Source organism: Synechococcus sp. ROS8604, from assembly GCF_014279655.1.
In the GTDB taxonomy this organism is placed as follows: Bacteria; Cyanobacteriota; Cyanobacteriia; order PCC-6307; family Cyanobiaceae; genus Synechococcus_C.
Window position 1 is genome coordinate 499385 of the sequence record NZ_CP047946.1, and the last position, 107475, is coordinate 606859.

Below are 107475 nucleotides of genomic sequence, written 5' to 3' on the forward strand. Positions count from 1 at the left end.
GCCATCCAGTCGGTTACTGCGGCACCGTCATGCACCTCACCAATTTTGTGCACCACACCGGAGTAGAACAGAATCCTCTCAGTGGTGGTTGTTTTACCAGCGTCAATATGGGCTGCAATACCAATATTTCTGACGCGTTCCAGGGGAAAGTCGCGTGCCACAGGATACTCCGGGGTGGGGCGTTAAAAGCAAATGTGACTCTACATGTCAACCTGAGTAAATCAGGTTGACTGAAGATCAGTAGCGATAGTGGGCGAAAGCTTTGTTCGCTTCGGCCATCTTGTGGGTTTCTTCCCGCTTTCGGACGGCACTACCAGCTTCGTTCGCGGCGTCCATTAATTCGCCAGCAAGTTTCTGGGCCATGCTGCGACCGTTACGCGCTCTTGAGAAATTCACGAGCCAACGCAGAGCCATCGCAGTGCCCCGCTCTTGGCGAACTTCCATCGGAACCTGATAGGTCGCACCACCAACGCGGCGAGCACGAACTTCAACGAGTGGAGTCGCATTCTTGACTGCCGTTTCGAACAGTTCGACGGGATCACCACCAGTGCGTTCACCGATCAATCCAAAAGCATCAGAAAGAATGCGTTGGGCGGTGGACTTTTTTCCATGCTTCATCAACCGAGCCACCATCATCGTGGCGAGGCGATTGTTGAATTGTGGATCCGGAAGGATCGGACGCTTGACTGCTGCGTTACGGCGTGACATGAACCGTTAGGTGTGGAGAAACAGAGTGAGAAAAGTGGAAAGAGTGAAGATCACTCTTTGGGCGCTTTGGCGCCGTACTTTGAACGGGATTGACGGCGGTCCTTAACACCAGCGGTGTCCAAGGTTCCGCGAATGATGTGGTAACGAACACCAGGAAGATCCTTGACCCTTCCTCCACGGATGAGGACCACAGAGTGCTCTTGGAGATTATGGCCAATGCCACCGATGTAAGCAGTGACCTCGAACCCGGACGTGAGGCGTACACGGGCCACTTTGCGTAGAGCCGAATTCGGCTTCTTCGGAGTGGAGGTATACACGCGGGTGCATACACCCCGTCGCTCCGGGCAAGCCCTAAGCGCAGGAGATTTGGTTTTCGCCTTGAGGGTCTGACGCTCGTGACGGATTAGTTGCTGGATGGTTGGCATCGACGGTCGGGATGCGGCCGGAGACCCGACCTAGTTCGACAATCCGTCACCATACTGGTTCGTCTGACCTTTTCCCCTTAGCAGCGGGAAAAAGCGCTTCCGCAGAGACAGCAACGCACGTTCTCTTGGGGGCTGATCAGAAAGCCACCACCACTCAGATCACCGCGGTAATCAAGGCACAGACCCTCTAGAAGATGGAGTTGCTCCTCTGGAGCGTGAAGCGTGACTCCATCGGCTCGTGCCATGGCAATCCCTGCGAGGTGTCCGGGTCGCAGGCGGATCACGTGTTGTTCGCAGCTGCCGGATACCAAGTCCAAATGCATCAACCCTGGTGTCCCTGCTACCGCTGCCTGACGACCAAGTTCCGCTGCAGCGGAGGCGCTGATGGAGAACGTGGCGCCCATAACCATTCGCATCAATGAATTCAGTTTGCCAGCACCTTGGATTGATCACTGATCAATCCAAGACCGTTTTGCACGCGAGGCGTGATGCCCCGGCCGGTCATCACGGTTGTATTGGCGATGAGCATGGTGGTTGAGCCTCCTCCGTCGAGATTGAGCGCGTCCCTCAGCCCCAGTTGACTCAGCGCCAAACTCGTTTCAATGAGAGTGGGATCGCTGCCATTCGCGCCTTTGACGGCGAGGAGCCAAATCCGCTCGCTGTCTTGCGCCACAACGGTGCGAGGTGCTGAAACGGCCAGGAAGCCAGGACTAAAGCCCTCCTGACGGCCGTTTAGGACAACCCTGCCCATTTGCAGCAGAAGGGGCCCTCCCCCCATCACTTGAGGGAGTTCACCTAAGGGGTTTGAGCTGCGCATGTTGATGGTCACTTCATCCCCGATCTGTGCGGGGAGTGCAGCCCCCCCACGCGCCACGATCAGGTCTCCTTTTAAGGGCAAAGGCACACCGCGAACGAGCGAGGCTTGGTCGTACACCGCATCGACGCGTCCTTCGCTGAGTATCAACGCCTGCTCTTCTCCACTCAGCGCGCGATACGTTGGCCCCCAGGCTCGGGTGTAGCGACTGAGTCCGCGTTGCACATACCCGCTATTCAGCATCCCGAGAGGCCATCTCCGTCGTCCAACCACCGTCATCTCTTGGATCAACTGCAGGCGTCCAAACATCAGCGGGCCGCTGCGCTTCCAGCCAATGGCGCCTCGGTTGAGGATCGGGCCTGAGAGCCACTCATTGTTGAGTCGAACAGCGCCAAGGGGGAGTTGGCGAACCCTGTTGAAAAAGCCTCCATTCACTGCCACAAGCGCGTTGGCAGGTTGCGCCAACTGATTGAGGTAGCGCAATCCTGGTTGGGCATGGCTGGGGGCAAGCGGGCGTAAAAGGAGATCTGAGCTGTTGTGCTGAACTCCTGCTCGGTACAGCCGAATGGGTTTGACGCCGACTTGAACGACGCGCTGATCAAGAACCAACCCTTTCTTGATCAGGTCTTGCATCTCTGGGGCAAGCAGCGCGATTTGAAAGGCTTGGCTCTGTCGCTGTTTTGTCGAAGACTTTGCGGGGGTGATGCCATCCAGCACGACCCGCCATGGGTCTTTCAGGGTCAAGGTGGAAAGCCTGCTGGATTGACCCAGAAGCTTCAGCCCACTCCTGTCTCGTCGTGTTTTCAAGCCAAGTCTGCGCAGTTGGCTTTCCTGAAGAGGCGTGACCTTCACTTGCAGAAGGAGATCATCGCCCTGGCGTTGAACGAGAGCAGGCCCACTGAGGTCCAGCACAAGACGGTTGGCGCTGCTTCCCTTGCCTTGTCTGAGCTTTTTCAGATGGGGTTTGGGCAGGTCCACCCTCAGCGTGCTCTTGGCTCGGTTCACTTGAACCCCCATCGCGTTCAACCAGGGCAGGGCATCGAGGGCGACTTCATCCCCGATGGTGCGTTGTTGCAAGCCGCTTAAAGGCCGTTGAAAGCCGTACCAATCAAGAAATTCTTCTCCGACATCCGCTTGGCGCTGGAATCCCATCTGGCCCACAAGCAGATCAAGAGGCAACCAGAGCCGCGTGGGACGCGTCGCTCCCTGGCCCTGCCACAGCCACGAGCTCGAGGTGTCGATGCCGCCGATTGTTAGGCGATCTCCACTGAACTGATCAGTGACGCGAACCTCCGCAATCGGCGCTGGCGGCGGAGGTGGCATTGCTGCATCCATATCTCGACGCTAGCTGGGGTGGGCGAATCCTTAGGATCCGAAATAGCTCAACCAGCTACGGAATGCGAACACCGTTGCTGTTGCACGTCTCGACTGCAGGTTATGACCCAACTCACCGGTTCCGATTGGCCCTATTGCGACAGCAGTGCACCTGCTGCGATTGCCGCGGAGAAGGACGCCTGTGGTGTTGGTTTTCTTGCACAACTTCAGGGTGAGCGCAGTCATTGGGTGCTTCAGCAGGCCCTGCGTGGGTTGGGTTGCATGGAGCACAGAGGTGGCTGTGGAGGCGATGGTGATTCCGGAGACGGGGCAGGCGTCCTATGCGAAATCCCTTGGGATTACGTGAGAGCCATTTGGCCAGAAGCCGTGAACGCCAACGGTCTCGGCATGATGTTTCTGCCAAAAGATCCCAGCCGCCGTGCCGAAGTGCAGCGATTCTGCGATCAAGAGGCGCAGGCCCTTGGCCTGATCTCCGTGGGATGGCGTGAGGTTCCGGTCGACTCAGCCGTGCTCGGTCCGCTGGCGCGTGAGACGGCACCCGTCATCGAACAGTGGTTGGTTCAAAGCGCTGTGGATGCAGATGCCCTGGAATCGTTGCTGTTGCGTCTGCGCCGTCGTGTTGGTGCCAGGGTCCGGCAGGAATTTGGCGCCGAGGGCGCTCGCGACTTCTATGTCGCGTCCCTGAGTGGCAGGACTGTTGTCTACAAGGGGATGGTCCGCTCCGAGGTTCTCGCCCAGTACTACGCCGATCTGCGTGACCCTCGCTTTGCTGTGAGTTTTGCGGTGTATCACCGCCGTTTCAGCACCAATACACTTCCCCGCTGGCCGTTGGCACAGCCGATGCGCCTCTTAGGTCACAACGGAGAGATCAATACCCTGCTGGGCAATCTCAACTGGGCTAAGGCCTCAGAAGCTGGCCTCGAAGATGTGTGGGCTGAAGCAGCCGCCGACTTGATACCCGTTGTGAATCCTGACTTCAGCGACTCGGCCAATCTCGATGCCACGCTTGAGCTGATGGTGCGCAGTGGACGGTCCATCACCGACAGCTTGATCACGTTGGTGCCGGAAGCCTTCCGAAATCAGCCCGACCTTGACAGCCGTCCTGATGTCACGGCGATGTACGAATTCAATGCCGGGATTCAAGAGCCATGGGATGGCCCGGCGTTGTTGGTGTTTGCCGATGGCAAGCGCGTGGGAGCGACCTTGGATCGCAATGGGCTCAGGCCTGCTCGGTGGTGCACAACGGCGGATGGCTTCGTCATCATGGGATCTGAGACCGGAGTGGTGGATCTCAGCGGAAAGACAGTGGTTGAAAAAGGGCGTTTAGGTCCAGGCCAAATGGTGGCCGTTGATCTTGAGCGCGGAGAGCTGTTGACCAATTGGGCGGTGAAGGAAGACGCCGCAAAACGCTTCCCTTATGGCGATTGGTTGAAGCAGCATCGCCGCTCGGTTTCGGCTCAGCCTTGGACTCAGGACTGCCAAATCAATGAGCTTGATTTGCTGCGTTTGCAGACGGCGATGGGCTTCACCGCAGAAGATCTTGATCTCGTAATTGAGGACATGGCAGGTCTTGGCAAGGAGCCCACCTACTGCATGGGAGACGACATCCCCTTGGCGGTGCTCTCCGACAAGCCCCACCTTATGTACGACTATTTCAAGCAGCGCTTTGCGCAAGTGACCAATCCACCGATTGATCCCTTGCGCGAAAAATTGGTGATGAGCTTGGAGATGCACTTGGGGCAGAGGCGCCCTGCAGTGAAGCCCCAGGCAGAGGCCGCGGCCTTGATTCACCTCGACACGCCCGTGCTCAATGAGGCGGAGCTGGCCGCTCTGTCAAACCAAGGACTCGCGGTGCGGTCCCTCTCCACCCAGGTTGTAGTAGATGCGTGTGCCGGGGGACTTCAGTCAGCCGTGGATGCTCTCTGCTTGAAAGCAGAAGAGGCGGTCCGTAAGGGCGCTCAGGTGTTGGTTCTGTCCGACCGCGTGAATGCTGATGAACAGCCTGCGGAGCTAATGGCCACCACGGTGGCGATGCCTGCTCTGTTGGCGGTGGGCGCGGTGCACCACCATCTCTTGCGCCAGAAATTGAGACTCCATTGTTCGCTTGTTTCGGAGACCGCTCAGTGTTGGAGCACGCATCACATGGCCTGCTTAATCGGTTACGGAGCTAGTGCTGTTTGTCCATGGCTCACCTGGGAGACCACGCGCCATTGGCTCGCCCATCCCAAGACGCAGAAGCGGATCGAACAAGGCAAGCTGCAAGCCTTGGACCCAGGCAAGGCCCAGGACAATGTGCGCCTGTCTTTGGAGAATGGTCTCCGAAAGATTCTCTCCAAAATCGGGATTTCGCTCCTGGCGAGCTATCACGGGGCTCAAATTTTTGAGGCCATCGGTCTTGGGGCCGACGTGATTCAAAAGGCTTTTGCCGGGACGACGAGCCGAGTGGCTGGAATGACGCTTCAAGAGCTTGCCAATGAGACGCTTTCGCTGCATGCCAAGGCTTTCCCTGAGCTCAATCGCAGCAAGCTTGAGTTCATGGGTTTTGTGCAATACCGCACCGGTGGTGAGTACCACCTCAATAGTCCTGAGATGTCGAAGGCTCTGCACAGTGCCGTCAAAGCTGGTCCTGGATACGACCATTTCTCCACTTACAAAACCCTGTTGGAAAACAGGCCTGTGACCGCCCTTCGCGATTTGCTCGAGTTCAAGCTGGCTGCAACGCCTTTGCCGCTCGACCAGGTCGAGAGTGCAGAAAGCCTGTGCACCCGTTTTTGTACGGGTGGCATGAGCCTGGGAGCTCTTTCAAGAGAAGCCCATGAGGTTTTAGCCGTGGCGATGAACCGTATTGGGGGAAAGAGCAATAGCGGTGAGGGTGGTGAGGACCCGATTCGTTTTCAGGTTCTTGATGATGTGGATGGAGACGGTCGGTCATCGTCTTTCCCCAGCATCGGTGGGCTGAGAAATGGTGACACCGCCTGCTCAGCAATTAAGCAGATTGCCTCTGGCCGGTTCGGGGTGACAGCGGAATATTTGCGCAGCGGGAAGCAGCTTGAGATCAAGGTGGCGCAGGGGGCTAAGCCTGGTGAAGGTGGCCAACTGCCTGGACCAAAGGTGGATGAGTACATCGCTGGGCTGCGCAATAGCAAGCCTGGTGTGGCATTGATTTCGCCTCCGCCCCACCACGACATCTATTCCATTGAGGATCTCGCCCAGCTCATCCATGATCTCCACCAGGTGCATCCCAAAGCTCCTGTCAGTGTCAAGTTGGTGGCTGAGATTGGGATCGGTACGATTGCCGCCGGTGTGGCGAAGGCCAATGCCGATGTGATCCAGATCTCGGGTCACGATGGCGGCACGGGGGCATCCCCGCTGAGCTCGATCAAGCACGCAGGCAGTCCCTGGGAGCTAGGTCTTACAGAAGTGCATCGGTCTTTGTTGGAGAACGGATTGCGTGATCGCGTCTTGCTCCGTGCCGATGGCGGTCTCAAGACCGGCTGGGATGTGGTCGTCGCTGCTCTGCTCGGAGCAGAAGAGTATGGATTTGGGTCTGTGGCGATGATTGCCGAGGGCTGCATCATGGCCCGCGTTTGTCACACCAATAACTGCCCCGTGGGGGTGGCCACTCAGAAAGAAGCGCTACGCAAACGCTTCACCGGTGTGCCCGAGCACGTCGTGAACTTCTTTTGGTACGTGGCGGAAGAGGTTCGTCAGTTGATGAGTGTCTTGGGAGTTGCTCGTCTTGAGGATCTGATTGGACGCAGCGATCTGCTTCAGCCCCGTTCCGTTGAGCTTGAGAAGACCAAATGCGTGGATCTCTCCAGCTTGTTGGCTCCCGTGGGAGACGCCAACGACCGCTCCTGGCTCAAGCACAGCCCTGAAGCCCATGGGAATGGTCCGATTCTTGAAGATGATCTCCTCGCTGATGCCGGCTTCATGGCTGCTGTCGAGAACCATGGTTCTCTCAGCCGCGAAATCGAGATCGTTAATACCGATCGCAGTGTTGGTGCACGACTCGCCGGAGAAATGGCGCAACGTCATGGGAATCGTGGCTTTAAAGGCCAGTTGAATCTGAACTTCCGGGGCGCTGCCGGTCAGAGCTTTGCGGCATTCCTTGTCCAAGGCATGACGATGCGCCTGGAGGGCGAAGCTAACGACTACGTGGGCAAAGGCATGAACAGTGGTCGGATCACGCTTGTTCCGGATGATGGTGTCGCCAACCCTGGCGATCAGGTGATTCTTGGTAACACCTGTTTGTACGGAGCCACGGGTGGTGAGCTTTTTGCCCATGGTCGCGCTGGAGAACGCTTTGGCGTTCGCAACAGCGGAGCGCGTGCCGTGGTGGAAGGAGCCGGGGACCACTGTTGCGAGTACATGACCGGAGGCGTGATTGTGGTTTTAGGCAGCACAGGTCGCAATGTCGGTGCCGGTATGACCGGTGGTGTGGCGTTCCTGTTGGATGAAGCGGGCGGTGTCCAGGCCCGCGTGAATCCTGAAATTGTTGAGGTGGTCAGCATCACGACTCCCCAGCAGGAGTCCTTGCTGCAATCACTCCTTGAGGCTCATCTCAACACCACCGTCAGTGAAAAGGCCAAGGCTTTGCTTGCGGATTGGACCAACGCCAAGTCGTCGTTCAAGTTGTTGGTGCCCCCCAGTGAGCGGGCAGCGATGGGGCTTGAAGCGCGTGAGGTGGTTGCCGCCTAATTCCTCTGCTTCGCTATGCCCTGGTTTATCAAGCAGGAAACGTTCACCGCAGCGATGACCTCGTTATCGGCGGCGGAGCGTCGCTTTCATTGCCATGACCATCGCCGTTGGGTTCAAGCTCAACGGCTCGCAGGGTGTGCCATGGCCAGCGGTTTCCTTGTGGATGATCAACACAAGCCAGGTGGGGGTGGTTTATTGGTCTTCGAGGCCGAAAGCTATGAGGCCGCAAAAGCGTTCATCGCTGCCGATCCGATGATTGCTCGAAACTTGGTGGACTGGACACTGCACGAATGGAAGCCTGTTGAGGGAGCACTTCAGGCTTGATCTCCAGGCGCAGCAGTTTTTAAGGGGGGATTAGCGCGGGTGCGTGGCCATCAATCGCTGGACCTCACCGGCGTGGTAGCTACTGCGGGTGAGCGGAGTGCTGACCACCTGTAAAAAACCCAGCTCTTGTTCTCCCTTGAGGCGGTAGCTCTCGAACTGCTCTGGAGTCACAAACCGGTCCACGCTCAGGTGTTTGGGGCCAGGTGACAAGTATTGGCCGATGGTGACGATGTCGACCCGGTGCTCGCGTAGGTCGCGAAGCACCTCGATCACTTCCGCGTCGCTCTCGCCAAGGCCCACCATCAATCCCGACTTGCTGTAAGACCGTGGCCAGCCATCGCGAACCCGTTTGAGAAGTTCCAAGGAGCGCTCATAGACCCCCTGCGGACGCGCTTGGCGATACAGCCGGGGCACCGTCTCAATGTTGTGATTGAGCACATGGGGTGATGCCTCCATCACCGTGGCTAGCGCATCCCAATTGCCACAGAAATCGGGAATCAGCAGCTCAATTGTGGTGAGCGGCGAGTGTTGCTTCACCTGCTTGATGCAAGCCACGAACTGCGACGCCCCTCCGTCTTCCAGGTCGTCGCGGTTCACGGACGTGATCACCACATGTTTGAGCCCAAGCCGGGAGACCGCCTCCCCGAGCCGTTGCGGTTCGGTTGGGTCGAGTTCTCGGACGCTCTTGTCGAAGTCGATGTCACAGTAGGGACAGGCGCGGGTGCAGCCGGGCCCCATGATCAGGAACGTCGCGGTCCCTCCGGCAAAGCATTCGCCGATATTTGGGCAGCTTGCCTCCTGGCAAACGGTGTTCAGTTTCAGGTCCAGCAGCAGGTCGGCTACCTCGCCAATGCGCTCGCGCTGGGGGGCTTTGACGCGCAACCAGTCAGGTTTCTGAATGGACGTCATCTTTTAAAGTCGCCTCATCGGGATGTAGCGCAGCTTGGTAGCGCACTTCGTTCGGGACGAAGGGGCCGCAGGTTCGAATCCTGTCATCCCGACTCTATGAGTTGTGCTCAACTGAGTTCTGCGCCTGGGTAGCCGCGCGGAGTCACCATTCGGCCCCCTTCCATTCTGCTACTGCTGTTGCCGATGACCAAAACGGTCAGCATGTCAACGGTGTCTACGGGCAAGTTGTCGAGCCGAGAGAACGACAGGTGTTCCTCTTGTCGACCTAATTGCCTTGCGATCACAACAGGTGTGGCGTCGGGGCGTTGCGTTAGCAGGATGTCCTTGGCACGTTGCAGCTGCCAATCGCGTCCTTTGGAGCGGGGGTTGTAGAGCGCAACGACGAAATTACCGTTGGCAGCTGCTTTCAGCCGTCGTTCAATCACCTCCCATGGGGTGAGCCGATCGCTCAGGCTCACAGTGCAGAAGTCATGCATCAGCGGTGCTCCAGCTTTTGCCGCTGCAAGCTGCAGTGCGGAGATTCCTGGATGCACGGCAAAGAGAGGTCGTGCGTCTTCTGGTAGCTCCATCCAGAGCTCAAGAGCGAGCCCTGCCATTCCATAAATCCCGCTGTCGCCAGACGACACCAACGCCACGCGCACACCCTGGCAAGCAAGACTCAGCGCTTGCCGGCAGCGGTCTCTCTCCATGGTGAGTTGCCCATCCAGCCGGATCTGATCCGAACGGCGCAGCGGTTCAAGTAAGTCGAGGTAGAGCCCGTATCCCACCCAGGCAGGACAGCGCTCCAGGGCACTGCGGGCTTCAGGAGTGAGAAGGGCTAAATCACCTGGTCCACTACCGATCAGATGGAGTTCGCCCCGTTGCGGTGCATGGGCCTCCATGCTCTCGGCAATCGCCACGGTGACAGCGCCACGTTCAGCCTCGTTGGCGTGGGTGATCCGTTTGCTCAGTTTGAGTCGTCCGTTGTCTCCAGCACTCAGCAATGCCGCCGCTTCTGCAACGGATCCGGTTCCCATTTCTGCAGCAACCACCTTGGATGGGGTTGGCACCGGCACCTCACTCAAGGCTGATGCGGTGTGCAATCGGAAGGGCCAATGGTGAAGCTGTGCGAGCGCTTGGAGCGCCCGTTCATCGCCCTTGCGATCGATGCTGGTGATGCCTGCGACGGCGCTTTCGGCCAGGCCCGCCTCCTCGAGGGCGCTGCTTACGGCGCGCTCGACAAGGTTCAAACTCGTCTCTCGTTCGCAGCCAATCCCAAGCCAAAGCAGTGGTGGGTGCCACGTGCAAGCCCCTGCATGGGCGATGGATGTGCTGATCTCCAGCGTTGGTGTGGCACGCGTTGGTAGGGCACTGCCTGTTTCTGCATCGGGGCCGAGAAGTTGGCTGGCTTGCGCTGCCGAACTGCTCTGCCACAGCGTGCTCCCCATTGTTTGGATCAGACGGGTTGTCTCGCCACGCGCCTGGGCCTTCATCAGTTGGCTCCAGTTGGCGCCTGTTCCGCCACGTTTCCATCCCCAACCATGTCCGAATGCATCGCTTGCAAAACGGCCTGAAACCGCACTGTCTCCGGTTAGAACCGCTTCCCCTCCGAGCGCGGCAGCGACCTCCCTACTCCATTGTTCGGCGCCAGCTTGGTGGCCGCCAAGCAAAGGAACCACCCTTTGCCCCTTGGCATCGAGCACCAGGACGGCAGGGTCGCTGTCTTTGTCGGTCAGGAGTGGAGCAATCAAACGGGTGACGGCACCTGTGGCTCCGATCACGATCAACACCCCGCCCTCTTGCCAGTGCTGCTGGAGCAACACCGCAGCTGAGTTCACCAGACACGTTCCATCGAGGTCAGGAATGGCAGCGGCAGCGCCAGGGGTGAGCGCTAGTTGATCCGTGAGGCTGCATTGCTGAAGTCTTTGCAGCAACGGCCAGGCCCTTGAGGACAGCCCTAGGGCCAATCGCCGGGCAGCGGTCGGGGGAGACGAGTCGTTCAGGACAGGAGTTTCGAAGGTCAACGCTGGGTGCCATCGGCGTTCAATAGCTCCCGGGCTGATCCTCCCAGGGTGCTGGTTGGAGCAATTCGTTCCGGTTCCGGGTTGGCGAGCTTGCTTGGTTTCTTTGTTGTGTCAGCTCCTTTCTCTGGCATGGCTGTGACGGCCATCTCTTCGTTTGGCAATGACGCTGCTTTCTCTGTGCCTGTGTTCAGAGCCTCGGGCTTGGCGAGTTCTCCTTCAACAGCCTCGCTATCTACAGCGATTGCATCTTTGCCTTGTTCACCTTCCCCTAAGGCCTTTTCTGCTACTGGCCCGATCTCCTCCGTTTTGTTATCTCCATCCTTCTCTTCCAAGCCTTTTTCTCCTGAGTCGTTCTCGTCCAAGTCCCTTCCTTCTACGGCCTGTTGGCTCAATGCCTGTGGCTTCAATCCCTGTGGCTTTGCCGCTCCGTTCTCGCCCCCTTGCGCTTGAGGGATGTTTTCTTCGCTGACAAGTTCTTGCCTTGCGCTTGGGTCTTCAGGCTTGGTTTCACTCAGCAAACGCGCTAGCTCGCTGTCATTCAGGCTTGATTGCAACCAAATTGGTTTGGGGTTCTGCCGCTTAGGGACCACTCTCAATTGGTTGTTGAACATCGGCTCGAGCGATTCACCGATCCCATTCAGCAACTCCATCTGAACAGTGTTGATCCCTTTGCGGTTGTCGATTCCCTGGAGCCAAAGGGCATCCTGCTGGTCCACGACAAAACTGTCCTCGTTAACCGTGATGCGTAGGCGCCAGCGAGCGTCTCCAGCTCGGAGGTTTTGCAGCGGCGCATTCCATACCAACCAATCGAGCAGCAAAGGGCTGTCCCCCCCGAGCTCAGCCGGACTCACTATCGCCAGCCAAGGGGCATCGCGTTTTGGCTGCGTGCCCATCAGCGGGCGCAGCTGATCTACAGCCCAATGCAAGCTGGCGCCAGGAGTTTTGACGGCTTCTCCCCAGGGATAAGCGGCATAGGCCGTGAACCTGTGGCTCCCTGGACTAAGGGACGGGAGTTCAAGCGTTATGCGGTTTCCATTCCGTTCACTGATGCGAATGGGTGCTTGTTCATCAATTTGAATCGCGACGTGGGCTCCGAGACCGAGTTCTCGGTCGTTCGCGAGGGGCCAATCCTCGATTTTTAATTCCAGGTTGAGGGGACCGCCCTTGAGCTGGCTCCCATCCAAGGGACTGATGAGTGAAAGCTGGGGATGATGCTTCGCTAAGGCTTGATGGAGCTGCTGAACCGCACCAGGTGGTTCCACTTCTCGAAGACGGCCTGATGGGTTTTGGGTCGGAAGATTCTTGCCTTGATTAGGAGCGGATTTGGAGTTGGGCTGATTGGCCCAAGGCAACGACGGAATGGCCAGCACGGGTTGTCCCGTTCCAAAGAGGAGGATCAGGGCGAAGAGTGCTGCGAACCATCGGATGCTTGCTTGTCGCCGGCCCGATTTATCCATGGAGCGGAGAGGATGTGCCGACATTCTGAATGGCCCCACTTCTCAGGCCCAGGGCGCTGACTGAGTATTAATTAGCGAAAGAAAATAAGCAGGTTGTTGATAGTTTTGTGTCTTGATTGGGTGGTTCTCGCTGACACTACCTGCAAACCAGACCCCAGTTGCAGACTGGATCACCGCCGGATTGAACCTTTGTAACTCGATGAGGGTTAAGGCCCTCTCGCGACTCTATGCTCAAATCAGCGGTCCCCTCTTTGGGGCCCAAAGCACCAGTGATAGACAGGGTTTTCCTGGCTTGAACTGGCGCCCGGCTACAGCTTTCGGGCTATGGCCGGGGCCCCGGCGAACTGTCCGGTTCTCCGGAGGGGTGGCCCTCCACCTCGATCCCGTCCCTCGAGGAACGACTCGATGACCATCAGCCCACCAGAGCGTGGGAGCACCGCGAAGAGCCAAGTCGAAAAGGTTGACAATCCAGCAACCTTTGAATTGTTCGGCAAGCCCGGACATTTCGACCGAGCTCTCGCGAAAGGCCCCAAGACCACAACATGGGTCTGGAACCTCCACGCAAACGCTCACGATTTCGATAGCCACACGAGTGACCTTGAAGAGGTTTCTCGGAAGATCTTTAGTGCTCACTTCGGCCATTTGGCCGTGATCTTCATCTGGCTAAGCGGCGCTTTCTTCCACGGAGCGCGCTTTTCCAACTTCTCCGGCTGGCTCGCCGATCCCACCCACGTGAAGCCAAGTGCTCAGGTGGTGTGGCCCGTGTTTGGCCAGGAGATTCTCAACGGTGATATGGGTGCCGGTTTCCAAGGCATTCAGATCACATCTGGCCTCTTTCACGTCTGGCGTGCATGGGGCATCACCAACGAGACCCAGCTGATGTCGCTAGCCATCGGCGCTCTGGTGATGGCCGGTCTCATGCTGAATGCCGGTGTTTTCCACTATCACAAGGCAGCTCCCAAGCTCGAGTGGTTCCAGAACGTTGAGTCGATGCTCAACCACCACTTGGCAGGTTTGCTTGGTCTCGGTTCCCTTTCCTGGACCGGGCACCTTCTGCATGTGTCTCTGCCGACCACCAAGTTGATGGATGCCATCGACGCCGGCCAGCCGCTGGTGCTCAATGGCAAAACCATTGCTTCTGTCGCAGACATTCCACTGCCACACGAATTCTTTAATCAGGATTTGATCGCGCAGCTCTATCCAGGATTCGGTGCCGGTATTGGCGCCTTCTTCTCTGGTGATTGGGCTGCATACAGCGACTTCCTGACCTTTAAAGGTGGAATTAATCCAGTGACTGGAAGCATGTGGATGAGCGATATCGCTCATCACCACCTAGCCATCGCGGTGTTGTTCATCGTGGCTGGTCACATGTACCGCACGAACTGGGGCATCGGGCACTCCATCAAGGAGATCCTCGAAGGTCAGAAGGGTGATCCCCTTCTATTCCCTGCAACCAATGGGCACGACGGACTCTTTGAGTTCATGACGACCTCTTGGCATGCTCAGTTGGGAGTCAATCTGGCCATGCTCGGTTCGCTGAGTATCATCGTGGCCCAGCACATGTATGCGATGCCCCCGTATCCATACATGGCGATTGACTATCCGACGCAGATCGGACTGTTCACCCACCACATGTGGATCGGTGGCTTCCTAATCGTTGGCGCTGCTGCTCACGCAGCCATCGCCATGATCCGCGATTACGACCCTGCCAAGCATGTGGACAACGTGCTCGATCGCGTGCTCAAAGCTCGCGATGCCCTGATCAGCCACCTGAACTGGGTGTGCATCTGGTTGGGCTTCCATAGCTTTGGCCTCTACATCCACAACGACACCATGCGTGCTCTGGGCCGTCCCCAGGACATGTTTAGTGATTCAGCGATTCAGCTGAAGCCTGTGTTCGCTCAATGGATTCAGGGTTTGCATGCCGGAGCTGCCGGTAGCACCGCTCCCAACGCACTTGCTGGCGTGAGTGAGGTGTTCAACGGCTCCACGATTGCCGTTGGTGGCAAGGTTGCTGCAGCAGCGATTCCTCTTGGGACCGCTGACTTCATGGTGCACCACATCCACGCATTCACGATTCACGTGACTGTGTTGATCCTTCTCAAAGGTGTGCTCTATGCCCGTAGCTCCCGCCTCGTTCCAGATAAAGCAAACCTTGGCTTCCGCTTCCCTTGCGATGGACCTGGCCGAGGTGGCACCTGTCAGGTGTCTGCTTGGGACCATGTGTTCCTAGGCCTGTTCTGGATGTACAACTCCCTCTCCATCGTGATTTTCCACTTCAGCTGGAAGATGCAAAGCGATGTTTGGGGAACCGTGAATGCTGATGGCAGTGTCCAACACATCACGAATGGCAATTTCGCCAACAGTGCAATCACTATTAATGGCTGGCTGCGTGACTTCCTGTGGGCCCAGGCCGCGCAGGTGATCAACAGCTACGGCTCGAACACCAGTGCCTATGGCCTGATGTTCCTTGGTGCTCACTTCGTCTGGGCCTTCAGCTTGATGTTCTTGTTCAGTGGCCGCGGCTACTGGCAGGAATTGATTGAGTCCATCGTTTGGGCTCACAACAAACTGAAGGTGGCGCCTGCCATCCAGCCCCGTGCACTGTCAATCACCCAGGGCCGTGCCGTGGGTGTCGCTCATTACCTCTTGGGCGGCATCGCAACCACATGGGCCTTCTTCCACGCCCACATCCTTGTGGTCGGCTGACCTCACCTGACCTTTCCCTCTAATGGCAACGAAATTTCCTTCGTTTAGCCAGGGTCTGGCACAGGACCCGACAACCCGCCGCATCTGGTACGGGATCGCCACGGCTCACGACTTCGAGAGCCATGACGGAATGACGGAGGAGAAGCTTTACCAAAAGCTCTTCTCCACCCATTTCGGGCATCTCGCCATCATCGGCCTCTGGGTTTCGGGAAACCTGTTCCATATCGCCTGGCAGGGCAACTTCGAGCAGTGGGTCGCCGACCCTCTGCACGTGCGCCCAATCGCTCACGCAATTTGGGATCCCCACTTCGGTCAAGGCGCGATTGATGCCTTTACCCAAGCGGGTGCTTCCTCCCCTGTGAATATTGCCTACTCAGGCCTCTATCACTGGTTTTACACGATCGGCATGACCACGAATGCCGAGCTGTATCAAGGATCCATCTTCATGATGATCCTGTCAGCTTGGGCTCTGTTCGCTGGTTGGCTGCACCTGCAGCCCAAGTTCCGTCCGTCTCTTGCTTGGTTTAAAAACGCGGAATCCCGCCTGAACCACCATCTGGCTGTTCTGTTTGGATTCAGTTCCATCGCATGGACCGGTCACCTGGTTCACGTGGCCATTCCTGAGTCCCGTGGTCAGCACGTTGGTTGGGACAACTTCCTCAACGTGATGCCTCACCCAGCTGGCTTGGGTCCGTTTTTCACCGGCAATTGGGGTGTTTATGCCCAGAACCCTGACACCACTGGTCAGGTTTTTGGTACCGCTGAAGGATCAGGCACTGCGATCCTCACCTTCCTCGGTGGCTTCCACCCTCAGACCGAAGCTCTCTGGCTAACAGACATCGCCCATCACCATTTGGCCATCGGCGTGATCTTCGTGATCGCCGGCCACATGTATCGGACGAATTTCGGAATCGGTCATTCCATCCGCGAGATCCTTGAAGCCCACAACCCACCAACCGGAACTCCCGGAAACCTGGGTGCTGGTCACAAAGGTCTTTACGACACCATCAACAACAGCCTGCACTTCCAGCTTGGTCTTGCTCTTGCCTCTCTTGGCGTGATCACCAGCTTGGTTGCACAGCACATGTATGCGATGCCGTCGTATGCCTTCATCGCGAAGGACTACACAACCCAGGCAGCGCTATATACCCATCACCAGTACATCGCCATCTTCTTGATGTGTGGTGCCTTCGCTCACGGTGCGATCTTCTTCATTCGTGATTACGACCCCGAAGCCAATAAGGACAATGTCCTGGCTCGGATGCTCGAGCACAAAGAAGCGATCATCAGTCACCTGAGTTGGGTCTCCCTTTTCCTGGGCTTCCATACCCTCGGCCTCTACGTCCATAACGACGTGGTTGTGGCGTTTGGCACCCCTGAGAAGCAGATCTTGGTTGAGCCTGTCTTTGCACAGTTCGTCCAGGCTGCTTCCGGTAAAGCGATTTACGGCTTCGATGTTCTTCTCGCTAACGCGGGTGGAGCTGCTGCCAATGCCAACGCGGCCTACATGGGCGGTTGGATGGATGCCATCAACGGTGTTCGTGGCAGCAACGACTTGTTCCTGCCGATTGGCCCCGGTGACTTCCTTGTTCACCACGCCATCGCTCTAGGTCTCCACACCACCACCCTGATCCTTGTGAAGGGTGCTCTGGATGCACGTGGATCCAAGTTGATGCCTGACAAGAAGGACTTCGGTTACTCCTTCCCCTGCGACGGTCCTGGCCGTGGCGGTACCTGTGACATCTCTGCCTGGGATGCGTTCTATCTCGCCGTCTTCTGGGCTCTGAACACAGTGGGTTGGGTCACCTTCTACTGGCACTGGAAGCACCTTGCGATTTGGCAGGGCAACGTGGCTCAGTTCAACGAGTCCAGCACCTACCTCATGGGCTGGTTCCGCGACTACCTATGGCTGAACAGTTCTCAGCTGATCAATGGCTACAACCCATTTGGCAGCAACAACCTGGCTGTTTGGTCTTGGATGTTCTTGTTCGGTCACCTGGTTTGGGCGACAGGATTCATGTTCCTGATCTCCTGGCGTGGTTATTGGCAGGAGCTGATTGAGACCATCGTTTGGGCTCATCAGCGCACTCCTCTCGCCAACCTTGTTGGCTGGCGTGACAAGCCTGTGGCTCTCTCCATCGTCCAGGCCCGTGTTGTGGGTCTTGCTCACTTCACGATCGGGTACATCCTGACGTACGCCGCCTTCTTGATCGCTTCCACGTCTGGCAAGTTTGGCTGATTCAGTCCCAACCTCTGCCTGACTAACGAGCCGTTTCTCAGAGATTCACCCGTCCGGTTTACCGGGCGGGTTTTTTATGGGACGGGTGAGGGTATCGTCCGTCCAGCTACAAACAGATCAGAAGCTATTGATTGTTTGTTTGGCTTTAATTGCCGCCGCTAAAGGCAATGTCCAGCGTGCGTAGATAGGTGTGCAGGCCGGCATCTTGAATCGGCAGCACGTAGGCATCGGCTCCAGACTCGTTGTGGTGAGAATGCCAATAGCCAGGTGGTGTCACGAAAGCGGCTCCAGGCACCCAATCTTCCCGATGCCCATGGATGATCATCCCGTTGTCATCCAGCTTCGTGCCGATCATGGTGTAGCAGCCGGGTTGGCAATCCACAGCGAAATCAAGGGCGATGGATTGGTGGCGATGGGGGCGCTGAATCTGGCCGGCAGGCAAGATTCCGAGCATGGCCCAAAGCGTATGGGTGATCGTTCGCGTTTGTGGGAAATGGCTATTGCCCAGCAATACGCTGACGCGGTTGGCGCGAGCACCGGTAGGGCTGTTCGCAATCGATTCAAGATGCCGTTTGCTGTCCCGATGGCTGTAAAAGCTTGGCTCAAAGCGAGCTTGGATTGGCTCTACTCCGAGGTAACGCAGGAGCGGAGCATCATGCACCCAATACAAACCTGCTTTTTCGTGACTGGTGTGGATTGCGTCCCCTCCTGCAGGCAGCACCAAAAGGTCACCTTTTGACCATTGGAATGTTTGCCCACAGGCTTGGGTCTCCCCTTCTCCACGCGTGACGAAAAACAGCTGACTTGTCGCAACAGCACTGGTGCGTTGATCACCACAGTCGAGACGCACAAAATTGGCGCAAAGAGCAGGACCGGTGGCAGGGCCAGTGCAGCCGAGCTCTTCACTCAGGTCTAAAGGAAGAACCTCACAGCCGGATTGATCGAAAAAACCCGGCGAAAACGACCGATAGGGAACCGATGAGATCAGTCCGATCTGTTGGGGGTTTGCGGCGGAGCGGTAATCAAAAAAACGGGCTTGCTCAGATGAGGCCTGATGCAATGTGGGAATTACCAAGGAGCCGGCCTCAACGAAACGCATACCTTATCGATCAATGGGACAGGGATTGTATGAGTGGCCTCATTCTCAGAAGTCAGCCTTGAGCCGGCTGCCTGACAGCACAGCATGAATTTTTAGCTCTGCTCAGGCGAAAGGTGAAACAAGCTCGGCACGTTCTCTATCCCAAAGGATGAGAGAGAAGCAATCACCAATTTGAGATAAATAAAGCCTATGAACATCCTCTGCTAGGTGAATATTTGCTTCATGGCATTCTTTTAATCGATAGTTTGGAATTCGTTCTGAAAGGTGATGGATGTGGTGGTAGGCAATATCGGCAGTAAACCAATTCAAAACAGCAGGCATTTGTAGGAAGGAAGATCCAGAGAGAGCACCGCGGAAATAGCTCCAATTGTCTTCATTGCTTGTGTAGGAGTCTGGGAAATTATGTTGAATAAAAAAGACCGCAATCATTACTGCAGCACTGCAACTCATGACCAAGGCATAAAGAATCCAAAAATGTGCGTAGCCAATCGAGCTGCCAATCCACCACCACAAAAGGCCAACAACGGCTGTGTTGGCGACCATGTCGACACATTCACCGCTGGTGTAGAAGAAGCTCGATTTGTAGTTTGAGCAAATTTGTTTTGGAGATTCCCAGGCCCCAGTGCGTACCATCTTGATGGTGCTTTTGATGGAATGACCGATGAATTCAAAGAAGCTCAAAAGCAAGGCAAGTCTTGGCTTGATGATGAGATAAAAGAAACCACCTGGGAATAACAGCAATGGATGGCGCAAGATGCGATAAAGCCACTGCGAACGCGGAGATCTCGCTTCATATTGTTCGCGCGTGATGAGAGCAGATGGTCCGCGATAGCGGTCCCAATTTCCATTGTGTTTGTGATGAAAGGCGTGCCCCCTTGACCAGGGATGTTGCGGCATGCCGTGAATCAAGCTCAATCCGAAGGCCGCAATTCGATTCGACCGCTTGGAACGGAACAGACTTTGATGTCCGCAGTCATGCATCAGGGAGAAGCTGCGACTGAGCAGCAGAACCATCAACACCAGGAGCAAGGGTGTCATCACAATGGCTGTGATGTTGAACGATGTTGTGACCGCAGCCATCGCGATCGCTACAGCGATGATGGGAATCACGGTGTTGAAGATCTGCCAGCTCGCGATGCGGTCATCACTGGCCATAAACGGAGCGAGTTGGAAGTCGATCCGTTTGGGGTAATTGCTAGGCGCCATGTCTTGGCTAATTGTCTTTGCGGTCGTTGTCATGCAGCTTCCACGTGGGTTGCCGCGATCGGCTTGATCAGAGAACCTATCTCTTTTTTGCTCCAACCGGTTTGTTAATTGCCTTGCGTGTGCTGAATTTGTGCTCTCTGCCTCCAGCCTTTGAGGCTCAAATAAACGGCTGGAACAACGAACAGAGAGAGCAGTGTGGAGATCAGCAAGCCGCTGAAGACCACCGTGCCGATACTGATCCGACTCGCTGATCCCGTTCCGCTGGCGAGCAGCAAGGGCAGAAACCCTGCCAAGGAGGTAATGGCTGTCAAAACAATGGGCCGCATGCGCTCTTCTGCGGCGTCGGTGATGGCCTCTCGAAGAGGTAGGCCTGCGCGGAGCCTCTGATTGGCAAATTCCACAATCAGAATTCCGTTCTTTGCTGCCAAACTGACGAGAACGAGAAGGCCCATCTGGCCGTAAACATCAAGCGGCAGCCCACGCAGTTTGATTCCGATCAGAGCACCGAGGAGTGCAAGAGGCACTGACAGCAAAATCACTAGGGGGTCGAGAAAACTCTCGAACAAACCAGCGAGCAAGAGGTAAACCACCACCACGCTCAAACCAAAGAAGGCCCAAGTGACGCCTTCGGCCACCCTTTCTTCTTCTGCCAGGCCTGTAAAAGCAAGACCAATGTTGCCCCCTCCAATTTGTTCGCCTGTGGCTTCAAGGATGTTGATGGCTTGTCCGCTACTCGTTCCTTTCGCCGGCACGGCGCTGACCCGGATGGATCGGTTGAGGGCGTAATGACCAATCGAGCCGGTCCCCTCAACTTTTTCAAGTCGGGCCACGCTTTCAGCGCTGACAAGCTCCCCATCACGGTTTCGGAGCATGAGGGATTCAATGTCCTCTGGGCGATTGCGGTCGCTGCCCTCCATCTGAATCCAAATGCTGCGAATCTCTCCGTCGGCATAGGTGTCATCGAGATAGCGTCCGCCGATGGACATGCCAATCGAATTCAGGGTTTCTCTGTACGGGAGATTCAGTGCTGCCATTTGATCGCGGTCTAAAACAAGGCGCCATCTCGGGGCACTGGCGTCAAAACGCGTGCTGACCCGTTCAAATTTCCCCGTTTCCTTGGCTCGTGCAATAAAGGCCGTGGCGACCTGTTCGAATTGGAGCAGGCTCAGTTGGCCAGCGCTGCGGTCTAGCAGCTCAATATTCAAAGCTGAATCACCGCTAAACCCACGCACGGTTGGCGGTGTAATCAGCACAACCTTGGCATCGCTGATCGAGCGGTTCAGGGCTTTTTGCAGTCGACGCTTGATGGCTTGATCGCTTTGCTCTGCTCCGCCTCTCTCCTGTAATGGCTTCAATCTCAGGTAAAAAGAACCCTTGTCTTCCCCGCTTTGCCCAAACGAACTGCCTGCGTAGAAGTTCCCTGACCGGATCAGGGGCTCCTGCTCAATGACAGCGCGAATGGCCTCCATGCTTGCCACGCTTCGTTCCAAGCTGGCGCCTTCCGACAAGGTGAAATACCCCCGAATTTGGCCCTGGTCTTCGTTGGGGATAAAGGCTGTCGGCGTGTTGCTGAGGGCGACTCCCGTGAGCATCAAGCTGATGATGAGGACGAGGCCCACCCAATTGGGGCGAATCAACAGCTTGCGCAGGGTTCTCGAGTAGTGCGCTTCAGTGCCCTGCATGGCCTTGCGGAGACGATCGCTGAGTCGTCTGATCACGCCTGGCAAGCGCCCATTCCCTGGGGTGAGGACCCTTGCTGATGCCATCGGTGTGAACGTGAGGGCATTCAGAGTGGAAAAAACAATGGCAGCCGTAATCGTCAAGGCAATGGGTTCGTAGAGGCGACCAATCGACCCTGGAATCAGCAGAACAGGAACGAACACCGCCACAAGAACCAAGGATGTGGCCACAATTGCCCCGGCCAATTCCTGCATCGCTGTTTCAGCTGCCTTTAGGGGTGGGTCCCCTTTCTCAATGCGATCGGCAATTTCCTCGCTCACAACAATGGCATCGTCCACAACAATGCCTGTTGCAAGAATCAGCCCGAACAGAATCAAACTGTTGATATCTGAACCGCTGAGGCGGATCACCAACAAGCTGCCTACCAAGGAAATGGGTACGGCGATTCCTGGCACCATGGCTAATCGCCATCGCCCCAGGAAAAGCACCAAAACAACTAAAACGAGCAGGACTGCATCGCGGAGAGTCGCAATGGTGCGGTCGAGATTGGCCTGGATGGTGTCGGCCGAATCGACGATGGTTTGCATCGTGATGCCGGGCGGAAATCCAGATTCGAGTTTTGCGAGATTGCTGCGGATGCTTCGGCTGAGAGCAAGGGCGTTCACTCCATCTCTTTGATAAATCCCTACAGCAACGGAGCGTTCTCCCTGAAGATTGATCGCAGCTCTTCCATAACTGCGTTGTCCAAGGCTGACGCGGCCGACATCTTTGAGTCGAATCAGTCCCCCATTGCCCAATCGTTTGATCACCAGGTTTTCCAGTTCGTCCTGGCTGCGCAAGCGACCGTCGGCTTCGATAGGAAGGCTGAGCAGTTGTCCTATTGGAGCCGGTGCGCTGCCGAGAGCGCCGATCGCTGCCAGAACGTTTTGCTCAATGAGCGCTGTGCTCACATCCGTAATCGTGAGATTGGCTTGCTCCAGCTTTTGAGGATCCATCCACAGGCGATAGGCCAATTCGCTGCTTCCGAACACACGAATGTCGCCCACTCCTCCAACGGATCTGAGCGATTCTCTGAGCGACTGTTCCAGCCAGCCTGGGAGAAAGGTGGGGACGTAGAGATCTTGAGGATGGCTAAAGCCCAGGATCATCAGTAAGTCGCTAGAGGAGCGATTCACGCTGAGCCCCTGGCGAGTAACGGCTTGCGGCAATCGGCGCAGCGCCAAATTCACTTCGTTTTGGACCTTGATCGCGTTGAGTTGAGGGTTGCCTTTCTTAAAGCGAAGACTGATCCTTGATTGCCCTTCACTGCTGGTGGACTGAATGCTGTCGAGATCACTGAGACCGTTGAGCTGTTGCTCCAGCACGGTTGTGACGCTCTGTTCCACTACATCAGGAGATGCAGCGGGGAAGCGTGCTGTCACGTTGACCTGGGTTGGGGCCAATTGGGGTAAGTCTTCCAGGCCCAAGCCAGACAGCGACACAAGTCCTGCCAGCAGGACGAGCAGGCTGCAGACAACGGTGAGGACAGGCCGCCGCAGAAACGGCTGGGAGATGGACCGCAAGGCGGCAACTGCTGCAAAACCAGATTGATCCTGGCAGTTGAAAGCCCCGGTTGAGCGAGTTTTCGCTCAACCGGGGCTTTGGTGGTCTGTGGACGCCTGGGTTGGCGAGGCTTAGCCCACGCTCCAGACTCCACCCGCGATATCAACCAGTGGTGCGACCAAGGCCGTTCCTGTGAGGAACCATGCAAAGGCAGCTCCACCACATCCGCCAAGCCAGAATCCGCTAGCAAATTCAGCCCAGCCTGCTTTGGTGAACAGATCAGCAGGAGGATTGTCGATCGTGGCGTCAGCGGGCTGGACGTTGGGTCCATTTCCTGCGCTGCCGTAGATCGACATACAGATGGTCAAGATTGAAACCAATCCAATCGTGGCCAAGAGCCCCGCTGTGGTCGCGTAGTCCGTTGAGCGCATCGGCCCACACACCGTGAAGGGTCCATAGAGGAAGAATCCATGGGCCATGCCAATTTCAAGACCACGGCGGTTGGGAGATAAAGCCGGGCGATAGGCGGGCAAGGCATTGAGGAAGGCCTTGCTGAAGTAGCTGCTATTTACAGGTGTGGACAGGTTGCCGACGGTGGGATCGGCGACGGGGGTCACTGTCATGGAAGGAAAGGCGAGTTGGTTGCGATGTGCAGAGGTGATCTGGGGGGTCTCCGCCGATCAGTCAGTGGCTTCGATCACATTGAAAAGCAGAGCCATAGCCACGGCTGGTCCCATGATTCCCACAAGGGGGACAAACACCGAGGGCATCCAGGCAGCGACGAATTCTCCGGTCATGGCGACGCCAAAAGGTCCTTATTTACTGTATAGAAAGCCCTTGATGCGGTCCGTCCTCAATCGGGACGGCGACATAAAAGTTCAATCCTTCGTCTTCGCGATTTCTTTCCGATGAATCAGCTCATTGCCGGTGGCGCTGCGTTTGTTTTGGTTCTTGTTTTGTGGGGATTCGGGCGGCGTCCCTCCAAAACAATCCTGAGCAGTACAGATGCGGGCATGGTTGCGGCCATCAACCGAGCGCAACTTGGGCTTGTGGATGGAGGCTCGGACGACGGGTCGCCTGCGTCTGAGCCGATTGGCGATGACGCAAGCGCAGAGCCGCTCTGGCAGAGACCTTGCTCAGAAGCTCAAGCGATGGCCTTAAGAAAGCAATTGCTGCATGCTTTTAACCACGGTCATCCTGATGAGCGCTTGCGGGCCATTCAAATCGCCTGTGAATGGGGGCATCGCTCCACCGTGCCCCTGCTCAGGAGGGGGCTGCGAGATGTGGACGCTCGCATCGTGCAGCTATCAGCTGCCGCAATCGAACCTCATCGTGGCGGCCCTGCCCCTGCCCCTGCTCAATCTGTACGGCCCCCGCGCAACGTGGCGCGGATGCGATAAATCGGTCTCCCTTGGCTTTCGTGATAGGTGCGAATGAGCAGCTCTGCCAACAGTCCAAAGCAGAACAATTGAATGCCTGCCAACCCCAAAACCACCGCCAGCGTCAGCAGGGGACGGTTGCCAATATCTGCTCCTTGAAGCTTGATCAGCAGGAGGTAGCTGCTGGAAATCACGCTCAACGCAATCGCAATCAATCCGGCGAATCCAAAGACATACATCGGACGCGTGAGGAATCGCTTCATAAACCACACGGTGAGGAGGTCCATGAGCACCCGGAAGGTGCGATCAATGCCATATTTACTGCTGCCGTACTGCCTTGCCCGATGATTCACTTTCACCTCGGTGATCCGTGCGCCTTCGATGAAAGCCAATGCGGGCAGGAAGCGATGAAGCTCTCCATACAGGCGCATGTCCGAGAGAACGGCCCGGTCGTAGGCCTTCAGTGAGCAGCCGTAGTCATGGAGCTTCACGCCTGTGACCCTGCCGATCAGTCGGTTGGCGATGCGCGAGGGCAACTTGCGCTGGAGTTCGGCATCCTGGCGTTGGTGACGCCAGCCGCTCACGAGGTCATAGCCCTCCCGCAGCTTCGCCAGGAGCAAGGGGATGTCGGCTGGATCATTCTGTAAGTCGCCGTCCAAGCTGACGATGACCCGGCCACGGGCCACGTCAAAACCAGCGGCCATCGCAGCGGTTTGACCGTAGTTTTTGCGCAGGAGCACGCCAACGAGCTCTGGGACCTCCTGACTCACCTGCGCGAGCACGGCTGCGGTCTGATCAGACGACCCATCATTCACGAGAACCAGCTCGAAGCGCTCGCCTGCGGGCCGCAGGGATGCGAGAAGTTGCTCGACAAGTTCGGGCAGGCTCTCCTCTTCGTTGTAGAGCGGCACCACTACGGATACGTCGAGACTGCTCTCCCCGTTTGCGGATGCGTTTGAGGGTGCTGCTGGGCTCAGAGACATCCAGATGTGGAGCGATCCGAGCAACTTAATCCGGCATCGAGGGATCTCTTCAAGGAAGCGTGGAGCCGTCATGGCAGCGCGTCACCCTGCCGGCTCCGCGAAGTTCGGATCGGTAGTGGCAGGCCACTGGGTGTTGGTCAGAGGGGTGGATGCTGTCGATGCCAATCCCGTTGCGCCCGTGCTCCTGCCCCGAACTATGCATGTAGCGACCTTGTCCGAGGTGGATGGCCACATGGGTGCAACGCTGTGCCGTGCCAAAAAACAACAAATCTCCAGGGCGCAGCAGTTGAGCATTCCCGGGGCGGACTGCCACGGGGCTGCAGAACCGTTCCTGTTGGTAAGCATCCCGAGGTAACCAGATGCTTTGGCTGGCAAAGGCGGTTTGTACAAGGCCTGAACAGTCGAGATCAGGACCGACGGTCCCCCCCCATAGATAGTGATTTGGGATCTGAGCAGCGTCCTTCAGCCAACGAAGCACAAATGGAAGACGCTTTTGGATGCTCTCTGCATCGAGGAGGCGAGGACGCCAGTTGCTGCGCGCTACGGCCTGACCCTTGAGGTCATCGATGGCCATCCAACAGGGGTATCCATCCTCAAGCAAAGCTGTTTTGACGCGATGGGCGCTCGCAAGCGGATCGGCCAGAACTCGAAACCCTCTGCCAGCGCACGCTTGCGTCGCTAAGCCGCTGCCATGACTGCGCGCATACCCTTGAACATCCACATTCAATGTCCAACAGCTTCCTTTGCTCAGCTGTGCGGGAGTGAGGGCTGTGCCTAGGGTCGGCATTGACTGATGCCTGTGCTATGGCGTTCTACCGTGCCGAGCCGGCGATGCAGGATTACCTCGTCGGCTTGATCGATCGATTCGCTGAGCAGGGCCGCCCTGGATTGCACGAGCAGATTGCCGTGAATTGGGTGCGTTACGACCAAGCCAATCTGACGACGGGGAGCGGATTTGGTGCTGCCTGGGCTGATCAGAAACCGCTCTATCCAGCGAGCGTTGTGAAATTGGTTTATGCCGTTGGGGTTGAGGCTTGGCTGCAAAAGGGTCTCCTTCTGGAAACGGCGGAGTTACGGCGTGCCGTCAACGACATGATCGCTCTGTCCAGCAACGATGCCACTGGATTGGTGATGGACTATCTAACGGGCACCTCCAGTGGGCCAGACCTGCAGGGCGAAGCATGGGTGAGCTGGCAGCGTCAGCGTCAATTGGTGAATGAGTGGTTGTTGGATTTTGGCTGGGCTGAGTTTGAACGGGTGAACTGCTGCCAGAAAACCTGGGGGGATGGGCCCTATGGGAGGGAACAGAGGTTTTATGGCGAGAACAACAGCAACCGCAATGCCTTAACAACTGCCGCCGTCTCTCGGTTGTTAGAGGCGGTGATGACCGACGGCCTGCTCTCCCCTCCGGCTTGTCAGCGGCTGCGTTCAGCGCTCGCACGCTCTTTAGATCAGGGCGACAGGAGCGCTGATCCTGAAAATCAGGTGGATGGTTTTCTTGGCGAAGGCCTACCAGAGAACAGCAGGCTATGGAGCAAAGCCGGATGGATGAGTCAGGCCAGGCATGACGCCGCTTGGTGGACTGATCCTGAGGGCATAGCCCAGATGCTGGTGGTGTTCAGCGTGGGTCCTGAACGTGCCAATGACAACCAGTTTTTGCCGGGGATTGCGAGGGAGTTGGCTGCTTTTCGCTAGGTTTTTTAAGTCATTATTTGCCTAGATCCGTAGCTCTTGCCTTAGTAAGAAAGAGTGCTGTTGTTGCAGCTTTTAGTTGATATGTGCATCTTTTGAGGTGCTATGGCTTTGCATTAATTTTGTTTTGATCTCTTGCTTGCCAAGCGCTCATTTGGGTCGATGAAGGTTTTTATTCGACTGGTGATCTAAAAATTAAGTCTTTGATGAATCGCAGAGATGTTTGCGGCATGGCAGTGAATCAGGTTGATGCGTGCTAATGGTTATTGCGTAGTCTTGAGGAAAGATTGTCTTTTAGTCCTATTTGCTTGGGCCTTGGTATGGAGGTTTTGGCTGAACGTTGCCGAATCCTGAAAATCTTTAGAGGCCCTTTAAGGAATTTGAATGACACTTGTTTTTGATCAGAGTGAGGAATCAATCATGAAGGTGTGAAGTATTTCGTGAGCAATCTCTATGGGTTCCATGTTTGCATTCACAGTCAAGTGAAGTAACAACAGAGAATTGTTTGAAACGGAGAGGGAGGGATTCGAACCCTCGACAGAAGTTGCCTCCTGTAACTCCTTAGCAGGGAGCCGCTTTCAACCACTCAGCCACCTCTCCAGCAGCAACATCATCTTACCAAGAGGTGTGCCAAATGCTCAAATCGCTAAGCGCGGCAAGCGATGTTTGAAACTGCAGAGCACTTCCCAGGGGATTGAATCCGCAAGTTCCGCCCAGGATCTAGGGCTGATGGTTTGTTCTTCATCACGGCCCAGCAGAGTCACAACATCACCGCTGTCCAAGCCCTGGTGATCCGTTGCATCGAGGATCAGCTGATCCATGGTGATGGCTCCTACTTGAGGCAGCGAGTGGCCAGCATGTAGGGCGTGGATGCGTCCTGAAAGGCAGCGGCTCACTCCATCGGCATAGCCGATGCTGACAACGGCCAGACGACTGGGTCGCTGAGTGACAAAGCGGTGCCCATAGCTGACCCCAACCCCTGCAGGGACTTCGCGGATCAGGCTCACTTTGGCCTTAACGCTCAGCGCAGGCTCCAGGTTGAGAATCCCATCGAGATGTTCGCTGGGGCAGTGACCGTAGAGAGCGAGTCCCACGCGCACAAGGTCGTGGTGAAGGCGCGAATCCCGCAGGGTCCCCGCTGAGTTGGCGAGATGCCGCTTCAAGGTTGGGCTTCGCAGTTCGCGTGTGATGCTTTCGAAGCGTTCTTCCTGGAGCGTGGTGACCTGGGCTGCCTGCCCGTCGCGTTCTCCATCCGCTAGGGCTAGGTGGCTGTAAATGCCACAAAGGTGGAGTTGATCCAGCTGTTGGATGGCGTGGGCCAGCCGGTTGCCCTCTTTCCAGTCACAGCCCAGGCGGGTCATCCCCGTGTCCAGCTTGAGTTGCACGGGGAAACGTCGCCCACTTCTATCTGCCAGGTTTTGACAGAGCAAGGCCTCACGCATACTGCTGAGGGTGGGCATCAGCCGCCATTGCAGGCAGGCTCTGAGGTCATCGGGCTGGGAGAGATGCCCCAACACCAGCACCGGCTGATCAAGCCCTGCATTCCGAAGGTCGATTCCCTCCTGGAGTGTGGCGACACCAAAGCTCGTGGCACCACCACGAACAGAGGCTTTGGCCACGGTTTCTGCTCCGTGGCCATAGCCGTCGGCTTTGACGACAGCCATGAGATCACAGGAAGGACCAAGGTGGCGTTTTAGAGCACGGGCATTCGCTTCGATGGCAGAGTCCGACACCTCCAGCCAGGCGCGCTGGCGTGGGTTGGTCTCCGTTGGATCCTGAACCCAGGGAGAGTTTTGGTTGTCGGCGATCTGATCTCGCATGCGAGCAGGGTAGTGAAGATCACAGAGACGTCCCTGTGATTCTCGATAACATTCTTATAACTGGAGGGTTGGAATGGGCCAAGTTCTGGTTCTCAACGCCTCCTATGAACCCCTGAACATCACAACTTGGCGGCGAGCCATGGTGATGTTGATGAAAGGAAAAGCGGAAGGATTGGAGCACGACGAAAGCAAGTTGATCCGTCAAGGCACCCATCTGCCGACGGTGATTCGTCTTGTTCAGTTCGTAAGGGTGCCTTTTCGCCAACTTCCTTTGACGCGTCGAAACGTGTTTCAGAGGGACAACCATTGCTGTCAGTACTGCGGCTCGCGCACGGAGCAGCTCTCGATCGATCACGTCATTCCCCGCAGCCGCGGTGGTGGGGATAGTTGGGACAACATCACCACCGCTTGCTTGAGCTGCAATGTTCGCAAGGGCAGCCGAACGCCTGAGGAGGCGGGGATGCCCCTCACTCGTGTGCCAAGTCGTCCTCATAGCAGTCTCAGCTTTGAAGCCGTACGCCAGATCGACTCTGGTCGCTATCTCGAATGGGCCAAGTATGTGATTGGTGCTTAATCGATCTCTGTTCAATCAGCCTGTTCGCTGAGGTCGGCGAGTTTGCCTCGCTGTTCTTCGGCGATGCAGGCATCGATGACATCATCCATTTGACCCTCCAGAACGGGATCAAGGCTGAAGTTGCGTCCGAGCCGGTGATCTGTCATCCGGTTGTCTTTGGCGTTGTAAGTGCGGATTTTTTCACTGCGATCCCCCGTGCCCACTTGGGCGCGCCTAGCTGATCGTTCGCTGGCATTGGCCTCAGCAAGTTGGCGTTCGTAGAGCTTGGCGCGCAGAATCTCAAGGGCGCGTTCGCGGTTTTGCATTTGCGAGCGCTCTTGGGTGCAAAACACCCTGATGCCGGTTGGTTTGTGCATCAGGTCAACCGCCGTCTCGACTTTGTTGACGTTTTGGCCGCCGGCGCCGCCCGACCTGGCGGTGCTGATGTCCAGGTCGCGAGGGTCGATCTCCACTTCAACCGGATCAGCCTCTGGCATCACGGCAACCGTGGCCGTCGAGGTGTGAACCCGTCCTTGGGATTCTGTGGAGGGCACCCTTTGCACCCGATGCACGCCGGCTTCAAATTTCAGTTCGCTGAAGACGGCATCCCCCTTCACCGAAAGAATCAATTCTTTGTAGCCACCTAAATCAGCTTCGTTCGCGCTGACCGGTTTCACACTCCATCCCCGTCGATTGCTGAAGCGCTCATACATGCGCGCTAAGTCTCCAGCCCAAAGACAGGCTTCATCTCCACCTGCCCCAGCACGGATTTCCAGCATCACGCTGCGCTCGTCTCTGGGATCCTTTGGCAACAAAGCCAGGGTGATCCTTTGAATCAGATCGGCATGGTGGCGATCGAGTTCTTGAAGCTCTTGTTGGGCCAACTCTTCCATGGCTGCATCGCCACGGCTTTCTTTCAGCAGGCTTTTGGCTTGAACTTGCTCGGCTTCTACCTTCTGAAGGCTGGTGTAATCGAGAACCAGAGGTTCAAGCCGTGAACGCTCACGGGCAATGGTTTCTAGCCGCTGTGGGTCAGCGGCCACATCGGGATCTGCCAGCTGTCGCTCCAAATTGTGGAAGCTGCTGGTTGCCGCTTCCAAGCGACTGATCAGAGTTGTTGTGTCCATCCCCTCAGGGAGCAGTAATCAAAAAACCCCCAAGCGCAGACAGGTTCTGCGAGAGGAGGCTGGGCTCACGAGTTCCGGGAACTGATGGGCGTTATGAGCGCTCAGGACTCTTTAGAAGGCTCGTCTTTGGCGTCCTTTGTCTCGGAGGTGGTGTTATTAACACTGCCCATGCCGTATTTGCGCATGAATCGATCCACACGGCCTTCGGTGTCGAGAATCTTCTGCGTGCCTGTAAAGAATGGATGGTTTCCACTCCAGACATCGACATTGATTTCAGGCTGGGTGGAGCCGGTGGTCATGACAACTTCACCGTTGCAAATCACCTTTGCATCCGGATACCAGGTTGGGTGAATGTCGGGCTTAGGCATGGGAACAAAAAAATGGGTGATCTGGTGAAAATCAGCGCTTGGAGAACTGAGGCGCTTTACGTGCCTTCTTCAGTCCGTACTTGCGACGTTCCTTCGCACGAGGATCTCGGCTGAGATGACCTTCGGTTTTCAGTGGCTTGCGGTTATCGACCGAGAGTTCGCAGAGTGCTCGTGCAGCTCCTTGCTTGATGGCATCCGCCTGACCTGTCAGGCCACCACCGCGCACGTTCACAAGAACGTCGTACTCGGTGCTGAGTCCCAGGGTCTGAAGAGGGGCTTTCACCGCAGCCAAGTAGGCGGGGTTGTAATTCAGATAGTTGTCGCCAGGGCGCCCGTTAATGGTGATCGTGCCATTGCCGGGAACCAAGCGAACACGGGCGACAGAGGTCTTGCGGCGACCTGTGCCCCAATAAACGACGGCGTTGTTTGAGCTACTCATTGTGCGGAAGCGGCAGGGTCGAGCTGGAGGGTCTTGGGTTGCTGGGCGGCATGGGGATGCTCGGTGCCCTTGTAAACCTTGAGTTTGCGGAACAACTGGCGGCCCAGGGCGTTGTGGGGAAGCATCCCTTTGATCGCTTTCTCAACGATGCGCTCTGGAAGACGCTCCTGGAGGTGCTCGAAGGTTTCCACCTTCATGCCACCTGGACGGCCTGAGTGACGGCGATACAGCTTCTGCTGGGGTTTCTTGCCTGAAACTCGGATTTTGTCCGCATTCACCACGATGACAAAATCGCCAGTGTCGAGGTGAGGAGTGAAGCTGGCTTTGTTTTTTCCACGCAGCACAGCAGCCACTTCAGTCGCTAGGCGACCGAGGGTTTGATTCTCTGCGTCAACCAGATACCACTGGCGGTCGATCGAATCAATGGAGGGAACGGAGGTCTTGTTCATCGCGCCGGCATGCCGGTTCTCGTATACCCCGTCGCAAGCGGCGGAGCTGGGCAGGGAGCATCAGATCACTTGAGTGATCTGATCAAAGCTCAAAGATCGAGTTTACCTTGTCACTGGTCTTGGTTTTTGATTCCTAGACCGGGGCAGCGGGCTTCCTCAGGCAATGGGCTTATTGGTTTTGCGGCCAAGGCGGAGGATCCGGAGGAGGATCGCACGTCGCCAAAGCAAACCGCGGTTGGCAATCGTACCAGCCACCTTTGCTGAATAGATCCTCCGGGTATCCAGCTCTCAGCAGGCAGAGGCCATGGGGTGGGGCGGCTTCTCGCACTTCGTCTCGACGACGTTTCCGCCAGCGCTGTTCAAATCTTTGTGGGGTGAGGCGGTGTTCGCCGACGGAGATGAGTTGCCCCATCAGGAGTCGAACCATTCCATAGAGGAAGCCGCTGGCCTGAATCTCCACGCATAAGAGATCGCCGTCTCGTTCAATGTTGACGTCTTGGATGGTTGTCCTTGAGTGAGATCGGCGGCTGCCTGCGCGTTGAAAGGCAGCGAAATCATGCTCTCCTTTCAATGCAGAGAGCGCGTGCGCCATCGCTTGCTCATCGAGTCGCCTCTGGTAGCGATGCCAACTCCAGGGAGCCAAAAATAAATTGGGCCTGCGGCCGTTATAAATCGTGTATCGGTAGCGCCGATAGATGGCCGAATAGCAAGCATGCCAACTCAGAGGGCGCTCGATGGCTTCGCGCACACGGATGCTCCCAGGCAGGCGCCCATTCAGTGCTGGTGCCCAGCGACTCGCTGGTATCGGGCCACTGCAGTCAAAGTGGACAACTTGGCCTGAAGCATGAACACCGGCATCGGTTCGCCCCGCGGCGATGGCCTTCACGGGTCGGTGTGGATCGAGGGCTGCAATGGCTTTTTCCAGAACGGCCTGCACGCTCTGACCCCGTCCTTGGGTCTGACGCTGCCAACCACAAAAAAAAGATCCCTCGTACTGCAAGCTGATCGCAATTCTCTGAAGAATTGGACTTTCAGCCTCAGACGAGGGATTTGGGGCCACAGGCAACACGGATGAAGCTGTGTTGATTGGGTGAATCAGACCAGCTCAATAATGGCCATCTCAGCGTTGTCGCCACGCCGAGGCACCGTGCGGGTGATGCGGGTGTATCCGCCGTTCCGATCCCCGTAGCGTGTTGGTGCCTTGTCGAAGAGGGCGTGGACCAACTGCTTGTCGTAGACATAGCCCAGAACGCGACGCCTTGAGGCGAGACTTCCGTTCTTGGCCAACGTGATCATCCTCTCGGCTTCATCACGCAGAGCCTTGGCTCTCGCTTTGGTTGTCGTCACCCGGCCTTCGCGGATGAGCTGTGTTGTGAGTCCGCGAAGCAACGCCTTGCGTTGGTCAGCCGGGCGGCCCAGCAGGGGAACTCGACATTGGTGGCGCATGGTTCTAAGAGAAAACTGAGGGAAGTAGGGGTCAGACGCTAGTGCGACTTTGGGGGATCGAAATGCCGATGCGCTCGAGGGCTTCGATCACTTCATCAGCTGACTTCGAGCCAAAGTTTTTGATCTCAAGAAGATCTTCGTAACTGAAACCCATCAGGTCAGAGACTGAATTCACCTGGGCGCGCTTAAGACAGTTGTAAGCCCGAACAGAAAGATTAAGCTCTTCGAGGGGGATTTGAGCTTCGGCAGAAGGCTCAGGCTCTAGCCCTGGCTCTTCCACCATGGTGACGGTGGCAAGAGGCTGGAACAGCTCAATGAGCTGATTGGCAGCCTGGGCAATCGCATCATCCGGGGTCATCGATCCATCGGTCACGACTTCCATGCGGAGTCGTTCGCGGGCAGATCCACCTTCGGCAACAGCGGTTTCATCCGTCGAGAAATTCACGCGATGAACAGGCATAAACACAGCATCGATCTGAAGTAGATCAATGGCGCTCGTGTCTTCGTTATGGCGATCAACAGGGCGATAGCCGACGCCGCGCTCAACATGAACTTCCAGTTCAAGGTTGTGCCCTTCGCTGACAGTGGCGATCGGACGCTCACCATCCACCACTTGCACTTGGGATGAGAACTGCAGGTCCTTGGCTTTTACGGTTGCAGGTCCCGAGACGATCAGACGGCCGATTTCCAGTTCGTCTGTACGACTATTAACCGTGAGCTGCTTGCAGTTGAGGAGAATGTCGAGCACGTCTTCGCGCACACCTGGAATGGTGGCGTATTCGTGATTAACTCCAGCAATGCGGACAGCGGTAACGGCTGTGCCCTCGAGGTTGCCCATGAGCATCCGTCGGAGGGAGTTCCCGAGAGTCGTTGCTTGACCACGCTCGAGGGGACCGATGAGAAAAACACCGGTCTGCGAGCGATCATCTGTGATCTGATGCTCGATACGGTCGATCTGGTATTGCAACACGGGCTGAAGCGGAGAGAGTGAAGTGGGCCTGGGCTAATTCGCTGAGATCTTCAGACACGACGCCGCTTGGAGCGGCGGCACCCGTTGTGAGGTAGGGGAGTGACATCGCGGATCAGGGTGATCTCCAAGCCAGCAACTTGAAGAGCGCGTATGGCTGTTTCCCGTCCGGAACCAGGTCCACGGACAAGGACTTCAATTTGACGCATGCCTTGCTCGAGAGCGCGGCGAGCGGCAGCTTCTGCTGCGGTCTGTGCAGCAAACGGGGTGCCCTTGCGAGCCCCTTTAAACCCACTGGCTCCAGCAGACGACCAGGAGATAACTTCTCCTGTGGTGTCTGTAATGGACACGATCGTGTTGTTGAACGTGCTTTGAATGTGGGCAACTCCGTTGGGGACGTTGCGTTTGGCCTTTTTGGGGCCTGATTTCTTTGCGGGCTTGGCCATGGGCTAGAGCCTGAGGGGGGTAGGGCTGTAATGAATGAAGAGAGAGACCGATTGAATCGGGCAGGCTTATTTCTTCTTGCCGGCCACGGTCTTCCTGGCGCCACGGCGGGTGCGGGCGTTGGTGCGGGTGCGTTGACCGCGCACGGGAAGGCTCATTCGATGACGACGCCCACGCAGGCAACCAATGTCTTGCAGGCGCTTGAGGGCCATGCCCTCTTGACGCCGTAGATCTCCCTCGATTGTGAAGGACTCAGTGGCGTTGCGCAGTTTCTGCACATCATTGTCCTCGAGATCCTTCACGCGGATGTCAGGGTTGACTCCGGCTTTGGTGAGGATGGTCTTGGCCCGAGTTGAGCCGATTCCGTAGATGTAAGTAAGTGCGACTTCGATCCGCTTGTCGCGGGGAATGTCAACACCAGCAATCCTTGCCACTGAGCAAATAATCGAGGGGGAACAGTTGCCGCCTGTTGGCAGCGAATGATGCGGTCAGAGTATGGAGCGAGGGATCATCCCTGGCGCTGCTTGTGCTTAGGGTTTGGGCAGATCACCATCACCCGGCCGTGGCGACGAATCACCCGGCACTTTTCACACATTTTCTTGACCGAGGCGCGCACCTTCATGGGGTGTGGCTCTCCAAAATTCCAAACAAGGAATTTACCACAGCGACCTAGGCAAGAACACCTTCGATGCGCTCAGTGATCGCTTCGATGCTGCCATGGGCTTCCACCGATTGCAGCAGACCCCGCTGTCGGTAATGCTCAATCAGAGGCTCGGTTTTGTCTGCATAAACCACGAGTCGATTGCGGATTACGGCTTCGTTGTCGTCGTCTCGCCCCCTCGACAACAAGCGTTCGATCAGGACGGCGTCATCCAGCTCAAGAAGCACGACGGCTTCGATGGGTTGGTTGAGTTCCTTGAGGAGCGGATCGAGCGCTTCAGCCTGGGCAACATTGCGTGGGAATCCATCCAACAACCATCCCTCACCATTCAGGGCTCCAAGCTGGGCTTTCACGATGGCGAGTACGAGCGAGTCGCTCACCAGCTCTCCACGATTCATCACGGTTTCGGCTTCTTTGCCCAGTTCGGTTCCCGCCGACACTTCCGCGCGAAGAAGATCACCAGTGGAGAGGTGACGTAAGCCATGACGATCACATAACAGTGCCGCTTGGGTTCCTTTTCCAGCGCCGGGAGGACCTAAGAAAAGCAGTCGTTGTTTCATGGAAATTGGGTTGACTGGATTGTGAATGCCTTATTGGCGAACAAGTCCTTCGTAGCGCTGGGAGATCACGTAGGTCTGAACTTGTTTGGCGGTGTCGATCGCGACACCAACGAGGATTAGAAGTGAGGTGGCACCAAGTCCTTGGAAGGTTGTGACTCCCGTGGCCCTCTCAACGGCTGAGGGAATAATGGCCACAGCGCCAAGGAAAAGTCCGCCAAGAAGGGTCAATCTATTTTTAACTCCCTCCAGATAGGCAGCTGTTGCACTACCGGGCCTCACTCCTGGGATGGCAACTCCGCCTCGTTTGAGGTTGGTGGCAATGTCACTCGGATTGAGAGAGAGCGATGAATAGAAATAGGCGAATCCCAAAATCAGGGAGAAGAACACGAGCGCGTAAGGCCATGGATTGGCTGCGCCGGGATTTAAGGCGCTTGCCGCTCGAATCAGGATTGGATTATTGGTGACGTTCGCGATCGTGATCGGCAAAAAGATCAGCGCTGACGCGAAAATAATTGGCATCACGCCACCGGCATTGAGCTTGAGGGGGAGATAGCTCTGACGACTTGGGAGGAGCGCTGTCCCCCCTACCTGGCGCTTGGCACTGACGATGGGTAAGCGTCTAGCGCCTTCCTGAACAAAGATGATCCCAACAATGGTAATCAGGAAAACCAAAACCAGGACAATGATCCCCACAACATCTCCACGGTCTCCGGTCTGAGCCTTCTCAATCGTTGACCCCAAGGCCTTCGGGAGAGTGGCGACAATATTCAAAAAGATCACAAGGGAGGCCCCTTGTCCGATGCCTCGTTCCGTGATCACTTCACTGAGCCACATCACGATCATCGAGCCTGTCACCAAGGCCAGCGCTGTTTGGACGACAAAGACGACGTCGCTTAATCCTTCAACGGCGTATTGGCGAAGAATCATCGCAAAAATGACGCTTTGCACCGTTCCCCATCCCAGCGCCACGTAGCGGGTGATTTGGGCGATTTTTCGCCGACCAGCCTCGCCTTCGTTTTTCTGTAGGTCCTCGAGTTGGGGGAGCGACGCTGTGAGCAGTTGGATGATGATCGAGGCGTTAATGAAAGGCAGGATGCCTAGGGCAAACACGCCAAGGGTGGAGACTCCTCCTCCAGTGAAAATGTCAAGGAAGCCAATGAGTGTTCCTCCCTGCTCAATAAATTGCTCAAAGGCAACGCGATCGATCCCAGGCATGGGGATGTAGATCCCCAGCCTGACAAGCATGAGCAACCCCAAGGTTGTGAGAACCCGGCCGCGCAGCTCAGGGTTCTGCACCAACTGGGTAATCACTTCAGTGGCGCTGGGGTTGCGTCCCCGACTGACAAGCATGGAGAAGGAAGAAAAGAATGGGGCTGATGCAGCAAAGCCGCCCCCGGACCGGAATCCAGTGGGACGGCTCAGACCTTAGATCTGCGCGGAGCAGATCGTATGGGCGAGATCAGTCGAGAACCTCGCAGGTCCCACCGGCGGCTTCGATTTTGGCGCGAGCAGAGGCCGTAAAGGCTGCTGCCTGAACGGTGAGCTTGGCTTTCAATTCACCGTTGCCAAGAATCTTGAGGGGACTCTTAGGGCTAGTGACAATGCCATCTTTTACGAGCGAGTCGAGATTGACGGTGCTGCCAGCCTTGATGTCGTTCAGTGCACTCACGTTCAGAACGGTGAATGACTTTGGATTGATCAGGGTGAAGTGCTTGAGCTTCGGCACCCGGCGATAAAGCGGCATCTGGCCGCCTTCAAATCCAGGACGGGTGGGACGGCCTGAGCGGGACTTTTGTCCGCGCATACCGAAACCGCAACTAGCACCCTGACCGGCTGCAATACCACGGCCCTTACGCAATTTGCGCCGACGAGCACCTTTGTTGGGTTTGAGAGAGTCGAGTCTGAGAGTCATGGGGGAAATCAGGAGTAGATCTGCTCGAGGGAGATCCCCCGTTCCTTGGCTGTCTCCTTGTGGGTGCGGAGAAGTTGCAGGGCCACCATGGCAGCCCGAGCGTTATTAAGAGGGGTTTTGCTTCCTAGGCGTTTCGCCAAGACATTTTTAATGCCTGCGAGTTCGAGGACCGTGCGGATGGATCCACCGGCAATTACACCGGTACCAGGTGCGGCGGGACGAATGAGAACACTCGCTGCGCCGTCACGACCATTCGACAGGGTCGGGATCGAGTTGTGGCGGGTCAGAGGCACTTTTACCAAATGCTTTTTGCCATCAGCGACTCCCTTGCGTACCGCACCGATGACATCGCCGGCCTTGCCGACACCAACGCCGACCTGACCGCGCTCGTTGCCGACAACAACGATGGCGCGAAAGCTCATCTTTTTGCCACCCTTCACGGTTTTGGAGACCCTTCGGATCTGCACAACGCGCTCTTGCCATTCGGAATCACGTTCTTGGCCACGGCGACGGTCGCCGCGACCGCCGCGACGGTCACCGCGGCCGCCTCCGCCTCCGCGGCGCTGTTCCTGTTGTTGGCCTTGACCTTCAGCTGCTGCCGGAACGTCAGAAGCCGATGGCACGTCGTTGGAGGTGGTCTGGTTGTTGGGTTCGGTCGTCATAGTGAGAGCAGGATCAGAACTGAAGGCCCGCTTCCCGGGCGGCATCGGCCAGAGCTTTCACTCGGCCGTGGTACAGGTTGCCGCCTCGATCGAAGACAACTTGTTGGATGCCTTTGGCGATGGCACGTTTGGCCACTAAGTCGCCAACGGCACCGGAGGCATCACAGCTGCTGCCATCAGCTTTGAGGCTGGATCGCAGATCTTTGTCGAGCGTTGACGCAGAACACAAGGTGCTCTGCGCATCGTCGTCGATCAACTGAGCGTAGATGTGACTGTTGGAGCGAAACACGGCCAGTCTGGGACGATCGGCAGTGCCACTGAGATGGCGACGCAGACGCCTGTGGCGTTTCTGGGTCTGCTGTTTGCGGGAGAGGGTCGACATGGTGGGTAAAGCTGAAGGGTGTCTGGCAGGGAATTACTTCTTGCCCGACTTGCCTGCCTTACGCAGGATGCGCTCGCCCGCATATTTAATTCCTTTGCCTTTGTAAGGCTCGGGAGGACGGATGGCGCGGATCTTGGCGGCTTCATTGCCAACCAATTCCTTGTCGGTGCCTGAAACGGTGACGTTGGTGTTGCCTTCCACCGCGAAGGTGATGCCTTCAGGGGGCACCATTTCAACGGGGTGGCTGTAGCCAGCGCTCACCACAAGGGTTTTGCCTTTGACCTGGGCTCTGGAGCCCACGCCAACGATCTCCAGCTTTTTGGAGTAGCCCTGACTCACTCCGATCACCATGTTGGCGACGAGAGTTCTGCACAGACCGTGGCGTTCACGGGAACTGCGTTTTGTGCTGGTGGGTGCCACCACGATGGAGTTATCCACCTGGTTAACACTCACACCAACGGGAAGGGTGCGTTTGAGCTCTCCCTTGGGCCCCTTCACAGTGACGGCGAGGCCATCGAGTGTGACATTCACCTTGTCGGGAATGGGGATTGGACTTTTACCAATACGTGACATGGTTCAGGTTCCGGGTCAATAGACGTAGCAGAGCACTTCGCCGCCCACGCCTTGCTTGCGGGCGTCGCGGTCGCTCATCACACCCTTGGAGGTGGAGATGATGGCTACCCCTAGTCCTCCGAGGACCTTGGGCAGGCCGCGCGTGTTTTTGTAAATGCGAAGGCCAGGTTTGCTGACCCGTTGCATGGAGCGAATGGTGGGTTGGCGGTGTTTGCCGCTGTACTTGAGCTCCAGCACCAATTCGGTGCGGACACCCTCGCCTTGCTCGCTGATTTCAGCGATGAATCCCTCTTGTTGCAGCACTTTGGCAATGCTGCGGGACATGCGAGATGCTGGAACTTTTGTGGACTCGTGACGTTTTTCACTCGCATTGCGGATGCGAGTGAGCATGTCGGAAATTGGGTCGTGATTAGCCATAGTGGTTTCCGAGGGGGGCTCAGTTGCTGCGGAATGGCATTCCCATCTCGCGGAGGAGGGCCCGGCCCTCTTCATCCGTGCGGGCAGACGTCACGATTGTGATGTCCATGCCTCTGATGGCGTCGATCTTGTCGAAAGAGATCTCAGGGAAAATGATTTGCTCTCTAACTCCCACGGTGTAATTCCCACGGCCATCGAAGCTTTTCGGGCTAACGCCTCGAAAATCCCGAATGCGGGGCAGCGCCAAGTTGATGAAGCGTTCTAGAAACGCGTACATGCGATCACCCCGGAGGGTGACAGCACATCCAATCGGCATTCCCTGGCGGATTTTGAAAGCTGCAATGGCTTTCTTGGCTCTGGTGATGACAACTTTTTGGCCTGTGATTTGGGCCAATTCGTTCACCGAAGCCTCGAGAGACTTTGCATTGGTGGCTGCTTCGCCGAGTCCGCGGTTAACGGTGACTTTCAGCACCTTGGGAACTTCATGAATGTTGGAGAGACTCAAATCTTTCAGCAATTTTGGCTGAATGGTCTCCCGATAGCGCTGTTTTAGTGACATGGCTGGGGGAAAGGACTTCTGGGCTTGGTCAGAAGAGCGATTGAGGTGATCAGTCGATCACTTCGCCTGTTTTCTTAAGGCGGCGCTTTTTGCTGCCGTCTTTTTCGGTAATCAGTTCAATGCGACTGGCAACCTTTTTGGTTGTGGAATAGAACATCACATTGGAAGCATGCAGGGATGCTTCTTCAGTGACAATTCGTCCAGTTTCACCTTCCTGGGTGGGCTTGACGTGACGGGTTCTCATATTGAGTCCCTCCACGATCACCCGGTTTTCGTTGGGCAAAGTGCGCAGGACTTCTCCTGTTTTGCCTTTGTCTTTGCCGGCAATCACCTGAACGGTGTCACCTTTACGAAGGCGCATCTTGATGCGCTCAGCTGGGGCTGATTTGGATGTTGCGGTAGCCATTTCAGATCACCTCCGGAGCGAGGGACACGATTTTGGTGAAACTGCGTTCACGCAATTCACGGGCAACAGGTCCAAAGACGCGAGTGCCTTTTGGATTTTTGTCGTCGTTGATGATCACGGCTGCGTTGTCATCAAAACGAATGGAATTACCTGTATCGCGACGCATGGTGGCTTTGGTCCGAACCACAACGGCTTTTACGATGTCGGATTTTTTGACACCCATGTTGGGCATCGCATCCTTCACGGTGGCCACGATCACATCACCAACGTGTGCGTAACGGCGATTGGTGCCGAGAACGCGAATGCATTGGATCCGTTTGGCGCCACTGTTATCAGCAACCGTGAGGAATGTTTCCTGCTGAATCATTTGGACACCTCCTCAGCTTTAGGGCTTTGACTGAGGACTTCAGCAATGGCCCAGCGCTTGTGGCGGCTGAGTGGACGTGTCTCGGTAATTCGGACACGGTCACCAACGCGACAGGCGTTGTCTTCATCGTGGGCTTTGTAGCGGGTGGTGCGGCTGACCGTCTTTTGATAGATGGGGTGGGGGAAGCGGTTCTCCACCGCCACAACCACCGTTTTGTCCATCTTGTCGCTGACGACGGTGCCGACCCTTTCTTTGAGTGCCATGGAAGGTTCTCCTTAAGGATCAGGAAGCAGCGGAGCGCTTGCGCTCCGATTGCACCGTCAGCAACTGAGCCAGTTTGAGACGGCTCTCCTTGAAGCGGTGCGTGTTGCCCAGCTGGCGGGTGGCCTGCTGGAATCGGAGTTCGAACAACTCGCGGCGGAGGCCGTCAATTTGTTCGGTGACATCTGCGTCAGACAATTGGCGCAGATCTGTTGCTGTAGGACGTGCCATGGTCAGGACTCCACGGTTGAAGTAGCAGCCTTGGTGCCGGCTGGCTGTTCCTGTTCATCGAGTGCGATGAACTTTGTTTTGATCGGGAGCTTGTATTGCGCTAGGCGCATGGCTTCCTTCGCAATCTCAGGGGTGATTTCTTCACCGCCCATCTCGAACAGAATCCTTCCGGGCTTGATCACCGCAACCCAGAATTCTGGGTTGCCTTTACCAGAACCCATACGGGTTTCGGCGGGGCGCATGGTGACGGGCTTGTCCGGAAAGATTCGAATCCAGATTTTTCCACCACGTTTGACGTAGCGGGTCATGGCACGTCGGCTGGCTTCGATTTGACGCGAAGTGATCCAGCCGCACTCTTGGGCTTGCAAGGCAAACTCACCAAAGGCAATGGTGTTACCTCTGGTGGCGACACCGCGCATGCGGCCTCGCTGTTGTTTGCGGAATTTGACTCTTTTGGGACTCAGCATGGTTTAGGCCTCCGGTTCAACCCTCGTTTGAGCGGTCTTCGAACTGTTGGGGCCTACGACCGGCCCGACGGCGGGGATTGGCTCCCACCGGGATCTGCTGTTGGGAGTCGTCGCTCAAAACTTCTCCCTTGAAGACCCAAACCTTGATGCCCAGAACGCCATAGGTCGTGCTGGCCACTTTGGTGGCGTAATCAATTTCGGCGCGAAGGGTGTGCAAGGGCACACGTCCTTCCCGCGTCCATTCAGTACGAGCGATTTCTGCGCCATTGAGACGGCCGCTGACTTGGATTTTTAGGCCAAGGACGCCGGCTCGTTGAGCGCGCTGAACGGCCATGCGGATGGTGCGGCGGAAGGCCACGCGTTTCTCGAGTTGCTGAGCGATGTACTCAGCAAGAAGAAATGCGTCAGCGTCCACGCGCTCGACTTCAACCACGTTGATTCGAACCTGACGGCTCGAGTCACCTACGGTTTTTTGAATGCCGCTGCGAAGATCTTCGATTCCGCTGCCTTGACGGCCAACCAGCACACCGGGGCGTGCAGTTTTGAGCTCAACCTCAAGTTGATCAGCCTTGCGGGCGATCAGCACATCGCTGATGCCAGCAGAGCCGTATTTCTTGTGGATGAATTTGCGAATTCGATCGTCCTCTTGCAGGAGGGCGGGATAATTTTTGCTGGATGCGTACCAGCGTGACCGGTGCTCCTGGGTGATCCCCAGGCGTAAGCCGGTTGGATGGATTTTGTGTCCCATTCAGACGGTGTGCTCGGGGGGTCAGGAGTCGGTCTGAGCTGCCACAGCAATGCTGATGTGGCAGGTCTGTTTTTTGATCGCGTAGGCGCGACCTTGAGCGCGGGGCCGATACCGCTTCATGGATGGACCCATGTCAGCGGTGGCCTGGGAAATGATCAGGGTTGCTGGGTCAAGTCCGAGGTTGTGCTCAGCATTGGCTACAGCGGAACGAAGCACTTTCGTGATCGGACCGGTGGAGCGGTAGGGCATGAACTCGAGCATGATCAGCGCGTCGCGGTAAGTGCGACCACGGATTTGATCCAGAACACGGCGCACCTTGGATACGGAGCCGCGGATAAAGCGGCCGTGCGCTTGGGCAGTGGTTGCCGTTGGGGATGACGTTGTCATGGTCTCAGCGGCCTCCTTTCTTGTCTTTGATGTGGCCCTTAAAGGTGCGTGTGGGTGCGAATTCACCCAACTTGTGCCCCACCATTTGCTCAGTCACGAAGACTGGAACGTGGGTTCTGCCGTTGTGAACGGCGATGGTATGGCCGATCATCATCGGCAAAATTGTGGAGGCCCTGGACCACGTCTTGATCACTGACTTGTCGTCAGCGGCGTTTTGCTTTTCAACCTTGCGAAGAAGGCTGTCAGCAATAAATGGGCCTTTTTTGAGAGAACGTCCCATGGCGGATTAAGCGAACTGCAAAGCGGTGAGTGACATCAGGAATCGCGTCCGCCACGGCTCCGCTTGGACGTCTTGCGACGTTTCCGGAGGACGAACTTGTTGCTGGGCTTATTCCGCTTGCGGGTTTTTAGGCCCAAAGCGGGTTTGCCCCATGGAGTGACAGGTCCCGAGCGCCCGATAGGAGCACGGCCTTCACCACCACCATGAGGGTGATCGCAAGGGTTCATCACGCTGCCTCGGACCTGGGGACGACGCCCCAGCCAACGACGGCGACCAGCCTTGCCCAAGCTGGTGTTGCGAATTTCGGCGTTGCCGACTTCGCCAAGAGTGGCGAAGCACTCACGCCTCACGAGGCGCACCTCGGTGGAGGGGAGCTTGAGGGCGACGTAATCACCCTCCTTGGCCATCACCTGAGCACTCGCACCTGCGGTACGAACCATCTGACCACCGCGACCGGCATAAAGCTCGACGCAATGAACACTGGAACCGAGTGGGACGGCTGAGAGCGGCATGGCATTGCCGATCTCGATCGGTGCATCCGTGCCTGAAACCACCGTTTGGCCGATGCTGATCCCAGCTGGGGCCAGGATGTAGCGCTTCTCACCATCGGCGTAAAAGAGCAGGGCCAACCGCGCATTGCGGTGGGGGTCGTAGTGAATCGCGGCCACTTTGGCGGTAACACCATGCTTGTTGCGACGGAAGTCGACCAAGCGATAGAGGCGTTTGTGACCACCACCGCGATGGCGGCAGGTGATAACACCGCGATTGTTGCGTCCTTTGCGGCGGTGTTTGGAGACCACCAAGGAGCGTTCCGGCTTGCGGCCGGTGACTTCACTGAAGTCTGTGACCACCCGGGTTCTGGTACCGGGGGTGTAAGGGCGGAAAGTACGAATTGCCATGACGATTCAGCCCCCTCAGGACTCAGGGAAGAGTTGGATGGAGTTGCCCTCGGCCAGGCGCACCACGGCTTTCTTCACTTGAGCGCGCTTACCGGCAAAACGGCCGATACGACGACTCCTGCGAGGAGGATTCATGGTGCTAATGCCCGTGACCTTGACATCGAAGAGCTGCTCGATTGCAGCTTTGATGTCGGGCTTGGCGGCGCGATGGTCCACCTCAAACGTGTATTGGTTTTGTTCCAATGCACGGGTAGCCTTTTCAGTGATCAGCGGGCGGCGGATCACATCGGCCAGACGTCCGGTGAAGCGCTCAGTCATCGCCGTAGACCTCCTGAATCTTTGCGAGAGCGTCCTCGCCCACAACCAGTTTGTTGGCGTGGAGCAGATCGAAGACGTTGAGTTGGTCGGCTGCGATCAGCTTCACGGTCTCCAAGTTCCGAATGGAGCGTTGCACCGCTTCGGAAGGATTGGTGAGGATGATCAAAACCTTGCTCGTGGCAGAAACGTCAAGTCTCCCCAGAGCATCGATGATCTCTTTGGTCTTTGGAGTCGTCAGCGTGGTGGCGAAATCCTTCACCACCACGAGATCCTCAATACGCGCCATGAGGGCGGTACGAAGGGCTGAACGACGTTCCTTACGGTTCATCGCAAGGTTGTAGGACCGGGGCTTCGGTCCAAAAATGATGCCGCCACCTGGACGCAGTGGAGTGCGAACAGATCCCTGGCGTGCGCGGCCCGTACCTTTTTGTTTGTAGGGCTTGCGTCCACCACCTCTCACCTCTGATCGGGTCAGGGTGCTTGCGGTGCCTTGGCGGCTATGAGCCTGCTGACGCAGCACTGCGCGATGCATCAGGTCAAGGGCACTGGTTTCTTTGGCAACCTTCAAGTCAAGGCTTGCCTTGCCAGCTTCTTTCCCTTGCCAATCGCGAACGATGCAGTTAGCCATCACTTACCTCCTTTAGCGGGCTTGGCGGCCACCCGGTTTGCGGGACGGATGTTCAGCAATGAACCTGGTTTCCCGGGAACAGAACCTTTCACCACAAGAAGATTGCGATCGCTGTCAATTTTCAGGATCGTCAAACCACGGGTGGTGATTTTTTTGCCGCCGTAGCGACCGGACATCCGCTTGCCTGGATAGATCCTGCCTGGCGTTGTGCCGGCACCGATCGAACCGGGTTGGCGATGATTTTTGGAGCCGTGCGTCATAGGACCACGACTGAAACCATGGCGCTTTTGCAGACCAGCAAAGCCACGACCCATGGTGTCGCCACTGACGTCTACTTTTTGACCAGCCGCGAAATCACCCACGGTGATGGCGCCACCCACCTGAATCCCGTCGAGATCGTCGACGCGGTATTCACAGAGGTGGCGAAGGAGATCTTCGCCGGATTTGGCGAGATGGCCTTTCGCAGGCTTATTGATCAGCTTTTCGCGAATGTCGCCAAAGCCGATCTGTACGGCTTGGTAGCCGTCAGTGTCTGAACTTTTGAGCTGGGTGATGCGGCAAGGACCCGCTTCGATCAATGTGACCGGAACGGCTTTTCCTTGCTCATCGAAGAATTGGGACATGCCCAATTTCTTCCCAAGAATGCCGATAGACATGGAGATAAGAACGCCAGCGTGAACAACCGCTTATTCGCAAAGGAATGAAGAGGCCTAAAAGGGCGCTGATCGTATTAACGCAGTCATGACCGTCATCCTCTCGCCAATGGCGAACAAGAAGGCGGATTGGGGCTAGCGAGCGAATCAGCTGGCTGAGACTTTCCGTGCAATGGTTTGCTCGGTGAGTTTCTCGGCAGTACAACCAATGAATTGGTGAGGCTGCTCTGGCCTAGGGATCCGGCGCAAACGCCGAACCTGCTCTGCGATCTGGAGGCCCGGCTAGCGGACGGGCACAGTTCAACAGTGCAAATAAAGACACTACAGCATGGCGATCAAGCCACTGACTGGTGGCGTTTAACTGCCAGAATCCTGTTATTCGATCCAAATTCATGCCGCTGCTGCTGTCTGGTCGTGGTTTCCGCCGTGAGCTGGAGTCGGCAGGTTGCATGGCTGTGTTTGCGCCCCTCGAAGGTGGTGCTGAAACGCGTTTATTGCGCCGATTGCGCGGAGCTGGATATCGCACGCAGCTTTCCTCTGCCCGCGGTCTGGGCGATCCAGAGGTGTTTTTATTCCAAAAACATGGAATTCGTCCGCCCCACCTCGGGCATCAAAGCGTTGGCCGCGGTGCCGCTGTGGGGGAGGTTCAGGAGGTGATGCCACTCCTTGGTGAAGCGATGTTGGGGACGAAGCCGGTTGCGTTATGGCTGCTTGAAGGCCAAGTCCTATCGCGCTCAGAATTGTCAGCCCTGTGTGATTTGTGTTGTCGAGAGCCTCGTTTGAAAGTGGTGGTGGAAATGGGAGGCGCGCGAAGCCTTCGTTGGCAACCCATGAATGAGCTTCTGAACAACTGAATTCCACCGTGACCACTGCTCTGCAGAGAGTGGATCCCGGTGAGCTCGCTCTGGCGAATGGATCCTGGGTCAAGTTGATCTGCGGAGCCAGCAACCAAGATTTGGCCACGATCGGAGATCTTTGCGCGCTCTTCGCTGTTGCAGGCGTTCACTGCGTGGATGTGGCTGCAGACGCTGCCGTTGTGCGTGCTGCTCGTGAGGGCCTCGACTGGGCCTGGGAGCGCACCAGACGACGCCCCTGGTTGATGGTGAGTGTGAGTGACGGACATGATGCCCATTTCCGCAAGGCGGTTTTTGATCCAGACCTGTGCCCCCCAGATTGCTCACGGCCTTGTGAGCGCGTGTGTCCAGCCGATGCCATCCGGGCAGGTGTCGGCGTTGATGAACGGCTTTGCTACGGGTGCGGTCGCTGTTGGCCGGCATGCCCGCCCCAAATCATTCAATCCTTGGATCGTCGGGTGGGCCTGCATGACTTGGCTTCCCTTCTTCAATCCTTGCGTCCCGATGCTTTGGAAATACATACGGCGCCAGGGCGCATGCCTGCTTTTCAGGCAACATTGGAACAGGTTCGTCTTGCGGATGTCCCCCTGAGGCGGCTGTCAGTCAGTTGTGGACTGGAAGGCCATCACGTCACGGTGGAGTCGCTTTCCAGAGAACTGTGGCAGCGCCATCAAGCCTTGCGTGCGCACCAACAACGCCCGCTTTGGCAGCTTGATGGTCGTCCCATGAGCGGTGATCTTGGGGTTGGGACGGCCCGCGCCGCCGTTGGTTTGTGGGAGCGGCTTCAGCCCTTGGCGCCGCCTGGTCCCTTGCAGTTGGCTGGTGGGACCAATACAGCAACGGTTGGATTGCTGCCATCCCAAGGGGGAGCGATGGGACCTGCTGGTGTTGCTTTTGGTGGGGTGGCGAGGGCGCTGGTGCAGCCCTTTTTTCAAGCGGCGCAAGACCGGGGATGTCGTTTGCGCGACTGGCCGGATGGCTGGGCTCAGTCTCTGCAAGCTGCTCGCCTGTTGATTGCTCCCTGGTTGCGGCGTAGCTGATCGCACTCCAACCTCCTGTTCCTCTTGCTATGACTGTTTTCGGTCCGATTGCTGGCCGGCTGAGCCATGACGACCGAGCGCATTACCGACGACTTAAACCGACTCGTTTCTTTGCTTCCAGCAGAGCTTCAAGCCTCGTTGGCTTCCCCGGAGTCCAGAGACCAACTGCTCGAGGTGGTACTCGACCTTGGACGTGTTCCAGAAGCTCGATATTCAGGTGGGTCCACCCCCCTTGGAAGCAGCACCATTACGCGCGCCGATCTGCAGGCGATGGTGGAACGTCTCGGCCAGTTTGGCTCTGATAACAGGGCGGGCATTGAGCGAACCTTGCATCGGATCAGTGCCATCCGTAACCGCCGAGGGGAGGTGGTGGGTTTGACCTGCCGCGTTGGTCGCGCGGTGTTCGGGACGGTGGCGATGGTGCGCGATCTTCTCGATAGCGGTGAGTCCTTGCTTCTGATGGGCCGGCCCGGGGTCGGGAAGACAACGGCTTTGCGCGAGATCGCTCGCGTTCTCTCCGATGATCTGGGGAAGCGTGTTGTGGTGATCGACACCAGCAATGAAATAGCGGGAGATGGCGATATCCCCCACCCTGCGATTGGTCGAGCGCGGCGCATGCAGGTGGCACGCCCAGAGCTTCAGCATCACGTGATGATCGAGGCCGTGGAAAACCACATGCCTGAGGTGATCGTGATTGACGAAATCGGCACCGAGTTGGAAGCGCGTGCAGCCCGCACGATCGCGGAACGGGGGGTGACTTTGGTGGCGACAGCGCACGGCAATGCCCTGTCCAACCTGATCAAAAATCCAACCCTGTGCGATCTCATTGGTGGCATTGAATCCGTCACCCTGGGCGACGATGAGGCGCGTCGTCGTCGCAGTCAGAAAACGGTGCTTGAGCGGGCGGCGGAACCGACGTTCTCAATGGCCGTTGAGATACATAGTCGTAGTTGCTGGGCCGTGTATCGAGAGGTGGGACGAGCGGTTGATACCTTGCTGCGCGGGCATGTCCCCAGCCCTGAAGAGCGGAAGATGGCTTCCGATGGACGCGTTCTGCGCGTTGAACCCCAGGTGTCTCCCTCGCCCTTGCGTCGCCCTTTCTTGGCGCCGGTCCCGCTTCCAGATCCCGTTGATCCAAACCCACATCAACCCGTGGAGATGAGGGCTGCACCGTCAGCGTTAAAAGAGGCTCAGGCGCCGTCAACGCTGCTTCAGGTTCTCTGTTGTGGCCTGAGCGAGCAACGGCTGGATGAAGCGGTTCGCCGACATGACTGGGCTGTGCAAGCGGTGGATGATCTCGTGCAGGCCGATGTGGTGCTGAGCGTTCGCCAAGGACTTGGCCGTCAACCTGAGCTGCGTCGTCAAGCGAGAGACGCAGGCGTTCCCATCTTGGTGATCAAATCCGACACCCTCCCTCAAGTGGAGAGGGCCTTGGAGCGTTTGTTGATGCGCCGTGATCATGGAGTGAGCGATCGAGACTCTGCGGACTCTGGTGATCAGTCCGATGCCTCTGCTGCTCTTGAGGAATGCCGTCGGGCCGTTGAGCAGGTGGTGGTTCCGCAAGGCCGTCCCGTGGAGCTGCTTCCCCGCAACGACGATGTGCGCCAAATGCAGGCAGAGCTCGTTACGCGCTACCGCCTTCGTAGCGATGTGTATGGCACCAGTGGTCAGCGGCGACTGAGAGTGTTTCCACCTTGAATCAGGGATTCGTTGTGAGAGGTGGATTGACGAAGGTCACTATGTTGTGGGTAACTATGTATGCACTAGCAGGGACCACCAGTTTGGTGGTGCTGAGCTGGGGTTAATGGGCCGTCGCCAAGCGGTAAGGCAGCGGGTTTTGGTCTCGCCATTCCTAGGTTCGAATCCTAGCGGCCCAGTTTTTCCGGATTCCCGGTGTCACTACAGCCTCTCCTCGTTTTCGATTTCGACGGGGTGATCCTCGATGGGATGGACGAATATTGGTCGAGTTCCCGAGTAGCTTGCCGATCCTTGCTCCAGGGGGTGCTCCTGCCGGAGCACACACCGAACATTTTCCGTCAGTTGCGTCCATGGGTGCACCACGGCTGGGAGATGGTCCTGATCGCTGCCTTGCTTCAAGAGTCCGATGGACCGTTGCAGCGTCTTGGTGCTGATGCTTTTGCCGCTGATTATGACCAGCAGCTCCAAGCCGGTCTCCATCGGTTTGGATGGAATCCATCGCTGCTTCAAGACTCCCTGGAACGCGTTCGTCGTCAGGCCGTGTCTGCTGATCGTTCCGGCTGGGTGGCATTGCATCAGCCGTTTGAGGGAGTGCCGGAGCGTTTGTCGCGCTTGGAGGAAGAGGGGGTGGCTTGGTCTGTGCTCACCACAAAAGGGCGTGATTTCACGGCCGAGTTGCTTGATGCTTTTCAGCTTCGACCCGTAAGGCTTGATGGCAGAGAGTCCGGGCCAAAGCCTGAGGTGTTGGTGCGATTGCGCCGTGAATGGGCGCTGAGGGGGTTTGTGGAAGATCGGCGGGCCACCCTTGAAGCGGTATTGGGGACTCCAGGGCTAGAGGGGCTGCAGTGCTTTTTGGCCGATTGGGGATACCTGCGTCCGGCGGACCGAGAGGGGTTGCCGGAAGGGCTTGATTTGCTTTCGGCCAGCCAATTTGCAGCCCCCTTGGCGATCTGGCCCTGATTCGATAACGTACATGTGTACTAGGTGAGACAAGTGGCGTTGGTTGGGGCACTGGATGATCTGTCCAGTGTTGAGTCGACTTCAGTTTGCGGGTCTTCCGCCGGCTGAATCGGCGACCTGCGGCACCTGTTTGCTCCTTAACTGTTCATTGCTATGCCAGCCGACGTGAAAGCCGCTCAGTCCTCCCAAGGCAATCCCCGTCCAGGGGAAAAGGACAAGGCCTTGGACCTTGTGCTCGGTCAAATCGAGCGAAATTTTGGGAAGGGTTCGATCATGCGTTTGGGAGATGCCTCCCGAATGCGGGTGGAAACCATCTCCACGGGGGCTCTCACTCTGGATCTAGCCCTTGGTGGTGGGTACCCCAAGGGGCGAGTGGTGGAGGTTTATGGACCTGAAAGTTCAGGAAAAACCACGCTCACGCTTCATGCCATCGCTGAGGTGCAAAAGCGTGGAGGGGTGGCGGCCTTCGTCGATGCTGAGCACGCCCTTGATCCTGTCTATGCGGCTTCTCTCGGCGTTGACATCGAAAATCTGCTGGTCTCCCAGCCGGATACGGGTGAGATGGCGCTTGAGATCGTCGATCAGTTGGTTCGCTCTGCTGCGGTCGACATTGTGGTGGTCGACTCGGTTGCCGCGCTGACACCTCGCGCTGAGATTGAGGGGGAAATGGGGGATTTGGCTGTTGGAGCGCAAGCGCGCCTGATGAGCCAAGCCATGCGCAAGATCACTGGCAACATTGGCAAGTCAGGTTGCACCGTGATCTTCCTGAACCAGCTTCGCTTGAAGATCGGAGTGACCTACGGCAATCCCGAAACCACCACTGGTGGCAATGCACTGAAGTTTTACGCCTCGGTAAGACTTGATATTCGCCGGATCCAAACTCTGAAGCGCGGCACTGAGGAGTACGGCATTCGGGCGAAGGTCAAGGTGGCGAAAAACAAGGTGGCACCTCCGTTTCGCATTGCTGAGTTCGATATTTTGTTTGGGCGTGGGATCAGCACGCTCGGATGTGTTCTCGATTTGGCCGAGGAAACGGGTGTGGTGACGCGCAAAGGGGCCTGGTACAGCTACGAGGGCGACAACATTGGCCAAGGTCGTGACAACACCATCGGCTGGCTCGAGCAAAACCCTGACGCCAAGGAGGCCATCGAAGTGCTTGTGCGTCAGAAGTTGACCGAAGGATCGGAAGTGACGGCGAATTCGATGCGTCCTTTGGCTGCTGCGGCCCGCTCAGCTGCAGCCAAGCCTGCGGCGAAACCGGCTGACACGGATAAAAAGTCCGCTGTTGATGGGGCTGCTTAACGGCTGACGGTTTCGGGAGTGCTGCCCGTGGTGGCGCGCTCCTGAATGGTGATAGCGATGCGTTGAAGCTCCTGAATGGCTTCAGCGCCCTCAAATTTCACGAGTTCTCGTCCATTGCGGGATTCAACCCAGCTGATCCCGAAGTCGGAGACAAGAAAACGCACGAGGTGTTGATCACCGAGTTCGGCTACGAACGATGCGCCATGGCCGTCATGGCCTTGGCCGTCATCGCAGCCGTAGCAGGTGGCGACAATCCCTTGCTTTTGAAGACTTGAAGCAAGGGCATGAAGGCTCATGACCAAGTCTTGGACGACGGTGCGGTACTGATCGGCAAGGCGTAAAAACATCACGGGTTCAGGAAACCTTTAGGAACTCTAAAGGTTTTGAACGGGGGCTTTTGCTGAGCGCCTTCTGGTTGGGCGGCTTTCGGCTGAAGCGTTAGGGCATGTCTGCCAGGGTCCACCAGCCCGCCGCCGGTCCGATGAAGCGCACCACGATCCAAAACACCACCAGCCCCCCAATGCCGATCCAGGCTCCCCGGGTTGTGAGGGCAACAAATTGCTGGGATTGGCTGCGGGTTAACGGCAACCAAGCAACGATTCGCTCACTGTCCTTGGGGTCAGATTTGCGTTGCTTGGGAGGTAGTCCCTGGCTGTTGCGACGTCGAGCTTCTCCCATCGAGGCAGGCTGATTGGCAGATATCAAGACTAGAGAGGGTGTCAGTCCGGCAACAGCCGCTGGAGGGGAGACCAGGGTTCGAGGGCGCGCAGGACCTGCTTGCCCCAGCTCCGTGCACGGACCCTCCCATCCAAAATGGCTAGCCGTCCGCCGCTCTGCCTTAAGGGCGCGATCGCTGGAACCAGCTTTGCTAGCGCTTCCGGCAGAAGTAAGTCACGGAACCAATCCCTTCCAAGCTTTTTCAACGATTCCACCCGAGCAGCCGTGAGCGGATCTTCCAAGCTGGAGACAGGAAGCAGGGCAACGATGAGCTGATCCAGAGCCGGTAGCTGGTTCTGATGGTTCATCCACCACGACCAACTGCAGCAGATCACTCCGTTGGCTTCCGGTGCTGTGCCTTGATGAATCACTCTGCTGCCAAATTCTCCAGCGAGTTCGCTGGTGAGTTTTTGCCTTAGCCCTGGATCGTCCAGGAGAACCAGGGTCAGTCCGCGACGCCCAAGAATCAAGCGCCGACATTGATCGAGAAGATGCTCCGCATAGATCGCCGTATTCGGCAACGGTTGCCGTCTGGGGGCGAACAACTGCAGCGGTTCCGTGTGCATTCGATCGTGGAGTTGGATGTCCACCACGGCCCCTGACTCTGGCGTCCGTTCAGCGGTATGCCTGGGCCGCTCCAGGGATACACCATCCGTTTGCAGAAGAATCGAAGGGTGTTGTTCCAGCAGAGAACGAAGCGTTTGCAGCGGTTCTAGGGGTTGAAGCGTCCAAGTCCATTGCAGCAGGTTGTGGTCGAGATGCGCCCAGCTGGCCCATTGCGAACTCTGGAGCGTTAACAACTCAGTCCAGGGCTCTGGTGAAGACCCAAGCAAACCGATCAAGTCGCGCAGGCTCACCAATGCGCTGCTTGGCATGGGCAGCTCGCAACTGGATCGGCTGGAGGCGGCGAACAATTGGCGGCTGAGGCGCTCGTGGAGGTCGAGGAGTGCAGGACCCGCTGCTGGGTAGGCCTGACGCAACCGATCCCAATCCTGGGTTGCGATGGTGAGCCCCATCGCTTGGCGCAGGTGGTGCGCCAACGATTCCGCTTCAGGAATGATCAACTGATGCGAAGGTTTGAAGCCGCCTTGGCGGTGAACGTTGACCAGTTCGGCCGGAGAGAGCAGCCAGAGTTGTGGGCCGGGGGGAGCAGAGCTGCCACTCCAACAGGCAAGCCTTAGGCCACCCTGGCGAAGACGGGGCAGTTCCACTTGAAGGAAGCGTTGCCGTTGGCGTTCATCGAGCACCAGCACACAGTCTTCGGAATGCAGGCAAAGAGGAACGAGCAACCCCAGCCACCAGCGATCCCGCTCACCCGCAGATAACCGGATGCGGGTGCGATCTTGTCTGCGCAAGCTGCGACCGATCAGACGGCTAAGCGTCAGATGGTGCTCCCATGGCATCTCCTCGAGATGGAGAAGTTGCTTGAGCTGCTGATGGGCTTGGACTTCCAGCATCCAAGGAGCCTAAGCAGTGCCCTGAATGGGTTTGGTTCATGCGGATCGATCGATCAACATGGGTGAATGAGCGAAATCGATCCGATGGATCAGGGGCAAGCGGTGCAGCCGTGGTGGATCCAGCGCGTCGGCGTGGTGGGGATGGGCTTGATCGGTGGCTCGATCGCCCTTGACCTCAGCCAACAAGGGGTTGAGGTGCAAGGCCTGGTTCACCGTGAAGTCACCGCTGAACGGGCCCGCAGCAGAGGGCTTGCTCCACTGGTGAGCACGGATCCCAGCTGTCTTCAAGATTGCGACCTGGTGATCCTGGCCCTCCCCTTGGCCTTGTTGCTGGCACCGGAAGAGAGCCTGCTGAAGGCCCTCCCCGAGCAGGCGGTGGTCACTGATGTGGGCTCTGTGAAGGCAGAGGTCCTGGCGGTTTGGCGCGATCTTCATCCGCGCTTTGTGGGGAGTCATCCCATGGCGGGAACGGCTCAAGCGGGGGTTGATTCTGGTTTTCCAGGACTTTTTTGTGGCCGTCCTTGGGTGTCAACACCTGAGTCTGCGACGGATCCAGTGGCCCTTGAGCTGATCCACCAGTTGGCCTTGCGGCTCGGTAGTCATTGGCTGACAGCTGATGCGGCCCGTCATGACCAAGCCGTGGCGCTGATCTCCCATCTCCCCGTCATCGTGAGTGCTGCTTTATTGCGGGCGGTAGGAGAAGAACGGGATCCTGCTGTGCTGGATCTGGCGAGGACCTTGGCGTCGAGCGGTTTTGCCGATACGAGCCGAGTGGGGGGTGGCAACCCGGCTCTCGGGACTGCCATGACGGCGCACAACACGCAGGCGGTGCTTCGCTCCTTAGCGGCTTATCGCTGGAGTTTGGAGCAGCTGGAAGAAGCGATTCTTGAGGGGCATTGGGCTCAGCTCGAGAAAGAGCTGGAAAAAACGCAGTCGCTACGACCGCAGTTCCTTTCTGAGTAGCGGAGGGTTTCAACTGTTGAGCTCAAGGGTTTGGCCGCGTTGAGCGAGCAATTGTCTGCAGGCCATGAAGGCAGACAGGGTGACCCCTGCTGTTCCCTCACCTGGATGAATGGAATCTCCACAGAGCCAGAGCCCAGGCATTGGCGTGCGGCTCGCCAGGCCAAAAGGTCCGAAACGGCTGGGAGATTGCCCCAAACCGCCGACGATGCCGTTGGGCCGACCGGTCCAGCGCAGAAAGCCCCTCGGTGTTGCCAGCTCCTGATGAAGCCAGGTGTGATCTGACAAGCCCAAGGCGGCTTCCACCTCGTTGCGGATCTTGGTTTGACAGGCCTTTTTTTTGCTTTGGTACTCCGTTTCTGAGCCCGAGAACCAACCCTTAGGGGTTGTAAACACGCTGGCAATCACAGTGGCTTGCCCTTTCGGCGCTCGGCCATCTCCCTCTCGGCTGATCGAGATAAACATTGAGCCAGGATCGCTTGCATCCCGTTGGTAATGGCCTGGACAGTCGTTTGGCAGATAGGCCCTGTCGATGGCGCCATAAAATACCAGTGCCCCACTGGGGGCCTCGAGCTCGGTGAGGTGTTGGCGATAGGGCGCTGGCATCGGCCTCTTGTCAGCGCTGTGTTCAGGAGCGATCAGCTCAGGGAGGCATTGAGGCGGGAGGGTGCTGATGACGTCGCCAGCGTCAAAGATCTGCTTTTTCCGGTCTGGTCCTTCAACGCGAAGTTGCCAGCCTGACCCATCTGAGTTTTGCTGCAATTGCTGGACGCGGTGACGCAGAAGCATGGTTCCTCCATCGCGCTTCAACCCAGATGCCAGCAGTTCACTGAGCACTTGCATGGATCCGTGAAGGTGCCATAGGCCCAGAGGGGCTTGGGTCATTTGCAACACCGTCGCTCCGTAAAGCGCTGCGGTCTGATCGGCGGGCTGTTGGGAGTAAAGCCGGAGTTGTAGATCGAGAAAGCGCCGCAGGCGTTGATCACTGCCGCAGCCAGACAGCGTTAAAAGGTCTTTGACTGTGCAGAGACTCAGAGGGGCGCTGAGCAGATTGCCTGGATTGATCGCTGCCAGTGTTTGCTTGAAATCCCAGCCATTGCGAATCGGTAAGACCGGGTCGGAAGCCGCAAAGAGCCAATTGCTTTGGTGAAGAAAGCTGCAGAGCTGCCAGAACCTTTCGCTGCCTGGAAATTGTTGTTGCCGTTCCTGCTTCCAGCGCAGGGGGTCGTGCCAAAGGTGCACGGGGGGAGATCCATCGGCCAGGTCGACGACGCAGCCTGGATCCAGTAGTTCTGCCTCTGGTAAGGGCAGATCCAGATGTTGAAAGATGCGGGCATGGCTGCCACCAGGTTCGAGCCCTGCCACTTGGGTGGCACCAACATCAAAGGTGTACGCCCCTCGACGGAAGGTGCCTGCACAGCCCCCCGGCTGATAATGCGCTTCTAAAAGGGTGACCGAAACACCGTCGCGTGCCAGCAGTGCCGCTGCCGTGAGTCCAGCGATGCCACCGCCGACCACGATCACGTCGTCGCGTTTTTGCATCAGGCCATGCTGACAGTTGCGTTAGGGAGATCGTGAATGCGAAGGCAACTGCTGGAGGCGTTGCAAAACGATTGTGGTCAGCTCCAGGGCTGTGAGTGCAAGACCCTGGAGCCTGCTTGCAGTGCCTCCACCTGGCGTGCTGACTTATCGGATGGGCGATCTCTCTTCCTGAAGCTGGCGTCACCAGCCATGCTCCACGTGGAAGCCCGGGGGCTCCGCTCCCTCAAGCATTGGGCTGACCCTGAGCTGCTGTTGATCCCTGATCCGCTTGGAGTGGTCCCGGTGGGAGAGCGAGCGGCGATGATTTTGCCCTGGCTTGAGTCCGGGCGAGGGGATCAACATCAGCTAGGGCGAGGGTTAGCCCTCCTTCATCGAGCATCTGCTGAAGCTGGGTTGGATCGATTTGGTTGGGATGAAGAGGGCTTTATTGGCTTGGGGCCGCAACCAGCTGGTTGGTTGCCGTCTTGGGGTGATGCGTTTGTGAGCTTGCGACTGATCCCCCAGCTTCAGTTGGCATCCAACTGGGGATTGGCTCTGGATCCACTCGAACCGTTGCTTGCAGCCACAAGGGTTTGGTTGGATCAACATCAGCCCGAGCCCTGCCTCGTGCATGGCGATCTGTGGGGAGGAAACGCGTCAGTGCTCGTTGATGGACGGGGAGCCTTGATCGACCCGGCCTGTTGGTGGGCTGATCGGGAGGTGGATCTGGCGATGACTCACCTGTTTGGTGGATTCAGTGCCCGCTTTTACGAGGGCTATCAACAGGAATGGCCGCTAGATCCCAAACATGACGATCGGATTGTCGTTTACAACCTCTATCACCTGTTGAATCACGCCAATCTGTTTGGAGGTGGCTACCAAAAAAAATCCCTCACAGCAATCGATGCCATGAGGTCAATGTTGTTGTGATTGAGAGAGAAAATCCGCTCCGTTTTAGCCGAGGTATTCGCTACGTAGGGTCTGAACGCGATTCACCAAAGCGGTGCGCTTTTCACTGGTGGTGAGATTTTTCCAGCTCCATTGGCCCACCACCACAACGCCGAGAAGCTCTAGGAGCCCTGGGACGACAGGAAGAAGATTGATGGTGTCGAGAATGCCCTTAATCAGAATTTGGGCAACGATGACAGCTGCAAAAATTCCAACCACTTTGCCAATACGACCGGCTTGGCTCCAATCCACCTTGTCTAAGGTCTCGTTGACTTTTCCGAGAATTTCGCTGTAGCGCTCAGAAAAGTTGGCGGTTTCAGTGTTGGTGGATGATTCGCTGGTGTTAGCGGTCCAAGTTGACTCACTCGCCGGGGTGGTGGACTCCTCGCTCATGGAACTAATGCTTAGTGCAGATTTTGGCTGAGATTATCGGTCTTTTTTCACAAGCGCCATCCCAGTTGATCATTGGTGCTGAATGCCTAATGGTTCTCCGTCACGATCTTCTGGCTCCCGCACCTGCAGAAGGCTGTGCTCTGTTGCTCGGAGAGGAGCATGGCTTGGCGGATTCAGCCGCGGATGATTGGTGCGTGCAGTTGATCTGGCCTTGCCGAAACATGGTGGGTCGTCAAGAAAAAGATCGTTTTGAGCTCGACCCCCGTGAGCAAATTGCCGCGCAACGTTGGGCGCGGTCGCGCTCATTAAAAGTGCTTGGGAGTGCCCATTCCCATCCGGGAGCTTCGGTGGTGCCTAGTCGAAGAGATCGTCTTTGGGCTGGGAGCTCAGGATTGATGCTGATCATGGGAAACAACCATGCCCTTGCGGCTTGGTGGCTGGAGGTCGAGGCTCCCCATTGCGCTCCCGCCGAGGTTCAGCCTCTGCCGATTCGGGTCATGGGGGAGACTCCTCTGACGTCCCTTCCAGGAGATCCTGGGATTCGCCATGACTGAAGCGGGGGGTGCTCCTCAGCTAAGTGGAGAGGAGAAGACCAGATATGCCCGCCATATCACCCTCCCCGAAGTGGGCATTGCCGGACAGCAACGCTTAAAAGCAGGCTCGGTGTTGTGCATTGGTGCTGGTGGCCTGGGTTCGCCGCTCCTGCTTTATTTGGCGGCGGCAGGGGTGGGTCGCATCGGGGTTGTGGATGATGACCTTGTTGAGCCCTCCAACCTGCAACGTCAGGTGATCCATGGCACGGGAACGGTGGGCCAGGCCAAAACGTCATCAGCGGGTTCTCGAATAAAAGATCTCAATCCCTTTTGTCGGGTGGAAGAGCATGGTGTCCGCTTGTCGGCGAGCAATGCGCTGGAGCTGGTTTCTGCGTACGACGTGGTGGTAGACGGAACGGATAATTTCGCCAGTCGCTATTTGATTAATGACGCCTGCGTCTTGACCAAGCGACCGTTCGTGTATGGCTCGGTCCAGCGCTTTGAAGGGCAAGTGAGTGTGTTCAATCTTGGGAGTGAATCACCGGATTATCGAGACCTGGTCCCGGAGCCGCCGCCGCAAGGGCTCGTCCCCTCCTGCGCTGATGGAGGAGTGATGGGTGTGATGCCTGGCTTGATTGGCCTGATTCAGGCCGCTGAGGTCATCAAGCTGATCACCGGAATTGGGACCCCCCTTGATGGTCGGTTGCTCTTAGTGGATGGCTTGTCGATGCGGTTTCGCGAGCTCACCTTGCGAAGAAGGCCAAGTCGCGCCCCCGTCGAAAAGCTGATTGACTACCAAGCGTTCTGCACGGCCGGAGGTTCGATCTCCGGGGAGAGATCGAATCTGATGAAAAGCATTTCTGTGGTTGCGCTCAAAGCCCTGTTGGATCAGAACCAAGACTTGGCGTTGATCGATGTGCGCAATCCAGCAGAAGTTGAGGTTGCTGTGATCGCTGGCTCCGAATTGATCCCGTTGTCCACGCTTGAGAGTGATGAGGTGATCGAACGCATCCAGGCCATCGCGGCGAGCCGAACGGTTTATGTGCACTGCAAACTGGGAGGACGTTCGGCTAAGGCGGTAGAGCTTCTTGCCAGCCACGGCATCGATGCGGTCAACGTGGAAGGCGGGATTGATGCCTGGTCAGAGCAGATTGACCCTTCCGTTCCGCGCTATTGAGCGCGATTAGTAATCGACACCGCGCTTGAGATCAACGCCCTGCTCGGCGTAGTGCTTGTGGCACACCATCTCTGAATGGACGCTTGCAAGGTCGAAATAGGCCGGCTGGTGTTTGCACCGGCCGGTAATAATCACCTCCGTCTCTGTGGGCTTACGGAGCAAGGCCTGAACGATGGGTTCAACCGGTAGAAGCTCGAGATCCACTGTGGGGTTCAACTCATCGAGAATCACGGTTTTGTAGAGCCCACTTGCGATCGCAGCTCTGGCGATTTCCCAGGCGCGTTCTGCTTCTACGTAGTCGATGGGTTGTTGCTGGCCACGCCAAACGATGGCATCACGCCCTGAGCGAAGGTGATCGACCAAATGGGGATAACTCTCACGCAAGGCTGCGATCGCGGCGTCTTCTGTATACCCACTTCCTCCTTTAAGCCATTGCAGGATCAGTACGCGATGGCTTTTGTCCTGGCTGATTCCTCTGCCGATCGCTTGCAGAGCTTTTCCGAGGGCACTGGTGGATTTCCCTTTTCCTTCACCGGTGTAGATCTCGATGCCGCCTGCCGTGACAAACGACAGCGCTGCGTTGTTGTCCACCTCTGGGCGTCGGTGCGCGCGCATTTCAGAGTGAAGATCTGCAATTTCCACTAATGGGCGTGGAGCTCCACGCCCGGTGACGATGATTTCCATGCCTTCCGGTCGGCTCTTCAGCGACCGAATCACATCTTCGGTTTCGAGTAAGCCGAGATCCAGCACTGGATTGAGTTCATCGAGAACGACGACGGAGTACAAAGCGCTTGCAATGGCTCCTTTGGCGATGTCCCAGCCCCGTTGAGCTTCCTGTCGGTCGAAGCGTTTCACCTCATCCACACTGAAATAGTCTCCCCGGCCCGTTCGAACCTGATCAATTAAGTGGGGGAAACCCTGTTGCAGAGCTTCGATCGCGGCATCTTCGTCGTAAGCCCGTCCTGGCCCTTTGAGGAATCGAAGCAACAGAACCCTTGTGCGTCTTTGCTCGCAGATCCCAAGGCCGATGGTGCGCAGCACAACACCCAAGGCTGCTTGGCTTTTGCCCTTGCCCTCACCGTCATACACATGCAACTGACCGAGGCTCCGCTCGCGGCTGTCAGCAGCCGTGACGATTCCGACGCCGCGGTTGCCGCGAGAGCGGTTGGCTTGTGACGTACCGGATGAGACTGCATCCATTGGCGGGAAAAGGATGAGTCTTCTTACGCTGGGAGCATACAGAGATTTCGAGCAACGGCAGTGACCAACGTGATCTTCCGCCAGCTCGAATCGTTGTCCGAGCTGGAATGTGACCTCTTGGAGCGGTTGCGTAATGACGTTGCGGCTCAGAAGCACGTGTGTGTTGCTTATTCGGGTGGTGTTGACAGCAGCCTCGTTGCAGCAATCGCCCATGAGCAGCTCGGCGAACAGGCCTTAGCGATTACGGGCGTTTCACCCTCCCTAGCGCCCCATCTCCTGGTGGAAGCACGTCAGCAGGCAGCCTGGCTTGGGATGCGGCATCAGGAGGTGTCCACTCTTGAGCTTGAAGATCCGAGTTACACCAGCAATCCTCAGGACCGTTGCTATGCCTGCAAGCGAGAGCTGCATCGCCATCTCGCTCCGATTGCGGCTGAAGCCAACGGCGCCCTTGTCCTCGATGGGGTGAATCAAGATGATTTAGGTGATCATCGTCCTGGGATTGCGGCAGCGCTGGAAGCTGGTGTTCGCTCCCCATTGGCTGAACTTGGCATCACGAAGGCGACCGTTCGCCGCTTGTCTTGGGCGCTTGGTTTCCCTTGGTGGGATAAGCCTGCGCAGCCTTGCCTTGCTTCCCGCTTCCCCTACGGAGAAGCCATCAGCAGTGAACGCCTTCAGCGGGTGGGACAGGCAGAAGCCTGGTTGATTCAGCACGGATTTGATCAGGTTCGGGTGCGTAGCCACGGACTGGCGGCTCGGGTGGAGGTTCCAGAGGAGCGAATTGCCGATCTTTTGCAGCCTTTGCTGCGGCGTGAATTGGTGAAAACCCTTCTCAGTCTTGGTTTCACCTCCGTGAGTGTGGACGTGGAGGGTCTGGTGAGCGGCAAGCTCAATCGCGTTTAGACGTTCGATCAAACATCGACTTCGTAACGACTGTGGCGCTGGTTGCCCGCTCTGAATAGTTTCTATAAAGATGAATCCTTTCTTGTGGCACTGCATCAATCCCGTCATTATCTCCATGACAGTGAGGAGCAGGCCATGGTTGATGCCATGCTCTCTCCGCTGCCAAAGCATCATTTCCCAGGAGTAGGGCGTGAGGGCAATTCCACAGTGCAACTTTTGAAAGAAGAGTTGCTTCTTGATGGAAATAGTAAGCAGAACTTGGCCACATTTTGTCAGACCTATCAAGCGCAAAGTGCGATGGAGTTGATGACTCTGGGAGTGGATAAAAATCTGATCGATAAAGATGAATATCCTCAGACGGCGGAGCTTGAGAGTCGCTGCGTTTCAATGATGGCCGACTTGTGGAATGCCCCTGGTGCCGCCGTTGGATGCTCCACCATTGGCAGTAGTGAAGCGGCCATGCTTGGAGGGATGGCCGCGAAGTGGCGGTGGCGCAAACGTCGCGAGGCGGCAGGCTTGCCAACCGATAAGCCCAACATGGTGTGTGGCAGTGTGCAGATCTGCTGGAAGAAATTTGCGCGCTATTGGGATATTGAAATGCGTGAATTAGAGATGCTTACTGGTGAATTATGTATCAGTCCTGAGCGTGTTATCGAGGCTGTGGATGAGAACACGATTTTTGTGGTGCCCACGCTTGGGGTGACGTATCACGGCCTTTATGAGGACATTGAGTCCATCAGCAAGGCTTTGGATGACCTTCAGGCTCGTACAGGCCTTGATGTGCCGATTCACGTGGATGCGGCCAGTGGTGGCTTTCTTGCTCCGTTCTGCGCACCGGATCTCCCCCTGTGGGACTTTCGCTTGGAACGCGTGAAATCGATTAATGCTTCAGGCCATAAATTTGGTTTGGCACCCCTGGGCGTGGGCTGGGTTCTCTGGCGTAGTCAGGATGATCTGCCCGATGAGCTGGTCTTTCACGTGACCTATCTGGGTGGAGACATGCCGACATTCCAGATTAATTTTTCAAGGCCGGCAGGTCAGGTGATCGCTCAATATCACGAATTTGTGCGCTTAGGTCGAGAGGGCTATCGCATGCTTCATATGGCCAGTCATGCCAATGCGCAGTACTTCGCCGAAAAATTACGGGAGATGGACCTGTTCAAAATCATCCATGACGGTGCTCCCGACCAGGGCATTCCCACCGTGGTTTGGACTCTTGATGACAATCCGGATCATGGCTTCAACCTCTATGACTTTGCCGATCGGTTGCGGATGCGTGGCTGGCAGGTGCCTGCCTACCCCTTTACAGGAGAACTGGAATCAACAGCCTTCCAACGAATTTTGGTGAAGCGAGACTTCACTCGCGACATGGCGGACCTGCTTCTGCAAGACATCAGGCAAGCCATTGAACATTTTCAAAAGCACCCGATTACGAACAATCTGCTCGCCGCAGAGGCGGCGTCTTACAACCACCTCTGAACCCAGGTCTTGCACTCAGGCCGCGATCGGAACGGCCGGCATCCGCTCGGTTGTTCCAAGCGCTGCCGGTGTTTCCCGTAAGAAGCTGCGTAGGGCGTGACGACCAGCACCTAGGTCTTCGCACAGCACCTCACAGGCTTTCTCCGGCATGGTGTGGTCACCACAGGTAAAAACATCCACGGCTGCGTATCCGTTTTCAGGCCAGGTGTGAATGGAGATGTGGGATTCAGCCAGGAGTGCCAGACCTGTCACCCCTTGGGGTTCGAAGCGGTGGGTGATCAGGTTGAGCAGAGTTGCACCAGCACGGTGGGCTGCTGTCGTGATGGTGTGTCTGAGAAAAGTTTCGTCGTCGAGCTTTGAAGGATCGCAGTCGTAGAGCTCGAGAATGCAGTGTTTACCAACCATGTCGGTTGCACTGGTGTCGGTTGCACTGCGCGTGGTCGCGTCGGAGCTGAGGTCTGTAGTGCTCTCTTTCGTCGCCCATCCCGGGTTGGGATGCAGGCTGAACAAGGACTGCTCCATCAAGAATCTTCATGTAAATGGCTCGCGACCCTACCGCGTCTCGGACTGTGATCTCAAGCTGTCTGCCTCGAGAATCTGCGACTGCTCACGCCATCCGCCTTCAAAGGCGTCGAGATGGGTGGCACTAACAAGGCATTGATGGTTTTCTCCAACGGCCTCGAGGAGGGCCAGCTGCCGTGTGGGGTCGAGTTCTGCCAAAACGTCATCCAGCAAAAGAAGGGGAGGTTCGCCACAGAGTTCCCCGACCAGTTGTAACTCCGCCATCTTCAAGGCCAGCACTAGGGTGCGTTGTTGGCCAGATGAGCCGAAACGTCTTGCCGCGGTTCCATTGATCCGCATTTCGATTTCGTCGCGATGAGGTCCAACTCGGCAGCTGCCTAAACGTTCTTCTTCCTTGCGTTGGTCTCGGAGCTGTTGCTCAATCGTCAGTCGCCAGGATTCCTCCTGTTCTTCTCCGATCAAGGCACTGCCAGGGGTGTAGCAAAGCTGAAGTTGCTCCCGGCCTTCACTCAGCCTGTCTTGCCATACAGCGGCTAGGGGCTCTAGTCGGGCAAGGGCTCGCAGACGCCTGCGATGAATGCGTGTGCTCACAAGAGCCATTTGGCTATCAAAGCTTTCGAGGAGCGCTTGCGGTTCCATGCCTGTTGATAACCCTCCCCGTCGCCAGAATTGGGCCCGCTGTCTCAGCAAGCGCCCGTAGCGACTGATGAGATCGGCATAAACAGGCTCCAGCTGAAGCACAACACGATCGAGCCACTGGCGGCGCAGGGCGGGCTCGCCTCTCACGAGATGCAGGTCGAGGGCGCTGAAGCCCACGCAGCGCAGAGGACCAATCAAGTCCAGCTGTCGTTGCAGTGGTTTCCCGTTGCGCTTGGCTTGGCGGCCGCCGCGGCGACGCAGTTCCAGTTCAAGGATCTGCTGGTCTGCGCAGGTTGCCTTTAGCAGGGCACGGCTGGCGTCCCAATGGATGAGATCTCCATCCTGGCTGGCTCGGTGCGAGCGCAGGCTGCCGAGGAGCTCCACGGATTCCAGCAGGTTTGATTTGCCCACACCGTTGCTACCGATCACCAGGAGGCGTGGTGCTTTGATCTCCAGCTGCAGGTTGCTGTGATTGCGAAAGCCCTGCAGTTGAAGCTGGAGAAGCCGAATTGGTCCGAATGCGTCGTGTCGCTAAGGTACTTGGATCGGCTGATTTTGCCGATCAATACCGGCAGCTGTCGCGGCAGCCGCAGGGGCATGTAGCTCAGTTGGATAGAGCATCAGATTCCGGTTCTGAGGGTCGGGGGTTCGAGTCCCTCCATGCTCGTGATACTTCAGGCTCCAGCCTTTATCGGAGCCTCAAGCCCATGGCGCGAATCCCGCCAGGGTCAAGGATAAACCCTTGTTTTTTCAATCCCTCAAGTGCAATGGCGGGTGCGGAGATCGAGATGCTGCATCCTGGCAATTCTTTTTTTAAGCTTGCAAGGGCGTGATGCAACAAGGCGTTTAGTAGCGCGTTCTGGTCGTCGCCAGGACAGGCGGCGAGATTCCAGAGATTGGCATTTAAGGCCAGGTCACTCGTGGCTCGAATGAAGCCAACCAGCGTTTGATCGCGCTCGTCGACGATGCTGAGCTGCCAGAGGCTGCGACTAAGAGCTAAAGACCAACGCTCCTCGGGATGAGCGGGCTCACCGCATGAGATCAGCAGCGCGTTGATTGCCTCACCGCTCGGATAGGGCTCAGTCTGCAACCGGTAGTGGGTAGGCAGTCTTGGTGCAGCGGCTTGCTGCCGGAATGGAAGCGGTGACACTCAGCCTGTATTGCGCATGCCTGCAGCGATGCCGTTGATGGTGAGAAGTGCACCGCGCAGGAGCTCGCTACGGCTGTAGGTGCGTCCGTCTCCGTCGCTGCTGGGCGATTCACTCATCGGAGGTTGACGGTTTTGATCTCTCAGGCGACGCAACAACGCAACTTGAAGAAAGCCAAGCGGAACGATCGTGCGATTGCGTAGATCAACCGAGAGCTGCAGGGCGGGATCGGCATCAAGAAGCCTCTCCTGGCCTGTGATGGCCAACACAAGCTCCTTCGTTCGTGCGTATTCCTCGGCTACCGTCGCGTAAATCTGTTCAAACGCTTCGTGGTTCTCAGCACTGCCCAAACTGGTCACGTAATGACGCGCTAAATCAAGATCCACCTTGGAGAGCGTCATCTCCACTTTGGAAATCAGCATGCGGAAGAAAGGCCAGCGCTGATGCAAGGTGCGCAACAAGGTGAGTTGGTCTGGATCGGCCTCCAGCTCTTCACTCAGGGCTGAACCAACTCCAAACCAGCTGGGTAGTAGGAAGCGGCTCTGGGTCCAACCGAACACCCAGGGAATGGCCCTCAGACTGGAAAGGTCCCGAGCGCCTGTTTTCCTTCGTGCGGGGCGACTGGAAATCTGCAGTTTGCTGATTTCCTCGATGGGAGTGACCTGTTGGAAAAAGGCGACAAGATCAGGGTTGTCGTGCACCAAGGCCCTGTAATGGCGCCGTGAGCTCTTGGCGACCCGGGACATCAATTCATTCCAGCTCGGTGTTGCATCGAGTTGGTTGGTCACCAGGCTGTTTTGGACAACTGCGGTGGTTACTGTCTCAAGGTTGTAGAGGGCCAGCTCCGGCAAGCTGTACTTCGAGGCCAGGACTTCGCCTTGCTCCGTAATTTTGATGCGTCCCTGCAGAGTGCCACTTGGCTGAGCCAAGATCGCTTGGTAGGCCGGGCCACCACCACGCCCGACAGACCCGCCACGCCCGTGGAATAAACGCAGGGCAATGCCCTGACGAGATGCCAAATCTTGCAATGCGATCTGGGCTTGATGGATCTCCCAGTTGCTGGAGAGAAACCCTGAATCCTTATTGCTATCGGAGTATCCGAGCATGAGCTCTTGCAGAAGCAGCCCCTGGGTGCCGACCTTGGGCAACAAATCTCGATAGAGCGGGGTCTGGAATAGTTGCTCCATCACCTCAGGGGCCCTTTGCAGATCTTCCACGGTCTCGAACAGTGGGACGACAAGGAGGTCGGCATGGCGGGACGACGGATCAACCAAGCCCGCTTCTTTTGCGAGCAGAAGCACCTCGAGTAAATCGGAGACGCTGTGACTCATTGAGATCACGTAGGTCCCACAAATACGGCTACCGAATTCATCCTGCAAACGGTGGAGCATCCGGAATACGTCCACCGTTTCAGCTGTGGCCGCAGACCAGCTAACAGCCGGTGGAATCAAGGGACGACGCGTTTGCAATTCCTCCATCAACCAGGCCACTCGCTCCGCCTCGTCCATCTCTCCGTAGGCACGATCTGGATTGATGTAGCGGCTTAGTTCGTCAAGGGCATCACTGTGTCGCGTGCTTTCTTGCCGAATGTCGAGACCTGCCAGTGAAAACGCAAAAATATGCACTTGCGTGAGCAGGGTGTCGAGGGGTTCACAGCTCAGATCTGTGTTGACCAAGCTGGTGCGGATCAGTTCGAGCTCGCTGCGGAACTCAGCAATCGAGCCGTAGTGGAGAGCATCACTTGGGGCGTTACCTGGAGTACTGGATGGCAATCCTTCAGGCGGGGTTCGCCAACCGGCATCAGCCAGTTGCTGGTTGCGCAACTGTGTGAGACGTAAGCGCTCCAACACGAAGCTGAGCTTGAGCCGATAGGGCTCAAGCCGGTATCGGGTGGCACGCTCCTCATAGACATCTGGGAAGCGCAGTCGGTCCATTTCCAAGGATTCGAGCAGTGGAGCACTCACCTGGCTCCATTGCATGGAAATGCTGAGTTGATTGCGAAGGTGTTGAACGGCGCTCACGTACCGGTCAAGCATTAACTGGCGTTGATAACAGGCTGTACGCCAGGTGATTTCAGTGGTGACGGAGGGGTTTCCATCCCGGTCGGATCCCACCCATGATCCAAACGTGCAAAACGATGACGAAGGAACCCTGACGTCTGGATAGCTCGCCGCAAGGGACGCGACGATCCGCCGCCGCAGCTGCGGCATGGCATTGAACAGAACCTGCTGGAAGTAATGGAGGGCGTAGTCCACTTCATCCAGAACCGATGGCTTGAACTGATGGAGCTCATCGGTTCTCCACCAAAGCCGAATCTCTTCTTCCAGCTGAAGTCGCACGCTGTCTGTAGCCCCTGAGGGTGTCAGTGGCTGCGTCTCAAGTTGCTGCAGGAGACTGGCAACGCGTCGCTGTTTATGGCGCACGGTATGGCGCACGATCTCCGTGGGGTGGGCCGTGAAGACCAAACGGATATCGAGTTCTTGGAGCAGGGCCTCAAGCTGGGCTGGAGGAACGTTGAGTCGTCTCAGGCGTTCAAATAATTCTCTAAACGTTGCCGGTTCGGTCTGGGTGGCTAGAGGCGGGGCAAAGGGATCGAATTGCTCTGCCTGGTCTTGGGATCGATTAATGCTCTCGAGGTAGGTGTCCTCTTCGATGCGTTGTTCCAGGATGTTGACGAGCTGGAAATACAACGAGAACGCTCTTGCGGCAGCGATGGCCTCGGCAAGATCCATCTCTTTAATGAGATCAATCAGTGCATCGGTTCCAGCTGGATGCTCGCCAGGAAGGACCGGATCACTGAGCTGCTTCATTCGCAGCAGTCGCTCGGCCTGCTCCGGTGGACATTCGCTGCGCAGAACCGTTCGCCACAGGTCTTCAACCAGAGCAAGCCGTTGCTGCAGGAGCTGTCCACCGCCTGCTTCGTTGCCATCAGCCCTGGGCTGTGTGCTCTCAGGAATCAGGGCTGAGGACGAATGCATCGATGGGAAACCGCTATCAGATGGAATCATGATCATCCCAAAGCGTCAGCGAGGAATCGGTCGACCGGCTGTTCTTCCTGTTCCATCTCGAGAATTCCCGTGCGGAATTCCTCTTCAAGGCTGCGTCCACTCTCGATTCCTTTGAGCCAACGCATGGCTTGATTCCCTTCTGCGAGAACGACTTCGAGAGGAAGCAAGCAAGATGCAAGGCCAAGCTCGTGCGCTGCAGGCATCACGGCGTTGATCATGTCCTTGAGCCAGTCACGACATAACCGTTGGCGACCATCACGCCAATCATGCAACTGTGCATCGAGGCTATGCCTGGCGGCAGCGGCGTCATTGCGATCGCTGAGCACCATGAGCTGGTCGGCGCTCAGGTCACTTGCCTTGAAGGGGTCGAGTTGTTCGGGCTCCCGAAGCAACATCAACACGCGCAGTTCCATCAGGGCAGTAATCGCCAGCAGCAGATCTGGATTGGTGACGAGATCGCAGATCCGTAGCTCGAGCCGGTTGAGGTCAAAGGGCCGCTGTGGACCATTGGGACGGACGGACGTCCATAGATGGCGCACGTTGTGCATGCGCCCCTCCACCAGCTGGATGTCAGTCCATTCAACGAAATGCTCGAGATCGCGAAACAGGGGGACCTGTTTGGGAGTGAGGGGGAATTGCAGCCAACGTTGTGAATGGGCGCCGGTGATCTGGCGGTTGAGAAAGGGTGAACTAGCGCTCAGGGCAAGCAGAAGGGCTGCTTCACAACGCACAAGCCGAAGAGCGGGAAATAAATCGGCCGGTTCACTGATCCCCAAGTTGATATGGATGCTGGCTGTGACGACCGTGGTGCCATAGGTGGCTTCGATCAGGTCGTGATAAGGGTCGTTTGGATTGGATCGTTCAAATCGCGTGGCATCTCCCAAGGTGAGAGTGCTGCCTGGGAGCAAGGTGAGATCACGTTCTGCAAGCCAAGTCCGTAGGCGCCGGCGGGGGGCTAGAAGGGCTTCTTTGAGTTTTCCATAATCGGATTCAGGCTCTGTGATGTATTCCAGATTGCGGTGGTCGGGCTCCACGCAAAATTCAGTGAGATCCTGCTTGACCAGCTCTGCTACACCAACGTTTTCACCGGTGCTTCGACCGGTGAACAGCTCTACTTCAAATCCTTTGAGTCTGAGTTTTTGGATCATGACTTCGCATCCTCAAGGCAAGCGAGAGCGGTGAGCATGGCGCGGGCCTTGTTCAGGGTTTCTTGATACTCAGAAGCAGGGTCGGAATCGGCGACGACGCCAGCGCCAGCTTGCACTTGAATCTTCCACCCCCCCTCAGGGTGAGGACGGACCACCATCGTGCGAATGGTGATAGCCGTGTTGAGAGCGCCGGCTAGATCTACGGAACCGTAGACGCCGGAGTAAGGCCCTCGAGCATCGGGCTCCAACTGATGGATCAGCTGCATGGCCCTGATTTTTGGCGCGCCGCTCACCGTTCCCGCCGGGAACGAGGCCATCAGCAAATCCCAGATGTCTAGTCCTTGAGCCAAGCGTCCTTCAACTTGGCTCACGATGTGCATGACATGGGAGTAGCGCTCGATCACCATCAGCTCCTTGACATCCACCGTGCCAGCGGCGCAAACCCGGCCTAGGTCATTGCGGCCAAGGTCAACCAACATCACGTGTTCAGCCCGCTCTTTGGGATCAGCAAGAAGATCCACTTCAAAATTTCGGTCTTCCAGTTCATTGCGCCCGCGTGGGCGCGTGCCAGCGATGGGCCTCAAGCTGGCACGAATACCTCCCTGGTCTGGTTCTGCCTTGACCATCACTTCAGGGCTTGAGCCGATCAGGTACCAGTCCCCGAAATCAAAGAAGGCCATGTAAGGGGATGGATTGACCATCCTCAAGCTCCGGTAGATCTCTAAGGGTGGCTGCGAGACGCGTGTTTCCAGCCGTTGGCTGATCACGAGCTGGAAGGCGTCTCCTGCGGCGATGTGTTCTTGGGCCGTGGCAACGGCTTGTTGATAATTGTCTGGGGATCGATTGCTCTCTGTTTCAGGGGTAGGCCTCGCATCAGGCTTCCAGCGCAGGGGACGCACTTGGGGGAGAGGTGATGCCATGCGGTTTTCAAGCCCATCGATGCGACCCATGGCTTCGTCCCAGGCCTGATCTGCGGTCTTGGCCGCGGCCCTCGTGCTGCTCAAATCTCCGTAAGCCACAGCCGTGATCAAACGCTTCACTTGATCGATGATCAAGATGCTGTCCATCAGCATCCAAATGCCGTCAGGAGGGGCGTCCTCGTCGGCTTGATGCACGGGAACGCTGGGTTCAATCCAGCGGATCAGCTCATACCCCCACATGCCATACAACTGGCCAAGGGGTGGCAGCCCTGGGAGAGAGACGGGCTTGTAGGCATTCGTGCATTCACGAAGAACGTCGAGGGGATTGCCTTGAAAGCTCTCTTCGTAGCCGTCTCGCCAGCGGCGGGTTAGGGCATTCCCTCTGGCTGAGAGGGTCCATAAAGGATCACAGGCAATCACACTCCAACGTCCAAGGTTCTCGCCACCTTCGACAGATTCGAGTAAGACCCCAGGCGGGTGGCCTTCACCGACCTTGAGCCAGGTGGTGAGAGGGGTTTCCAGATCAGCGGGCCAGCTATGGGCTACGGGAATGAAGGTTGCCCCGCAGCGTGCTGCTTCAAAAAAGGCGGAGCGGTCGGGGCAGAGCATGAGGAGATTGTCGCAACCGACCGCTAGGCATCATGGCCGAACGCGGGTCAGGAGTCGAACGTATTGCGGCCGCTGAACTTAATGTTTGCGGGATTGGGATTCGCTCCGATTCTCCTGGGGTTGTGTCCCACCATGGGCCGTCCCTCGTTGACCTTCTCCGAGAAGACACCATCCAATGGATGGAGGAACTCGGTGTCACCACCAGGGAAGATCCGATAGATCTTGAAGTCTTCGATCCGAGGCTTGAACTTGGTGCGGAGTTGGGTGCCTAAGGCCAAGCACTGTTCTTTGCGGGCGAAATACATGATGTTTTCGCCAGAAACCATCATCGCGGCTCCGCCTGTGGGCAGTTCAAAGGCTTGCGCGCTTTTGCTGGTCCAGGTGATCGCGTACTTCTCTTCCGTTTCAGCGGAATTGAGCAGCCCGCCGGTGCTTCCGATGTACTGGGGGAGCTGACCGGTTAAAGCGGATGCTGTCATAGCTTTCCTCGGAATTCGGCATGCCGTGATGTCAAAAAATTAGCATCGCGGTTCTGCTCTGATCGCCCTTCTGGCCTGGAAGCTTCACACCCGTCAACAATGCGGAGATAAAGGGAAAAATACAGTCAAACCACGATCTCGTCGCTGGGTGAGTCGGCCTCCTAGCCGGGCGAGTAAACGCCGGGTAGCGGTCTGACTGAGCTGCAAACTTCCCGTGTCTGGATTCCAGCTCAGTACGGGGCCAAGTTGGGCGATGGGTTCTGGACTGGCGCCCTCTTCTCCACGTTCTGCAGGACTCTGGCCATGCAGTTGCAACTTGAGACGTGCTCCAGCGGGTTGCAGGGTTAGAACGAGCTGGCTTCCACTGGGAAGACCTCGACTGCAACGGTCGACCAGGCCTCCCAGCATCGGCTCCAGGCGACTTGGATCGCTGAGAACGTACGGCAGGTTGCTGGCGATGGAAAGACTGAGCTCGATGCCGCGCCGCTGGAGCTGCTGTTCCCAGGAGGGCGTTAAGAGGCTGATCATGCTGCCGAGATCCGTCTGAGCCAGCACGGAGGGCCTTTCTGGCTGGCGTTGTAGTTCTGCCGCCTGAAAGATCAGGCCAAAGCGGTCAATTTGTTCGCTGCATTCGGTGTCGATCATCTGAAGGCGCTTGATCGCGGTTTCGGGCAAGTCATTGCGCCTCAACAAGGAGCGGATCAAGGTGCGAATCGTTGAAAGAGGTGTTCGCACTTCATGGGCGATGGCCTCAAGCAAGGACAACTCCTCATCCACCTTGTTCGCCGCTGAATCTTGTTCACTCGTTTTTTGTGGGTGCTGTTGGCCCTCGGCAGGAGCTGATGCCGATGCCTGCAAGGTCACGGTGGGAGCCATGCTCGCGAGTCGCACCGCCAGGCTTGGCCAGAACGTTTGTCCGAGGGCACAGCTGCTTTGCAGAGGGCCGAGCGCTTCGAGGGCTTGATGAAGAGTCAGTGCTTGATCGGGGGCATCCTGTTTCAGCCTTTGTTCAATCAGCCCAAGCACGGTGCCAAGGGTTTCAGGCTCACTGCGCATGAGCAGCTGCCGTTGGTTTGGTTCTCCATGGAGGGCTAAGGCAATTTGCACCTTGGCTGTGATCACAACCAACAGCGGGTCGTGGCTGTCCCCCTCATGAAGGGGCAGGTGCCTGAAGGTCGATGCCTGGAGTGACTGGGTGGCTCCTCCCTGGCTGTTGCCAGCTCTCAAGAGGTCTGCAGGCAGGAGGCTTGTGGTGGGCGAGGTGAGAGCTCCGAGTGCCTGCGGTCCCCAGACCCATCCCTGAAGGCTGTTCAAGAGCTGGGGTGAATACAGCGCGGGCAAGGGGGCAGCAAGCCAAACGCCAGCAGGGGCTTTTTCGTTCTGTTGAAGCGTTTCCTGAAGCGTTTCCAACGCAGCCCACCACATCCGCCGCGCCGTTGAGTCATCGGAGCATCCCGCGCTCACGCCCTGGGCCATCTGTTGGTGAATGCTCTGGAGCAACATCACTGGCTCATCGGTTCAGGGAGCGCTTGGAGCGCCTTGACACCGAAAGACATAGGCCTAAGGCGAGGAAATTCACGACCATGGCGCTTCGGCCGTAACTCATAAACGGAAGGGGGATGCCAGTCACAGGACCCAGGCCAATGGTCATGAAGATGTTCACGACCACTTGAAACATCAGCATGGTGGCGACACCAATCACCACGAGTGATTCGAAATCAGAACGGCTTTGCCCTGCCACCTGCAGGAGGCGCCCCATTAAGAGGGCAAATCCGATCACAACGAGCAGCGTTCCTAAGAATCCAGTCTCTTCCCCAAGGGCACTGAAAATGAAGTCGGTGTGTTGTTCAGGAATAAAGCGCAATTTCGTGAGTTGCCCTTGAAGCAGCCCCATCCCAAACAAGCCACCCGATCCAATGCCAACGGTGCTTTGCAACAGGTGATAGCCACCCCCGAGGGGGTCTTTGGCCGGGGCCAGAAACAGTACGAGGCGATCACGCTGATAGTCCTGTAAGCCGTGCATCCACATCCAAGGGGTGACGAGGGCCGCCGCCGATTGCACGATCATCACCAGTGCGAGCGCCACCCGTTTCCAGGGCAATGATCGGTAGGCAATGATCATGGTTAAAGGGATCCAGGCCGCGAGTCCCCAGGGGAACAGGCCTGCGAGTAGGGCCGTCGCCAAGGGTGAGAGCAGCAGTACGAGCCACTCAATCGGCATGCCAGACCAATAGAGCATCGTGAGAAGCAGCGCTCCAAAAACGAGCGATGTTCCGAGATCAGGCTGGATGAACACCAGCAACCAAGGAATCGAGATGATTCCCAGCGGACGCAGCAGATCGACGGGCCGTTCGACAGGGTGCCGATCGAGCACGGCCGCCAGCAAAAGAATGGCCGACAATTTGGCAAACTCGGACGGCTGCACGTGCACTCCGCCAATGCTGATCCAGCGTTGAGCGCCGAGCGCAGTGGTGCCGATCAGGCGAACGGCCACCAGGCTGATCACCGTGATGGCGTAGATCGGAATCAGCAGTGGTTTCAGCCGAAGCAAGGGAAGCCGGGCGAGCACCAGCGCGATCACAACTCCCACGGCAGCCGTGATCCAGTGGTGATACCAGTCGGCGTAATCAGCTTGGCGCTGGGTGCTTGCGATCAAGAGACCCGCCACCATGACCATGGCGAGGGGGACACCCCACAACACCGGCTCCTTGAGTCGCCAGCCTTTGCGGCGGCGGTTGAGAGCGAACAGGCTGTGTTCACGACTCATCGGGCCCATTTTCATGCTCAGCTGATCGCTTGAAGGCTGTTGGCAACTGTCTCAGCCAGCTCTTTGAAGGCCTGTGCACTCACGGAGCTGGGGTGGCTGATGCTGATAGGCCGGCCTTGATCGCCTCCCTCTTGCACAGACATTTCCATCGGGATCTGCGCTAAAAGAGGCACGTCGAAGGCGTCCGCCAATGTTTGTCCGCCCCCGGATCCAAACAAGGCATAGCTCCTGTGGGGCTGATCTGGTGGGATGAAGGCGCTCATGTTCTCAACGACGCCGAGAACCGGGACGCCCATCTGAAGGAACATGGCCAAGCCTCGCCTGGCATCTTGCAACGCCACTTTTTGCGGCGTGGTCACGATCACCACTCCTGCCATGGGAACGGCCTGGGCCAGGGAAAGTTGGGCATCGCCAGTTCCAGGAGGAAGATCGACAACCAGCACATCGCGCTCGCTCCAGTCCACCTGATAGAGAAACTGTCGAATAATCCCGTTCAGCATCGGTCCACGCCAGATGACTGGTTGGTTTTCTTCGATCAACAACCCCATCGAGACCACGGCGACCCCGCAGCTCTCCAGTGGGATCATCCGCTGCTCATCACCAGAGCCATTGACCTCGGGGCTTTGATCGGCAACTCCAAGCATGATCGGTGCATTAGGGCCGTAAATATCAGCATCGAGTAAGCCAACACGCAGTCCCTGTTTTGCCAGGGAGCAAGCAAGATTGACCGCCACGGTGCTTTTGCCGACGCCTCCTTTCCCACTGCTAACGGCAATGACTTGTTTGACCCCTGGGATGGGCTGGCGTTCGGCTGCTTGGCCATGGCCGGCTTGACCAATGCCACCTTGAGAAGGAGGGGTGCCTACTTCAATTTGGACGTCCTGAATGGTTTCAAGGGCTAAAAGTCGTTCCCGTGCCTCAGCGACGATCCTGTCCCGTTGGCCTTGGGCAAAGCCAGGCAGATTGAGACGGAGCACCGCTCGGGGGGGATCCACTCGCACACGATCCAGCCAGCCGAGATCCACAACAGAGCGATTGCTCCCTGCATCCACAATCCCTTTAAGTAACTCAGCTGCCTGTTCTGCTATGGCCATGCATCTGTTGCGTTGGGATGGATCCTAGGGGCGCCGCCCATGACAGTCCTTCACACATGCTTGTCGGGACCGCTGTCAGGCTGAAATGGTCGTTTGATCGTTCATCGCCATTTCATGGTTCGCTCTCTCCTTAAGCGCCTCAAGGGCAAGGTCTTGCTCTCCTCGGATGCCACTGGGGAGAGACCACCTTCCGATTCCCGCACGCGAGCCAGGGCGCTGGTGCAGGGACTCCAAGATGAAATTTGCGCTGGTCTCGAGCAACTGGATGGCAGCGCCCATTTTCAGGAGGAGAGTTGGGATCGTCCGGAAGGAGGTGGTGGACGTTCGCGGGTGATGACCGAGGGGCGGGTGTTTGAGCAGGGAGGGGTGAACTTTTCCGAGGTCCACGGCAAAGAATTGCCACCATCAATCCTCAAGCAGCGTCCTGAGGCCAAAGGGCATCCCTGGTTCGCAACCGGAACGTCGATGGTGTTGCACCCTCGCAATCCCTTCATTCCGACCGTTCATTTGAACTATCGCTACTTCGAGGCGGGCCCTGTTTGGTGGTTTGGAGGGGGTGCCGATCTCACGCCTTTTTATCCGTTCCTCGAGGATGCCCGCCACTTCCACCGAGAGCACCAGCGGGCCTGTGATTCCATCGACCCCAAGCTTTACACCGTGTTTAAGCCTTGGTGCGATGAATATTTCTTCCTGAAGCACCGCCAGGAGACAAGGGGGATCGGGGGGATTTTCTACGACTACCAAGATGGAAGTGGTCGCCTGTATCGAGGCCAGGACGCAGAGGGACCTGCGGCGCGTCAAGCCGCAGAAATTGGCGCGTGCCCACTGGGTTGGGACCAATTGCACGACCTGGCGCGCGCTTGTGGACAAGCCTTCTTGCCTGCCTACACCCCGATTGTGGAGAAGCGCAATCCACTCCCCTATGGAGAGAGAGAACGTCAATTTCAGCTCTACCGGCGTGGCCGCTACGTGGAATTCAATCTGGTCTGGGATCGGGGCACGATTTTTGGATTGCAGACCAACGGTCGTACGGAATCGATCCTGATGTCTCTTCCTCCGATGGCACGCTGGCAGTACGGCTATCGAGCCCCTGAAGGATCACGGGAGGAATTGCTCACAGACCTGTTTACCCGTCCGCAGGATTGGTTTGCAGATTCGACCCTTGAGGACCGTTGCCGCCCTCATCAGGCGATCGATTAACGCCTTGCTCCAAGGCATCCACCACACGTAGCGCCAAGCATTCAATGGTTTGGAGTTGCGTGTTGGGGTCGCGGAGCTTTTGCTCTAAGGGCGGTTCCAGCATTCCAATTTCGAGAATGCCGATTCCCCGCCGTGGCCCGCCTAAACCACCTCGGAACAGTCTCGGGAAGCGCCCAAAGGCCTTGCCCAGGCTTTCATCAACCGTGTTGAGGGGTCTGTTGATGGCTGGGATGAGGCCTGAGCCGAATCCATAGGGGCTATAGGCATCGAAATGAATTTCGAGGATGTATTCGCCTTTGGCTGAACGCACCCTCGCCTGCGACCAGTTGGTCTTGGGGTGATTGTCATTCCGGATCGTGAGCGCCGGTGGGTTGTAGGCGCTGATATTGAGAGCTCGGGCCTTCCCTTGGCGAACCACGGCCTTTTGAACCTTCAAATTCCAGTACAGCTCGTCGCGCATGCGTGCATCCATCGGAGCTTGCTTCTTCACTCCAACAGCAAATCCAGGCGTGCCTGCACTGTTCATCCCCTGGGAGTCGGCATGCCCCGCCATGACGACTATGGGGGCGTCTTTTGCCATAGGGGTGGTCCCCACCCAACGGCCAGGCTTACGGGTCCTAGCTCCCAGCAACGGGTCAGGGTTGGCTGGAGCTTGGCAGGCTGATGGCTTAACAAGCGTGCTGTCTGTCTTCGCAGCGGCGCTGTCTGGACTCAAAAGGTTCTGCTCTTTTGCTTGCGTGAGCACCAGGGCGGCCATGGTCAGCACGGTGACGCCGATCGGGATGGTGACCCGTTTGCGCTGCAGCCAGGCCGGAATGGGGGGCATGGGTTTCAGATGGGGGAGGAGAGCAAAGAGCCATCGCTGGCGAGTTCAAGGGGTTCGCCTAAAGCCAGCTCGAGGGCGATCAATTCGTCGCGGTGCGCACGAAGCCTGAGGGTGCTTCCTTCTTGGGGTGCTGGTTCGATCAAACGGATTTGGATGCTTTCCTGACGGGCCGCTCGTCGGCTGTAAACCCAACCGGCGAGGGGCCCAAGCAGGATGAGCGAGAGCGGCCACCAGCCAAGCGATGGGTTGAGCTCACGCAGCACGAGCCCAAGGCAACCTGCGCCAACCCCGCCGAGAATGGAGAGCAACATCGCTAATGGGTTGCTGGAGGCCACGCGACCGCGATATTCGAGCAAACAACGCTCTGCATCGCCGCCATCGCGAATCCAACCGCGACTCTCGAGCCACGTGCAGAGTCCTTCCATGACTTCAAGCGCGGGCCTTGGGGAGTGCACCTCCACCACGGTGGTGCGATCTTTGCTGGCGGCTCGCAAGAAGAACACGAGTCCAATGGCCAGCAGCAGGGTCAGCAACAATGTGGATGTCTGTGTGGTTGGCATCCGCCGCGCTTGGTCTTTTGGCCCACCTGTTCTAGGTGGTCACGGGGTCATGTTCGAGGAGCCAGCGCTGCCATGGTTCCATCAACCGCTCAGCCTCGGCTCTGGCCTCCTCATGGAGATGGAGCATGCGGCGAGGACGGCCGCGGCTTGGACAGCGCTTGCTGTAGCACTCGAGCAGTTCTTGCTGATTTAAAAAGTCAACGGCCTGGTGCAGGACGGTTTCAGACACGCGCAACTGTGGATGTTCCCGTTGAAGTCTCTGGAGCAGTCCAGAGGGATAGCTGTCGTGTTGGAGAAGGCAGGCCAGGATCCAGCACACCGCCAGTTCGAGATCTAAAAACAGTGGTGGTGGTTGCTGAAAATAATGTTCGATATCGGCCAGGCAGTTGTGAGTGGCGCTGCGACGGTGGAGCATAAAGCCGATTGATCTCAAGTTGGTCTAGCTCGGTCTCGGTTTGATTTTCAAGCCGCGAATGGGAAAACATTCCGCGTGCGGACAGGAGGTCAAAGTGGTGAGCTGAGTCCCCACTTCTCTGTTGCCATGACTGACATCACTGCACAGCCTCGAGCGTTTGCTGTTTTCGATGGCGATCTTGATGCGGACTGGGCGGAGCGTTACAGCCATGCCACCGCTCTCGCTGTGGATACGGAAGCGATGGGTTTGATTCATGGACGGGATCGTCTCTGTCTGGTTCAAATCTGTGATGCCGAAGATCAGGTGTCCTGCGTTCGCATCGCCCTGGGGCAAACCGAGGCTCCACGCCTTAAAGCGTTGATGGAACAGGCCTCGATCGAGAAGGTGTTCCATTTCGCCCGCTTTGATGTGGCGGCGCTGGCGACCGGGCTGGGCATCAGGGTGAACCCCATTTTCTGCACCAAGGTTGGGAGTCGGTTAGCTCGCACCTACAGCCCTCGCCATGGACTCAAGGAGGTGGTGATGGAGCTGGTGGGTGTGGAGCTGGATAAGCAGGCCCAAAGCAGTGATTGGGGTCGTGTGGATGAACTCAGCCACACCCAACTCGCCTATGCGGCGAACGATGCGCGCTACTTACTCCCCGCCCGAGACCGCCTCAAGGAGATGTTGCAGCGTGAGGGTCGCTGGGACCTTGCCGAGCGTTGCTTTGGTTGCATTCCGGTGATGTCTGATCTCGATCGCTTTCGCTTCACCCAGACCTTTGAGCATTAAGGCCCTGGCCTCTGCCGTGCTGGTGGCCTGGACTTCAATCCTCCAGCATGAATTTCTCATCCAGGGGCTCTGCTTCGAGCAAGCGGTCGAGGACTTGCCCCTGATCGTGTTCTCCTTGTGAGCGTTCGTTTTGTGCGTCTGCAAGCAGGGTTGTGGCCACCTCTTTACGGGACGTCAAATCCTTGGCGCCTATCTTGCTGGCAGCCAGTTCCACCCTTCGGCGGGCTGACGACTGGCTGATGCCAAGTTCGGTGGCCAGTTCCGCGCAGAGCCTGAGGTAGTCATGGTCCTGAATCGCGGGCATGGCTGAAGGACGATTGCCTCTCAGTATCCGTGTCCGAGCGGCAGTTGGATCAGAACTCGCTTCGCGATGGCTTCACTGCCACCGGCAGGCCCCATGCGTTGTCGACCTCTTCGACCCATTTGCAATCTCAAAGATGGGTCCTCGAGGAGCTGTTTCAGACGTGTGTTGAGCTCATGGCTCGATTGGCAAGAACGCACCGCTCCACCGAGCAAACGACTTTGGCGTTTTGCGAACCCTTGGGTGAATTGAGGTCCTTTCCCAGGAAGGGAGAGAGCGGGAATGCCCAAGCCGACGAGTTGCTCGGTGGCTGTTCCGGCCGTGGCGACGCCCACTTCAGCCCATGGAGCCCAAAGCTCGAACTGTCCGGTCCCTAAGAGGACAAGGATCTGCCCTCTTAGCCAGCATGCTCCCGCCTGCAACGCATCACTGGGTGGTGGACTGGATCGAAATCCTTGGCGCTTGAGCTCTGAGCCAAGGGCTTGAAGGCTTGGCGTGCTGCCAAGCGCGACCAGCACGGCAATCGGTCGGTCGCTGGGCAACGGTGCCAACCCGAGCAGTAAGCGGCTGAAGTTGCGCTCCGCTTCTGGCATGCGGCTTCCGCACAGCAGCAGGATGCGCCTGCAGCGACTCAGGCTGGCAGGGGCGGATGTGTTACTCAACCCATCCATCATCGGATTGCCAGGGGCTTCCGCGCGGACCCCATGCTTTCGCAGTCCTCGCGCTGTTAAGCGGTCACGGGTGACCACCAAACGGCAGCGTTTGTTGCGCATGAGCAGCCATTCCCACGGATCCCATTCGCTCCCTTTAAGGGCGTGATAGTGATCGCTGAGGTCACGACCAGGGCCGCTGGACCAGGTGTAATCGCTTTTTGGGGTGCCCACAACGGCGAAGTGCCGTCCCGAACCCCAAGCCATCAAGAGCGGGAGCAGGTCTCCCACGGCAAGGACGGCGTCAATCTCAGCGCGAAGTTTGCGCAGGCATCGCCATTGCTGCCATGTGAGCAGGGGTAGCCCAGCGATTAAATCCGCAAAGAGGCCACTCAGGCTTTGATTGCTAAATCCGCCACTTGGGAGCGGCGCAGCGGGCCCAACCTGTTGGACCCAGCCTTCTTCGATGGCTGGCCTGAAGCTTCCGCCCGTCCCAACCAGTGGCAACACCTTCAGGGTGAGTTGCGGACGTTGGGTCCGAAGTGCCTCGATGATCTTTAAGGCGATGAGGTCTTCCCCGTGACCATTGCTGATGAGCAGCAGGGAACCTGAACCCTCGCTGATACGATCCGCTAGTGGAGCTGACGCTCCCCGAATGGCGGCATGGCCAAGTGGTAAGGCAGAGGATTGCAAATCCTTTATCCCCAGTTCGAATCTGGGTGCCGCCTTTAAGAAATTCCCTGAGAGTGCTGACTGTGATTGCATTCTCGGGGATTTCTTTTGGGACGACACGGGTAGGTAAACGGTAGGTAACCGTCTGGTTCCTTCCAGTCTCCCAAACGTCCGAGAACTTACCTGCTTCACCTCTGCTGAGGGGGGTTCTGAACGCAAGTGGTTTTGCGTGAAACCGCTGCCCCTCTGTCCCAAAACCCAAGAGTTGCCAGGACGCCAAAAACTGCCGTCACAACAGGGGTTTTGCCGTGTTCAAAACTCTGTACGGTTGATTTGTGCTGAAAACCCACTGGGTTTTGACCATGTCGCGATCAATCGGGTACGCCCGCTGTTCCACCACCCACCAAGACACCGCTGCTCAGACCGCTGAACTGAAGGGTGCGGGATGCGTGCAGGTGTTTGCCGAGAAGGTGTCCTCTCGTGCACCGCTGGAGAAACGTCACCAGTTGCGTGCCTGCCTGGAGACGCTGCAGAAGGGAGATGAACTGGTAATTTCCAAACTTGACCGCTTGGGACGGTCCCAGGTGGAGGTGATCAACCGTCTTGCTGACCTGCAGGAGAAGGGAATTCACATCAGGACCCTGGATGGACTGATCAACACCAGAGGACTGGGACGACTCGCCCCTTTGGTGATTGGACTGCTGACGGGTCTTTCTGAGGTTGAGAGGTCATTGATCCAAGAACGCACCAGAGAGTCCGTTGAACACCGCAGGAAGACGGGTGGAAACCTTGGTGGGAGACCCAAGACCTCAGAGAAGAAAGAACGTCTTGTGCTGCGTCTGAGGAGTGAGGGGGAGTCCTACAGGTCGATTCGTGATCAAACAGGGATCTCTGTATCAACGATTCAACGAATCCTCCAGAACCAGGAGGTCGCGTCATGACCAAGATCGATATCCAGTACCAGGATCAGTTCGGGAGATGGAGACACCTCCAGACCAAACACAATGAAGGTGATGCGTATCGCTCTGCCTCTCACCGCGCACGATCGACCGGGAAACGCCATCGACTGGTGGATCAAGACGGAACTCTTCTGGACTTGATCGATCCCTGAAATAAAAATCAAATAGTTAATCTATAAAGAGTGTATAGGGATCCTATTTGCCGAAATCAGTTTAAAAATATTGCTGCCTTCTGCGCCTCTTGTTGCCTAACCCTGTAAACACAAAGACTCGCTTGACCTGTATGAATAATCTCTGTATAATTGCTGAACACAAAGACAAAGATATTTAGACCCTCTGCAGAGGTAGAGATCGTCAAACTTTGCTTTAAGAGTCTCTGGAGTCCATTGGATTCCCCAAGGGACTCGGTGTACCCAGAGATAACCCTTAAATCTCAGAACTATTCCATAAGACCAGTAATACCAATGAGTTACCCCAAGTCAACCAAAACAAATCACCAGAGAAGAACCGATCGAAGAGAGGTTCATTCACGACCAACGGGAGTGAATGAGTCAAGATCCTCAAGGACGTTTCTGAATCAGAAACGTCCTTGAGGATCCATCAAGAGACCAGTTCTCATCCAAAGGTCCTCCAGGAACTGATCAGAGATCAATGGGAGAACAATTTCCAACCCCAGTGGTTCATCACATTGCTATGGAACGATCTCCCCACTCAATTCGATGTAGTTAAGGGTCATGCAGGAACATTTAGGAACGTCTTTTTGACCCAACTCATGGATTGCAATTCACCCACCAGGATTCCTGATCCTCCAGAACGACCATCCTTGATCTTTATGCAGGAGAGGAAACCAGTGATCGTTAAAGGACGACAGATCACTGCATTCCACACCCATCTCCATCTGGGTGCTCTACCTGACCCTCTGAACCACCTCTGGTACCTGGATCACCTGATTCATCAGAAGGTTTCTCCAAAGGTCCGGAAACTCCTCAAGACCACCTCAGAGGGGAACAGGGGTGTGGTGATCAAACCCTGGAACTGGGATCACCATGCGTTCTACAACCTGAAGGATTACTACTCCTACAGACACCATCAGGATCCTGATTTGGTTTTGGACTATGAGAATTCAGACCTTCTCTTTAACTAATCACTTTTACAAACATTATGAAACTCAAATTCTACGACCAGATCCCTTCTGCGCAAATTACCTTGTCAATAAGAGAACTGGTGATTCTTCAGTCACTTGCATCAAAACTTTTGACAGAAGACAAAATTTATGAATAAGCACTCCCTACTCTTTGCAATGAAGAGGATTCAGAATCGATTGTGGAGTTCGCTAAACAGTTAAGAGAAGAACTCGACACCTTGGTTGATGAGTCAGTTCTCACTCTTCCGTCAAAGAATCTTTAAATAGAATAAATAGAGATGTCCCCACCAGAGACATCTCTATGAAGACCCTTGCCAAACCAGATCAAAGGAATATCAATCTGTTCTTTGGGAAAAGGAATCAGACCACTCTGCAAAAGTTTGATTCCTTATACCATCAACTCAGACGATCCAGAACGGGTACTCTGGATTTCTTGATCACTCACTATGAATGGTTCCAGAACAATCGTAGTGAGGTGGTCAGATGAATATCACCATTCGGTTGACCAAGGTTGAGCACGAGATGCTGAAGGAACTTCAGAAGAGGGACAAGAGGTACAAGAAGGGATTGGAGGAAAAGTTTATGTCTGAAATGATTCAAGATTTCACCCTTCTGAGAAAGAAGCGGTGATTCCTTCAGGCAATTCATTGTAGATCTCAAATCCACCTTTATTCAACAACTGAATACAATCAGATTCACTTGCGCCGCCTAGGCACAGTTTAATCAGAGGAGAAAGGATTTTGCTTCTTTCTAGATCACTATTACAACAGTGTCTGGTCAGTTTAATGGGGATGCATCGACGCTCTTTGATTGGATTCTCAAGAAAACTCTTATATTGCGACAGGTCATGCTTTGTATCCCCAGAAAATACAAATTCTTGGGAACCATGTTTGTCGACATTTTTTAGAGACTTGTATTTCCATTCTTTAATGCTGTTTATCCTCTTCGCGACACGTTTATTTCGTCTCATTGTGGCAAAAAGTGATGGATTGTAGTCAGGGAAAACGGTATATTGAGGTGAAAATGCAATGATTGTCTTTGCATTAAGCAAAGGTCCCAGGAATAATGCGCTGGTGGCATTGCTGCTAACTCCAATGGCGACCACTTCAGAGAAAGATCCGAATAATGCAAAAAAATCCTTTAGGACATCCGTATCAATAGAATTTGACCAGGTCTCTTCTTTGTCAATAATCCTGAAAACATTGGCATTTTCAAAATCTGTATCTACAAAAGTACTTTCTAGATTAAGAAGTGCACCCCCACAATTGACTATGCACGTCGTGCTTTCTTGAACATGTTTGGCGAGTATGCGCAAAAATTCATCTTCGTAGAGGAGAATGAACTGATTTTGCTTTTTTCTGAATCCCTTTTGAACTTTTATTTTTGCTTCCTCAAGCCGTTTGAGTGCAACGAGATCTTGTGCTGCACGTCCATAACCATTCCAGTTGTCTGGATGGTGAGTGATTAAGAGTTCAGAATATTCAAGAGATTTTTCACGATCATTAGATGCACGGAAGACATCCGTTGCAATCGTCAGGAGGTTGACCTGGTTAGGGAGTTTCTCCAGTCCTGATTGAATTTGTTTCTGTGCTTCTTCAAACCGCTTGAGTGCAACTAGTTCTTGTGCTGCACGACCATATCCATTCCAGTTGTCTGGATGGTGAGTGATTAGAAGTTCAGAATATTCAAGAGATTTCTCACGATCACCTGATGCACGGTAGATATTAGTTGCAATGGTGAGGAGATTGATCTGGTTAGGGAGTTTTTCTAGACCTATCGCCAGTTCTTCTTTTGCTGCGCTGAGATCTTTGGATTTCAGTAGTTTTTTGATTTTATCTGCGAACGTCTTCCAGTCGCTCATGGGTTCGGGGGGGGGGGATAGGTAATTATTGCATGGTCTGCTCTTCGTAGTGACTAGAGGGTCGTGATGAAGTCGCTACCCTTTGTTTGCCCAAGACCAATTGCATATGGTCGCTCAAAAACTGCGAGTGATTCAGTCCAACGAGATGGGGTTTCGCTCTGCGGTTGGTGATGTGTGCTGGTCGGGTCTCAAATCCTTTACTGCCAAAGAAGAGAAATCTGGGTCAACGCTTAGGAAGACACTATTCATTTTGAAAAGATCAGACGGTCTCCGCGATTTTGCGGTTTTTGATTCTGTCTTTAACCACTTCAGAGACACTGACAGTAAATATGTCTTTGAGATCACTTCTGCCCCTATCGCGCTTCGGGATCAGATGATGATGGTTCATCTGATGTCTCGGAAGGATGTCAAACTTTCCGCAGTGGAACTGGTAGAGGAATTTGGTGAGTGAGTCTGGTTTTCATGAATCGTGAACGTATGGATCTCGCATCCAGTCGGTCCCGGTCGCTCCTTTGAGTTGTCCACGACCAGTTGCGAGTGCGTCAGTCGCTCTCTTCGCGTCGTAGTGGAAGTAGTGCTCCTGGACGTACTGGATTGAGGTGTCGCAGTTGTTGCTTGAGTGCTGATTAATAGTCCTCGTCTGTTCTCTTGACCATCGTCCACTTCCCTTCTTCAATCGTTTGACGCGATTCGTGTGCTGTCCGCTCTGCATCGATGTATCTCAGGTATGTGTTCCTGAGTTGGTCTGGACTGGTGTGACCGTTGTCCGCGAAAGAGTTGATCTTTGGAGGGATTGCTAATCCAGGGTCTTCTTCAAGGGTTAAACGAAATGCCGTGTGTCGAATGGTTGTCCATTTTCTGCCTGATGCAGGGAACTCGTTTTCGAAGGTTTTCGCCATTACGTGCTTAAGAAGGAAGTTCAGAGTCTTCAGGACATGACTGTCTGCCGGATTGCCTTCTGGTCTCTCGATCTGAGGAAGAACCAGGTATCCAGATGGTTTCCTCCTATGGAGTCGTTCCCAAAATCTGAATCCATCTTTTCTGTAGTGGGTCGTTTGATGAATTGGACGATCCTTTTTAGTTGTCTCCAAATTGCAGACAACAGTTTGGTTCCCCTGGTCCCTGAACCACTCGCTCTTGATTCGGTACATGTCTTCTGCTCGCAGGTAAAAGAACCACTCCAAGAGAAGTGCGTCATAGAGATCGCCCCAGTTGCGTTGGTTCAGTCGATTGCTCTTGCTCCACTCCAACTCCCAGTACTCGTCTGGATCCAGGAGTTGTCTCGCTGAGTCGAGAGACAAGTCCACCACTGCTGCCAGGAGTTGGTCCCACTGCTTTTGTGTCAGATGCTGAACCTGTTTGGTCTGCTTGCTGATCGCAGGGAATCTTGGAAATGCATGTCCAGGGAAGTCGTCCTCTGCCAGTGCCAGGAGTTTGTTGATCAGGGTCTTCTGCTGCCCCTTCATCCCACTGCCATTGGATCCGCCGCTTCCACGTGCACGTCTCTCCATAAGAGAGAAGTAGTCCTTGAAGTCCTGACTCGTAATCAGGTCAACGCTTCTGGACGCCCATGGTTGGTGACGGATGCCGTATTCGCTTGCTTCCCATTTCAGGGACTCCTCTCGCTTCCACCGCTTGAAATTGCGTTGGGTCTCCCGAGTTCGGGATTCAGACGTGAAATACCGCTCCCAATACTCGCCAAGTGAGTTCTTGCTCTGTTCTTCCTGTAAGTCCAGGACTGCTTTGCTTTCGTCCTGCCACTTCTGGAACAGGGTGACCGACCTCTTTGCCGCCTCGTGAGGGTCTTCTGTCCCCGTGGTCCTCTGGATGGTCAGACGCTTCCCTAGACCTCCCTTAGATCGCCCCTGATGGGGTCTTGGGTCGTCGCTGGGGTCTGGTAACCACTCTGCGTACAGAACCCGTGTATGGGTCTGTCGCTTGATCCTGAGGTTCTGCGGGTACGAACCACGCACTCCAAAAACCTTCGACACGTTCAGGGTCGTCCAGTTCTCGGGGAGTGATGCTTTGCCCACCTCGCTTACCTACCTGGGTCTTGTCGCCCAGTTCTGAACACTGACCCACTTTGCCGTCTCTGGTAGGTAAGTGGTAGGTAAGTTGTCGGTTTTCTTCGACTAGACCCCCGTGTTTATAGGGTTTTTATCTGTTTATCCCCAGTTCGAATCTGGGTGCCGCCTTTGATCTCAAAAGACCCGAACGAGATCTTTTCATGATTTGGCGTATCTCCACGCTACGCACAATCCTCGAATGTCTTGCTCAGAATCTGTCTCATTTGAGATGGGTTGTGGGCTCTGCGTTGAAGGGCTCTCATGGGGCTTGCGCTTGCCCCTTTTAGGCATCTTCCCAGATCTTCGTTAGGGCAACGCTTGATCGTGCACTTGGGTTCGTGCCTCGCACAGGGGTGCTTGGTTGTTGGGGATGAAGGTTGAGCCTTGAGGGGTTGGCTCTTGTGAATGACGCGCTGGAGGTCGAGGGTTAAGCGAAAAAAAAAGCCCCAGGAGCGTTCGATCTCCTGAGGCCTGAGTCGTTCTCATGCGACCGAACCGTTCTATCCGAATTGCTGAGTATTTGTGCTTACAGAATGCCGGCGGTTGAGGTTCGGCTCTCCGTGGCAGCTCCCGTTCACTCGCACCTGATCTGCCTTGGTGCCTGGGTGGCGATGGAGGGGCTTCAGCGGCAAAATGCAAGTTCTTTGCGAGGAAGATTAGGTGAAAAATATTAGAAATAGGGTTTGTGTTTTGCTCGGAGAAGAGCAAAGTGGTCGAAAAAGCACGTTTGTTGTTTAGGCTATTGGGCTTTTAATTCTCTTCTCCATTCCGCTGGCAATTCTTGCGACGGAGCCTGCGACGGAGCCGGTGGTTCGTGGCCCTCATTTTGGTCTTTTGGCGAAATTAGACCTGGTTGTCGCAATCTTGTTTCTTGTGGAATACCTCTCCCGTTTATGGATTGCGCCGCTCCGAGATGGGGCAGGGAAAGGGGTGAGAGGCGCCTTGGGTTACGCGATCACTCCAATGGCGATTCTTGATCTTGTTGCGATTGCGCCAACGATCCTTGGATTTATTAGTCCTGAGCTCTATCTGCTTCGACTGATTCGTCTTGTGCGAATTGGCAAGATAGGGCGTTCTAAGTGCTTTCAGAACTGCAAATTTCTGCCATCTATTCGGCTGTCGTGATTTGCATCAGTAGTGCATTGATGTATGTGGTTGAAGGAAGCGTGCGAACCGAGCAATTTGGCTCCATCCCTCGGTGCTTATGGTGGTCAGTGATTACCGTAACGACGGTTGGCTATGGAGATGTATCCCCAGAAACGGCAGCTGGAAAGATTGTTGCTGCGATGACGGCATGTTTGGATTGCTGTGATCGCAATCCCTATTGGCATTATTTCTTCTGGATTCACAGATTCTCTGAGTTTAGAAAAAACGGATTTAGATTCCAAGCGTGGTTGAGATTGCAGCCCAACTAGTAGAAGACCTGATCTCTTGGTTGTCATTTGTTCGCTTTGTTTAATACAGTCAAATAAAAAATTTTGAAATCTAGAAATGAGCCTCTGCTTTGTAGATCTCACCATTGATGTGCAGAGCGCTGCAGCGCAATACTCTGTCTTTCAATCTGCATTCTCCGTTGTTAGCGGCCCAAGCCTTGGGTAAGCCCGTTGCAATTCCATTGGAGTTGAATGATGCTTCTGCCACGCTTGAGACTGCGCTTTGCCACGACTGGGCGTCTAAGCGACAGGTTCCAGCGCTGCATTCCAAAGGTGATTCTCCCTGTGTTGTCAGGGTGACGAACGTGAGCTGCCTACGGGAATTTTTGGTGCTGCCGTGGCCAATCAAGCGGACCGCTACGACGGAGGCACTGCGTCCTTTGAGCTGCAAGGTGATGCAATCAGAGCTTTCTTGCTTGCTGCCGGTGAAGGAACACTCCTTCGTGTTCGTTTCATAGCGGCCAATTTTTAGATTCGGATCGGCAGCCCCTCTTAAAGGAAAGCTCATCGTGCTGCTCAGCAGCAGCAGGGTGCTGAGGCGCAAAGCAAGAGAGCGATCCATCATCTGTTCAGTAATTGTTTGTTCAGTAGTCGTTATCAGCTACGCAAATCCCCATGCATCGGATGCCATTGGTGGCGGTGCGGCGGCAGTGGGGACAAAGGACCTTTTCGCTTTGGCCTGTGGTCATTCCATCTCCTGCTCGATCGGATTCGGAGCCGGATGGGTTGCTCGTTTGCATGATGGATTCCGCGATCGATGCCATGGCGAACGCTGCTTTACGACGATCATGGCGTGAACAGTGAAAGGCCGGCGTGACGGGAATCGGATTTGGGACTTGGGCCTGGGGCAATCAATTGCTGTGGGGTTACCAGCCGGAGCGTGATGATCCCGATCTTGCGGCCACTCTGAGTGCAGCTGTTCAAGGCGGATTGTCGCTTGTGGACACCGCCGATTCCTATGGCACAGGACGCCTCAATGGGCGTAGCGAACGGTTGCTGGGTCAGTTTCTGCGTGCCATTGATCCTGTTCAGTCCCAAAAGCTCAAGGTGGCAACCAAGTTGGCTCCATTCCCTTGGAGGCTGGGACGCGGCGGGTTTAAGCGTGCGTTTGATGCCAGTAAAGAGCGTTTGGGAGGACGTTTGGATCGAATCCAATTGCATTGGTCCACGGCTCGCTATGCCCCTTGGCAAGAGTTGCCTTTGCTCGATGGGCTTGGGGACCTAGTCGAGCAAGGCTTGGTGCCAGAACTGGGCTTGTCCAACGTGGGGCCCAAGCGTCTTCGCTTCCTCCATGAACATCTCTTGAACAGAGGGATCTCCCTAAAAAGCGTGCAAGTTCAGCTGTCTCTGCTTGCTCCTGAACCGGTTCTCCATGGCGAGTTGGCGGATGTGTGCCGGGAGCTTGGTGTTGAGTTGTTGGCCTATAGCCCTCTATCTCTCGGGATTTTGGCGATTCCTCCAGGAGCGCAAGGCACCACCGCAACGATGTTGCGTTCAAGGTTGTTTCGGCGTCTGCTGCCAGCCAGTGAGGGCTTGCGTGCCGTCATGGTTGAAATCGCTGCAAGCCGAAGCGCTTCGATGGCCCAAGTGGCTTTGAATTGGTGCCGGGCCCATGGTGCTTGTCCGATTCCAGGATTGCGCCGCCCAGCCCAAGTGATTGATGTCACTCAAGCTTTGCAATGGTCGCTGAGTGAAACCGAGAGGCAAGCTTTGGATCAAGCCAGCAAAACAACAGTGGCACGCATGCCAGCTAATCCATTTCAGAGTGCCTGATCAGCAGGATCAGGATCAGGACTTACAACCACTGGCAAAGAGGATGCTTTGCCCTGGAATGGAATGACCTTGACCGGAGATGGATTGGACGTCTCTTCCTGCGCCTTGGATTGTTCACAGGCATTCAAAGCTTCTTGAAGAAGAGAATCGAATGTGGCCCCTGGCAGACGATGCCGGGCGATTTCAAGAAATGTTCTCGGTAGGGACTCTCCTGCAGCGCTCAGGACCGCTGGGTTTTCACGGCGCTGTTGTTGCTCATCTTCAATGGCACGAAGGAAACGATGGGTCACGTCTCGCTTGGTGCAGGCCTTAATCAGGGTGTCACGGTTGGCAATCGGCTGATCCGGAATCTCTTCAAGTTCAACGATCCTGCGCTCGAGGCTCTCGAGAACTTCAGCTGCTTCTTTGGTGATGTTGGCGAGTTGTCCGTCCGACAGGAAGGGCATATCGGCCACAAAGACCTTTCCATGATCTTTGAGGGCTAGAAAAGTAGGCCTGGCCCCTTGTCGATGGCCTGATGCACGGTCATAATTCCCGCCAAGAGGCCTCCGTGGAGGCGTAGGACCAGCAGAAGAGCGTCTACGGGTCGTTCTTTGAATTCTATCGAAAGCCATTCCTAATTAAAGATTTAATGCTCTGCTTGCGGCGAATGCCGAAGTGCCATAGCAACACTAACGATTTATATCCTAAATGGGTTTGGGAGCGCAGCCAGTTTGATGAACTGACGTCTTCTATCGAATGGGGGGCGGAATTCATGTTGGCAGTCCCAAGACGGGTCCGTTTCCATCCCCGCCTGTTGAACGTTCGATCCGTCCGATGGTCCAGGCCTGAAGTTTCTCCGCTTCGCATGCTTTCTTAGCGACCGCAACCCCTTCTTCGGGGACGATTAAGCAGTAACCAATGCCGAGATTGAAGGTATGCCAGAGGTCTCGTTCGGGGATGCCGCCATGGGATTGCAGCCAGTCATAGACAGCCGGGCGTACCCAGCTCGAAGGGTCCACGCTTGCTTGTAAACCGTTCGGTAGGCAACGAGGCAGGTTTTCTGGAAGCCCGCCTCCTGTGATGTGAGCCATTCCGTGAAGGGGTGTTCCTGCTTCGAGCAGGGTTTTCACAAGACGCCCATAGAGCTGTGTGGGGGTGAGCAAGGTCTCGATCAGAGATTGATCGTCGGGGCCTAATCTGGTTTCAGCATTGGCGCCAGCTTGGGTGAGCACCCTGCGGACCAGGCTGAAGCCATTGCTGTGAATGCCGCTGCTGGCAATGCCCAGAATGATGTCTCCTGCGCGGATCTGCCGCCCGTCGATCAGCTGCTCTTCTTCAACAACAGCCACGCAGAAGCCTGCTAGGTCGTAACGCCCTGGTGGATAGAACCCTGGCATTTCAGCGGTTTCACCACCCAACAAAGCGCAGCCACTCATGCGACATCCCTCGGCAATGCCCTCCACCACCGTGGCCATCGCTTCAGGGCTCAAAGCTCCAGTGGCCATGTAGTCGAGGAAAAAGAGGGGTTCTGCCCCACTGGTGATCACGTCGTTGACACACATGGCGACAAGGTCGATCCCCACGTCGTGATGCCGGCCATGGTCTTGAGCGAGTTCAAGCTTGGTGCCAACGCCATCAGTCCCTGACACCAACAGGGGTTTCTTGAGTCCTGCGGGAAGGCGCATCAGGCCGCCAAAACCACCGAGTCCGCCCACGACCTCTGGCCGGTGCGTGGCTTCCACGCTCTGGCGGATTCTGTTGACGAAGGCGCGCCCCGCCTCCACATCGACCCCAGCGGTTTTGTAGTCCATTCAAAAATGCTTCACTTCAATGATCCTCCTCTTTCATGGCTTGTGCTGTGCCTGATCTGAGATCGTCCGGACTACTGATGAGTGTGGCTTTTCCCTGGGATCAGGCTCCCTAATGCGTTATTGATTCTGTTGTGTTGCGTAGCCCTGTGCAGGTGTGACATCTCAGGGTTGCGTCAACGATTTCGTTCAAGCGAGATGTCTCAGCGTTCCTGAACACGATTGAAAAAGGTTTTTAGTTTGATCAAAGTTTGAAACGAGAGATCGTTCGCACCAGACGACTTTTTCCGCTTTGCTTGCGGACAAGGGTCGCTCTGCCAAGGCCGAACCATCGACTTGTATGTTCCGATCTTTCCCCTTCGCAACGCTCGCCACTGGGCTCTTCGCTACAGGCTTTGCCCTGTTTCCAGTCTTGGCGCGTGACGTACCCACCCTTGATCTCTACGACCCTTTCGAACCCTTGAGTTCAGAGACCGTTCAGGCCTCTGCTCCAACAGCCCCAGTGGTGGCTCCACCCCCTGCCGTCGCTCCGCCGAAACCTGCCAAAACGTTGGTTGTCTCCACCTCAACGGGAGAAGCCAGCTGGTACGGACCTGGCTTTTTTGGCAATCGCACCGCCAATGGAGAGGTGTTCAGGCCAGGAACCATGACCGCAGCGCATCGCACGTTGCCTTTTGGAACGAAAGTGAAGGTGACGAATCTCAGAAACGGCAAAGAAACGATCGTACGAATTAATGACAGGGGCCCATTCAGTGGCCATCGCGTCATCGATATCGCCCATGGCGCCGCTCAGCACCTTGGGTTGGTGTCAAGCGGCATCGCTCAAGTGCGCCTCGAGGTGCTGCGCTGAGCATTCAGGTTTGTCAATCCCTGCATGAACTTCAACGTTGGCGTCAATCCTGTGACGCCTCCGTGCATTTTGTTCCAACGATGGGGGGTCTTCATCACGGCCACGCCAGCCTGATTGCCGCGGCCTCCCTCCCAAAGTCAGGTGTGGCAGAGACCTTGGTGAGCGTGTTCGTCAATCCTTTGCAGTTTGGTGCGAATGAGGATTTCGCTCGCTACCCACGAACCTTTGAAGCGGACAGCGAACTGGCGGAGCTGTCTGGTGCTTCTGCAATCTGGTGTCCAAACGAGCAGCAGATTTACCCCGGTGGGATGGCTGAATCGTGGAGGGTTCAGGCGCCGAAATCGTTGCAGTCACGATTGTGCGGATCAACGAGGCCTGGTCACTTCGATGGTGTCGTCACAGTGGTGTGCCGTCTGTTGGCATTGGTCAGGCCGCATCAGTTGTTTTTGGGGGAAAAGGATTGGCAGCAACTCACTATTCTTCGCCGCATGGTGGTGGACTTGGGCTTGGAGGTTCGGGTGCGCAGTGTGCCCACCGTGAGGGATGGTGATGGTCTGGCTAGCAGTTCACGCAACCGTTACCTCAATGCTCATGAGCGCCAGCAAGGGGTGTTGTTTGCCCAGGTTCTACGCGATGCGAAATCTGCGTTCTTGAGTGGCGGCATGTCGCCGGACCCTGGTCAAGTTCGCCGTCATCTTGAGGAGGGAGGACTCGGAGTGGAATACGTCGACGTTGTTGACCCCTGGCTCTTACAGCCTTCCCAGCCCCATGAGGCATCCATTAATTTGCTTGCAGCTGCTGTTCGATGTGGCAGCACTCGCCTGATTGATCATGTCTTTTTAATGACGCGTTCTCCCCTCGTTGCCATTGATGGTCCTGCTGGTGCTGGTAAAAGCACGGTGACCAGGGCCTTTGCTGAGCGCCTCGGACTGGTCTACCTCGATACGGGAGCGATGTATCGCGCCGTGACGTGGTTGGTGCTCGAGCAGGGAATTGATCCTACTGATTCTGCGGCTGTGGACGTTGTGTTGCAGGATCTCGAGGTAGAACTTGCGCCCTTGCAGCGAGGTGTGCAGGCGGTGCGTGTCAATGGCCACGAGGTCACCGATGCCATTCGCGATCCGCGGGTGACGGCGTCGGTATCAGCGGTCGCGGCCCATGCTTGTGTCCGTGCTGCGCTGACTGCCCAGCAGCAGCGCATGGGCGCAGCGGGCGGTCTGGTCGCTGAAGGTCGTGACATTGGCACTGCAGTGTTTCCGGATGCAGAGCTCAAGGTGTTTCTCACTGCAACGCCGAAAGAGCGCGCTCGACGCCGTGCCCTCGATTTGGAGGAGAGAGGACATGAGGTGCCAGCTCTGCCTGACCTAGAAGCACAGATTGTTGAACGCGATCGCCTTGACAGCACCCGTGAGGTGGCGCCCCTGCTTCAGGCCGACGATGCCATCGAGTTGATCAGCGATGGCATGAGCATCGACCAAGTGATTGATGCCTTGGAAGATCTGTTCCGTCGTCGGGTGGCGGAAGAGGTCTGGCCAACCCCGCCTAACGGTTAGCGCTGAGTGGTTGGAGCCAAGAGGTCGTCTAGAAGGCCTTCGCAGGCATCGTCGAGTAGATCGAGCACATGTTCGAAGCCCCTCTCCCCTCCGTAATAGGGATCTGGAACCTCGAGCGTGTCTGCCCGACGCGCATGGCTGAGCATGAGGCGAATCTGGGCTGTGCTTCTGAGGCCGAATTCTTTGGCCATGCTGGTCACATTGCGCAAGTTGTCTCGATCCATGGTGAGAACGTGATCAAAGCTCTCTAAGTCGCCGCGTTCGAGTTGGCGGGCACGACTGGGCAGATGAATCCCTCGCCGCATGGCGGCTGCTTGCATGCGCTGATCGGCTGGATTGCCCACATGCCACCCACCGGTGCCAGCGGAATCAACAAGAAACTGGTCCGTGAGCTCTCTCTGCTCGATGAGGTGAAGAAACACGCCTTCAGCGGCGGGTGAACGGCAGATATTGCCAAGACAGACAAACAGCAACTTTGTTGTCATGAGGCCTTCAGGCGTTGCAGTGCCAACTTTGCCCTGAGACGCACCACGCCCACCTCTTCAGACTCCCCCGCAAGGATGTTCAGCGTGCTGCTGGCTTGATCACGAATGCTCCCAAGAAGCCTGCAATGGAGGAGGCAAAACTCCAACCCGTAGGCCACGGCGTAGCGCACGACCCACTCTCCATCCTCCCCTGCGTCAATCAGGGCCTGAAGACAACGCTCTGTTCTGTCTGGCGAATGGATCGAAGCTCCACTGATGGCGGCCAAACCTTTGGCCGCGGCGCGTCGCACGCTCGGGGCGATGTCCTGTTGGAGGGCCTGAATCAGCACATCGGTGCCGCGAGGATCCTTCAGTTCGGCCAAGGCGCGAATCGCCCATGCCCTAGCGCCGTAATCATGGGCATTGAGATTGCGAAGCAGGATCGGCACCACATCAGGGCCAAGGGCAATCAGTCCTCCCATCGCCACCGCTCCCACCGCTGGGTTGTTGAAGCTGAGCACTTCGATCAGTTTTGGCGCTGCCTTGAGATCCTTCAGGGTCGATAGCGATCGGGTGGCTTGGATCAGATCTGGAGTTGTGCGGGCACGATCGAGCTCTCGAATCGTGCTGCTTAGAAGGTCGGAGTGCGTCACAGCAGTGAATCCATGGCATCCAAAACCTTGGAATCGCCAGATTGTTCGGCCAATCCACGTAAGGCAACCAATTTGAGGCTGTTCTCAGCGGCGGTGGCTTGAATGGCTGGAAGGGAGGGGAGCCATCCTGTGGCCCCGAGATCGAGCAGCGCTCCACGGCGAACGAGCGGTGTTGGATCGTTGAGCAGTTGTTCCAATTGTTGGGCCCATTGCCCGTCTTGGGTGAGCTGCAGCATCGCTCGACACGCTGCACTACGAATCAAAGCTCGAGCGTGGTTGCAAAAGGGACGAATCACATTCAGCACGTCGGCTCTGTTGCTGCCAATCGATCCAAGCGCTTCAAGAATGGCTTCACAGGGCTCTTGCAACAGAGCTGAGTTCGGACGTTCTTGGCCAGCGATGGTTGGCCCGCTGGCGAGAAGGGAGCAAAGCGCTTTTACGGCGTTGGGGGCTTGCATCGAACCCAAGCTGCGTGCGGCTGCTTCTCGGATGCCGTAGTCATTGGATTGAAGGAGGCCTGAAAGGATGTCGGACGTCGAGGTCTCTTGGAGCCAACCAAGAGAGCGAATGGCATTGAGTGCAACCCCGCGACGATCTTGATCGTCTGGATGCTCCTGAAAAGTTTGCAGGGTTTTCAGGAGCAGGGGCACTGTCTGGGGATGTCGACTGCGCATCCTTCCGAGCCACCATGCGGCGTAGTACTGGTCGGATAGATCTGATTCTTGCTGCAAATTGCTGATGACTTGCTCTTCACTGAGGGGAGGGTGGTCGGCAGCGTCTGCAGCTGGAGTGTTGATTATGTCCATTGCGCAGGGATTTCCTCGTCCCATGTTCTGGTGCGTAAAAACCGAAACTCGCCCGCGATGGATCCCCAGCAGCGTTCATGGGTGACCGGGTCATGCCCTCGGTCGAGTGTTTCTAAAGCATCACCTTTGAGATGAAAGGTGCTGACTAAAACCGTGTCTTTTCCATCGCGTCGCACGATGCATTGGCATCCCGGTTCCATTTCACCGCGGTAGCCGCCATCAACCTCTGTGACTTGGTAATGGCATTGATCCATGGAGATCAGATCCTTGTCTTGAATTTGTCCTCGACAATCTGGATCAAACGTCGCTTCTGCAAAGCGATCCGGGTCCAGGAAGGTGTGGTTCCAGAGCTTGATCACTCCTGGGGATCGTTCTTCTGCTCTGATGACCCTTAAGCGGTAGGGATGGCTGGGATCTACGGCATAGGTCTGCTCCAGCAAAATCGATCCAGGTTGTAAGTGGAGGAGAGGTGTGTAGCGCAGAAAGATGTGAGCAAAAAAAGGCGGATTTTCGAATGCCTGCTCTTGGTTGCTGTATTCACCACAAATCTGCTGAACAAAACGGCGTACGGATGGCGTCATGTTCCGCTTTTAGGAGTTGCTTGACAATAAAAAAGAGCCCCTGGATGGGGGCCCCTTTTGACCAAAAACTCTTGGATTGATTTAGATCAGATCAGAGCGTTAATGGCGTAGTCGATGTAGCTGTTGGCTTCAGTGCCGGCATTGCCAGACAGACCGTGGTTGGCCTTGATGTACTTAAGGGCTTCCACATACCAGGATGGAGAAAGCTCAAAGGTGCGGTTGATCTCATCGAGACCAGCGATCAGGTAATCGTCCATGGGGCCTGTGCCACCAGCCACCAGGCAGTAGGTGATCATGCGCAAGTAGTAACCGATATCACGGGCACACTTGGCTTTGCCTTCACTGGTGGTGGAGTAGTTCGAACCCTGCATCTGAGTGGTGTAAGGGAACTTGGTGTAAACGGCTTGAGCGGCACCGTTCACCAAGGAGTCAGCCTTGGCGGTGAGACCTTTGGCAGCCTCGAGGCTGGCTTTGGCGCGATTGAAACGACCAGAAGCAGCCTGAACTTCAGTGTTGCTGAGGAAGCGGCCTTGTGAATCGGCTGCTGCTACAGCTTCGGTGAGGGGAGTTTTCATTGTTGAAAAGGGATTGAATCGTCGAGTCGGCTATGCCTGATCAGGCCACTGCAGCAGCAGCGCGGTCGAAATAGGTGCCGATTTCACTGGAGAGGGAAGAGCAATCACCTGAGGAGATGCCGGCTTTGTCGTTGACGATTGCCAGGGCAGCTTCTTTCATCAAGCTGACGCCAGCTGCAACGGAGGCGCCTGGTGTGCCCAAAGCCAAATAGGTCTCGCGCAGACCGTTCAGGCAACGATCATCGAGGACAGAAGCGTCACCTGTGAATGCTGAGTAGGTGACATAGCGCAGGATGATCTCCATGTCGCGAAGGCAAGCAGCCATGCGACGACTGGTGTAAGCATTGCCACCAGGAGCGATCAATGCAGGCTGCTGAGCAAACAGCTGGCGAGCAGCGTTGGCAACGATTGTGGAAGCGTTGCTGGAGAGACGACTCACAGAGTCGAGTCGCTTGTCGCTGTCGGAAACCATTGCCGACAGGGCATCGATTTCGCTGGAACTGATGAACTGGCCCCGGGCATCGGCCTGGGCGACAACCTTAGTGAAGGCGTCGAACATGGGAGAACTCCTTGGAACTGTCTGGAGGGGAAAAAGTCTTCAGACCTGGATGAGGACGGCACGGAAGCTGTGCCCATCCCGTCGGAACCGATTCTGACTAAAGAGGCTTGTCGCCCTCGACAGCTGTTCATAATGTTTAACTCCCCAGGTGGCAGAGGCCATCTGCTCAGGGCGTTTTCTCCCCCTACTCCAGGTCGAATAGAACGCCATGAATGAAGTTTTCGGTCCACTCGGGCCCGTGGAAGCGTCCAAGCATTCCGCGGGCGGGATCTTTCTCAGACCTGTAGGCGGTGTACTTCCGCTGTCCGCTTAAGAGATTTTGTTCTCGGCCTGAGCTTACGGATGTCGCTTCTTTGACCAGATCCAAATAGAGATGGAGATAGTCGAGATAAGCCGGCATCACAGCCTTCTCAATCAGCGCATCCCCTTCATCTCCTAGTGGTAAACGCGTCCAAAGGAAGCAGGGCGAGAAAAAGGGCTGAGCTTCTTCAGGGATGGGGCCTCCATCGGGAAGCTCTCGTCTCCAGCGCTCAAACAGCGGCGTCAGCCTTGACCAGACGTGCTCGGTATGGGTCGCGTCCGATTTAAGGGCTGGTTGAAGATCAAGAGCGATGAGGTGTCCGTTTGGAAGCGTGACGAGATCGGCGCCGAAAAAAGGCAGGTCATAGCTGGTTTTGGGATTCATCACCAGGTTGAGAACGGAAGCGGCTGAACCGGCTTCCACGCATGCGGCTCTGACCTGTCGAAGCTTTTCTGTGCTGCATCCCCAGGTTTCGGTGGTGGCACTGAACGGCCTTGTCTTGGAGCCACCGGTGTTGTGCTTATGCAGATAGGTCTGCTCAATCGGGTATGCCGTCGGCTGCATCGGCAGCAGTTGATCGATGGCCTGATCGAGAAACGGTGCCCAGCGCCATCCTTCTAATTGAATGGGGTCGAGGCTGGATTGGCGTGAGTTGCTCATAACGCAGCAGGGAAGAGAAAGGTGTGCAGGAATTTGTCAGACCAGGCTTTCCCGAAATGACTGGTAAACAAACCGTGAGCAGGATCCCGTTCGGCGCTGTAGACGTCATAGGCAATTTGAAGTTTGTCGACTTCGTCTGGCGGTAGCTGCGAGGGAACGGATTTGGCCGTGTCATGCAGCTCCCAGAAACATTTCATGAACTCATCAAAGGCCTGTGGGAGTGATTCGTGGGCTTGCTCAGCTCCCCCTCTGCAAAACAACAGCCACGGAGAGAAATATTGATGGGGGTCAAAGGAACGCATCGTTTCTTCCCCATTCAGTTCAGGGAAGCGTTCATTGAGCGCTTTCAGGCCTGAGAAGTGGCGTTTCAGGTACCCCTCGTCCTGAATCAAGGGTTGGAAATCAAGAACCGCTACCAACTTTTGACGCGCGCCAAACCAAAGAAGATCGATTCCCAGAATTGGATGATCGAGGTCATGGGATGGATAAGCCACGGAGTTGAGGACCTGCAGACTCTCTCCGGCATCGAGACGGGTGACACGCCAACGCCGGAAGCCCGGAACGTCCCATAACCAGCTGCGAATCGTGCTGGAGTTGCGCTCAGATCGCTGTAATTCGAATTCAGGAGAGATGGTTTGGGTCTGGCCTCCCCTCGCTTTGATGTCTTGATGCAGAGTTTCGAGAAAGGGGTCGAACATTTCAGATCTCTCGTTCTGCGGTGTGCCTGGCAAGGGCCAGAATGTCAGCGTCGCTAGGGCAACGACGCTCTGTGCAGTAAGTCGTCATGGTGACGCCGTCGAGGTTTTGTACGGAACTCACGCGCATGCGCAGCTGGTCGGTCACAAACCAGCAACGTTCAATGCCAACGCTGGTGTCGTATCGGGTGGTGATCGTTAGCACTCCATCTTCAGCAAAGCAGTAAGAGCTCAGAACAGCTTGTTTTTCGACGTATCCCTTGTCTCGAACGAGGAACCCTTTTGCTGAATCTTCAGGGTTCACGACATTCACAAGAGCCGCTGCACGATCCTCACTCCGATCGCTCAGTTTGAGATTGCTTTCCCACCAGAAACGTGCACCTCCGCAGCCTCGGGAGGGGTCCACACCCAGAGCGGCGCAAATAGCGGCCACACTGTTGTCATTAGGCCCGAAGGGCTCAACGATCAGGTTGGAATCTCCATCTTCATCATCTTGATGGTCTTGGTGATGGACCACCCGACGAATCATCCAGATGCCGGCACTGGCTTCAAGGAATGCCGTCATCGTCATGGGTGTTTCAAACCCGTCGGTCGAGGGAGACGATCCCTCAGCACTCATGACCTCTAAAGATGAGTCGCTCACTGTCATAGGGCCATTCGACTGAAAAGTAGGGACTGTCTCCATTAATTGGAGGCTTTCACCGTTCGAACTTGTTCTTCGAGTTGATGAAGGATTTGGGTCAGACGTTGAAGCTCTGGATGCTCCGCAATGGAGGCATCGATGCGTTTCTGAGGGAGTTTGAGCTTTTGACCCATGCCAATCACATCTTTGCGTAGCCGTTCCATGTAGGCCGTGAGCTCCTCAATCGACTCTTGAAGTTCGCTCAAAGATGATTCAGCCATCGCCTTTCAAGGGTTTTGGAAAGGCTAATAGAGGGGTTTGCTTGGAAAATCGCTAGCGCTAGCGATTTAAATCTGAAGCAAATGTTAAATACTGCCCCTCCCTGTGCTGGTTGAGAAGGGTTTTGGGCTTTTCTCGGTCATCGAACCCTTTCCAGGACAGGTTCTCTCAGTGATCGGCTCAAAACGGTGACGAACCTTTGCGTGATCTGCGCAAAACGCACGGCCCCCCAGTTTGCGCCCCTTAAGTTGATTGGGCTTTCGACCACGAAACGGATACGTCAGGTTTTCTTGACTCCTTATCAAGTCTTAGGCCTCAAGCTCCCTTAGTCCGGCTCCCAATGCTCGACGCATTCTCCCGCTCAGTTTTGAGCGCTGACGCCAAAACCGCTCCTGTTGGTGCTGGCGACATCGCTGCTCTCCGTTCGTACGTTGCCGACGGCAACAAGCGACTTGACGCTGTCAACGCAATTACATCCAATGCTTCCTGCATCGTTTCCGATGCAGTGACAGGCATGATTTGTGAGAACACAGGTCTGATCCAGGCCGGTGGTAACTGCTACCCCACCCGTCGCATGGCTGCTTGCCTGCGTGATGGTGAGATCGTTCTCCGTTACATCTCCTACGCACTTCTCGCCGGTGACGCTTCTGTCCTCGACGATCGTTGCCTTAATGGTCTGAAAGAGACCTACATCGCTCTTGGTGTACCTGCACAGTCCGCAGGCCGCGCTGTTGCCATCATGAAGGCTTCAGCGACTGCGCACATCGGCGAGACCAACACCCCCGCACTGGGTGGCACCAAGTTCCGCAAGATGGAAACCATCCAGGGCGATTGCTCTGCTTTGGTTGCTGAGGCTGCCTCTTACTTCGATCGCGTGATCAGCGCCATCAGCTGAGTCATCCGGTTTTTCTTTTTTTAACGCAAACCTCCATCTAAAGGATCTCAACGATGAAATCCGTCGTCACGACCGTTGTGACTGCTGCAGATGCAGCAGGTCGCTTCCCTTCTCAGAACGACCTCGAAGCCGTTCAAGGCAACATCCAGCGTGCTGCTGCCCGTCTTGAAGCTGCTGAAAAGCTGGCCTCTGGTCTCGATGCAGTCACCAAAGAAGCTGGTGATGCTTGCTTCAACAAGTATCCCTACCTCAAGCAGCCCGGTGAGGCTGGTGAGAACCAGACCAAGGTGGACAAGTGCTACCGCGATCTGGGCCACTACATGCGCCTGATCAACTACTGCCTGATTGTTGGCGGTACAGGCCCTCTCGATGAGTGGGGAATCGCTGGTGCTCGTGAGGTTTACCGCGGCTTAGGTCTGCCTACTTCCGCTTACGTGGAAGCTCTCACCTACACCCGTGACCGCGCTTGTGCACCTCGTGACATGAGCCCCCAGGCTCTGAACGAGTTCAAGTCCTACCTCGATTACACCATCAACGCTCTTTCCTGAAGACGTTGGTTTAGGTCCTTAAACGGAACGAAAGGAGGCCAATTGGCCTCCTTTTTTTATGCCATTTCCTAAGCTAGCGAGGCAGTGGATTGGTTTTCTAGTAGATTTATATGGACGATTTGATGGGTTTCAAGCGTCTTTCATTGCTTTGATTTCATGGCTTCTTCGAATGACCAGCGTCGTGAATTGGATGATCTCTTCGCTGATCTAGCCCATCCCAATCCGAGGATTCAGCAAGAGGCTTATACAGCAATGGTTGATGATTGGCCGGAAGAATCTGTTCCACGCTTGTTGTCTTTACTCGATCAACCAGATGTTTCTTTGCGCCGCGCCGCGGTGCGAGGTTTAGGTGCTTTTGGAGTGTCGACTCTGCACCCTCTAGCTGACTTATTTGCTCAGAGCACCGATGGAACGGTGCGGGCAAGTTGTGTGAAAGCCTATGCGCAGATCGCCTCAAACTATCCAGAGCAAGACTTCAGCTCCGAGGCGATGTCTCTCTTGGAAGTTGCTCTCGATGATGTCTCGCCAGTTGTTTCTCAGTCTGCCGTGATGGCATTGGGCCAAGTGGGCACGCAAGCACTCCCTCTTTTGATTCGCATTTGCAAGGGTGGCAATATTGCTCATATTCAGTCTGCAGCGATGGCATTAGCAGAAATTCCAGATCCTGCGGCGGAACAGTGCTTAAGAGACATTTTGGCTGACCCTGAAACAGATCCACTCTCGCGTGAGACTGTCGATGCTTCTTTAAGTCGGTTGATTGGCCAAAGGTAATGCCAGGGGAAGATGATCGCTGAGGCTTTGAAATTGATTAATCATTTTCGTCGCGAGATAGTTGATTGATTGCAAGGTTGAAAATGGTTATCACGCTGCTGTCTTGTTCATGCTCAAGTTCTGTGCGGAGTCTCGAGATCACCTGCGGATCCCTAAGTTTCATGAGTGAAAGTGCTGCATTCTTTCGTACCTGAGCATCTTGATCGCGCAACATTGGCAGTAGGAGTGGGGCTCCCCAGTTGGTGTCATGAAGCTTCCCTAGCAATGTGGTTGCCTCGGCTCGAACCTCTTCTTCTGGATCCTTCAGTGCATTTTGCAGAAGTTCACGGGCATCAAGATCGTCAAGTTGTTGGATCTGATCACCCAGGGCTGCAATGGCGGCTGTTCTTACTTGTGCATGTTCTGAACAGGCTGCTTTGCGCAGGGCTTCTGGTGCTTTTGCTCCCACAAAAGACAACCCCCAACTCGCTAGCCCAATTTGCATTTGACTGCTTTTAGGGTTGATGAGCACATCAAGAAGGCCATCAACGGATGCTGCACCAATGCATGCCATGGCACCTACTGCAGACCCTTGGACGACAGGATCGGGATCCTCCAAGAGAGCTTCAAGGAGATCGGGTAGTGCTTTCACGTCATTAATTAACGTCAGCGTTTTGGCAGCAGCTCGACGAACGGTGACGTTCTCGTGCCGTCGCATCGCAATGCAAAGTGAGGGCACGGCAGCGCTGCCGACCGCACCCAAACTTTCCGCAAAAGTAAGTCGTAATAAGCCACGTTTATCCCCTAATCCAGCCACCATTTTTTCAATGGCATCACTGTCGCCTGCCGGTATTTCTCCTTGGCGCAACTGTTGCTTAAGTCCTTCGGCAAGCTGCGCTGCTTCTTCTCCACTCAGTTGGATTTGATCAGAGCTATTGGGCTGAGCTGAAGGGTGTGACACTGGAGGATGAACGCGATAGTCCATTATCGACCTCGTTCGATCGCTATGGTCATGAAAGCAACGAGATTTGTGTGACTAGCTACGTTCTCTCTCATAATCTTCAAGTCCAAGATTCTTGTGTTCCTGCCCTTGGCTTCGAGGAGCTTGCGATTGCTTTGAAGAATGAAGACGCTTCCTTCACCTCAGTAGAGGCGCTGACACATCCTCATTGGAAGTTGAAAATCGAATCTTCTCTCGATCCTGAGACGTTTGCAAAACGTCTCAGCTCGTCTTGGCGTGCTGTTCGAAAAAGCATGGGTCATGGCACGAACCATGCTGTGATGGCTTTGGGCGGCCGCAAAGACAGCCCCGGCAATCCCGGTGCCCCCCTTCAGGAAGGAGGCTGGGGGGTTGATGTTGTTGAGACCAACGACTCTGATGCGTTTTTAATCGCAATCAATTGGAGCGGGTTGATCTCGGGGCGCCCAGCAGATGGGGTGATTCAGGTGATTGATCAGCAGGGTTGATCAGTCGCTTGTTCTTTAATTTCGGCGCTTACGACTAGATCGCTTGGACGAGCTTTTGCTTGATGTCTCAGTCTTGTTCGCTTTGGGAGAAGCTGCTTTCTTTTGGGACGTCTCTCCTCCGAGTCCTGATCCTGCGGATGCGCCGAAGCCCATGTCGATTGATTCGATTAACAAGCCTTTGCTATGCATTGCCTGGATTGTCCTTGCAAGATGCTTGAGCGGGACTCTGATCACCTGTTGAGAGGAAAGACGAGAGCCCTGCTCAATCGTGGTTTTCACTAAGACGGAAGAAGACTGTGTAGGGCCCATGTGTGCGAATCGAACCTTTCACTAGCCTCTCGCAGTTTTTTCCTTTGGCGAGAGTTGCTTAATTTTCGTTAGAGATTGATTTTGGCCGTCGCTTGTCTCAGCATCCTTCAGACTTAGTGGATTAAGACCCAAAGGTGGCGACAGCGATGAGTGGTGCTTTCGACAATATCCATCCTGGACTGACTCAGCCTGACGCCATCCGAATGCTGTTGATGCCAATCGATCAGTTGGAGTCGCAGAGCGATCCTTACATGGCGGCTGCGCATCTGCTCAATTTTCCTGGTCAATCCACGGAGCAGGCATTGTTGGCTCTTGTTGACGATCAGGACCAGTCTCAGCCGAGGCGTCTGGCGCGTCGTAAGGCTGTGGAAGTTTTAGGTCGCTTGAATTGTCATGGCGCCATCCCTGTAATCGGTCGTTGTTTGAAGAGTGATGATCCCTATCTTGTTGAGAATTCAGCATGGGCTCTCGCTCAACTTGATTGCCAAGTTGATGCATTACACGAAACCATGATTTCGTTGCTGTCCCGTTCTGATCAAAATCAACGTGTCCTAATCCAGAGTTTGGCGAGTCTTCAAGTGGCCTCTGCTGCTGGGGTGATCGAGCCATTGCAGGACAGTGAAAGTCCCGGAGTTCGTGGTGCCGCCATCAGTGCTTGCATCAAGTTGGGCGCCTCCTGTGATCGTCTCGATGAGCTCCAACAGCATTTTTTGCTGCCAAATCAGATGGATCGGCAGTCTGGAATTCAGGATGCGATTGATTGTGGTGCTAGGGATTTACTCCCTGCTATTTTGCAGGCCCCAGTGTCTCCCGTGTTCAGAATGCGGGCGCTTCGTGCGCTTTGGCCAGAAGGGGATTTGATCTTTGGTGAGTTATCGCTGGTTTCAGTCGTGGATGCTCTGCTTAATGATCATCCTAGTCATTTGGAATTGGTCCATGAATATGATCAAGCTCCTGCAAATGAATTTCTGATTCAAGAATTTTTTGGAACGGATTTTAGTCGTTGTTATTTGGCCCTTCAAACTCTCTGTGATCGATCAGCTGTTGAAATATGGCTGCTGCTTCATCAGCGTTGGACTGAGGAAGCTCATAATGATTATGGTGCACACTATTTTTTTGTAAAGCTGTTTGGAAGTCGTTGTGACTGGCCCAAGGAGGCATTGCCTGTTATTGAACAGATCTTAAATGAAGCAATTTTATCTCAACGTCCACAATTCATGAAATCGAAGTCTGCTGCAGTCTTGTCAATGTATCGATTGGGAGTTGGTTTTGAACAAGAAAGGCTCATTCAACTCTTGTCTTCTGATTCGATGCCTTTTTGGGAGGTGAGATATGCTGTTTTGATGCTTTTGTCTGATTCGAAGTTCGATTTGGACCGGGACCGTTGCCTTGAATGCTCAGCCGTTGATCCCCATCCTTTTGTTGCCGCTCGGGCCAAGGCGATGACGAGTGATTCTATTTAGCAGTGGTGATTGCTTTCCTTTTAAACATAAAAAAGGGGCGAAATGATTCGCCCTAAGTCGTTATGGATGAAAAACTCGGCTGAGAATCAGGCGAGTGAATTGATCACATAGTCAAGTGCACCGTTGTACTCGGTGAGAGCCTGGGGGCTCAGGTCACGAGGGGCACAACCGTCGTTACGCATGTGGGTGAAACCAGCAACGTAGGTGCCGGGGTCGATGCTGAGGGCCTTGTAAACCTCACGCTGACCATTGATAGCCAGTTCGTCGAGAGGGCCTGTGCCGCCGACAACCAAGGAGTAGTTGATGAGACGGAGGTAGTGCACGAAATCGCGCTTGCACTTCTCTTTGCCTTCAGTCGCGCACTGGCGAGGCTGGCGGCCGGTGGCGCCGTTGGGGTACTGGGTGTACACAGCGTCAACAGCACGCTGAGCAATCGCATCGTAGTTCTGAGCGATTTTCTCAGCAGCCTCGAGACGGGCAGCAGCGCGTTGCAGGGAACCCTGTACAGCTTCCAAGTCAGAGCTGGTAGGGAAGCGGGATCCGCTGTCAGCGGATCCGATGGCGGTGGTCAGGACAGACTTCATTGATTTTAGAGATGTGTTTGGTTGAAAATCTCAGATGAGCTTCAGCTGATGGCGCTGATCACCATGTCGAAGTAGGAGCCAGCTTCAGCAGACAGAGCGTTGCAATCACCCTGAGTCACAGGCATCTTGCGCTTTTCGCCAGTGCTGTTGTTGGTGTTGGTGATGTGGGCACAGGCAGAAGCCTTCATGATGGCCACAGCACGTGAAGCGGATCCTGAAGGAACGCCCAATGCGGCATAGGTCTCGCGCAGACCATTCAGGCAACGGTCCTGAAGCACGGAGGCATCGCCGGCCAGCAGTGCGTAGGAGACGTAGCGCATGATGATTTCAGCATCACGCAGGCATGCAGCCATTTTGCGGTTGGTGTACACACCACCGTTTGGAGCTGTCAGACCTGTGTTTTCGCAGCAGATGCCTGCGACTGAGTCGGAGACAACGCAGGAAGCGTTACTGGTGATGGCGTTTACAGCGTCGAGACGCTTGTTGCCTTCAGAGATGAATGAGCGAAGCGCGGAAAGCTGATCGCCACCAATGAAGCTGCCGCTGGAATCGGCGGAAACAGCTTGCCTGGAGAATGCGTCGAGCATAATAAAATGCTTACAAGAGGGGGACTTAGATGCGATGCATCACCAAGGGACCGTAACTTCATCTGCCAGCTGAGAATCATTCTTTCCTGGCTTCTCAATACAAGTTTGCACTTAAAATGTAAAGAGAATATGAAGCCTCAGTTCATTTTCTCTAAAACCTGAGTACACGACCACTTCAAGGGCTCCCAGGG

122 protein-coding genes and 5 tRNA genes (2 of these 127 only partly in view) are annotated in these 107475 nt (G+C 56.0%); 39 read left to right on the plus strand and 88 right to left on the minus strand.

The features are described from left to right. The 5 genes from fusA to SynROS8604_RS02575 all read right to left on the minus strand — a co-directional run. Nucleotides 1-161, minus strand: the start of a protein-coding gene (fusA, locus tag SynROS8604_RS02555; RefSeq protein WP_186545032.1) for an elongation factor G. The gene continues 1915 nt to the left of window position 1, outside the view; only the first 161 of its 2076 coding nucleotides appear in the window; the start codon lies at nt 159-161; the stop codon falls past the left edge of the window. 76 nt (nt 162-237) lie between these two features. After that, nucleotides 238-708 (minus strand): 30S ribosomal protein S7, encoded by a 471-nt coding sequence (gene rpsG, locus SynROS8604_RS02560; protein WP_006854776.1) that lies wholly within the window; start codon nt 706-708, stop codon nt 238-240. A gap of 50 nt (nt 709-758) precedes the next feature. Continuing rightward, nucleotides 759-1133, minus strand: a complete 375-nt coding sequence (gene rpsL / locus SynROS8604_RS02565; RefSeq protein WP_011618355.1) for a 30S ribosomal protein S12 — start codon at nt 1131-1133, stop codon at nt 759-761. 77 nt (nt 1134-1210) lie between these two features. Continuing rightward, entirely contained in the window at nt 1211-1537 is a 327-nt protein-coding gene (locus tag SynROS8604_RS02570; protein ID WP_186545767.1) for an AIR synthase, read from the minus strand. Between the two features lie 20 nt (nt 1538-1557). Next, nucleotides 1558-3270, minus strand: a complete 1713-nt coding sequence (locus SynROS8604_RS02575) for a phosphodiester glycosidase family protein (RefSeq protein WP_255445158.1) — start codon at nt 3268-3270, stop codon at nt 1558-1560. Between the two features lie 114 nt (nt 3271-3384). On the opposite strand from SynROS8604_RS02575, the gene gltB reads away from it, so the two are divergent. Together gltB and SynROS8604_RS02585 are read left to right on the plus strand one after the other, a co-directional pair. Further along, on the plus strand, nt 3385-7983 hold the full coding sequence (gltB, locus tag SynROS8604_RS02580) for a glutamate synthase large subunit (protein WP_186545034.1): 4599 nt from the start codon (nt 3385-3387) through the stop codon (nt 7981-7983). A 15-nt stretch (nt 7984-7998) separates the two neighbouring features. Next, the gene (locus SynROS8604_RS02585; protein WP_186545035.1) at nt 7999-8307 is read left to right on the plus strand and encodes a YciI family protein; all 309 of its coding nucleotides are present in this window, start codon (nt 7999-8001) and stop codon (nt 8305-8307) included. 30 nt (nt 8308-8337) lie between these two features. On the opposite strand, the gene lipA is transcribed toward SynROS8604_RS02585, so the two are convergent. Continuing rightward, a complete protein-coding gene (gene lipA / locus SynROS8604_RS02590) occupies nt 8338-9207 on the minus strand; it encodes a lipoyl synthase (protein WP_186545768.1) in 870 nt (289 codons plus the stop codon). 27 nt (nt 9208-9234) lie between these two features. Between lipA and SynROS8604_RS02595 the strand changes: the two genes are divergently transcribed. Beyond that, nucleotides 9235-9308, plus strand: a tRNA-Pro gene (locus tag SynROS8604_RS02595). A gap of 15 nt (nt 9309-9323) precedes the next feature. Here SynROS8604_RS02595 and cobJ read toward each other — a convergent pair. Together cobJ and SynROS8604_RS02605 are read right to left on the minus strand one after the other, a co-directional pair. Beyond that, entirely contained in the window at nt 9324-11219 is a 1896-nt protein-coding gene (gene cobJ / locus SynROS8604_RS02600) for a precorrin-3B C(17)-methyltransferase (RefSeq protein ID WP_186545036.1), read from the minus strand. Next, nucleotides 11216-12676, minus strand: a complete 1461-nt coding sequence (locus SynROS8604_RS02605) for a hypothetical protein (RefSeq protein ID WP_186545037.1) — start codon at nt 12674-12676, stop codon at nt 11216-11218. The genes cobJ and SynROS8604_RS02605 overlap by 4 nt, the downstream gene beginning before the upstream one ends. A gap of 405 nt (nt 12677-13081) precedes the next feature. Here SynROS8604_RS02605 and psaA point away from each other — a divergent pair, with 405 nt between their 5' ends. Together psaA and psaB are read left to right on the plus strand one after the other, a co-directional pair. Then, nucleotides 13082-15385 carry a photosystem I core protein PsaA gene (gene psaA / locus SynROS8604_RS02610; RefSeq protein ID WP_006854785.1) on the plus strand — a complete coding sequence of 768 codons (2304 nt, stop codon included), beginning with the start codon at nt 13082-13084 and terminating at the stop codon, nt 15383-15385. A 22-nt stretch (nt 15386-15407) separates the two neighbouring features. Further along, nucleotides 15408-17624, plus strand: coding sequence for a photosystem I core protein PsaB (gene psaB / locus SynROS8604_RS02615; RefSeq protein ID WP_006854786.1), 2217 nt, complete (start codon nt 15408-15410; stop codon nt 17622-17624). 145 nt (nt 17625-17769) lie between these two features. Here the strand turns inward: psaB and SynROS8604_RS02620 are convergent, their stop codons facing one another. Next, nucleotides 17770-18723, minus strand: a complete 954-nt coding sequence (locus SynROS8604_RS02620; protein WP_186545038.1) for a cupin — start codon at nt 18721-18723, stop codon at nt 17770-17772. A 102-nt stretch (nt 18724-18825) separates the two neighbouring features. Next, on the minus strand, nt 18826-19803 hold the full coding sequence (locus SynROS8604_RS02625; protein ID WP_370586579.1) for a fatty acid desaturase: 978 nt from the start codon (nt 19801-19803) through the stop codon (nt 18826-18828). Between SynROS8604_RS02625 and SynROS8604_RS15645 the strand changes: the two genes are divergently transcribed. After that, nucleotides 19766-19915 (plus strand): hypothetical protein, encoded by a 150-nt coding sequence (locus SynROS8604_RS15645; RefSeq protein WP_244279013.1) that lies wholly within the window; start codon nt 19766-19768, stop codon nt 19913-19915. The two genes, SynROS8604_RS02625 and SynROS8604_RS15645, sit on opposite strands and share 38 nt — an antisense overlap. 118 nt (nt 19916-20033) lie before the next feature. On the opposite strand, the gene SynROS8604_RS02630 is transcribed toward SynROS8604_RS15645, so the two are convergent. The 3 genes from SynROS8604_RS02630 to SynROS8604_RS02640 form a co-directional block, all read right to left on the minus strand. After that, on the minus strand, nt 20034-23171 hold the full coding sequence (locus tag SynROS8604_RS02630) for an efflux RND transporter permease subunit (protein WP_186545040.1): 3138 nt from the start codon (nt 23169-23171) through the stop codon (nt 20034-20036). 111 nt (nt 23172-23282) lie between these two features. Continuing rightward, nucleotides 23283-23774: a photosystem I reaction center subunit XI gene (locus SynROS8604_RS02635; RefSeq protein ID WP_186545041.1), complete on the minus strand. Its 492-nt coding sequence runs from the start codon at nt 23772-23774 to the stop codon at nt 23283-23285. Between the two features lie 57 nt (nt 23775-23831). Continuing rightward, on the minus strand, nt 23832-23948 hold the full coding sequence (locus tag SynROS8604_RS02640; protein ID WP_006854791.1) for a photosystem I reaction center subunit VIII: 117 nt from the start codon (nt 23946-23948) through the stop codon (nt 23832-23834). Between the two features lie 111 nt (nt 23949-24059). On the opposite strand from SynROS8604_RS02640, the gene SynROS8604_RS02645 reads away from it, so the two are divergent. Then, nucleotides 24060-24551 (plus strand): hypothetical protein, encoded by a 492-nt coding sequence (locus tag SynROS8604_RS02645; protein WP_186545042.1) that lies wholly within the window; start codon nt 24060-24062, stop codon nt 24549-24551. Here the strand turns inward: SynROS8604_RS02645 and SynROS8604_RS02650 are convergent. Continuing rightward, entirely contained in the window at nt 24509-25513 is a 1005-nt protein-coding gene (locus SynROS8604_RS02650) for a glycosyltransferase family 2 protein (protein ID WP_186545769.1), read from the minus strand. The two genes, SynROS8604_RS02645 and SynROS8604_RS02650, sit on opposite strands and share 43 nt — an antisense overlap. 49 nt (nt 25514-25562) lie before the next feature. Then, the gene (locus SynROS8604_RS02655; RefSeq protein WP_186545043.1) at nt 25563-26300 is read right to left on the minus strand and encodes a C40 family peptidase; all 738 of its coding nucleotides are present in this window, start codon (nt 26298-26300) and stop codon (nt 25563-25565) included. 17 nt (nt 26301-26317) lie between these two features. Here SynROS8604_RS02655 and SynROS8604_RS02660 point away from each other — a divergent pair, with 17 nt between their 5' ends. Next, nucleotides 26318-27208: a serine hydrolase gene (locus SynROS8604_RS02660; protein ID WP_186545044.1), complete on the plus strand. Its 891-nt coding sequence runs from the start codon at nt 26318-26320 to the stop codon at nt 27206-27208. A 508-nt stretch (nt 27209-27716) separates the two neighbouring features. Here SynROS8604_RS02660 and SynROS8604_RS02665 read toward each other — a convergent pair. Then, nucleotides 27717-27805 (minus strand) — tRNA-Ser (locus SynROS8604_RS02665). A gap of 38 nt (nt 27806-27843) precedes the next feature. Further along, the gene (alr, locus tag SynROS8604_RS02670) at nt 27844-29025 is read right to left on the minus strand and encodes an alanine racemase (RefSeq protein ID WP_186545045.1); all 1182 of its coding nucleotides are present in this window, start codon (nt 29023-29025) and stop codon (nt 27844-27846) included. Between the two features lie 73 nt (nt 29026-29098). Between alr and SynROS8604_RS02675 the strand changes: the two genes are divergently transcribed. Continuing rightward, nucleotides 29099-29599, plus strand: a complete 501-nt coding sequence (locus SynROS8604_RS02675) for an HNH endonuclease (RefSeq protein ID WP_186545046.1) — start codon at nt 29099-29101, stop codon at nt 29597-29599. An 11-nt stretch (nt 29600-29610) separates the two neighbouring features. Here the strand turns inward: SynROS8604_RS02675 and prfA are convergent, their stop codons facing one another. The 30 genes from prfA to rplC all read right to left on the minus strand — a co-directional run bounded on the left by prfA (nt 29611) and on the right by rplC (nt 46192). After that, entirely contained in the window at nt 29611-30705 is a 1095-nt protein-coding gene (gene prfA / locus SynROS8604_RS02680) for a peptide chain release factor 1 (protein WP_186545047.1), read from the minus strand. Between the two features lie 101 nt (nt 30706-30806). Next, nucleotides 30807-31073: a 50S ribosomal protein L31 gene (gene rpmE, locus SynROS8604_RS02685; RefSeq protein WP_186545048.1), complete on the minus strand. Its 267-nt coding sequence runs from the start codon at nt 31071-31073 to the stop codon at nt 30807-30809. 31 nt (nt 31074-31104) lie between these two features. Next, complete coding sequence (gene rpsI, locus SynROS8604_RS02690) at nt 31105-31512, minus strand: 30S ribosomal protein S9 (protein WP_006854801.1); 408 nt, start codon at nt 31510-31512, stop codon at nt 31105-31107. Next, nucleotides 31509-31961 (minus strand): 50S ribosomal protein L13, encoded by a 453-nt coding sequence (gene rplM / locus SynROS8604_RS02695; protein WP_006854802.1) that lies wholly within the window; start codon nt 31959-31961, stop codon nt 31509-31511. Before rplM ends, rpsI begins: the two co-directional genes overlap by 4 nt. A 169-nt stretch (nt 31962-32130) precedes the next feature. After that, entirely contained in the window at nt 32131-33021 is an 891-nt protein-coding gene (gene truA / locus SynROS8604_RS02700; protein WP_186545770.1) for a tRNA pseudouridine(38-40) synthase TruA, read from the minus strand. Between the two features lie 35 nt (nt 33022-33056). Then, nucleotides 33057-33407, minus strand: coding sequence for a 50S ribosomal protein L17 (rplQ, locus tag SynROS8604_RS02705; protein ID WP_006854805.1), 351 nt, complete (start codon nt 33405-33407; stop codon nt 33057-33059). A gap of 31 nt (nt 33408-33438) precedes the next feature. Then, nucleotides 33439-34377: a DNA-directed RNA polymerase subunit alpha gene (locus tag SynROS8604_RS02710; protein ID WP_186545049.1), complete on the minus strand. Its 939-nt coding sequence runs from the start codon at nt 34375-34377 to the stop codon at nt 33439-33441. A gap of 50 nt (nt 34378-34427) precedes the next feature. Beyond that, a complete protein-coding gene (gene rpsK, locus SynROS8604_RS02715; protein WP_006854807.1) occupies nt 34428-34820 on the minus strand; it encodes a 30S ribosomal protein S11 in 393 nt (130 codons plus the stop codon). Nucleotides 34821-34886: 66 nt separating this feature from the next. Then, complete coding sequence (gene rpsM / locus SynROS8604_RS02720) at nt 34887-35252, minus strand: 30S ribosomal protein S13 (RefSeq protein WP_006854808.1); 366 nt, start codon at nt 35250-35252, stop codon at nt 34887-34889. A gap of 74 nt (nt 35253-35326) precedes the next feature. Beyond that, complete coding sequence (rpmJ, locus tag SynROS8604_RS02725; protein ID WP_011618382.1) at nt 35327-35440, minus strand: 50S ribosomal protein L36; 114 nt, start codon at nt 35438-35440, stop codon at nt 35327-35329. A gap of 47 nt (nt 35441-35487) precedes the next feature. Next, nucleotides 35488-36039 carry an adenylate kinase gene (locus SynROS8604_RS02730; RefSeq protein WP_186545050.1) on the minus strand — a complete coding sequence of 184 codons (552 nt, stop codon included), beginning with the start codon at nt 36037-36039 and terminating at the stop codon, nt 35488-35490. A 30-nt stretch (nt 36040-36069) separates the two neighbouring features. Then, nucleotides 36070-37389, minus strand: coding sequence for a preprotein translocase subunit SecY (gene secY / locus SynROS8604_RS02735; RefSeq protein WP_186545051.1), 1320 nt, complete (start codon nt 37387-37389; stop codon nt 36070-36072). A gap of 109 nt (nt 37390-37498) precedes the next feature. Then, the gene (gene rplO, locus SynROS8604_RS02740) at nt 37499-37951 is read right to left on the minus strand and encodes a 50S ribosomal protein L15 (RefSeq protein ID WP_006854811.1); all 453 of its coding nucleotides are present in this window, start codon (nt 37949-37951) and stop codon (nt 37499-37501) included. A gap of 8 nt (nt 37952-37959) precedes the next feature. After that, nucleotides 37960-38613 (minus strand): 30S ribosomal protein S5, encoded by a 654-nt coding sequence (gene rpsE, locus SynROS8604_RS02745; RefSeq protein WP_038014840.1) that lies wholly within the window; start codon nt 38611-38613, stop codon nt 37960-37962. A gap of 13 nt (nt 38614-38626) precedes the next feature. Beyond that, nucleotides 38627-38995, minus strand: coding sequence for a 50S ribosomal protein L18 (rplR, locus tag SynROS8604_RS02750; protein ID WP_006854813.1), 369 nt, complete (start codon nt 38993-38995; stop codon nt 38627-38629). A 33-nt stretch (nt 38996-39028) separates the two neighbouring features. Beyond that, nucleotides 39029-39568 carry a 50S ribosomal protein L6 gene (rplF, locus tag SynROS8604_RS02755; protein ID WP_186545052.1) on the minus strand — a complete coding sequence of 180 codons (540 nt, stop codon included), beginning with the start codon at nt 39566-39568 and terminating at the stop codon, nt 39029-39031. A 15-nt stretch (nt 39569-39583) separates the two neighbouring features. Next, complete coding sequence (gene rpsH / locus SynROS8604_RS02760; protein WP_006854815.1) at nt 39584-39985, minus strand: 30S ribosomal protein S8; 402 nt, start codon at nt 39983-39985, stop codon at nt 39584-39586. A 19-nt stretch (nt 39986-40004) separates the two neighbouring features. Further along, nucleotides 40005-40544, minus strand: coding sequence for a 50S ribosomal protein L5 (gene rplE, locus SynROS8604_RS02765; RefSeq protein ID WP_006854816.1), 540 nt, complete (start codon nt 40542-40544; stop codon nt 40005-40007). A 49-nt stretch (nt 40545-40593) separates the two neighbouring features. Continuing rightward, on the minus strand, nt 40594-40950 hold the full coding sequence (gene rplX, locus SynROS8604_RS02770) for a 50S ribosomal protein L24 (protein WP_038014845.1): 357 nt from the start codon (nt 40948-40950) through the stop codon (nt 40594-40596). A 1-nt stretch (nt 40951) separates the two neighbouring features. Next, entirely contained in the window at nt 40952-41317 is a 366-nt protein-coding gene (gene rplN / locus SynROS8604_RS02775; protein WP_006854818.1) for a 50S ribosomal protein L14, read from the minus strand. Beyond that, the gene (rpsQ, locus tag SynROS8604_RS02780) at nt 41314-41580 is read right to left on the minus strand and encodes a 30S ribosomal protein S17 (RefSeq protein ID WP_006854819.1); all 267 of its coding nucleotides are present in this window, start codon (nt 41578-41580) and stop codon (nt 41314-41316) included. The genes rplN and rpsQ overlap by 4 nt, the downstream gene beginning before the upstream one ends. A 19-nt stretch (nt 41581-41599) precedes the next feature. Continuing rightward, a complete protein-coding gene (gene rpmC, locus SynROS8604_RS02785) occupies nt 41600-41809 on the minus strand; it encodes a 50S ribosomal protein L29 (protein ID WP_006854820.1) in 210 nt (69 codons plus the stop codon). Nucleotides 41810-41811: 2 nt separating this feature from the next. Then, nucleotides 41812-42276 carry a 50S ribosomal protein L16 gene (gene rplP / locus SynROS8604_RS02790; RefSeq protein ID WP_186545053.1) on the minus strand — a complete coding sequence of 155 codons (465 nt, stop codon included), beginning with the start codon at nt 42274-42276 and terminating at the stop codon, nt 41812-41814. A gap of 16 nt (nt 42277-42292) precedes the next feature. Then, the gene (gene rpsC / locus SynROS8604_RS02795; RefSeq protein ID WP_006854822.1) at nt 42293-43024 is read right to left on the minus strand and encodes a 30S ribosomal protein S3; all 732 of its coding nucleotides are present in this window, start codon (nt 43022-43024) and stop codon (nt 42293-42295) included. Nucleotides 43025-43045: 21 nt separating this feature from the next. After that, a complete protein-coding gene (rplV, locus tag SynROS8604_RS02800; RefSeq protein WP_006854823.1) occupies nt 43046-43411 on the minus strand; it encodes a 50S ribosomal protein L22 in 366 nt (121 codons plus the stop codon). A gap of 4 nt (nt 43412-43415) precedes the next feature. Then, nucleotides 43416-43691 (minus strand): 30S ribosomal protein S19, encoded by a 276-nt coding sequence (rpsS, locus tag SynROS8604_RS02805; RefSeq protein ID WP_006854824.1) that lies wholly within the window; start codon nt 43689-43691, stop codon nt 43416-43418. A gap of 35 nt (nt 43692-43726) precedes the next feature. Further along, nucleotides 43727-44590, minus strand: a complete 864-nt coding sequence (rplB, locus tag SynROS8604_RS02810; protein ID WP_006854825.1) for a 50S ribosomal protein L2 — start codon at nt 44588-44590, stop codon at nt 43727-43729. Between the two features lie 15 nt (nt 44591-44605). Beyond that, nucleotides 44606-44908 (minus strand): 50S ribosomal protein L23, encoded by a 303-nt coding sequence (locus SynROS8604_RS02815; protein WP_006854826.1) that lies wholly within the window; start codon nt 44906-44908, stop codon nt 44606-44608. Next, nucleotides 44901-45536 carry a 50S ribosomal protein L4 gene (rplD, locus tag SynROS8604_RS02820; RefSeq protein WP_115070692.1) on the minus strand — a complete coding sequence of 212 codons (636 nt, stop codon included), beginning with the start codon at nt 45534-45536 and terminating at the stop codon, nt 44901-44903. Before rplD ends, SynROS8604_RS02815 begins: the two co-directional genes overlap by 8 nt. Beyond that, nucleotides 45536-46192: a 50S ribosomal protein L3 gene (gene rplC, locus SynROS8604_RS02825; protein ID WP_186545054.1), complete on the minus strand. Its 657-nt coding sequence runs from the start codon at nt 46190-46192 to the stop codon at nt 45536-45538. The genes rplD and rplC overlap by 1 nt, the downstream gene beginning before the upstream one ends. 389 nt (nt 46193-46581) lie before the next feature. Here rplC and SynROS8604_RS02830 point away from each other — a divergent pair, with 389 nt between their 5' ends. The 6 genes from SynROS8604_RS02830 to recA all read left to right on the plus strand — a co-directional run bounded on the left by SynROS8604_RS02830 (nt 46582) and on the right by recA (nt 52043). After that, nucleotides 46582-47043, plus strand: a complete 462-nt coding sequence (locus SynROS8604_RS02830) for an NAD(P)H-quinone oxidoreductase subunit N (protein WP_186545055.1) — start codon at nt 46582-46584, stop codon at nt 47041-47043. A gap of 8 nt (nt 47044-47051) precedes the next feature. After that, nucleotides 47052-48083, plus strand: coding sequence for an LdpA C-terminal domain-containing domain (locus SynROS8604_RS02835; RefSeq protein WP_186545056.1), 1032 nt, complete (start codon nt 47052-47054; stop codon nt 48081-48083). Nucleotides 48084-48149: 66 nt separating this feature from the next. Further along, complete coding sequence (locus SynROS8604_RS02840; RefSeq protein ID WP_186545057.1) at nt 48150-49781, plus strand: AAA family ATPase; 1632 nt, start codon at nt 48150-48152, stop codon at nt 49779-49781. Between the two features lie 107 nt (nt 49782-49888). Then, nucleotides 49889-49960: transfer RNA gene (locus SynROS8604_RS02845), tRNA-Gln, on the plus strand. A gap of 16 nt (nt 49961-49976) precedes the next feature. Beyond that, complete coding sequence (locus SynROS8604_RS02850) at nt 49977-50741, plus strand: HAD family hydrolase (RefSeq protein ID WP_186545058.1); 765 nt, start codon at nt 49977-49979, stop codon at nt 50739-50741. 153 nt (nt 50742-50894) lie between these two features. Next, nucleotides 50895-52043, plus strand: a complete 1149-nt coding sequence (recA, locus tag SynROS8604_RS02855; protein ID WP_006854833.1) for a recombinase RecA — start codon at nt 50895-50897, stop codon at nt 52041-52043. Here the strand turns inward: recA and SynROS8604_RS02860 are convergent. The 3 genes from SynROS8604_RS02860 to SynROS8604_RS02870 form a co-directional block, all read right to left on the minus strand. Beyond that, nucleotides 52040-52390 carry a DUF1815 family protein gene (locus SynROS8604_RS02860; protein WP_186545059.1) on the minus strand — a complete coding sequence of 117 codons (351 nt, stop codon included), beginning with the start codon at nt 52388-52390 and terminating at the stop codon, nt 52040-52042. The two genes, recA and SynROS8604_RS02860, sit on opposite strands and share 4 nt — an antisense overlap. A 91-nt stretch (nt 52391-52481) precedes the next feature. Continuing rightward, nucleotides 52482-52721: a DUF2839 domain-containing protein gene (locus tag SynROS8604_RS02865; RefSeq protein ID WP_006854835.1), complete on the minus strand. Its 240-nt coding sequence runs from the start codon at nt 52719-52721 to the stop codon at nt 52482-52484. 41 nt (nt 52722-52762) lie between these two features. After that, nucleotides 52763-54217, minus strand: a complete 1455-nt coding sequence (locus tag SynROS8604_RS02870; RefSeq protein ID WP_186545060.1) for a helicase — start codon at nt 54215-54217, stop codon at nt 52763-52765. A 66-nt stretch (nt 54218-54283) separates the two neighbouring features. On the opposite strand from SynROS8604_RS02870, the gene SynROS8604_RS02875 reads away from it, so the two are divergent. Continuing rightward, complete coding sequence (locus tag SynROS8604_RS02875; RefSeq protein WP_255445159.1) at nt 54284-55180, plus strand: prephenate/arogenate dehydrogenase; 897 nt, start codon at nt 54284-54286, stop codon at nt 55178-55180. 9 nt (nt 55181-55189) lie between these two features. On the opposite strand, the gene crtD is transcribed toward SynROS8604_RS02875, so the two are convergent. Then, nucleotides 55190-56719, minus strand: coding sequence for a C-3',4' desaturase CrtD (crtD, locus tag SynROS8604_RS02880; protein ID WP_186545061.1), 1530 nt, complete (start codon nt 56717-56719; stop codon nt 55190-55192). A 36-nt stretch (nt 56720-56755) separates the two neighbouring features. Here crtD and SynROS8604_RS02885 point away from each other — a divergent pair, with 36 nt between their 5' ends. Then, nucleotides 56756-57628, plus strand: a complete 873-nt coding sequence (locus SynROS8604_RS02885) for a fructosamine kinase family protein (RefSeq protein WP_186545062.1) — start codon at nt 56756-56758, stop codon at nt 57626-57628. Between the two features lie 24 nt (nt 57629-57652). Here SynROS8604_RS02885 and SynROS8604_RS02890 read toward each other — a convergent pair whose 3' ends face one another. Next, nucleotides 57653-58039, minus strand: a complete 387-nt coding sequence (locus tag SynROS8604_RS02890) for a CAAD domain-containing protein (protein ID WP_006854840.1) — start codon at nt 58037-58039, stop codon at nt 57653-57655. 89 nt (nt 58040-58128) lie between these two features. Here SynROS8604_RS02890 and SynROS8604_RS02895 point away from each other — a divergent pair, with 89 nt between their 5' ends. Together SynROS8604_RS02895 and moeB are read left to right on the plus strand one after the other, a co-directional pair. Beyond that, nucleotides 58129-58593 carry a M67 family metallopeptidase gene (locus SynROS8604_RS02895; RefSeq protein ID WP_255445160.1) on the plus strand — a complete coding sequence of 155 codons (465 nt, stop codon included), beginning with the start codon at nt 58129-58131 and terminating at the stop codon, nt 58591-58593. Next, nucleotides 58586-59749 (plus strand): molybdopterin-synthase adenylyltransferase MoeB, encoded by a 1164-nt coding sequence (gene moeB, locus SynROS8604_RS02900; protein WP_186545064.1) that lies wholly within the window; start codon nt 58586-58588, stop codon nt 59747-59749. The genes SynROS8604_RS02895 and moeB overlap by 8 nt, the downstream gene beginning before the upstream one ends. A gap of 6 nt (nt 59750-59755) precedes the next feature. On the opposite strand, the gene SynROS8604_RS02905 is transcribed toward moeB, so the two are convergent. Continuing rightward, entirely contained in the window at nt 59756-60949 is a 1194-nt protein-coding gene (locus SynROS8604_RS02905) for a cob(I)yrinic acid a,c-diamide adenosyltransferase (protein WP_186545065.1), read from the minus strand. 72 nt (nt 60950-61021) lie between these two features. Here SynROS8604_RS02905 and larE point away from each other — a divergent pair, with 72 nt between their 5' ends. Then, nucleotides 61022-61849: an ATP-dependent sacrificial sulfur transferase LarE gene (gene larE, locus SynROS8604_RS02910; protein ID WP_186545772.1), complete on the plus strand. Its 828-nt coding sequence runs from the start codon at nt 61022-61024 to the stop codon at nt 61847-61849. 84 nt (nt 61850-61933) lie between these two features. Continuing rightward, nucleotides 61934-63328 (plus strand): glutamate decarboxylase, encoded by a 1395-nt coding sequence (locus tag SynROS8604_RS02915; protein WP_186545066.1) that lies wholly within the window; start codon nt 61934-61936, stop codon nt 63326-63328. A gap of 15 nt (nt 63329-63343) precedes the next feature. Here the strand turns inward: SynROS8604_RS02915 and speD are convergent, their stop codons facing one another. Together speD and recF are read right to left on the minus strand one after the other, a co-directional pair. Next, complete coding sequence (gene speD / locus SynROS8604_RS02920; RefSeq protein ID WP_186545067.1) at nt 63344-63850, minus strand: adenosylmethionine decarboxylase; 507 nt, start codon at nt 63848-63850, stop codon at nt 63344-63346. A gap of 30 nt (nt 63851-63880) precedes the next feature. Next, nucleotides 63881-64978, minus strand: coding sequence for a DNA replication/repair protein RecF (recF, locus tag SynROS8604_RS02925; RefSeq protein ID WP_255445273.1), 1098 nt, complete (start codon nt 64976-64978; stop codon nt 63881-63883). A gap of 104 nt (nt 64979-65082) precedes the next feature. Here recF and SynROS8604_RS02930 point away from each other — a divergent pair. Further along, nucleotides 65083-65156, plus strand: a tRNA-Arg gene (locus tag SynROS8604_RS02930). Between the two features lie 21 nt (nt 65157-65177). On the opposite strand, the gene SynROS8604_RS02935 is transcribed toward SynROS8604_RS02930, so the two are convergent. The 8 genes from SynROS8604_RS02935 to SynROS8604_RS02970 form a co-directional block, all read right to left on the minus strand. Further along, nucleotides 65178-65639, minus strand: a complete 462-nt coding sequence (locus SynROS8604_RS02935; protein ID WP_186545068.1) for an N-acetyltransferase — start codon at nt 65637-65639, stop codon at nt 65178-65180. After that, nucleotides 65640-68651 (minus strand): phosphoenolpyruvate carboxylase, encoded by a 3012-nt coding sequence (gene ppc / locus SynROS8604_RS02940; protein ID WP_186545069.1) that lies wholly within the window; start codon nt 68649-68651, stop codon nt 65640-65642. It lies immediately after the preceding gene. Then, entirely contained in the window at nt 68648-69793 is a 1146-nt protein-coding gene (gene gshA, locus SynROS8604_RS02945; RefSeq protein ID WP_186545070.1) for a glutamate--cysteine ligase, read from the minus strand. Before gshA ends, ppc begins: the two co-directional genes overlap by 4 nt. Then, a complete protein-coding gene (locus tag SynROS8604_RS02950) occupies nt 69790-71322 on the minus strand; it encodes an anthranilate synthase component I family protein (RefSeq protein ID WP_186545071.1) in 1533 nt (510 codons plus the stop codon). The genes gshA and SynROS8604_RS02950 overlap by 4 nt, the downstream gene beginning before the upstream one ends. Before the next feature lie 47 nt (nt 71323-71369). Further along, the gene (locus tag SynROS8604_RS02955; RefSeq protein WP_038014855.1) at nt 71370-71801 is read right to left on the minus strand and encodes a photosystem I reaction center subunit II PsaD; all 432 of its coding nucleotides are present in this window, start codon (nt 71799-71801) and stop codon (nt 71370-71372) included. Between the two features lie 93 nt (nt 71802-71894). Next, on the minus strand, nt 71895-73304 hold the full coding sequence (locus tag SynROS8604_RS02960; protein WP_186545072.1) for a sensor histidine kinase KdpD: 1410 nt from the start codon (nt 73302-73304) through the stop codon (nt 71895-71897). A 7-nt stretch (nt 73305-73311) separates the two neighbouring features. After that, a complete protein-coding gene (gene rodA, locus SynROS8604_RS02965) occupies nt 73312-74583 on the minus strand; it encodes a rod shape-determining protein RodA (RefSeq protein WP_186545073.1) in 1272 nt (423 codons plus the stop codon). A 2-nt stretch (nt 74584-74585) separates the two neighbouring features. Further along, on the minus strand, nt 74586-75662 hold the full coding sequence (locus SynROS8604_RS02970) for an Mrp/NBP35 family ATP-binding protein (RefSeq protein WP_186545074.1): 1077 nt from the start codon (nt 75660-75662) through the stop codon (nt 74586-74588). 114 nt (nt 75663-75776) lie between these two features. Between SynROS8604_RS02970 and hemF the strand changes: the two genes are divergently transcribed. Beyond that, nucleotides 75777-76862, plus strand: coding sequence for an oxygen-dependent coproporphyrinogen oxidase (gene hemF, locus SynROS8604_RS02975; RefSeq protein ID WP_186545075.1), 1086 nt, complete (start codon nt 75777-75779; stop codon nt 76860-76862). Here the strand turns inward: hemF and SynROS8604_RS02980 are convergent. The 3 genes from SynROS8604_RS02980 to SynROS8604_RS02990 are packed head-to-tail and all read right to left on the minus strand — an operon-like array spanning nt 76789 to nt 78663. Then, complete coding sequence (locus SynROS8604_RS02980) at nt 76789-77688, minus strand: N-acetylmuramoyl-L-alanine amidase (RefSeq protein ID WP_186545076.1); 900 nt, start codon at nt 77686-77688, stop codon at nt 76789-76791. The genes hemF and SynROS8604_RS02980 overlap by 74 nt on opposite strands. Before the next feature lie 5 nt (nt 77689-77693). Next, nucleotides 77694-78248 (minus strand): cofactor assembly of complex C subunit B, encoded by a 555-nt coding sequence (locus tag SynROS8604_RS02985; RefSeq protein WP_186545077.1) that lies wholly within the window; start codon nt 78246-78248, stop codon nt 77694-77696. Between the two features lie 31 nt (nt 78249-78279). After that, nucleotides 78280-78663, minus strand: a complete 384-nt coding sequence (locus SynROS8604_RS02990; RefSeq protein ID WP_115070716.1) for a PadR family transcriptional regulator — start codon at nt 78661-78663, stop codon at nt 78280-78282. Between the two features lie 126 nt (nt 78664-78789). Here SynROS8604_RS02990 and SynROS8604_RS02995 point away from each other — a divergent pair, with 126 nt between their 5' ends. Continuing rightward, nucleotides 78790-79434, plus strand: coding sequence for a ribonuclease D (locus SynROS8604_RS02995; protein WP_115070782.1), 645 nt, complete (start codon nt 78790-78792; stop codon nt 79432-79434). Between the two features lie 34 nt (nt 79435-79468). Here SynROS8604_RS02995 and SynROS8604_RS03000 read toward each other — a convergent pair whose 3' ends face one another. Together SynROS8604_RS03000 and SynROS8604_RS03005 are read right to left on the minus strand one after the other, a co-directional pair. Further along, nucleotides 79469-79738, minus strand: coding sequence for a hypothetical protein (locus SynROS8604_RS03000; RefSeq protein ID WP_186545078.1), 270 nt, complete (start codon nt 79736-79738; stop codon nt 79469-79471). Between the two features lie 20 nt (nt 79739-79758). After that, nucleotides 79759-80988: a lipid-A-disaccharide synthase-related protein gene (locus tag SynROS8604_RS03005; protein WP_186545774.1), complete on the minus strand. Its 1230-nt coding sequence runs from the start codon at nt 80986-80988 to the stop codon at nt 79759-79761. Between the two features lie 54 nt (nt 80989-81042). On the opposite strand from SynROS8604_RS03005, the gene SynROS8604_RS03010 reads away from it, so the two are divergent. The 4 genes from SynROS8604_RS03010 to SynROS8604_RS03025 all read left to right on the plus strand — a co-directional run bounded on the left by SynROS8604_RS03010 (nt 81043) and on the right by SynROS8604_RS03025 (nt 83160). Next, nucleotides 81043-81113 (plus strand) — tRNA-Cys (locus tag SynROS8604_RS03010). A gap of 306 nt (nt 81114-81419) precedes the next feature. Continuing rightward, the gene (locus tag SynROS8604_RS03015) at nt 81420-81998 is read left to right on the plus strand and encodes a recombinase family protein (protein WP_186545079.1); all 579 of its coding nucleotides are present in this window, start codon (nt 81420-81422) and stop codon (nt 81996-81998) included. Further along, nucleotides 81995-82168: a hypothetical protein gene (locus SynROS8604_RS03020; protein ID WP_186545080.1), complete on the plus strand. Its 174-nt coding sequence runs from the start codon at nt 81995-81997 to the stop codon at nt 82166-82168. Before SynROS8604_RS03015 ends, SynROS8604_RS03020 begins: the two co-directional genes overlap by 4 nt. 620 nt (nt 82169-82788) lie before the next feature. Further along, a complete protein-coding gene (locus SynROS8604_RS03025) occupies nt 82789-83160 on the plus strand; it encodes a hypothetical protein (protein WP_222930125.1) in 372 nt (123 codons plus the stop codon). 604 nt (nt 83161-83764) lie between these two features. Here the strand turns inward: SynROS8604_RS03025 and SynROS8604_RS03030 are convergent. Further along, the gene (locus SynROS8604_RS03030; RefSeq protein ID WP_186545082.1) at nt 83765-85021 is read right to left on the minus strand and encodes a lipopolysaccharide assembly protein LapB; all 1257 of its coding nucleotides are present in this window, start codon (nt 85019-85021) and stop codon (nt 83765-83767) included. An 82-nt stretch (nt 85022-85103) separates the two neighbouring features. On the opposite strand from SynROS8604_RS03030, the gene SynROS8604_RS03035 reads away from it, so the two are divergent. After that, nucleotides 85104-85472 carry a hypothetical protein gene (locus SynROS8604_RS03035; RefSeq protein WP_186545083.1) on the plus strand — a complete coding sequence of 123 codons (369 nt, stop codon included), beginning with the start codon at nt 85104-85106 and terminating at the stop codon, nt 85470-85472. A gap of 175 nt (nt 85473-85647) precedes the next feature. Here the strand turns inward: SynROS8604_RS03035 and SynROS8604_RS03040 are convergent, their stop codons facing one another. Beyond that, the gene (locus tag SynROS8604_RS03040; RefSeq protein WP_186545084.1) at nt 85648-87012 is read right to left on the minus strand and encodes a hypothetical protein; all 1365 of its coding nucleotides are present in this window, start codon (nt 87010-87012) and stop codon (nt 85648-85650) included. A gap of 852 nt (nt 87013-87864) precedes the next feature. Here SynROS8604_RS03040 and SynROS8604_RS15650 point away from each other — a divergent pair. Then, nucleotides 87865-88212 carry an ion transporter gene (locus SynROS8604_RS15650; RefSeq protein WP_255445274.1) on the plus strand — a complete coding sequence of 116 codons (348 nt, stop codon included), beginning with the start codon at nt 87865-87867 and terminating at the stop codon, nt 88210-88212. Between the two features lie 20 nt (nt 88213-88232). Continuing rightward, nucleotides 88233-88502 (plus strand): potassium channel family protein, encoded by a 270-nt coding sequence (locus SynROS8604_RS15655; RefSeq protein WP_255445275.1) that lies wholly within the window; start codon nt 88233-88235, stop codon nt 88500-88502. 70 nt (nt 88503-88572) lie between these two features. On the opposite strand, the gene SynROS8604_RS03050 is transcribed toward SynROS8604_RS15655, so the two are convergent. Together SynROS8604_RS03050 and SynROS8604_RS03055 are read right to left on the minus strand one after the other, a co-directional pair. After that, on the minus strand, nt 88573-89085 hold the full coding sequence (locus SynROS8604_RS03050; RefSeq protein WP_255445162.1) for a hypothetical protein: 513 nt from the start codon (nt 89083-89085) through the stop codon (nt 88573-88575). A gap of 19 nt (nt 89086-89104) precedes the next feature. Beyond that, entirely contained in the window at nt 89105-89284 is a 180-nt protein-coding gene (locus tag SynROS8604_RS03055; RefSeq protein WP_186546116.1) for a hypothetical protein, read from the minus strand. A 49-nt stretch (nt 89285-89333) separates the two neighbouring features. Here SynROS8604_RS03055 and SynROS8604_RS03060 point away from each other — a divergent pair, with 49 nt between their 5' ends. Beyond that, complete coding sequence (locus SynROS8604_RS03060; RefSeq protein ID WP_186545085.1) at nt 89334-90293, plus strand: aldo/keto reductase; 960 nt, start codon at nt 89334-89336, stop codon at nt 90291-90293. Here SynROS8604_RS03060 and SynROS8604_RS03065 read toward each other — a convergent pair. Both SynROS8604_RS03065 and purM read right to left on the minus strand, forming a co-directional pair. After that, nucleotides 90281-90907: a histidine phosphotransferase gene (locus SynROS8604_RS03065; RefSeq protein ID WP_186545086.1), complete on the minus strand. Its 627-nt coding sequence runs from the start codon at nt 90905-90907 to the stop codon at nt 90281-90283. The two genes, SynROS8604_RS03060 and SynROS8604_RS03065, sit on opposite strands and share 13 nt — an antisense overlap. A 138-nt stretch (nt 90908-91045) precedes the next feature. Beyond that, nucleotides 91046-92086, minus strand: a complete 1041-nt coding sequence (gene purM, locus SynROS8604_RS03070) for a phosphoribosylformylglycinamidine cyclo-ligase (RefSeq protein WP_186545087.1) — start codon at nt 92084-92086, stop codon at nt 91046-91048. A 337-nt stretch (nt 92087-92423) separates the two neighbouring features. Between purM and SynROS8604_RS03075 the strand changes: the two genes are divergently transcribed. Together SynROS8604_RS03075 and SynROS8604_RS03080 are read left to right on the plus strand one after the other, a co-directional pair. Next, a complete protein-coding gene (locus SynROS8604_RS03075; protein ID WP_186545088.1) occupies nt 92424-92933 on the plus strand; it encodes a septal ring lytic transglycosylase RlpA family protein in 510 nt (169 codons plus the stop codon). A 62-nt stretch (nt 92934-92995) separates the two neighbouring features. Then, a complete protein-coding gene (locus SynROS8604_RS03080) occupies nt 92996-94486 on the plus strand; it encodes a bifunctional pantoate--beta-alanine ligase/(d)CMP kinase (protein ID WP_370586541.1) in 1491 nt (496 codons plus the stop codon). Here SynROS8604_RS03080 and SynROS8604_RS03085 read toward each other — a convergent pair. The 10 genes from SynROS8604_RS03085 to SynROS8604_RS03130 form a co-directional block, all read right to left on the minus strand. Further along, the gene (locus SynROS8604_RS03085; protein ID WP_186545089.1) at nt 94483-94971 is read right to left on the minus strand and encodes a low molecular weight protein-tyrosine-phosphatase; all 489 of its coding nucleotides are present in this window, start codon (nt 94969-94971) and stop codon (nt 94483-94485) included. The two genes, SynROS8604_RS03080 and SynROS8604_RS03085, sit on opposite strands and share 4 nt — an antisense overlap. Further along, nucleotides 94968-95603 (minus strand): HEAT repeat domain-containing protein, encoded by a 636-nt coding sequence (locus SynROS8604_RS03090; RefSeq protein ID WP_186545090.1) that lies wholly within the window; start codon nt 95601-95603, stop codon nt 94968-94970. The genes SynROS8604_RS03085 and SynROS8604_RS03090 overlap by 4 nt, the downstream gene beginning before the upstream one ends. After that, complete coding sequence (locus SynROS8604_RS03095; protein ID WP_186545091.1) at nt 95600-96409, minus strand: HEAT repeat domain-containing protein; 810 nt, start codon at nt 96407-96409, stop codon at nt 95600-95602. The genes SynROS8604_RS03090 and SynROS8604_RS03095 overlap by 4 nt, the downstream gene beginning before the upstream one ends. After that, entirely contained in the window at nt 96400-96990 is a 591-nt protein-coding gene (locus SynROS8604_RS03100) for a chromophore lyase CpcT/CpeT (protein WP_186545092.1), read from the minus strand. Before SynROS8604_RS03100 ends, SynROS8604_RS03095 begins: the two co-directional genes overlap by 10 nt. 86 nt (nt 96991-97076) lie before the next feature. Beyond that, a complete protein-coding gene (gene cpcA, locus SynROS8604_RS03105; protein ID WP_115070736.1) occupies nt 97077-97565 on the minus strand; it encodes a phycocyanin subunit alpha in 489 nt (162 codons plus the stop codon). Between the two features lie 40 nt (nt 97566-97605). Then, the gene (locus tag SynROS8604_RS03110) at nt 97606-98124 is read right to left on the minus strand and encodes a phycocyanin subunit beta (protein ID WP_186545093.1); all 519 of its coding nucleotides are present in this window, start codon (nt 98122-98124) and stop codon (nt 97606-97608) included. Between the two features lie 184 nt (nt 98125-98308). After that, nucleotides 98309-99085 (minus strand): phycoerythrobilin:ferredoxin oxidoreductase, encoded by a 777-nt coding sequence (locus SynROS8604_RS03115; RefSeq protein WP_186545094.1) that lies wholly within the window; start codon nt 99083-99085, stop codon nt 98309-98311. After that, nucleotides 99082-99783, minus strand: a complete 702-nt coding sequence (locus SynROS8604_RS03120) for a 15,16-dihydrobiliverdin:ferredoxin oxidoreductase (RefSeq protein ID WP_186545095.1) — start codon at nt 99781-99783, stop codon at nt 99082-99084. Before SynROS8604_RS03120 ends, SynROS8604_RS03115 begins: the two co-directional genes overlap by 4 nt. A 1-nt stretch (nt 99784) precedes the next feature. After that, a complete protein-coding gene (locus SynROS8604_RS03125) occupies nt 99785-100345 on the minus strand; it encodes a phycobiliprotein lyase (protein WP_038014914.1) in 561 nt (186 codons plus the stop codon). Nucleotides 100346-100464: 119 nt separating this feature from the next. After that, entirely contained in the window at nt 100465-100683 is a 219-nt protein-coding gene (locus tag SynROS8604_RS03130; RefSeq protein WP_006854880.1) for a hypothetical protein, read from the minus strand. 338 nt (nt 100684-101021) lie between these two features. On the opposite strand from SynROS8604_RS03130, the gene cpeB reads away from it, so the two are divergent. From cpeB to SynROS8604_RS03145, 3 genes are all read left to right on the plus strand, one after another. Then, entirely contained in the window at nt 101022-101576 is a 555-nt protein-coding gene (gene cpeB / locus SynROS8604_RS03135) for a class 1 C-phycoerythrin subunit beta (protein ID WP_006854881.1), read from the plus strand. A 53-nt stretch (nt 101577-101629) separates the two neighbouring features. Then, entirely contained in the window at nt 101630-102124 is a 495-nt protein-coding gene (cpeA, locus tag SynROS8604_RS03140; protein WP_006854882.1) for a class 1 C-phycoerythrin subunit alpha, read from the plus strand. A 156-nt stretch (nt 102125-102280) separates the two neighbouring features. Beyond that, nucleotides 102281-102895: a HEAT repeat domain-containing protein gene (locus SynROS8604_RS03145; protein ID WP_186545096.1), complete on the plus strand. Its 615-nt coding sequence runs from the start codon at nt 102281-102283 to the stop codon at nt 102893-102895. Nucleotides 102896-102932: 37 nt separating this feature from the next. Here the strand turns inward: SynROS8604_RS03145 and SynROS8604_RS03150 are convergent, their stop codons facing one another. After that, on the minus strand, nt 102933-103859 hold the full coding sequence (locus SynROS8604_RS03150; RefSeq protein WP_186545097.1) for a HEAT repeat domain-containing protein: 927 nt from the start codon (nt 103857-103859) through the stop codon (nt 102933-102935). 47 nt (nt 103860-103906) lie between these two features. Between SynROS8604_RS03150 and SynROS8604_RS03155 the strand changes: the two genes are divergently transcribed. Both SynROS8604_RS03155 and SynROS8604_RS03160 read left to right on the plus strand, forming a co-directional pair. Beyond that, on the plus strand, nt 103907-104341 hold the full coding sequence (locus SynROS8604_RS03155) for a DUF2656 family protein (protein WP_186545098.1): 435 nt from the start codon (nt 103907-103909) through the stop codon (nt 104339-104341). A 512-nt stretch (nt 104342-104853) separates the two neighbouring features. Next, the gene (locus SynROS8604_RS03160) at nt 104854-106113 is read left to right on the plus strand and encodes a HEAT repeat domain-containing protein (RefSeq protein ID WP_255445163.1); all 1260 of its coding nucleotides are present in this window, start codon (nt 104854-104856) and stop codon (nt 106111-106113) included. 86 nt (nt 106114-106199) lie between these two features. On the opposite strand, the gene mpeA is transcribed toward SynROS8604_RS03160, so the two are convergent. From mpeA to SynROS8604_RS03175, 3 genes are all read right to left on the minus strand, one after another. Further along, the gene (mpeA, locus tag SynROS8604_RS03165; RefSeq protein ID WP_006854887.1) at nt 106200-106697 is read right to left on the minus strand and encodes a class 2 C-phycoerythrin subunit alpha; all 498 of its coding nucleotides are present in this window, start codon (nt 106695-106697) and stop codon (nt 106200-106202) included. Between the two features lie 41 nt (nt 106698-106738). Beyond that, a complete protein-coding gene (locus SynROS8604_RS03170; protein ID WP_006854888.1) occupies nt 106739-107284 on the minus strand; it encodes a bleomycin hydrolase in 546 nt (181 codons plus the stop codon). A gap of 137 nt (nt 107285-107421) precedes the next feature. Next, nucleotides 107422-107475 carry the final stretch of a HEAT repeat domain-containing protein gene (locus SynROS8604_RS03175; protein WP_186545099.1) on the minus strand. The gene runs 1155 nt beyond the window's last position, so only the last 54 of its 1209 coding nucleotides appear in the window; the start codon falls outside the window, past its right edge; its stop codon occupies nt 107422-107424.

Excerpts from the sequence above, each read along its gene's own strand:
- SynROS8604_RS03050 (WP_255445162.1), bottom strand. The coding sequence starts at position 89,085 with ATGATGGATCGCTCTCTTGCTTTGCGCCTCAGCACCCTGCTGCTGCTG.
- SynROS8604_RS03170 (WP_006854888.1), bottom strand. The coding sequence starts at position 107,284 with ATGCTCGACGCATTCTCCAGGCAAGCTGTTTCCGCCGATTCCAGCGGC.
- prfA (WP_186545047.1), bottom strand. The coding sequence starts at position 30,705 with ATGGACACAACAACTCTGATCAGTCGCTTGGAAGCGGCAACCAGCAGC.
- SynROS8604_RS03130 (WP_006854880.1), bottom strand. The coding sequence starts at position 100,683 with ATGGCTGAATCATCTTTGAGCGAACTTCAAGAGTCGATTGAGGAGCTC.
- SynROS8604_RS02635 (WP_186545041.1), bottom strand. The coding sequence starts at position 23,774 with ATGACAGTGACCCCCGTCGCCGATCCCACCGTCGGCAACCTGTCCACA.
- SynROS8604_RS02895 (WP_255445160.1), top strand. The coding sequence starts at position 58,129 with ATGGTTCTCCGTCACGATCTTCTGGCTCCCGCACCTGCAGAAGGCTGT.
- SynROS8604_RS02660 (WP_186545044.1), top strand. The coding sequence starts at position 26,318 with ATGGCGTTCTACCGTGCCGAGCCGGCGATGCAGGATTACCTCGTCGGC.
- SynROS8604_RS02980 (WP_186545076.1), bottom strand. The coding sequence starts at position 77,688 with ATGCCCCCCATTCCGGCCTGGCTGCAGCGCAAACGGGTCACCATCCCG.
- rplB (WP_006854825.1), bottom strand. The coding sequence starts at position 44,590 with ATGGCAATTCGTACTTTCCGCCCTTACACCCCCGGTACCAGAACCCGG.
- cpeB (WP_006854881.1), top strand. The coding sequence starts at position 101,022 with ATGCTCGACGCATTCTCCCGCTCAGTTTTGAGCGCTGACGCCAAAACC.
- SynROS8604_RS02815 (WP_006854826.1), bottom strand. The coding sequence starts at position 44,908 with ATGACTGAGCGCTTCACCGGACGTCTGGCCGATGTGATCCGCCGCCCG.
- SynROS8604_RS02985 (WP_186545077.1), bottom strand. The coding sequence starts at position 78,248 with ATGCCAACCACACAGACATCCACATTGTTGCTGACCCTGCTGCTGGCC.
- SynROS8604_RS02995 (WP_115070782.1), top strand. The coding sequence starts at position 78,790 with ATGACTGACATCACTGCACAGCCTCGAGCGTTTGCTGTTTTCGATGGC.
- purM (WP_186545087.1), bottom strand. The coding sequence starts at position 92,086 with ATGGACTACAAAACCGCTGGGGTCGATGTGGAGGCGGGGCGCGCCTTC.
- SynROS8604_RS02990 (WP_115070716.1), bottom strand. The coding sequence starts at position 78,663 with ATGCTCCACCGTCGCAGCGCCACTCACAACTGCCTGGCCGATATCGAA.
- rpsQ (WP_006854819.1), bottom strand. The coding sequence starts at position 41,580 with ATGGCACTCAAAGAAAGGGTCGGCACCGTCGTCAGCGACAAGATGGAC.
- SynROS8604_RS02875 (WP_255445159.1), top strand. The coding sequence starts at position 54,284 with ATGAGCGAAATCGATCCGATGGATCAGGGGCAAGCGGTGCAGCCGTGG.
- SynROS8604_RS02655 (WP_186545043.1), bottom strand. The coding sequence starts at position 26,300 with ATGCCGACCCTAGGCACAGCCCTCACTCCCGCACAGCTGAGCAAAGGA.
- SynROS8604_RS02955 (WP_038014855.1), bottom strand. The coding sequence starts at position 71,801 with ATGACAGCATCCGCTTTAACCGGTCAGCTCCCCCAGTACATCGGAAGC.
- SynROS8604_RS03025 (WP_222930125.1), top strand. The coding sequence starts at position 82,789 with ATGGATTGCAATTCACCCACCAGGATTCCTGATCCTCCAGAACGACCA.
- rplQ (WP_006854805.1), bottom strand. The coding sequence starts at position 33,407 with ATGCGCCACCAATGTCGAGTTCCCCTGCTGGGCCGCCCGGCTGACCAA.
- alr (WP_186545045.1), bottom strand. The coding sequence starts at position 29,025 with ATGCGAGATCAGATCGCCGACAACCAAAACTCTCCCTGGGTTCAGGAT.
- speD (WP_186545067.1), bottom strand. The coding sequence starts at position 63,850 with ATGGAGCAGTCCTTGTTCAGCCTGCATCCCAACCCGGGATGGGCGACG.
- SynROS8604_RS03000 (WP_186545078.1), bottom strand. The coding sequence starts at position 79,738 with ATGCCCGCGATTCAGGACCATGACTACCTCAGGCTCTGCGCGGAACTG.
- SynROS8604_RS02870 (WP_186545060.1), bottom strand. The coding sequence starts at position 54,217 with ATGCTGGAAGTCCAAGCCCATCAGCAGCTCAAGCAACTTCTCCATCTC.
- SynROS8604_RS02885 (WP_186545062.1), top strand. The coding sequence starts at position 56,756 with ATGCGAAGGCAACTGCTGGAGGCGTTGCAAAACGATTGTGGTCAGCTC.
- psaB (WP_006854786.1), top strand. The coding sequence starts at position 15,408 with ATGGCAACGAAATTTCCTTCGTTTAGCCAGGGTCTGGCACAGGACCCG.
- SynROS8604_RS03145 (WP_186545096.1), top strand. The coding sequence starts at position 102,281 with ATGGCTTCTTCGAATGACCAGCGTCGTGAATTGGATGATCTCTTCGCT.
- SynROS8604_RS03100 (WP_186545092.1), bottom strand. The coding sequence starts at position 96,990 with ATGACGCCATCCGTACGCCGTTTTGTTCAGCAGATTTGTGGTGAATAC.
- SynROS8604_RS02960 (WP_186545072.1), bottom strand. The coding sequence starts at position 73,304 with ATGTTGCTCCAGAGCATTCACCAACAGATGGCCCAGGGCGTGAGCGCG.
- moeB (WP_186545064.1), top strand. The coding sequence starts at position 58,586 with ATGACTGAAGCGGGGGGTGCTCCTCAGCTAAGTGGAGAGGAGAAGACC.
- rplE (WP_006854816.1), bottom strand. The coding sequence starts at position 40,544 with ATGTCACTAAAACAGCGCTATCGGGAGACCATTCAGCCAAAATTGCTG.
- rodA (WP_186545073.1), bottom strand. The coding sequence starts at position 74,583 with ATGAAAATGGGCCCGATGAGTCGTGAACACAGCCTGTTCGCTCTCAAC.
- ppc (WP_186545069.1), bottom strand. The coding sequence starts at position 68,651 with ATGATCATGATTCCATCTGATAGCGGTTTCCCATCGATGCATTCGTCC.
- SynROS8604_RS02890 (WP_006854840.1), bottom strand. The coding sequence starts at position 58,039 with ATGAGCGAGGAGTCCACCACCCCGGCGAGTGAGTCAACTTGGACCGCT.
- rplO (WP_006854811.1), bottom strand. The coding sequence starts at position 37,951 with ATGACTCTCAGACTCGACTCTCTCAAACCCAACAAAGGTGCTCGTCGG.
- SynROS8604_RS02625 (WP_370586579.1), bottom strand. The coding sequence starts at position 19,803 with ATGGCTGCGGTCACAACATCGTTCAACATCACAGCCATTGTGATGACA.
- SynROS8604_RS02970 (WP_186545074.1), bottom strand. The coding sequence starts at position 75,662 with ATGGCCATAGCAGAACAGGCAGCTGAGTTACTTAAAGGGATTGTGGAT.
- SynROS8604_RS02605 (WP_186545037.1), bottom strand. The coding sequence starts at position 12,676 with ATGGATAAATCGGGCCGGCGACAAGCAAGCATCCGATGGTTCGCAGCA.
- SynROS8604_RS02640 (WP_006854791.1), bottom strand. The coding sequence starts at position 23,948 with ATGACCGGAGAATTCGTCGCTGCCTGGATGCCCTCGGTGTTTGTCCCC.
- rpsS (WP_006854824.1), bottom strand. The coding sequence starts at position 43,691 with ATGGGACGTTCTCTCAAAAAAGGCCCATTTATTGCTGACAGCCTTCTT.
- SynROS8604_RS02865 (WP_006854835.1), bottom strand. The coding sequence starts at position 52,721 with ATGGGAGAAGCTCGACGTCGCAACAGCCAGGGACTACCTCCCAAGCAA.
- SynROS8604_RS02840 (WP_186545057.1), top strand. The coding sequence starts at position 48,150 with ATGACGACCGAGCGCATTACCGACGACTTAAACCGACTCGTTTCTTTG.
- SynROS8604_RS15645 (WP_244279013.1), top strand. The coding sequence starts at position 19,766 with ATGGCTGTGATGTTGAACGATGTTGTGACCGCAGCCATCGCGATCGCT.
- rpmC (WP_006854820.1), bottom strand. The coding sequence starts at position 41,809 with ATGGCACGTCCTACAGCAACAGATCTGCGCCAATTGTCTGACGCAGAT.
- rpsG (WP_006854776.1), bottom strand. The coding sequence starts at position 708 with ATGTCACGCCGTAACGCAGCAGTCAAGCGTCCGATCCTTCCGGATCCA.
- SynROS8604_RS02675 (WP_186545046.1), top strand. The coding sequence starts at position 29,099 with ATGGGCCAAGTTCTGGTTCTCAACGCCTCCTATGAACCCCTGAACATC.
- rpmE (WP_186545048.1), bottom strand. The coding sequence starts at position 31,073 with ATGCCTAAGCCCGACATTCACCCAACCTGGTATCCGGATGCAAAGGTG.
- rpsH (WP_006854815.1), bottom strand. The coding sequence starts at position 39,985 with ATGGCTAATCACGACCCAATTTCCGACATGCTCACTCGCATCCGCAAT.
- cpeA (WP_006854882.1), top strand. The coding sequence starts at position 101,630 with ATGAAATCCGTCGTCACGACCGTTGTGACTGCTGCAGATGCAGCAGGT.
- SynROS8604_RS02905 (WP_186545065.1), bottom strand. The coding sequence starts at position 60,949 with ATGGATGCAGTCTCATCCGGTACGTCACAAGCCAACCGCTCTCGCGGC.
- SynROS8604_RS15655 (WP_255445275.1), top strand. The coding sequence starts at position 88,233 with ATGTATGTGGTTGAAGGAAGCGTGCGAACCGAGCAATTTGGCTCCATC.
- rplC (WP_186545054.1), bottom strand. The coding sequence starts at position 46,192 with ATGTCTATCGGCATTCTTGGGAAGAAATTGGGCATGTCCCAATTCTTC.
- rplR (WP_006854813.1), bottom strand. The coding sequence starts at position 38,995 with ATGTCGACCCTCTCCCGCAAACAGCAGACCCAGAAACGCCACAGGCGT.
- rplX (WP_038014845.1), bottom strand. The coding sequence starts at position 40,950 with ATGGCTACCGCAACATCCAAATCAGCCCCAGCTGAGCGCATCAAGATG.
- SynROS8604_RS03030 (WP_186545082.1), bottom strand. The coding sequence starts at position 85,021 with ATGAGCGACTGGAAGACGTTCGCAGATAAAATCAAAAAACTACTGAAA.
- psaA (WP_006854785.1), top strand. The coding sequence starts at position 13,082 with ATGACCATCAGCCCACCAGAGCGTGGGAGCACCGCGAAGAGCCAAGTC.
- SynROS8604_RS03020 (WP_186545080.1), top strand. The coding sequence starts at position 81,995 with ATGACCAAGATCGATATCCAGTACCAGGATCAGTTCGGGAGATGGAGA.
- rplM (WP_006854802.1), bottom strand. The coding sequence starts at position 31,961 with ATGAACAAGACCTCCGTTCCCTCCATTGATTCGATCGACCGCCAGTGG.
- SynROS8604_RS02575 (WP_255445158.1), bottom strand. The coding sequence starts at position 3,270 with ATGCCACCTCCGCCGCCAGCGCCGATTGCGGAGGTTCGCGTCACTGAT.
- gltB (WP_186545034.1), top strand. The coding sequence starts at position 3,385 with ATGACCCAACTCACCGGTTCCGATTGGCCCTATTGCGACAGCAGTGCA.
- SynROS8604_RS03055 (WP_186546116.1), bottom strand. The coding sequence starts at position 89,284 with ATGGCATCGATCGCGGAATCCATCATGCAAACGAGCAACCCATCCGGC.
- SynROS8604_RS03150 (WP_186545097.1), bottom strand. The coding sequence starts at position 103,859 with ATGGACTATCGCGTTCATCCTCCAGTGTCACACCCTTCAGCTCAGCCC.
- recA (WP_006854833.1), top strand. The coding sequence starts at position 50,895 with ATGCCAGCCGACGTGAAAGCCGCTCAGTCCTCCCAAGGCAATCCCCGT.
- SynROS8604_RS02585 (WP_186545035.1), top strand. The coding sequence starts at position 7,999 with ATGCCCTGGTTTATCAAGCAGGAAACGTTCACCGCAGCGATGACCTCG.
- SynROS8604_RS02860 (WP_186545059.1), bottom strand. The coding sequence starts at position 52,390 with ATGTTTTTACGCCTTGCCGATCAGTACCGCACCGTCGTCCAAGACTTG.
- SynROS8604_RS03095 (WP_186545091.1), bottom strand. The coding sequence starts at position 96,409 with ATGGACATAATCAACACTCCAGCTGCAGACGCTGCCGACCACCCTCCC.
- rplN (WP_006854818.1), bottom strand. The coding sequence starts at position 41,317 with ATGATTCAGCAGGAAACATTCCTCACGGTTGCTGATAACAGTGGCGCC.
- rplF (WP_186545052.1), bottom strand. The coding sequence starts at position 39,568 with ATGTCACGTATTGGTAAAAGTCCAATCCCCATTCCCGACAAGGTGAAT.
- SynROS8604_RS03110 (WP_186545093.1), bottom strand. The coding sequence starts at position 98,124 with ATGTTCGACGCCTTCACTAAGGTTGTCGCCCAGGCCGATGCCCGGGGC.
- hemF (WP_186545075.1), top strand. The coding sequence starts at position 75,777 with ATGGTTCGCTCTCTCCTTAAGCGCCTCAAGGGCAAGGTCTTGCTCTCC.
- SynROS8604_RS03120 (WP_186545095.1), bottom strand. The coding sequence starts at position 99,783 with ATGTTCGACCCCTTTCTCGAAACTCTGCATCAAGACATCAAAGCGAGG.
- gshA (WP_186545070.1), bottom strand. The coding sequence starts at position 69,793 with ATGATCCAAAAACTCAGACTCAAAGGATTTGAAGTAGAGCTGTTCACC.
- SynROS8604_RS02650 (WP_186545769.1), bottom strand. The coding sequence starts at position 25,513 with ATGTCTCTGAGCCCAGCAGCACCCTCAAACGCATCCGCAAACGGGGAG.
- SynROS8604_RS03125 (WP_038014914.1), bottom strand. The coding sequence starts at position 100,345 with ATGACGGCATTCCTTGAAGCCAGTGCCGGCATCTGGATGATTCGTCGG.
- SynROS8604_RS02730 (WP_186545050.1), bottom strand. The coding sequence starts at position 36,039 with ATGAAACAACGACTGCTTTTCTTAGGTCCTCCCGGCGCTGGAAAAGGA.
- SynROS8604_RS03160 (WP_255445163.1), top strand. The coding sequence starts at position 104,854 with ATGCTGTTGATGCCAATCGATCAGTTGGAGTCGCAGAGCGATCCTTAC.
- rpsK (WP_006854807.1), bottom strand. The coding sequence starts at position 34,820 with ATGGCCAAGCCCGCAAAGAAATCAGGCCCCAAAAAGGCCAAACGCAAC.
- rpsL (WP_011618355.1), bottom strand. The coding sequence starts at position 1,133 with ATGCCAACCATCCAGCAACTAATCCGTCACGAGCGTCAGACCCTCAAG.
- SynROS8604_RS02645 (WP_186545042.1), top strand. The coding sequence starts at position 24,060 with ATGAATCAGCTCATTGCCGGTGGCGCTGCGTTTGTTTTGGTTCTTGTT.
- rpsC (WP_006854822.1), bottom strand. The coding sequence starts at position 43,024 with ATGGGACACAAAATCCATCCAACCGGCTTACGCCTGGGGATCACCCAG.
- SynROS8604_RS02950 (WP_186545071.1), bottom strand. The coding sequence starts at position 71,322 with ATGCTCTGCCCCGACCGCTCCGCCTTTTTTGAAGCAGCACGCTGCGGG.
- rplV (WP_006854823.1), bottom strand. The coding sequence starts at position 43,411 with ATGACAACGTCATCCCCAACGGCAACCACTGCCCAAGCGCACGGCCGC.
- SynROS8604_RS03015 (WP_186545079.1), top strand. The coding sequence starts at position 81,420 with ATGTCGCGATCAATCGGGTACGCCCGCTGTTCCACCACCCACCAAGAC.
- SynROS8604_RS02620 (WP_186545038.1), bottom strand. The coding sequence starts at position 18,723 with ATGCGTTTCGTTGAGGCCGGCTCCTTGGTAATTCCCACATTGCATCAG.
- rpmJ (WP_011618382.1), bottom strand. The coding sequence starts at position 35,440 with ATGAAGGTGCGCGCCTCGGTCAAGAAAATGTGTGAAAAGTGCCGGGTG.
- SynROS8604_RS03085 (WP_186545089.1), bottom strand. The coding sequence starts at position 94,971 with ATGACAACAAAGTTGCTGTTTGTCTGTCTTGGCAATATCTGCCGTTCA.
- cpcA (WP_115070736.1), bottom strand. The coding sequence starts at position 97,565 with ATGAAAACTCCCCTCACCGAAGCTGTAGCAGCAGCCGATTCACAAGGC.
- rpsE (WP_038014840.1), bottom strand. The coding sequence starts at position 38,613 with ATGACGACCGAACCCAACAACCAGACCACCTCCAACGACGTGCCATCG.
- crtD (WP_186545061.1), bottom strand. The coding sequence starts at position 56,719 with ATGCAAAAACGCGACGACGTGATCGTGGTCGGCGGTGGCATCGCTGGA.
- SynROS8604_RS03065 (WP_186545086.1), bottom strand. The coding sequence starts at position 90,907 with ATGGCTTTCGATAGAATTCAAAGAACGACCCGTAGACGCTCTTCTGCT.
- SynROS8604_RS02570 (WP_186545767.1), bottom strand. The coding sequence starts at position 1,537 with ATGGGCGCCACGTTCTCCATCAGCGCCTCCGCTGCAGCGGAACTTGGT.
- SynROS8604_RS03075 (WP_186545088.1), top strand. The coding sequence starts at position 92,424 with ATGTTCCGATCTTTCCCCTTCGCAACGCTCGCCACTGGGCTCTTCGCT.
- rplD (WP_115070692.1), bottom strand. The coding sequence starts at position 45,536 with ATGGCTAACTGCATCGTTCGCGATTGGCAAGGGAAAGAAGCTGGCAAG.
- mpeA (WP_006854887.1), bottom strand. The coding sequence starts at position 106,697 with ATGAAGTCTGTCCTGACCACCGCCATCGGATCCGCTGACAGCGGATCC.
- rplP (WP_186545053.1), bottom strand. The coding sequence starts at position 42,276 with ATGCTGAGTCCCAAAAGAGTCAAATTCCGCAAACAACAGCGAGGCCGC.
- secY (WP_186545051.1), bottom strand. The coding sequence starts at position 37,389 with ATGCTTGTCAGTCGGGGACGCAACCCCAGCGCCACTGAAGTGATTACC.
- SynROS8604_RS02830 (WP_186545055.1), top strand. The coding sequence starts at position 46,582 with ATGCCGCTGCTGCTGTCTGGTCGTGGTTTCCGCCGTGAGCTGGAGTCG.
- SynROS8604_RS03115 (WP_186545094.1), bottom strand. The coding sequence starts at position 99,085 with ATGAGCAACTCACGCCAATCCAGCCTCGACCCCATTCAATTAGAAGGA.
- rpsI (WP_006854801.1), bottom strand. The coding sequence starts at position 31,512 with ATGAGTAGCTCAAACAACGCCGTCGTTTATTGGGGCACAGGTCGCCGC.